Below are 115,343 nucleotides of genomic sequence, written 5' to 3'. Positions count from 1 at the left end.
GCCGGAGCCTTATTGCGGTCCGGACGCGAAATCGGCAAGGACATTATGGGGACGATGGCGAATGTGCTGCTTTTTGCCTATGTCAGCGGAGCAATTCCGACGCTCGTATTTTATTTGGAGAACGGCTCCGATGTGTTCCATACCTTTTCGATGCAATTATCTTTGGAAATCACCCGGGCCTTGGCGGGCAGTATCGGTATCGTCTTGACAGTGCCATTAGCAATGTTTACAGCTGTCCGTCTGATTCCGAAGAAAGCAGGTGATCGTCCATGAGCGTGCAGTTGGTAATGGCGCTGTTGCTTGTGCTGCTGATGGGGGCGGTGGGCGGCAGACGAGGGATTTCTTCGTTCCTGTCTTTGTTTTTCAATTTTGCGGTCCTCTATGTATTGGTGCTGCTGTTGATCAACGGCTTTCCTGCTCTTTTTGTTACCTTGCTGGCTTGTTCGGTGGTCAGCTACATCAATTTATTTTACATAAACGGCGTGAACATCAAAACTAAGGCGGCTTTTATCGCCACGATTGTCACAACGGTTTTCTTGCTATTGTTGATCGTTTTGGTGCATCGGCTTGCGATGATCCAAGGCTTCGGTTCCGAGGAAGTGGAGGAGTACACCACACTTTCCTTTTTTGTGAATGTGGATTTTGTCCAAATCGGTATTTGCACGATGATAACAGGAACGATATCGGCCATCACGGATACGGCCATCTCCATTTCCTCCTCGTTACATGAAGTTCATCACCGCAATCCGCAGTTGAGCGAAAAGGAATTGTTCCGGTCAGGGATGACGATCGGCAAGGACATCATAGGAACGACGACGAATACGCTGTATTTTTCATTCATCGGCAGTTATCTTGCTCTTTTCCTATGGTTCAGGGATCTGTCCTATTCTTTTGGGGAGGCGTTGAACGCAAAGGTGCTTGTCTCGGAAGTCCTCTCCATGTTCGTCATCGGCATTGGAGTGACCGGAATCATCCCGCTCACCGCCTGGGTCACAGCACGCATGCTAGTGAACAAATCATCGCAGGCTTAAATACGTATTGCCAATCAAAGAAAATACTCTATAATTGTTAGAGTTGAAATCAAAGCGTTACGGATGAGTCAGCTGAAGCAGTTTTGCATCCTGAAAGAGGCGCGTAACGGCACAAGTATACAGATACACCATTCAGATATTGGAGGAAAACAGATGAAAAAAATCGGCTTTGATCCACAGAAATACATTGAAGAACAATCGAAATATATCCTGGAACGGGTCAACAATTACGATAAATTGTATCTTGAGTTCGGAGGCAAACTGATCGGTGACAAACACGCGAAACGCGTATTGCCAGGGTTCGACGAAGATGCCAAAATCAAATTGCTGCAGAAATTGAAGGACCAAGCGGAGATTTTGATTTGTGTGTATGCAGGCGATATCGAACGCAACAAGATTCGCGGCGACTACGGCATAACCTACGACATGGATGTCTTTCGCCTAATCGATGAGCTGAGGGAGTACGGATTGGCCGTCAACAGTGTTGTCATCACGCGCTACAATGGACAGCCGGCCACGAAAGTATTCATCAACAAACTCGAAAAACGCGACATCAAAGTCTATACCCATGGCGCCATCGAAGGCTATCCTTCCAACATCGAAACGATCGTCAGCGAAGAGGGCTTCGGTCAGAACACGTACATTCCGACGACGAAACCGATTGTCGTCGTGACCGCTCCAGGTCCAGGCAGCGGCAAGTTGGCGACCTGCCTGAACCAGCTGTACCACGAGCGTCGTCAAGGGCGCGCGGCCGGTTACTCCAAATTCGAGACTTTCCCGGTATGGAATGTTCCTTTGAAGCACCCGCTGAATATCGCCTATGAAGCAGCAACGGTCGATCTGAAGGACGTCAACATGATGGACAACTATCATTTTGAGACCTACAACGAAGTAGCGGTCAACTACAACCGCGATCTGGAGACTTTCCCGGTCATCAAACGCATCATCGAGCGCATCACCGGCAAGGAATCCGTCTACCAATCACCGACTGACATGGGCGTGAACCGAGTAGGCTTCGGCATCACCGACGATGAAGCAATCCGGGAAGCGTCGAAGCAGGAAATCATCCGCCGTAGCTTCGACACGGAATGCGACTACAAGAAAGGCCTGAGCGATGAAGAAACGCGCAACCATATGCGCCTGATCATGGAAGAGGTCGAATTGAAGCAAGAAGACCGGGCTCCCGTCAAGCCTGCCCGCGAATATGCGAAGCGTTTGATGAAACACGCTGTGGACAACGAAATTCCTGCGGTCATCGCTTTCGAACTGAACGATGGACGGATTATCACTGGCAGAACTTCCGATCTGATGGATGCCTGTTCGTCCGCCATCCTGAATGCGATCAAAGCTTTGGCGAACATTTCCGACGACATCCTGTTGCTGTCCCCGGTCATTCTAGAGCCGATCAAAAAGCTTAAGAGCGAAGGCTTGCATAAACGCATCCCGACCTTGACTGCGAATGAAATACTGATCGCCTTGTCCATTTCAGCGGTCACAAACCCGACCGCCCAGCTGGCCTATGATAAACTTTCCGAGCTGAAGGATGTCCAGGCTCATTCGACTGTCATCCTGAACAAAGATGATGATCAGATTCTTCGGAACCTTGGCCTCGACATCACTTGCGATCCGGTTTACCCGTCGGAAAATCTATATTACGTTTAATAGAGTGTGATGATTCGCGGATAGAAATCCGGATGCTTGCGCTCGAATGTTTACCCTGAGAGATGGATAACTTGATGTTATTCATCTTTTTTTGTGTGTTCGGTGTCGAAAAGATGGATAACTTTTTGGAATCCATCTTTTCAGTATGTGTTCGGTGTCAAAAAGATGGATATCTCTTGATTATCCATCTTTTCTCCGTAAACCAGAGCTTATTGGTCTTCAAAATGGATGCCCCGGGGACCGACCGAGGTGGAGAAGACGACCTGGGTGTAGGTCTTGCCGAATTGCTGCAGTTCCCCGATGAAAGTATCCAATTCATTCGTCGTCGGAAAGGCGACTTTCAGCAGCATCGAGAATTCTCCGGTCACGCAGTTGCATTCCAGCACATTCGGGATGCTGTCCACGAAAGGATAAAAAACCGGCTTTTGCTTAGGATCGACCTCCAGATTGATGAAAGCCTTGATATTATAGCCCAGCGTCTGCAGGTTCACATGTGCGCCATAATCTGTGATAACGCCGTTCCTTTCCAACTGGGCGATCCTTGCTGAAATCGCAGGAGAAGACAAAAAGGTGGCCTCACCGATTTCCTTCAGGGAAGCCCGCGCATTTGTCTGTAAAATGTTCAAAATTTGCTTATCGATTTTATCCATCAGAGGCTCCTTTCCAAGTTCTTGTGTGCTCAGTATTCTTAAGATTCTATATCAGACTTACTAAGGGAAGCAAACGAATGCTGACATGACTTAAGAAAAGAAAGTTACATTGGAAATAGCGTGTGATTCTTCTGCGGAAATATCGAATATGCAGGTTTTGTTCGCAATTTCCTTTGAGCTGTTTCATTCAATTTGCAGGGGTGGTATTGTTTGGACTATGAATTACAGAAAAAATTTCAGGGGGCAAACAGAGATGAACATGAGAATTGAAGCAGACTCGATCGGAACGTTAGCAGTACCCACAGAAGCGTATTATGGTGTGCAATCGTCGCGTGCAAAGGAAAATTTCTCCATCACAGGCACGAAGCTGCATCCAGAATTGATCAGCAATCTGGCGCGAATAAAGAAAGCAGCAGCTGTTGTGAACGCTCAGTCGGGTAACCTGACAGTCGGAAAAAAGGATGCGATTGTCCAAGCCTGCGACGAAATTGTGGCGGGATATTTTCATGAAGCTTTCATCGTGGATGCCATCCAAGGCGGTGCCGGGACTTCGGCCAATATGAACGCCAATGAGGTCATCGCCAATCGCGCCATCGAAATATTGGGCGGGAGAAAGGGCGACTACCGCATCGTTCATCCGAATGACGATGTGAATCTGTGTCAATCCACCAACGATGTCTTCCCGACTGCAGGAAAGATGACCGTCCTGCAACTTCTACCGGAGCTGATTGCCGAACTTGAAAAGCTGGAGAGCGCGTTGGGCGAGAAGGCTAAAGAATTCGCCGGGGTCATCAAAATGGGGCGGACGCAAATGCAGGATGCGGTTCCGACTACGTTGGGGAGAACGTTCCAGGCTTATCAATCCTTCGTCAAAAGGGATATTCGCCACCTCATGAATGCTTCAGAAGAAATGAAGAGCATCAATCTTGGCGGGACCGCAATCGGCAATGCCATCAATGCGACGCCGGAATACGTGGAAAACATAACTGCTCTCGTGAGCGAGGAAGCGGGGATCGCTTTCACGCAGGCGGAGGATCTTTTCGATGCGACCCAGAATGTTGATGGTTTCGTCAGGGTGTCGGCGGCCATCAAGACGGCAGCAGTGAACTTGTCGAAGATGAGCAATGATTTGCGCTTATTGTCGAGCGGCCCCCGAGCGGGAATAGGTGAAATTAACTTGCCTGCCAAGCAAAACGGCTCTTCGATCATGCCGGGGAAAGTGAATCCGGTGATACCCGAAGTCGTTTCGCAAGTAGCTTTCCGCGTGATTGGAAACGATCTGACCATCACTATGGCTGCTGAATCCGGGCAGTTGGAGCTGAATGCCTTCGAGCCGATCATTTTCCATTCGTTGTTTGAATCGATTGATTGCTTGACGCATGCGGTCACTACGCTGACTGTCAACTGCATCCAAGGCATCCAAGCCAATGAGCTGGCCTGCTACAAACAGGTGGAAGAGAGCGCCGGCATTGCGACTGCTCTCTGCCCGGTGATCGGCTACCAAAAAGCCAGCGCAATAGCTAAAGAATCACTGAAGACAGGCAGAACGGTCAGGGAATTGGTGCTTGAAAAAGGACTGTTCTCGGTTGAGGAAGCGGACAGCATCCTTGATCTCAAACGCATGGCCGGCATACCGGCGGAGCTAATCTCGCTGGCAAGCAAGGCTGTATAATTGAATTGAAGGGACCGCCAGAAAGCCTGACAGGTTGATTCAAGGCTTTCTGGCAGTTCCAAATTTGTAATCCTAAAAAAATAGCAGCAGTTTTCGAATCGAGCTTCATCGGCCGAAAGCGGGATTATCTAATCATTTTATAATTGTATTCCCTAACTATTATTGCTAAAATAAGCGAAGCAAAGTCCTTTAAACTAATCCTGAGAGATTAAAAAGGGTAACAAATCGAATATTTGATACCTTAGGTCCTTTTGCGAATATCATAATTCAAGGGCTTTTTTTTGCGCCTATAGGAGGAAATATAGAATGTCTTCAAAGAAAATTATTCAGGTTGACGAAAAGGTACCTGCAAACTTGTTGATTCCACTTAGTTTGCAACATACTTTCGCAATGTTCGGTGCTTCAGTGCTTGTGCCTATCATTTTCGGTATTGATCCGAGCATCGTATTATTGATGAACGGGGTCGCCACGCTATTATTCATTTGGATCACAAAAGGGAAATCGCCGGCCTATCTTGGTTCAAGCTTTGCCTTCATCGGACCGACGAGCATCATCATCGCTAACCAAGGTTTTGAATATGCGCAGGGCGGTTTCGTCGTCTTAGGTATTATTGGCTGTATCATGGCCTTCGTCATCTATCGTGTCGGCACAAAGTGGATCGATGTTGTCCTTCCGCCTGCAGCGATGGGGGCTGTTGTTGCCTTGATCGGTCTGGAGCTGGCTCACCTTACGATTCAAGGAGGATCGATCGGTGCGAACTTGATGACCGACACTGCGACAGCACGGAACTTCGCTGTCTTCTTCATTACTTTGGGCACGGCTGTCCTAGGTTCCGTACTCTTCAAAGGTTTCTTGTCCACTATCCCTATTCTGATCGCCATCGTCGTTGGATACATTTCTGCGATTGCGTTCGGCATGGTCGACTTCACTCCGGTAATGGAAGCATCCTTGTTTACGATGCCCCATTTCCAATTGGCGAAATTTGATATGAATGCTATCTTGACGATGCTTCCGGTTTTGCTTGTGTTGACTTCGGAGCATATTGGACACCAGGTGGTCACTTCCAACGTCATCGGCCGCGATCTGATCAAAGATCCGGGCTTGCACCGTTCGCTGTTTGCTGATTACTTTGCATCTGCTTTATCCGGTTTGATCGGTGGTGTTCCGACAACGACTTATGGTGAAAACATCGGGGTAATGGCCATCACACGTGTCTACAGCGTGCGCGTCATCGCCGGTGCTGCGATTTTCTCCATGGTCATGTCCTTCTTCGGACCATTGGCAGCCCTCATTTCCACAATTCCTGGTGACGTCATCGGTGGCGTTACATTCTTACTTTACGGTATGATCGGAACCAGCGGCTTGCGTTTATTGGTTGAAGAAAAAGTGGACTACAGCAAGTCCAAGAATCTGATCTTGACATCCATCGTTTTCGTGACGGGTTTGAGCGGCCTGAAAGTTCAATTTGCAGGTATCGAATTAAGCGGAATGGTGCTTGCGAGTGTGGTCGGAATCATTTTGAGCTTATCGTTCTACCTTTTTGATAAAGCTGGCTTAATGAACGAATCAGATTGAGGATTTGCTGTCTCCTGAAAGGCAGATGCAAGTAGGCCCTTATCGGATCCAACCTTTCCGAATACATCAGCTTATAAAATTTATGACGGCTCCAACCCGGGATTTCCCGGGCGGGAGCCGTCATTTTCGCTTTTTTGGGCAGCAGTAGTATAATTGAGGCAAATGAGGGGAGTTGGGCACATGTTGACGAAGAGGATGAAGATTTCGATTGTGGCGGGAGCTCTTTTGGGTGTAGTCTGCATCGTGGGTGCCCAGCTGCGGTCCGGATTTGAGAAGGAGGCGCTGTATCTGTTCGCCTTTTGGTATAATCGGCTATTGATGGGTGTCGTTATTGGTTTTGCAAAAGAAACGCAAGAATTGAAACGAGCATTGGGAAGGGGAGCCATCCTGGGATTATTGGTTTCCTTCGCTTTCTATAGTTCAACGGGATTCGAAGATGCCGTGGGTTTTGCGGCAGGCATCGCTTATGGTGTCATCATTGAATATGTAGCCTACAGATTCGCTGATAGGGGCTGATGATTTGAAAGCCAGAATCAAGGAAATTTCGGAAGAATTAAAATTGGTCATCTCAGGAAAGACCTTAGATGCTTTATTGCCCCCCTTGTTATTTGCCGTCGTCAATGGCAAATATCAGTTGACTGTCGCCAGTATCTTGGCGATTGCTTTGGCTTTGCTGTTGGGAATCATCCGGTTGGCACGGAAGCAACCGTTGCGTTATGCCGTGGGTGGTTTGGTTGGGGTTATGTTTGCCTCCGGAATCGCGTATTTCTCGAATAATGCCACCAATTATTATCTCCCTAAAATAGTGAGCAGCGCGTTGCTCGTATTGGCGGCTCTGGTGAGCATCATACTTGGGAAACCAATGGCGGCTTTGACGAGCCATTTGACGCGAGGGTGGGATTTGGCGTGGTACTGGCGCAAGGACGTAAAACCGGCCTATCAGGAAGTGACTGTCATTTGGTTTCTGTTTTTTTTGATGCGCTTGGCTTTGCAGGTCATTCTTTTCAGACGCGGCGATATTGTTGAGTTGGCTTGGACCAATACGCTCTTGGGACTTCCGTTCACGATCGCAGGATTGATCCTCAGCTATCTCTACGGCATTTGGCGTCTCCGCAACCTCAATGGACCAAGCGTGGAGGAACACCGGGAAGGAAAACCGCAACCGTGGGAAGGGCAGACACGTGGGTTTTAATCAGATGGGTTTCGGAAAGAAGGCATTTTGATGAAAAAAGCGGGAACAGTCGCAGTGAAGGGCCGCCATGCCAATCGCATTTCTGGCAAGTACCTGTTTTTGTTGTTGAGTCTGCTGCTCTTTGGTTGTGGAACCGACAATGATGACACTACAAGTGAAACTAATCTGGAAGAGCTGACCAAAATCGAAGTGACCGAATACGAAGGACAAGATTTGTCTTCTTTGACCGATTTTCGGGAAAACTCAATCAAAGGCCCCCAATATATAGACAGTGATACCTACACATTGACGATTGACGGCTTAGTCGAGCAGCCCGTTTCCTTATCCTACGAAGAAGTGCTGGATAATCAGAAGTATTCAAAAGTTGTGACGCTGCATTGCGTGGAAGGATGGAGCGTCGATATCCTTTGGGAGGGGGTTCTGCTTGCGGACCTGTTCGAAGAAGTGGACGTTCAGGAAAACGCCGATACGGTCATTTTTTATTCAGAGGATGGCTACAGCACATCCCTGCCGCTGCGGACGATCATGGATAAGAAACTGATGATCGCCTACAAAATGAATGGGGTTGTCCTGCCACCCGAAAGAGGCTTTCCGTTCCAGCTGGTAGCGGAAGATAAGCTGGGATACAAATGGATCAAATGGATCACCCGCATCGAGCTGTCCGATGACGCGGACTATAAAGGCTATTGGGAACAGCGGGGCTTTGACAATGAGGCGGATGTCAACCCATAAGGAGAGCGGCTGAAGTGAGGGTCAGGCTGTATTTGCAAAGGGTTCTGCTTTCGGTAAAGACAGAATGGCCAGGGCTCTTGTCCGGGTCATTTTTTCGTCAGTAGTCAGTTTTCTCAAAACTATAGGCTGAAGTCTCAGCTTTTGGTATGATGGACTTATCATTTTCAGAAGGTCTGACGGGCCTGCTGGAAAGAGCGCGCAATATATGAAATAGGATAAAAAATTGAGAAAAAATAACAGTAATGATGAGGGAACGTATGATACTTGTAATAGATAATTATGATTCCTTCACCTACAATCTCGTCCAATACCTGAGACAATTGGATGAGAACGTTGTGGTGAAACGGAACGATGAAATAAGAATAGAAGAGATAGCAGCACTGAATCCGCTGATGATCCTGATTTCCCCGGGTCCGAAGACGCCTAATGAAGCGGGCATCAGTCTGGATGTCGTCAAACATTTCGCAGGGACTGTCCCGATTCTGGGCATCTGCTTGGGTCATCAAACGATCGCCGGGCTGTACGGCGCGGCAATCGTGAAGGCGAAAGAGCCTGTTCATGGGAAGGTTCACGCCATCCAGCACACAGGCAAAGGCGTCTTCCAAGGTTTGAAAAGTCCGTTGAATGTCACAAGATACCATTCCTTGATCGTGGAAAAGGGGAGCCTTCCGGATGCATTGGAGGTCACCGCATGGACAGAAGATGGCGAAATCATGGGCTTTCTTCACCGGGAAAACTTGATTGAAGGGGTCCAGTTCCATCCCGAGGCGATCCTGACGGAGCATGGGTTGGATATGTTGCGCAACTTTTTTGAGCGCGCCAAAAAAAAGCGGGAAGGGGCGGTTCTTAATGAAAAAAAGCAAGACTGACATCGTGATCAAGGAAATCGTTACCGGACTTTCGAGCTTCGAGCTATTTTCTCTATTTCGCGACCGCAAGCATTGTTTTTTCCTTGACAGCGGGATGGATCCGGAAAAATTGGGGCGCTATTCTTTCGTCGGATTCGATCCTGAATTGACGTTGACTGCTAAAGCGGGCGTGGATACTTTTGCAGAACTGAGAGCACTGCTGGAAGAATATCAGCTGGACTATGCAGGTGAGCTTCCTTTCATCGGTGGAGCTGTCGGTTACTTCGGTTATGAGCTGCGCCATCAGGTGGAACGGTTGCCTAAAGAAGCGCACGATGATGTCCAGATTCCTGACAGCTTTTTTGGCATTTATGACGGTGCGATTGTGGTGGACCATCTTTTGGGCAAGGTCCATCTTGCTTCGCCGGGTCTTTTTGGCGATCCGGAAAAGTGGGTGGCTGAAGTGGAAAAGGTCATAAGGGCTGAGGAAGGGTTGCAGTTTCCGGTTCAGACATTGGAATTGGCTGGCGCTGCCAGACCGAGACTCACCGCGAACATGACCAAAGCCTACTATTTGGCCGCGATTGCGCGCATCAAGGAGTATATCCGTTCCGGCGACATCTACCAGGTCAACATGACCCAACGCTTCCAATGCCAAACGGAAGCATCTCCTTACGACCTTTACACGCGATTGCGCAACATCAATCCCGCTCCGTTTGCCGCGTACATCGACTTCGGCTTGGGCCAGCTGCTGAGCAGTTCGCCGGAGAGATTCCTGCAAATCCGCAACGGCAAGGTGCAGACAAGGCCGATTAAAGGCACCCGGCCACGGGGCACCACCGAGCGGGAGGATAGCGCGAATCGCCAGGAGCTACTGGAGAGCGAGAAGGACCGGGCCGAATTGCTGATGATCGTCGATCTGATGCGCAATGATTTGGGCCGGGTCTGCAAAACCGGCAGCGTCAAGGTTACGGAAATGTACCATATCGAAGACTACAGCACGGTTTTTCAGCTTGTTTCGACAGTCGAAGGGGAGCTGGAGGAAGGCGTCCATGCGCTCGATTGCATCAAAGCAGCCTTTCCGGGAGGATCGATAACAGGTGCTCCGAAAATCCGGGCGATGGAAATCATCGATGAAATCGAGCCGACCCAACGCAACGTCTATACCGGATCGATCGGCTATGTCGGCTTCAACGGCGATGCCGATCTGAATATCGTCATCCGGACGATCCTGCAGAAAGGCGACACGGCCTATTTTCAGGTGGGCGGCGGAATCGTCTGGGATTCGGATGCGGAAATGGAATACGAGGAGACGCTTGTGAAGGCGAAGGCACTCATCGAGGCGCTGCAAGCGGAATTACCGGAAGGGGAAAACGAATGAAAGTATTTTTGAATACGGCCTATCTTGAAGAAGATGCAGCGCTGATCAGTCCGCTGTCCCCAGGCTTCATGTACGGATACGGGGTTTTTGAGACGATACGCGTTTCAGGTAAACAAGCGCTGTTTCTGGACCAACATTACACACGCATGGTCCGTGCGCTGTCGGTTCTGGGGATGACTTGCCCTTATCAAGAAACCGAGCTCCAGCCGATCATCGAAAAATTACTGGAGCTGAATGGCGTTTCCGAAGGATTCGTTAAGGTTGTCTGCAGCAAACCGACCTCGAAAAAACAATCGCATCAGGAAGCGGATATCCTTATCCAGACAGGAACGAAAACCTATAAAGAAGAATATGCGACAGGCTTGAAAGTGTGCCTGGCCGATGCGAGAAGGAATGAATTCTCCAAAATCGTTACCATCAAAAGCATGAACTACACGGAAAACATCCTGGAAAAAGAAGCGGCCGTTCAGAAAGGTTTTGATGAAGCTCTTTTCTTGAATACCCAAGGACGGGTTGCCGAAGGATGCGTTTCAAATGTTTTTTTGGTGAAGGATGGAATCGTACACACCCCGTCGCTGCACTGCGGCATCCTGGAAGGGACGGCTAGAGCGCGGGTAATCAAGAAGTGCGCTGAATTTCAGATTCCGGTCCAGGAAGGGGTGTACGGCCTGGAGGAGCTTTTGAGTGCGGATGAACTATTCCTCACCAATGCTCTGATGGACATCATGCCGGTGAGCCTTCTGGAGGGCAAGAACTTCGATATCGGCGCCTATCAAGTGGTGCCCCAGCTCCGGGGAAACGGGCGCTAGCCGAAGCACAGCGGTGACTTTCAGTCCGCAACTCCGACGAAGCTGCCGTCACCGGAGCACGCCTGCAAATTGCCGGTTGAACTCCGGCGAAGGCTACGTTCACCGGAGCAAACGATGAACACTAAAACCAACCGGAAAACCCGCAAGAAAGGAAACCCGATTAGATGGAAAAATGCGATCAAATCGAAAGAAGCCTCATCAAAAAATACCGGAAACCCTTATGGCGGCCCTTCATCAAAGCGATCCAGGAATATGACCTGATCCAGAAGGGCGACAAGATAGCCGTTTGCATCTCCGGTGGGAAAGATTCCATGCTGATGGCCAAACTGATGCAGGAGCTGCAACGGCATGGTCCGCTCAGTTTCGAACTTGTTTTTTTGGCGATGAATCCGGGATACAGCGAACAGAACCAGCAACAGATTTTGGATAATGCAGCATTGCTGGGCATCCCGTTGACCGTTTTCGAGTCCTCCATTTTTGATACCGTGGAGAATGTGGAATCGTCCCCTTGTTATCTTTGCGCGCGCATGCGCAGGGGTAGCCTGTACCAAAAAGCCCAAGAGCTCGGTTGTAATAAAATCGCTTTGGGCCATCATTTCGATGACGTCATCGAGACGATCCTGATGAATATGTTCTACGGCGGGACCATCGAGACGATGATGCCGAAACTGCACAGCCGGAACTTCGCAGGGATGGAGCTGATCCGACCGCTTTACCAAGTGAAGGAAGCGGATATCATCGCCTGGAAGGATTACCATCAACTGACCTTTCTCCAGTGCGCCTGCCGTTTCACGGAAATGTACGATAACCAACCGAGCGATCTGGGAGGTTTCAAACGCAAAGAGATGAAGGCGTTGATCGGGCAACTGCGCGAAACGAGTCCGCTTATCGATGCGAATATCTTCCAGAGTGTGCAGAGTGTGAACCTCGAAAAAATCATTTCTAGCCGAGATGGGGATGGAAGGCATCATTTTCTGGAAAAATACGCGGAAGGGGCTGAAAGGCCGCGTCCGGATATGGTAGAATGAGTCGAACCTCCGCAAAATCGGAGAACATTAATAGGGAGTTGAATGAAATGACCTTGTCATTCGAAGAAAAAAAAGCGATATTTGATGATTATAAAGAACTGACTGCTGTTCCGGTCTCGATGAACCGGATCAATTATCATTTCAATGCGAGCGCGGTGGACCACAAAATCGCTGTCCGCTTCCTGCATCCAAACGGCAATGCCTTCATTTATGCAGGCTACCTGCCGAAAGAAGAGACGGATAAAGGCTATATTTCCGTATTGGAAAGCGACGAAGGCACGATCCGTTTCCTGTTGGAAAAGGCGATTTCCTTTCTGAAAAAAACCGAAGACGGCTATGAGGAAGGCTACTCGGAAAAATGGGTGGATCGGTCCGGAGATGTTCTGTTGCTGATCTACGATAATCCGATGTGGTCGGTTGCGTTGAAGAACGGCCAAATGGAAGGAATCTTCAAGACCCGTGATGCGGCTGTCGGTTATCTGAATGATGAAGGTTTTTCGCGAACCAACTGACCGCTAAAAGAATGCGAAAGGAAGGCTGGTATGGGAATCAGACAAATGCTTGCGGACTATTCTCCCTTTAATGAACAGGAAGAAAAGGACCGTGAGCTGATGCTTCGGTATCTGGATCAATTCGATGATTTGTTCAAGCGTGAGAATGAGTTCGCCCACTTCACCGCTTCGAGCTGGGTCGTCAATCGCGACCGTACCAAGGTGCTGATGGTCTACCATAACATCTACCGTTCCTGGTCCTGGATCGGCGGCCACATGGATGGCGAAACCGATTTTCTGGCGACAGCCATCCGGGAAACGAAGGAAGAGACAGGTATCGAGCAGGTAAGACCGGTATCGCAGGAGCTATTTTCGCTCGAAATATTGAGTGTGGACGGGCACGTCAAAAACGGCAAACAGGTAGGGACGCATGTGCATCTGAACCTGACCTACCTGCTGGAAGCGGACGAAACGCAACAGACGAGCGTCAAACCTGACGAAAACAGCGGTGTCGCCTGGATGGGGTTGGAAGAGGCGCTTGCCAAGTGCAGCGAGCCTTACATGAGGATCATTTACGCCAAGCTGAACGATAAATTGAACAGAATACAATAGCCGCTCAGCGCCGATGGTTCTCATTTTCCATCGCCAACGAAAAGTGGCATAATGGCAGTGGAGAGCATCGACTGCGCCGAAGAACGTCTTCGGCGGATCGGTGCAGCCGCTGTTTTTTTGCATTTGAACTGTCGGGGTCGGTAATCATAAGATTAAGGAGGATTTAACTTATGAATAAAATTGTTCCGCATTTTTGGTTTGATACGCAGGCTGTAGAAGCAGCCGAATTCTATACCTCATTGTTCGATAATTCCAAAATCACAAACATCAGCCAAATCCAAAATCCACCACCATACGGAAATGCCGAGATTGTCTCGATGACGTTGGCCGGTCAGGATTTCATGGCGATCTCGGCAGGTCCATATTTTCGCCTCAATCCCTCCATTTCCATCCGAATCGATTGCGTATCAATGAAGGAAATCGATTTCCTTTGGGAAAAACTTTCGGATGGTGGCACGGTGCTCATGCCGTTGGATACTTATCCCTTCAGCAAAAAGTATGGTTGGACGGAAGACCGCTACGGCCTGTCCTGGCAGGTCATGCATGTCGGTGAACGGGAGATAGAGCAGAAATTGACGCCGACACTGATGTTCACCAACAAACAGTGTGGCAAAGCAGAGGAAGCAATCCGTTTCTATGAGGCAGTATTTTCGGATACCGAAATCGACGGAATGGATTACTACGGAGTTGGGGAGGAACCGGATGCGCCCGGGACGGTAAAGTTCGCCTCGTTCAAGCTGGAAGGCCAAACATTCGCAGCCATGGACAGCGCTCAGGCTCATGATTTTGAATTCAATGAAGCCTTCTCTTTCATCGTCAATTGCGAAAATCAGGAAGAAATCGATTACTATTGGGAAGCCCTATCTTATGTCCCGGAAGCGGAAAATTGCGGATGGCTGAAGGATAAATACGGTGTATCTTGGCAGATCGTTCCAACGGACATGAACGAGATGATGCAGACAGCGGATCCTAAAAAAATGGCACGCGTCACAGAGGCAACTCTGAAAATGAAAAAATTAGACCTTGCGGAACTGAGAAGAGTTTACGAAGCCTAGTCACTGTTTTTTTGCATGGTTGCATGAAAGAAGGATGCAGGATGAATAAGAAGGTTTGGTGGAAAGGGTTCTTCTGGAGTATCAACTTGTTATTTTTGGCGATTTTGTTGGGATTTTCAGGTGTTGCTTCGGCCACTACCATGAATGCGGAAAATCTGGATCATTTGGCTGCAGGTGAAACGATTGAAGGACCGGGTTTCTTTGCGGGTAATGTGGTGAAAGTAGATGGAAATGTGGATGGGACGACGTTTGTGTCCGGGCAGGATGTCCGGATCAACGGCAATATCAACGGTGATCTTTTTGTGGCTTCCCAAACGATTACCATCAACGGGACAGTGACCGGCAATATTTATGGAGCTGGGCAAGCACTTACCTTTGATGGGCAGTCGGAAAGCGATGTTTTCTTTGCCGGTCAGAGTATCTCCATCGGACAGGATGCGTCCATTGGCAGGGACTTGTTTGCGGCTGGCGCTACCATCCTGCAGGATGGGATCATCCAACGCAACCTCTTCGGCGGCGGAGCCGAGATTGTCCTGAGCGGGCAGATTGGCGGGGATGTCAATATTCAGACGGACAGTCTGAAACTCCAGGACGGCGCGAACATAGCGGGAGACCTCAACTACAAGGGTGAAAACGAAGCTGACATCGGAACCGGTGCAACGATCGCCGGAGACACGGATTGGGAATTTTACGAAACAATGGATAGGGGAACAACTGCCGTGCGGGAAACGCGTAGGCCGTTCATGAAACTTGTCTGGTTCCTCTGGAGCTTGGCGAGCGCTTTGCTGATTTGGTTCCTTATCCGGATCTGGCGCCCCGCTTTCTGGCAAAACACAGCCCGGCCCTTGGCTGAACAGCCGCTGAAGACGTTGGGAGTCGGTCTGCTGACATTGTTGGTGGTGCCGCCGATGATCATCTTGGCGATGGTCACCGTCATCGGGATTCCGATTGCGGTCATCCTTGGCGCCGTTTATCCGATCGCTTTGTATCTGTCGCGGATCATTGTGGCAGTTTTCATCGGACAGTGGTTGGCGAAACGCTTCAAATGGCCCGAGCTGCATAAAGGCGTCTGGCTGGTATTGTTGGGATTGATCATCCTCGGCGTTTTACGGATGCCGCCTTATATCGGCTTCCTGAGTTCCTTGCTGATCGTGATGGCAGGGTTGGGATCGCTGGTGATGGCCCATCATCGAGCTGCACCTGAAACAGCAAGCGTGCAGACCGAATTGGATCTGTAGCATCAGCAGGACGGAAACTGGAATGGAAATGCGAACGCATCATTTTCTTTTACCAGGAACGCGCTCTATTTGTTATAATGGACCTTGAGGTGAATGCATGAAATTCGTAGTGGCAAGGACATTCAAAAAGAACGGCAGTGCGGCAATCGCAATAGATGCGGTACCATCCATCATGGGCTATTCGGAAGAATTGGAGCAACGTTTCGGCCGGAAAATCGAGGTGCTCCTCCTGAGTGGGGACTCCGCGGAAGCCCTGGAAGAGGCGTGGCCGGAATACGCACCCATCGTGGTGGTTGACAACAAAGAAAGCTTCGAACGCACGATTGAAGAAAAAGTCAGCCGGAAGAAATAACATCGGATCGGCGCGGCAGCATATGGAAATGCTGCCGCGCCGGTCTTTTTTTGTTTTAATTCTCCGTTGAACCTCAGTCTGGTATAATCGATTCAGAAGCAAGAAAGCCAAAACATATGACCGCTTCGGCGGTCAAAGCAGCGAGAGGAGGAGCCTTTTACCGAGCGTATCCGCCATTTAGGGAATCCGGACAGGTAAGGCAAGAAACATGACCTTAAAACAATTAAGATATATGCTGGCAGTCGCCCAATACAAATCGATCAACGAAGCCGCAAAAAAATGCTTCATTTCACAACCGAGTCTATCAAATGCCATCAAGGACCTTGAGGAAGAAATCGGTCTGGACCTGTTCTTTCGGACCGCCAAAGGCATCACGCTGACAGCAGAAGGCAGCGAATTCCTGAAGTATGCCCAACAGGTGATCGAGCAAGCGGAATTGCTGGAACAGCGCTATCTCGACAAGAAACCGGCCAAGCAGTTGTGTTCCATTTCGACCCAACATTACGCGTTCGCCGTCAGCGCGTTCGTCAACATGATCAAAAAGAGCGGAGCGGATGAATACAAGTTCACCCTACGCGAGACGCGCACCCATGAAATCATCGAGGACGTCAAAAGTTTCCAGAGTGAAATCGGCATCCTCTATCTGGATTCTTTCAACCGCAACGCGCTCAAAAAAATCCTGAAGGAGAGCCAATTGGAGTTCCATCCTTTGTTTGAAGCGGAACCGCATATCTTTGTCAGCGTCCGCAATCCGTTGGCGGTCAAAAAAAGCGTTACCTTGGCAGATCTCGAGGATTATCCCTACCTCTCGTTCGAACAGGGAGAGCATAATTCCTTCTATTTTTCGGAAGAGATCCTCAGCACTGTCTTCCATAAAAAAAGCATTCTGGTCAGCGACCGCGCGACTTTGTTCAACTTGGTGATCGGCTTGGACGGCTATACCATCTCCACCGGCGTACTTAGTGAAGAGTTGAACGGAACGGATATCGTTTCCGTACCTTTGGATGTCGAGGATAGGATGGTGATCGGTTGGATCGCCAATAAGAAAGCCGGAATCAGCCGGCAGGCAGCAGCCTATATCAAGGAGCTGAAGGCAGTGATCCGAACCTATGGCAATTAACAGGTTCGGTCTTTTCTTTGTATAGCCTTTTGCTATAACTAAGTATATTTTTTTGGTGTTACTCTATATCTTTATTCCATGGCATACTATTGGAAATAAATGACTTCTTGCGGGTAGTCATAAACTGACATGATCAATTGTACACAAAGTAAGTGCGCTTAACATTTGCCACTTTGAACAAATTGAAGGAGGACATGATTATGAAGATTAGAGATATGATCAGCAAAGGGGAACCAACCGTTTCGTTTGAAATTTTTCCGCCGAAGAGCAGCTATTCCCTCGACACCGTGTTCGATACTTTGCATGACCTGAAGGGCCTGCATCCCGATTTCATTTCCGTGACCTACGGCGCAGGCGGCACCGCCCAAAGCAACACGGTCGAAATCGCATCGCGCATCAAAAAGGATTTCGGCATCGAATCGATCGCCCACTTGACCGGCTGCACCTCCACAAAAGAGGGCATGAAACGGACACTGGCGTCGATCAAGGATAGCGGCATCGAAAACATCCTGGCTTTGCGCGGGGATATCCCGCAGGAAAAGTTGGCGGATAGAAGCTGGAATCCGGAATACCGTTACGCTTCCGAACTCATCGACGACATCAAAGCAGCAGGCGATTTTTCGATTGGAGCGGCCTGCTATCCGGAAGGGCATGTCGATTCCATCAATAAAGTGGATGACCTGAAAAATCTGAAAAAGAAAATGGACCGCGGAGCTGACTTCATGATCACGCAGCTTTTCTACGACAACGATCTTTTCTATCAGTTCAAGGAGAAACTGGACCTCGTCGGCATCGAACAGCCGGTCATCGCGGGGATACTGCCGGTACTGAACATCAAACAAGTGAAACGGATCCAGGAAATCTCCGGATGCAACCTGCCGCCGAAATTCCTGCGGATACTTGATAGATACGCGCACGATCCGGCATCGCTGCAGGAAGCCGGCATCGCTTATGCAGTCGATCAGATCATCGATTTGCTTTCTTCCGGAGTGGATGGCGTCCACATCTACACGATGAACAAGCCTGATGCGACAAGAAGAATCATGGAGAACATCTCCTGTGTCCGCAAGGCGGTCTGCAGAAAAGAGCCGCAAAGATGAAGACGGATCTGAAGCTGGTCGCGAAGTACCTTGGCTTCGGCAACAAACAACCGGACGAACGGACAAGGAACGACATGGAGATCATCGCCACCCAGTTTGAGCAGGCAATCACCGGGAAATGGACTTATGGGCATTATCTTCTGGACCACTCCGTTGAGGGCTTGATTACGCTTGAGGGGACCGCTGTTGTGCTGGAAGGGAAAAGCATCAATCGTACCTTGAAACGCTGCAAGGAGGTCTACATCATGGTCTGCACGTTAGGCGCGCAGGGGGACTTCCTCCTCGAGCGCAACAAGTTGATGTCGCCTACCTTGGGGATGATCGCTGATGCCTGCGCATCCGCATTCGTCGAGACGATCGCGGACCGTTGCCAGCAGGAAATCGAAAGCCAACTGCCAGCGGGAGCCGCACTGACTTTCCGCTATGCGCCCGGATACGGGGACCTTCCGTTGGCCACCAACAAAACGCTGCTCGGGGAATTGCAGTCAGACAAGCGAATCGGGGTCCATCTGACGGATTCGATGCTGATGACGCCAAGAAAATCGATTGTGGCGATCTTGGGCGTTCTGGAGGAAGGCAGCTCCAAAGGGAAGAACCATCGCTGCGGGAACGCCAGCTGCAACGAGTGCGATCTGAACGACAGCTGCACGGCCAGAAGTTAAGCTAGGAGGCAAAGTAATGGATATCAGGAAACAAATTGGGGAAGAATTGCTTCTCTTTGATGGAGCGATGGGCACGATGCTCCAGACATACGGGATGAAAGCCGGCCAAAATCCGGAAGCGTTGAATCTGGAGGATCCCGAGCTGCTCAGCCGGATCCATCGGGAATACGTCGAAGCCGGCGCACAATTCATCACGACAAATACTTTTGGAGCGAATGCCTACAAACTGCAGGAGACCGGCTACTCCGTTACGGAAGTGATCACTGCTGCTGTCGAAATCGCCAAAGCGGCAACGGCAGGGACCGGGGCAAAAGTGGCGCTCGATATCGGACCGGTAGGGAAAATGATGAAACCAATCGGATTGCTTGATTTCGACCAGGCTTACGACTATTTCCGCGAGCAAGTGACGATCGGGGCTGCGGCCGGAGCTGATCTGATCCTCATCGAAACGATGTCGGACTTGGCGGAAATGCGCGCAGCCGTTTTGGCGGCGAAAGAAAACTGCAACCTGCCGATTTTCGCAACGATGACCTTTACGGAGGACGGCAACACCTTGACCGGGACCGAGCCGGAAATCATGGCGCTCTCTTTGGATGCATTGGGTGTGGATGCACTGGGCGTGAACTGTTCATTGGGGCCTAAGGAGCTGATTCCCATCATCAAAAGGATATTGGCATTCACGAATACGCCAGTGATGGTGCAGGCGAATGCCGGCATCCCTGTGACGGAAGCGGGCGTCGCCAAATATAACGTCGTTTCCAAGGCTTACCTTGAGGTCGCGAAAGAATTGGCCGGTTTGGGGGTTTCTGTTATCGGAGGGTGCTGCGGCACGACACCGGAATACATCCGTGATCTGCAGCAGGCCAAGGCGTCTTTTGCGAAAAGGGAAATCAATCAATTGAAACGGTACGTCTGTTCCGCGCAGAAAAAAGTTTGCCTGGATGGCCAAATCACCCTCATCGGGGAGCGGATCAACCCGTCAGGCAACAAGGCTTTGAAGGAACAATTCGTGGCAGGCAATCCATTGGCGGCCATCAAAGTCGCTTTCGAACAGGTCCAAAAAGGTGCGGATGTGTTGGACGTCAACACCTCTTTGCCGATGATCGACGAAACGGACTATATGACAAAAATCATCGATGGCATGAGCGGCCTGGTGGAAGCACCGTTGCAGTTCGATTCGACCAAACCGGAAGTGCTTGAAGCAGCCTTGAGGCGCTATAGCGGCGTTGCGATCGTCAATTCGGTCAACGGGAAAGAATCCTCGATGGCCGAAATCTATCCAATCGTCCAGAAATACGGCGCCTTTGTCGTTGCCTTGTGTCTGGATGAGGCGGGCATTCCGGATGACGCGGCCGGCCGGACAAAGGTCGCCCAAAAGCTGATCGATCGAGCGGGAGAATACGGCATCGGGTCCGAAAGACTGTTGGTGGATTGCCTTGTGCTCACTGCAGCTGCCCAACAGAAAGCGGTAATAGAGACGTTGAAGGCATTGCGTTGGGTCAAGGAAAACACGAAAGCATTGACCACTTTGGGACTGAGCAATGTTTCCTATGGACTTCCTTTCCGAGCCTTGATCAATCGAACCTATTTTGCGATGGCCCTGACTTCGGGGCTGGATACGGTCATCATCAATCCAGGAGCCGACGGAATCGTCGATACGATGCGCGCCTTCAATGTTCTGTCAGGGCAAGACGAAGGTGCCATCGACTATATCGACTACAACAACAAAAAGGCTGTGGTCAAATCCGATGGTCCCAAGCAGGAAAACGTGGTCCGTTCCTACCGGGAAATGCTGTTGGAGGGCGACGAAACAGGGATCATGAAGGCAACAAACGCCTTGCTTAAAGATAATACTCCGTTGGCGGTCGTAGACAATCATATCGTGCCGGCATTGGATGAAGTCGGCAAGCTCTATGAGCAGAAGAACATCTTCCTACCTCAGCTGATCCGCGCCGCCGAAACGGCCGGTAAAGCCTTTGAGACGATCCGAGCAAAACTTGCTGCAGGCAATGAGAAGCTAGAATCGAAGGGGACCATCGTCATGGCCACCGTAAGAGGGGATATCCATGATATCGGAAAAAATCTGGCCAAAGTCCTGCTTGAAAACTATGGCTACGACGTCATCGACCTGGGCAAGGATGTCCCGATCGAGGAGGTTGTGGCAGTTGCCAAGCAACATCAAGTTAAATTGGTCGGACTGTCTGCGCTTATGACAACGACCGTCACGGCGATGGAGGATACGATCACAGCCTTGCGCGAGGCTGGTTTGCCTGTGAAGGTCTTCGTAGGAGGAGCCGTACTGACAGAAAAGTACGCCAAAGCTATAGGCGCGGATTACTACTGCAAAGACGCCCGAGCCGGCGTCACAGTAGCCGAAGAGGTCTTCAGTACAAACTAAAAAATCCCGGAAGAGACTCCATTCAAAATGGATCTCTTCCGGGATTTTTCTTTTAGGCTGGATGTCTCGTTTTATTCATGTCATCCGGTTTTGATCTTAAGATAACGGCGCTGATGAAGAGCGCGACCGAATACAGTGCCAACACGACATAGAGAACGTTGTTGAAGGAACCTGTCTTCGCAATGATGAAGGCACTCAATTGGTTCCCGGAAAGTCCGGCAAAAGCCCAGGCCGATAAAGCCAGTCCGTGGATGGTGCTGATGCTGTTCATCCCGAACCGGTCGGCAAGCAGTGGCGGAAGGCTGGAGAAACCGCCGCCGTAGCCAGCGTTGATGACACAAAGGGTAATGATGACTAAAGGAGCGATTGCGTTGTTGATGCCGTTCGACAAAAGCGTAAGCGCCGTAGCAGCGATCGAAAGACCGAAAATCCAGATATAAATGGTGTTTCTGTCCTTCAACCTGTCTCCGAAGGATGCAAAGCCAAGCCGACCACTTGCGTTGAAGAGTGCCGTCAATGAGCTGATTACTCCGACTGCACCGAAGCCGATGAAGTGCAGCAAATCCTTCTCCTGCGAGATGAGCGCCAAGCCGCAAGTGATGTTGATGAAGAACATCAACCAAATGCCGATGAACGTTTTGTTCTTGAAGATATCAAGGATGTTTTCGCCCTTCTTCATCTTCACGGGTACTTCCACCCAATCGGATGGTTTTTTCAACAGCAGATGGCCCATGAACATCATGATGAAATAGACAACAGCCAGGATATAGAACAGTTTGTAAAGCCGGGTCGGGTCAACGAGCGTACCATCCACATTTGTTGCACCCAAAAGCATCTCGATGATCGGGCTGGCGATGACCTTTGCCAATCCGAATCCGGCCACCGCTATCCCCGTAGCCAGGCCTTTATTGTTTTTGAACCAGAGCATCAGGGTTTTGACCGGCGAGAGATAGCCGATGCCACAACCGATGCCCATCAGGACACCATAAGTCAGAAAGATGCCGATCAGCGATTTTTGCTGGATGAAGAATCCGGTTCCGGCCATCCCGGCTGCAAAGCAAACCGCCGCAATCAGGGAAGATTTGTGGATGTCCTTCTCCACGGCTCTGCCCGCGAAGGCAGCCGACATTCCAAGGAAGAAGATGGCGATGCTGAACGCCCATTCGACCTCGCCTAGCGGCCTGCCGATATATTCGGCGATGCCCCCCTTCAGCAAAGACCAGCAGTAGACTGTCCCGATGCTGCAATGGATCAACAGTGCCGGTACAGCGGCACGCATCCATTTATTTTCGATGTTGTTCATTGTAAAGCCCCCCTTAGGTAATGATAGTATGGATTGCGTGAATATTTAATCAAGCTATCGTCATCTTACCCCCGAATTGCCGTAAATGCAATCGCTTTCCGAAAACGTGGGAGAGGGCAGTTTGTCCAATCCGGACAATGTTTTTCCCTAGGAGGCTGAGCAGACGGAATTTTCTGGATAAATCGAAGATTTGTCGGTAATATGAACTATGGACAGAGAAGGAGGAATCTGAGGATGCAAGTGAAAATTAGGAAAGCTGAGCTGCAGGATTTAGCTGCACTGAAAATAATAGAGGACATTTGTTTCCCGCAAGCCGAGGCGGCGACGCTTGAAGCTCTGAGCGAGCGGTTGCAACTGTTCCCGGAGAGCTTCCTGGTTGCCGAAGTAGAGGGAGAATTGGTGGGATTCGTGAACGGGGCCGTCATCGATGAGCCGATCATCCGCGATGCCCATTACCATGATGCGGCCCTGCATAATCCGGATGGCGCTTATCAAAGCGTATTCGGCTTGGATGTGAACCCAGCCCACAGAAGGCAGGGAATCGCTGGGAAATTGCTGACGGCATTGATCGATGCGGCCAGACAAGCAGGCAGAAAAGGCTTGACGCTTTGCTGCAAAGAGGAAAAGATCCCTTACTACGAGAAAGTCGGATTGGTGAACAGCGGCAGATCGAGTTCCACGCACGGGAACGCCGTTTGGTATGACATGATACTTCATTTTGAAGAAGAAAGGGGAGAAAAGATGGATCCGAAAATCATATTGGCGAGTCAGTCGCCAAGGCGCAGCGAATTGCTGTCCTTGTGCGTAAAGGACTTCGCGGTCCAGGTTGCGGATATCGACGAAAAAGCGATAGAAGCGCGCATCCTGGCCGAAGCAGAACAAGAGATGTTCATTGACACCGCGGCGGAGCTGGTGGAGACATTGGCGCGGGAAAAGGCGGCGGTCATCCACCGCGAGAACAGAGCAGCAATGGTCATCGGTTCTGACACTGTGGTCGTGTTGGACGAAAAGATCCTCGGCAAACCGGTTGATGAAGCCGACGCCTATGCGATGCTTCATGCAATGGCAGGAAAGAGCCATTCGGTTCTGACCGGCGTCAGCATTTTATGGGGCGAAAAGGAAGAGACCTTTGCTTCTGAGACGAAAGTCAGCTTCTTCGATTGGGACAATCGGATGGAGGCGGAAGTGAAGGCATATGTTGCATCGGGCAAGCCGATGGACAAAGCCGGAGCATATGGCATCCAGGAGGAAGCGGCGCTCTGGGTTTCCGGAATCGAAGGCGACTATAACACGATTGTTGGGTTGCCGGTCGCCTTGGTCGATAAAGCGATCCATCGCTTGTTGGCGGAAGCGGAAGCAGAGAAATAGCTTATCGCTCGTTTTCTCCGGCGAGGCACTCGTTGGCCGGGGGAACGCTACAAAATAAGAGCGTGAAATCCGGGGAAAGCCCCATTCACCGGAGCTACAGCGCAAAAAATGAATACCGAAAAAAACCGGCGAAGCCTCACAAAGGCATTCGTCGGTTTTTTAGCATTTATTCATATATTTAGGACTTGGAATCGGAAAGCTCGATATGACGGATTACGCGTGCCGGATTCCCTGCAATCACGACATTGTCCGGGAAGGATTTTGTCACGACGCTGCCCATACCGACGACGACATTGTCCCCCAGAGTGACACCAGGACCGATCACGGAAGAGCCGCCGATCCAGACATTGTTCCCAATCGTGATCGGTTTCCCGTATTCCCAGCCGCTGTTCCGTTCGACCGGCTCAATCGGATGAGTGGCGGTATAGAGGCTGACATTAGGCGCGATCATCACGTTGTCCCCGAATGTGACCGGGCACGTATCGAGTATCGTGCAATTGAAGTTCGCATAGAAATTCTCGCCGACAAAAATATTGAAGCCGTAGTCCAGCGAAAATGTCGGTTCGATATAGATATTTTCCCCGGTTTTTCCGAACCAATTTTTTAACAATTCGCTGCGCTTGTGGGCATCCGTTTCGTTGTTGAATAGGTGCATCTTTTCCCGGGAACTGTGCCGCATGGAGGAAAGTTCCGGATTACTGGAAAAATAGAGTTCGCCGGCGATCATTTTTTCAATTTCTGATTTCATTATATAATCTCCTTACGTATAGGGTAGTAAAATTTTTTGGTTACCTTTACTAATTATATCGAAGCATTTACTAATTTGATATACGAAATGAATCAGGCGCTATTTTATTTTTGCGTTTACAAAATCTTTTGACTGGATTCAATCATATCGAACTTTTCGGAGATCAGTCTTATTTATTTTGGATTGTTAATCAAAAATGCAGTAAGATAAGTGTAAGCGATAACATTTGCGAAACGGATAATTGGAGTTGATGAGATGAAGGAAGCTATGTTGTACGAAAAACTGGGGGACGGCAGAGTCAGGTGCGGCGTCTGCCCGCATCATTGCGTCATCGCGGAAGGCAAGCGAGGCATCTGCGCAGTCAGGGAGAACCGGGAGGGGACTCTGTATGCATTGAATTACGGGAAAGCAATCGCGGTTGCAATCGATCCCATCGAGAAGAAGCCGCTCAATCATTTCCTTCCCGGCACTACAGCCTATTCCTTCGCTACAATCGGCTGTAATCTGCGCTGTCTCTGGTGCCAGAACTGGGCGATTTCGCAGGCCTCCAAACCGGATCGTCCGATTTATGGGGAGGACATCAGCCCGAAAGAACATGTGCGGAGGGCTTTGGCTGCCGGCTGTCCTTCCATCGCCTATACGTACACGGAACCGATCATATTTGTCGAATATGCGCTCGACACGATGAAGTTGGCTCGTGAAGCGGGATTGAAAAATATATGGAAGACGGCCGGATATGCGACGAAGGAAACGCTGGATGCCATCATCCCTTATCTGGACGCCGTCAATGTCGACCTGAAAGGGACCGATGACGAAGTCTACAAGGAACACTGTGGCGGAACTGCGCAGCCGGTCTTGGATACGATCAAACACTTTTATGCAGCAGGTGTGCATCTCGAAATCGCCACTCTCGTCGTCCCTGGGGTGAATGACCGCGTCGATCAACTCGAACGAATGGCGCGTTTCATCGCCGAGGAGGTCGGCAAGGAAGTGCCTTGGCATGTCAACCGCTTTTTCCCTGGTTGGAAAATGATGGATGCGGCCATCACGCCGATGGAGACCTTGGAAACAGCCGCAGCCATCGGGAAAAAATATGGATTGCAGCATGTGCACATCGGCAACGTCTGAAAAGGAGGGATTCGTTATGTTGGTTTTTGGCGTCATCAGTCCGCATCCGCCGCTCATCATTCCGGAAATAGGCGGGAAGGACATTGAAAGGGTGAACCGCACAGTGGCAGCTTTGGAGGCTGCGGCCGAAAGACTTGCTGCAGCAGAACCGGATCGCTTGCTCATCATCTCGCCGCATGAAGGCCATGGCTTTGAAGTGCCGTTGTATTATCTCGGTAAACAGTTGCCTCCTAACTTGGAGATGGAAAAAATCCTGGTGACGGAGCCTTCCTACGGGCACTATTACGAATGGGGAAAACGCTATGGGGAAGCTTGCGACCAGTCGAATCTGTGCACAGCCATCATCGCCTCAGCAGACCTGTCTCATGTGTTGAAACCGGAGGGGCCCTACGGATACCATTCGGCGGGGCCGTTGTTTGATAAATTGGTAATCAAAGCCATCAAGGAAAAGGATGTCGGGCAGCTGTTGCGGTTGGATGCCGGGTTCCTTGAAAGTGCGGCGGAGTGCGGGTTGCGCTCCATCCTGTTCCTGATGGGAGCGTTCGAAGGCAGGGAATACGAAGCGGAAGTACTTTCCTACGAAGGCCCTTTCGGGGTGGGGTACCTTGTGGCAACCTTCATGCCTTCCAAAGCCAAAGAGCAAATCAAGGACGTGTGAAGTTCATAAGGCGAGTTGGGGAAGGTTGCATATATAATATTCTCAATAAGAAGAGGCGATTGCAATGAAAAAAACATTTTTCACCTCGGAATCGGTCATGGAGGGGCATCCGGATAAACTCTGCGATCAGATAGCCGACGGGATTTTGGATGCCATTCTGGAAGATGATCCGTTCGCGCGGGTGGCTTGCGATGCTTCCGCAAGCACCGGTTTGATCACGGTTTTCGGCCAGATCACGACGGTAAGCACGGTGGACATTCCGGCTATTGTCCGGACGATCATCCAGGATGTCGGCTATACAGACAGCGAGTATGGCATCGATGGGAAGGCTTGTTCCGTCCTGATTGGCTTGGACAGGCAATCAGCGGATATCGCTGCAGGGGTCGGCTCCTCATTGGAAAAACGGCTCGGTTCAGACGATGAAGCGGACCAATTGGGCGCCGGCGATCAGGGGCTGATGTTCGGCTATGCCTGCAAGGAAACGCCGGAGTTGATGCCGCTTCCGATAACATTGGCACATAGGTTGGCCGAGAAGGTGGCGGAATTGCGGAAATCAGGAGAGCTGTCTTATTTGAGGCCGGACGGAAAAACGCAGGTTACTGTGGAGTATGCGGGCGACCGTGCCAAACGGGTCGAAGCGGTCGTCATCGCCTGTCAGCATGATGAATCGGTCGATCAGGAACAAATCAGAAAGGATATGCTCGGGAAAGTGATTCCGGCCGTCATCCCGGCGGAGCTGTTGGATGACCAGACGAAATATTTCGTCAATGCGACCGGCCGTTTCGTCATCGGCGGTCCTGCCGGCGATTCAGGATGGACCGGGAAAAAGATCATCGTCGATACTTATGGCGGTTATGCGCGGCATGGCGGCGGCTCCTTTTCCGGCAAAGACCCGACCAAAGTCGACCGCTCCGCTGCCTACGCTGCTCGATATGTAGCGAAGAACGTCGTGGCTGCAGGTTTGGCCGACAGATGTGAGATCCAACTGGCCTATGTCATCGGAGTGGCCAAGCCCGTTTCCGTCCGAGTCGAAACTTTCGGGACGGCCAGCATCGCCGAAGAACAGATCGAAGAACTGATCAAAAAACACTTCGACCTGCGTCCAGCTGCGATCATCCGCGATTTCGACCTGCGGAAGCCGATCTACAGAAAGCTTGCTTGTTATGGTCATTTCGGCAGGCCTGAATTGGACCTTCGCTGGGAGCGGATCGATAAGGCAGCTGTGTTGGCGGAAAAAGCGCTAGTGTTGAAACGAACGCCGAAACATCAGACAGGGGATGGATTTCATGGATAGAAAGCAGGTTCGGCAGGAAAGGAGCAACTTGTTAAGATTGGTTCTTTACCGTCTCATTTCAGGGTTGCTTGTGATCGGAGGCATCCTGTTCGCTTTGGCGGGTACCTTCCGATATTGGCAGGCTTGGCTTTTCCTTGCAGCATTGGCGATTCCGCTGGTCATGACGCTCATCTTTTTGCTGCGGAAGGATCCCGCTTTGCTGGAAAAACGGATGAACCTGAAGGAACCACGCAAAGAGCAACGCAAAATCGTCCAAATTTCAGGGTTGTTCATGCTCTTGGGCTTTTTCCTACCTGGATTGGACTACCGCTACCAGTGGTCCGATGTCCCGATTTGGGTGATTGTTGTCAGCGTCATTGTGTTCGAGTGCTCCTATGCGATGGTGGTCACCGTATTCGCCCAAAATAGCTATGCCTCCCGCGTCGTCGAAATCCAGGAAGGGCAGCAGTTGATCGATACCGGGCTCTATGCGATCATCCGCCACCCGATGTATTCGGCCTCCATCATTCTGTATCTGTCGATTCCGCTGATACTCGGGTCCTACTATGCCGTTATTCCGATGGCATTGAGCTGTCTCGAAATTATCGCGCGGATAAAAGACGAGGAGGAGATGCTGAAGGAAGGGCTGGCGGGCTACACAGCCTATACCCAACGCGTCAAATATCGTTTGTTTCCGTATGTATGGTGATCCGGAGGCAGGGCAGCTTATAGTATTGAAAATAAATAGCCCTCCGGATGATCCACAGCAGCGGAACAACCAGATGGCTATTTTTTTCTTACTTATTCAGGTATTCTGCCAGTCCGGCGTTGCGGAGCTTGCAGGATGGGCACTCGCCGCAACCGCCGGGAACACCCATATAACATGTATGGGTATGTTCCTCGATGTAGGCGAGACAGCCCAGCTGATCCGCCAACTCCCATGTCTGCGCTTTGGTCAGGTACATCAACGGCGTTTCGACGTTGAAATTGTAATCCATGGCCAGGTTCAGGGTCACGTTCATCGATTTGACGAACACGTCCCGGCAATCCGGATAACCACTGAAGTCCGTTTCGCACACGCCCAATATGATGTTGCGGATACCTTTGGACTTGGAAAAGATGCCGGACAATAGCAGGAATAGGGCGTTCCTGCCGTCGACGAAGGTATTCGGATAGTCTTCGGCATCGGCTTCCTTGATTGTCTGCGAATCGTCCATCAATGCGTTTGTCGTGACTTTGCCCATGACGCTTGCGTCCAGAATATGGTGTTCGACCCCAAGATCTTTGGCGATCCATGCCGCCCGTTCCAGTTCGATGTCATGGCGCTGGCCATAGCTGAATGAAAGGGCTATGGTGTTTGCCGCGCCATACTTTTGGATGGCTTGGATCAGGCAAGTCGTGGAATCCTGCCCGCCTGAAAAGATGACCAATGCTTGTTTTTGCGTTGTTCCATTCACATTTTCCATCTAGCGGTTGTCGACTTTCTCAGGATAAAGATCGTGCTGCGCCAATCGCTGCCAAGCCACGTCTGCCCATTTTGTGTCGGGTTTGCCGTAGTTGCAGTAAGGATCGATCGAGATGCCGCCTCTCGGTGTGAATTTGCCCCACACCTCGATGTATTTCGGCGCCATCAATGCAATCAGATCCTTCATGATGATGTTCATGCAATCTTCGTGGAAGTCGCCGTGATTGCGGAAGCTGAAGAGATAGAGCTTCAGCGATTTACTTTCGACCATAATTTCTCCTGGGACGTAGGAAATGTAGATGGTCGCAAAATCGGGCTGTCCCGTCATCGGGCATAAGCTTGTGAATTCAGGGCAGTTAAATTTCACAAAGTAATCATTGTCCGGATGCTTGTTCGGAAAAGTCTCGAGAACTTCCGGATCATAGTCCTGTGGATATTTTGTCTGTTGGTTGCCCAATTGGGTGATGCCATTCAGATCGGCTTCATTTCGGCCTGCTGTCATTGTTTTTCCTCCTTGCGCTCAGGATTTCAGAAGTGCACTTTTATAGAATCGTTTTTCCAGTGCCTGAACCAAAAAGTAGCCGACGAAAGCCGGTATCGATTGGCCGATGCAAAGGCTGACGACAAGCGGTAGGAACGGGATGGCCAACAGTTGCGACAGGTAGATCGGCACAACGATTCCAGGGATGAAGATGATCGGTAGGATCAGACACCACTTTGGCAGGTTGTATTTGCGGACGGCGTAGACGAGCGAAGCCGTAATGATACCTACGAGGGTTCCACCAAGCATGTCGATGATACCCAGTCCGCCGAAGAACAGGTTCGACATAAGATTGGCTAGGCCTGCCGGGATGATCAGGAACGGGTTAAAATAAGCTAGGGCGTAAAGAGTTGTGGCGATGCGGATTTGATATTGTCCAAAAGCGAAAGATTGTGTCAGTGCCATGATGACGATGTACATAGCGATATACATCGCTGAGAAAGTCAATTTTTGTGTTTTTGTGAATGATTTTTGCATCGGTCCACCTCCTAATATTTTTTTCAACGCCTTACAGGAATATGCACAAAAAAACGCATGGATGCCGAGAAGGTTGTCTCTAAGGAGAAAACAAGCCAACTCAAAAAACATTTCTGCGTTTTGATTGCATGATTCTATTACCCTAGTTTTATTTAACGACAGGATGGTTACGAACTGTCCCGAACAGTTTAACAAATATTGGCAGAGTTGCCAAGGGGGGATTCTGGATGGGCTTCACCAGTTTTTGTACCGAAAAGTTTTTTTTAGTATAATGAAAATAGTGAGAGCGCTATCATTTTTGCGAGTGAAGGTCAGCAAGTTCAATCAGTAGGAAGGGTGAATGAAATGGACTACATCAAGAGCCACATCAAGAAAAGTATTTTTATCGAAGCACCGCTGGGAAAAGTATGGCAATATGCCGCCAATGTGGGGAATTGGCAAGACATCCATGAGGGTCTGAAAATCGTCAAGCAGGTCAGCGGGAACGGTGGCCTGTCCAGTGTCTACAAGGCAGAATACGACATGTTCGGGAAAATGGTGCCGGTGAACATCGAAGTGCAGCAGGCGGAACTTTCCCCAGAGGAATTTATCATGCGCGCAGCCATCCGGGTGGACACGGTCGATCCGGCAGAGGATTCTTTCGTGCGGCAAAATTACACGGCCAAAGCGGAGGAAGGCGGAACGACCTTGAATTTGGAAAGCATCCAGAACATCCCTTATATCGATAAGAACAAAACGTTCGACAAGGAAGCTTACCAGGAAAAACGGGATGAGATAGCGCAACAAGCGATCGAGCGGATCAGGCTGTTCTGCGAAGAATGAACGGACGCAAACGATGATGATGGAACTGGAAGCGGAACCCTTTGCGGGATTCATACCCGGTTCCGTTTTTAATTCCGTCCTGGACATTCGTTTTCACAAAAACGCGGATTTATTACGTTTTTCCTGTTATACTGAGACGACAAATCAAAAGTGAAAGTAGGACAAGATGAATTATACAACATTTGAAGACTTCGCAATCAGCGAAGAAATCGTTACGGCACTAAATGCATTGCGTTATTTCAAACCGACGCAAGTACAACAGGAGGTCATTCCGATGACCTTAAAGGGCAAAGATATCATTGTTGAATCGCAGACTGGCAGCGGCAAGACCGTCAGTTTTGGCGTACCGTTGTGCGAAAGCGTAAGCTGGGAAGAAAACCGGCCGCAGGCGCTGATTTTGGTTCCGACAAGGGAGCTGGCTTTGCAGGTGAAAGAGGACATCACCAACATCGGACGGCTGAAGCGGATCAAGGCTACTGCTGTCTTCGGCAAGACTTCCTTCGATACGCAAAAATCGGAATTGAGACAGAAAAGCCATATCGTAGTCGGCACTCCGGGCAGGGTATTGGATCATCTGCAAAAAGGGACAATGAAATTTGACAAGATACGCTACCTGGTCCTTGATGAAGCGGATGAGATGCTGAATATGGGCTTCATTGAGCAAGTGGAAGCCATCATCGATTTCCTTCCGAAACAAAGACAAACACTGCTCTTCTCCGCGACCATGCCGAATGAAGTGGTGCGTTTGGCCAGCTTCTATATGAAGCACGACCGCGTATCGGTGAAAATGGAAAGCGACGAGGCATCCAAGCCGAAGATTCTACAATCCTTCATCCGTGTTCAAGAGTCGGGCAAACCCAAGCAACTATTGGATCTGCTGACCGTTGAGAATCCGGACAGCTGTATCATTTTCTGCAATACGCAGGAAGCCGTAAACGGACTGTACACATTCTTGAGCAAAGCCGGTTTGCCGATCGATAAGATGCACGGCGGGATGGTGCAGGATGACCGCACAGCCGTTATGGAAGATTTCCGCAAAGGCAGGCTGCGTTATTTGGTTGCTACGGATGTGGCTGCGCGCGGCATCGATGTCGATAACGTGACGCATGTCGTCAATTATGATGTCCCCGAGGAGAAAGAGAGCTTCATCCACCGTACCGGCAGGACCGGCCGCGCCGGTAAAACAGGGATAGCCTTGACCTTGGTTACGCCTAATGAGGAAAGAAGCTGGCAGGCAGTGAAAGACTTCGCTCAGCAGGACATCACCGAAATCAATCCGCCGAGCGCCCGCTTCGTGCAGCATCATAAAGCGACTTTCGAAAAGAAACTGCAGGAACGTCCTGTCATCAAACAGGCACGCAACCGGGAATTGAACAAGGACATCACCAAAGTTTATTTCAACGGCGGCAAGAAGAAAAAACTGCGCGCCATCGATTTCGTAGGCACGCTGACCAACCTTCCGGACGTCGATGCGGATGATATCGGCATCATCACGATCCAGGAAAACGTGACCTACATCGAAATCCTGAACGGCAAAGGGCCGCATGTGATTTCCGAAATGCAGAACCGCACTGTCAAAGGCAAAGCGTTAAAAGTGCATAAAGCAAAGAAATAGCTGCAACAAAATTGAACGCTTGAATATGAAACGACCCGCATGTCTCCGTTAAACGAGGAGCTTGTCGGGTCGTTTTGATGCACTCACCTCAAGATTTCGGGTGGCATTCCTACCCGGCAGAGGCTATACTAAGAGTCAGAAAGTGGTGAACCAATTGAAACCAGTCGCAACATATGAAGAAATAGAACAACAACGCGGAGACAAATCGATTTTGTATGTGGATGTCAGGAGTCCTTCCGAATTTGCGAAGTCAACCATACCGGGCGCCGTAAACGTGCCCGTACTGGATGATGAGGATCGGAAAACAGTGGGGACGCTTTACGTTGCCGGCAAGATAGACGATGCTAAAAGCTACGGCATCCAAACCATTTCCCCAAGATTGCCGGAAATGTTCAGCCTCTTTCAGGAATACACGAAGGCCCACGACCAAGTCGTCATCTTCTGCAGCAGGGGAGGATTCCGCAGCAATTCGATTTTTTCCTTGCTAAAATCTTTGGGGATGAATGTCTACCGGATGGAAGGCGGCTACAAAAACTACCGCAGCACGATCAATAGTCTGATCCCAGTATTGTTCGAAAAGGTCCAGTTTGTGACCCTTTTCGGCAATACCGGGACCGGAAAAACAGCCATCCTGGAGGAACTGAAGAAGCGTGGAGCCAATGTGCTTGATCTGGAAGCCTGCGCCAACAACAGAGGGTCCGTCTTCGGAGGCGTCGGCCTTAAGAAGAAACAGCCGCACAACCAAAAAATGTTCGAAAGTTTGTTGGTCGAGAGCGCCGCTGGCTGGAAGGAGCCGCTGATCGTCTTTACCGAAGGCGAAAGCAAGCGGATCGGACAGGCTGTATTGCCGCCTTCCTTGGTGGACGCGATGTATAAAGGCCTTAACCTGAACATCGAAGCCTCGTTGGATTACCGGATCGGACAAATCAAAAAGGATTATCTCCACAGTAATGAAGCGGAGCTGCTTGCAGCGTTGGACCGATTGAAATCCTATTTGAACGAAGCGCGTGTCGAGGGATACAAGGAGCAGGTGCGCCAGCACGCTTTCGATGCGGTCATCGAAGATCTGTTGGTGAAATACTATGATCCCCGCTACAACTTCAACAAGAAGGAATTTGCCGCCACCTTTCGGAACGAAGACGCCGCAGCAACAGCCGAAACCATTCTGGAATGGATGAAGCAGCGTAACGGTTGATCACAGAAAACAAAACAGAGCAGCTGCCCCTGATTGGGGTGGATGCTCTGTTTTATTTTTATTCTTCTTCCGCCAAAATCCGCAGCGCCTTGGCTGCATAGTCGATTTCCTCCATCGTGTTGAAGCTGGAGAAGCTGAAGCGGACCATGCCGGTTTTTTCTGTGCCGAAAGCTTGATGGATGAGCGGTGCGCAATGGGCGCCTGGGCGAACTGCGATTGCGTAATCCATGAAGAGCGCATCGCTGAGATCGCCGGAGGACCAGCCCTCCAGATTCAGCGAAACGACAGGTGCACGCTCGACGTTTTCAGCGAAACTGCCGAAGAGGGTGATTCCCGGGATGTCCTTGATCTGGTCATGGAAGCGGAAAGTCAGTGCCTGCAGTTGCCAGCAGATTGTATCCAGGCCTTTTTGCTGGATGTAATCCAAACCGGCGGAAAGGCCCGCCAAGCCATGGACATTCTGCGTGCCCGGCTCGAACAAGGTCGGCATCTGCACAGGGTAATGCTTGTCGAAAGAATGGAAGCCGCTGCCGCCGGTGAACACCGGCACGAACGCCAATGGCCTGTCGCCGAGGCAGATGCCCCCGGTTCCTTGCGGGCCGTAGAGTCCTTTGTGTCCGGTGAAACAGAGAACGTCGATGTGCTGCTTCACCATATCGATGGCGAGGATGCCTGCACTCTGGGAAGCGTCGACGATGAAAATCAGACCGTGCTCCCGGCAGAAGCTGCCGATCCGCTCCAGATCTAGCGCATTGCCGGTGACATTCGAAGCATGGTTGACCACGACGGCACGGGTATCGGGTCGCAACAGTTGTTCGAAATCGGGATAGCGGAGCGTGCCAAATGTATCGACGCCGACAAAGGACAGGGCAGCGCCCTGTTCCTCCAGTTGGTAAAGCGGACGCAGGACAGCGTTGTGCTCCGTCACAGTGGTGATGATGTGGTCTGCCGGCTTCAGTAAGCCCTTCAGGACCATGTTCAACGAGGCGGTCGCGTTGGCCGTAAAGGCGATGTTTGCCGCATCCGGTACCCCGAATAGGGCGGCCGTTTTTTGGCGCAACGTTTCCGTCAACCGCAATGCGTTCAAGGAAACGGTATGGCTTCCCCGGGCCGGGTTGCCGAGCTGACCATCGGTGATGGCGTGATAGACAGCTTCAGCCACCGCAACCGGCTTCTTCAGCGTAGTTGCGCTGTTGTCGAAATAATAGAGTTCAGTCATGCCAAACCTCCACGGATTTTTTCCGGTTCTCAAAACGGACCTCGTAGCAGCCATCATTGGAAACGGAATGCTCCGACAGCAACAAGCGGACAGCAGTCAGTTCGGCAAGATGCGTCTGCAGCACAAGGCCGCATCCGGCCGAAATCTGTTCCGGCATGGGGATCAACCGGCATTCCCGACCGGCATCCAGGACAACCGCTTCGGCGGCCGCCGCGGCTTGGGACGTCGGAAACGCGACGATGCCGTAATGTTTGCGGTCGATCATGGTGATACGGTCTTGGATGTGCGCAGGATTTCAACGATGCGGTACATGTTCGTGAAAGTGCCCACCGCCAATTTGTCCTTCACGCCGTAGAATTCCCCGCAGATGCCGCAAGTCAGCACATCGACGCCGTCTTCCTCCAGCGCTTTGAGGTCGTCCAAAACGGCCGAGCCTTCCGTCGTCAGCAATGCGCCGGCATTGTAACACAATACTTTGTCGGGCAGGACTTCCTGCTCCGTCAGGGAAAAGAGGAAGCTTTTCATCAGTGTACGGCCCAATTCTTCGCTGCCGTTGCCGATGAAATCGCTGTTCAGTACGACGACATAATTTGTGCTGGATGGCGCGGCTGTGTCGGCGGCTTGATCCGGCAGCGCGGGGTGTTCGGCGACGTGAGTTTCTTTGCCGGCGTTCGGATCCGAAAGCTGCACTTCATAAAGGGAATCGTTGATTTTTTCGATTTGGACGGAAAGCTTCAGCTGCTCCGCCATCTTGGCAAGGTTCTGCGTCGCGATCTCATTGTCCACACTGATGAGAACAGTCTCACCGTTACTTTCCTTCAAAGCCCGTTTGGTCAGAATGACCGGCATCGGACAAGCTTGTCCGACTGCATCTATTTTTTTCATGCTCGTTTCCTCCTGGTTAAATCATATTTTTGTCATTATTTGCTCAATGGACGACAGTGATTTTCTTGGAATCCTTTTCGGTCACTTCGCCGATGATGCCGCAGGGCAGGCCCAATGCTTCGATTTCGGCAAGCAGAGCGGCTGCTTCTTCGACAGGGACACTGACAAGCAGGCCGCCGGATGTCTGCGGATCGAAAAGGATTTCCTCCATCGCATAGTCAGCGATCTGAAAATCCACATCGGCTTCTAAGTGATTCCGGTTGCGTTGTCCACCGGCTGTTATCAGGAATTCCTGGGCTCCTTGATAGGCTCCGCTCAGGCAAGGCACACTGTCGGCGTAGATCGTCGCGGAACAGCGGTCGCTGACCATTTCCGACAGGTGCCCCAACAGGCCGAAGCCGGTGATATCCGTGCAGCTGTGGACGGTATGCTTTTTCAGGACTTCCGCCGCATAACGGTTCAGCGTCGTCATCGAGTCGACCGCCTGATCGAAGGCCTCCTGCGCCATTTCACCGGCGCTATAGGCTGTCGTGATGATGCCTGTCCCCAGTGGCTTCGTCAGCAGCAGGACATCGCCAGGGACGCACGTGTCATTCCGGTAGATCCGATCGGGATGGACTTTTCCCAATACCGAGAGACCATATTTGGGCTGGGGGTCGTGGATCGAATGTCCGCCGACCAGCACGCCTCCTGCCTCCTGGACTTTCTTGAAGCCGCCAGCCAAAATTTTCCCGAGTGTATCGGTGCTTTTTGTTTCGGGCCAGCAGACGATGTTCATGGCGGTCAACACTTCGCCGCCCATCGCAAATACATCGCTCAAGGCGTTGGCTGCGGCGATTTCCCCAAAAAGCGAGGCATCCGCAACCATCGCGGGAAAGAAGTCCAACGTCTGGATCATGGCCGTTTCGGCATCTATGCGGAACACCGCGGCATCATCGGACGAGTCGAAACCGACCAAAAAATTCGGATTCTCCTGTTTCGGAAACTGGCTGAGCAGATCGCCCAGCACGCCGGGACCGATCTTCGCATTGCACCCCCCGCAGATAAATAGTTCATTTGATAATTCCTGTTCCATATTTCTCACTCCTGTAGGTCATGACGTGTTCACCTTACAATTATATACCACACGTCAAAACATAAGGCGGATAATCTGCATATTTTATAAGTGGAGTGTCTGATCGGACAGAACCGCAATATTTTTTGTGCGGGAAAAATAGGCCGCGGATGTGATATGATGAGGAGGTCATTTCTGATGGTTTGCCATTGCTTTCTTGAGTGAAGGCAAGACCGCTCAGAAATATTCGGTTAATGAGAAAAGATAAACAATTAAGGATGGATGCAAGTGGAGGATAAAGAATTACTGTACGCGACGCTAAAAAAATATTTCGGATACGACAGCTTCCGGGAAGGCCAAGAGGAACTGATCACGAACACCCTGCAAGGGAAAGACGTGCTTGGGATCATGCCAACGAGCGGAGGGAAATCGCTCTGCTACCAACTGCCGGCGTTGCTGCTGGACGGCATGACGATCGTCGTATCCCCGCTCGTGTCCTTGATGAAGGATCAGGTAGACAGCCTGCGGGAAATGGGGATTTCTGCGGCATACCTGAACAGCACGCTCTCCAGAGAAGAGTTCCTGCAATTGATGGACGACATGCGCTCCGGTCAGCTAAAACTGCTCTACATCGCGCCGGAACGGATAGACAATGAGTCATTCATGAATGCTTTGCGCTTTGTGAAGGTGCCGTTGCTGGTGGTCGATGAGGCCCACTGTATCTCGCAATGGGGCAGCGATTTCCGTCCTGCCTACCAAGGCGTGGCCCGGCTGTATGATCTGTTCGACAGACGTCCAATGGTTGCCGCCTTCACCGCCACTGCCACCGAACCGGTCCAGGACGATATCCTGGTCCAATTGCGTCTGCAGAATCCGTTCCGCTTGGTGACCGGTTTCGACCGCAGCAATTTGGCCTTCAGCGTGGAAAAGCCTGCCGACAAATTCAAGTTCCTCGTGAAGGACCTCAACCCGAAGGAAGCGAGCATCATCTATTGTTCGACCAGAAAAAATGTGGAATCGGTCCAGAAGAAATTGGAACAAAAAGGCTTTGCCGTGACGCTTTACCATGCCGGGCTGCCGGAACATGAGCGCCAGCGGAACCAGGATGATTTCCTGTTCGACCGCAAACCGATCATGGTCGCAACGAATGCTTTCGGAATGGGGATCGACAAAAGCAATGTGCGGACCGTTTACCACTACAACATGCCCAAAAACATCGAAAGCTATTACCAAGAAGCCGGAAGGGCGGGGCGTGACGGAGAGGAAGCGCGTGTCATCCTGCTGTTTTCGACGCAGGATATCATCATCAATCAGTTGCTGAACAGCAAGACGAATGACAGCGAAGCGACCAACAAATTGAACAAGATGATCAATTATTGTTACACGAACCAATGCCTGCGCCGGTACATTTTGGAATATTTCGGTGAAACGACAGCGGATTTTAATTGCCAACACTGCTCCAATTGTCTGCGCCGCACGGAGCAGATAGACATCACCGAAGAAGCCCAGAAAATCCTGTCCTGCGTCGTGCGGGTGCGCGGACGTTATGGCGTCCAGAAAATCATCGGCATCCTGACTGGGAGCAAACAGAAGGGCATCACCGATTTCGGGCTGGATAAGCTGAAGACATACGGCCTGATGAGCGCCTATAATGATGGGGAAATCCGCGAAATGATCGGGGTATTGATTGCGGATGAATACCTGCAGGTGACGGGCGATCAGTATCCGTTGATCCAAGTCACTCCGAAAGCGCTGGAAATCCTGAAGGAAGGTAAAAAAGTCGGGATGTCCTATGCGGTCGAGACCGGCAAGGGCACCGCCAAACAGAGCGGAGGCGGCTTGTACGATACCGAGCTTTTCGACCGTCTGCGCAGTGTGCGCACAGAAATGGCGAATGAGCAGGGGATCCCGTCCTATATCGTCTTTTCGGACAGCACGCTGCATGAGATGGCCCGCAACTTTCCGACTGATGATGATGCCTTCCTGCGCCTATCCGGGGTCGGCGAATCGAAGTTGGAGCGATATGGCGAAGTATTCATGGGCATCATTTCCGATTATCTGAAGGAATTTCCTGATTCCGAATCGGTTCTGCAGAAAAAAATAGTGGAGCAGAAAGAGCAAGCAGGCAGTCCGGAAACCACGGGCAAACGCCCGAACCCGGCGCAGAAAAATTACGCTGGTACCACCTTTGAGGAAACCTATCGTCTGTATCAAGAAGGCAAGACGGTCGAAGAGATCATCGCCATCCGAGGCCTTGCGCGGATGACAATCGAAAACCATTTCCGGCATTTGGCCGAACTGTCGGCCTACGAAATGCGTTTGACGGATTTCGTCACGGATCAAAAGGCCGAGGCCATCGCCAGGGCGATCGAGGAAGCGGAGGATCAGCACCTGAAACCGCTCAAGGAAAAGCTGGGCGACGACTACAGCTATTTCCAAATCGGGATGGTGCTGGCTTTCCGGAAAAGAGAGCAGTAGCATGCATCAGAAAAAGTTTGGGGCCGCTTTATTTCGAGGCTGCCCCAAACTTTTTGCAGTTATCCGGGAATTCCGTATTCTCGACGGAGGATTGCGTAAAGAAATCGCAATCCGCGCTGCTTGTGTTTTTTTTTACGGGGTATTGTTTGGTATAATGGAGGAAAGAGAGCGGTTACGATTGTACGCTCCATTTCTTGTCGCTTACGGTCCTGCCGGGAGGGATTATTATGAGAAGGAACATTTTGTATATTCTGTTGGGGTTGTTCATTGTTGCCGGATTAGCCCCTGCCCGCATCGCGGCTCCAGCATACTCGTTGGAGAAGGGTTTGGTTGTCCAGCAAAGTTTGCTGGAACTTTACGATCCAGCGTACATAAATATAGATGGAATTCTTGTCGAAACCGGCAAGGATTATGTCGCGCTGCAGACAAGGAGCGTTACTGCCCTTTCGGGGGCGAAGGAAATCCCGCTATCCCCGGCAACGGCCGGCAGCGCGGAATTGACTTATACGACTTTTGTTCAGGACAGCGGTTGGCAGCCCGAAGTCCAGGAAGGCGCAATCAGCGGCGGGGCGGCTTTGCCGCTCGAAGCCATCCAGGTGCGCTTGACCCATTTGGCCGAAGCAGGTAGCGTTTCTTATCGGACCTATCGTCAGGACAGCGGTTGGTCAGGCTATGTCTCCAACGGCGGGACGGCCGGAACGACTGGAACCGGCGAAGCGATCGAAGCGGTGCAATTCAAATTGACGGGTGCTTTAGCCGCCCAATACGATCTTTATTACCGGGTACAAACGAGTCGCTTCGGTTGGCTGGACTGGGCCGGGAACGGCGAGATAGCCGGCACGGACGGTTTCCGCTATCCGATTGAAGGAGTTGAAATCGTTCTGATGAATAAGGAACAGATTTTCTTAGGCAAGCGTGAGCAGAGCTTCATCGAACGCATCGAACCGGTCCTGTCCTACGGTAGCTATCTGACGGATTCGGGCTGGCAGGAGCCGGTCCTCAATCCAGCGCAAAGCGGTTCCCCGGATTCCTCGCAATCATTGGAAGGTTTGCAGGCGAAATTGGACTCCCAACCCTATCCGGGATCGGTCTCCTATCGCGCCGCCACAAGTGAAAACGGTTGGTTTGAATGGACACAAGACGGATTGGAAGCCGGACTGCCCGGAACAGGTCAACGCATCGAGCAGATCGAGATGCAGTTGACGGATGAACTGGCTGCGCATTATGATATCTATTATCAGGTCCATGTACCCGGAGTAGGCTGGTTAGATTGGGCCAAGAATGGCGAAACGGCAGGAACACAAGGATACGACTATGAAGTTAGCGCCGTCCAGATGCAATTGGTCCAAAAAGACGGACAAGCGCCAGGAACAACGGCTGTTGCTTTCATGAAATACGTACCGAAACCGCCGCCCGCTCCGGTTGTCCCGCCTGTCCCAACCTACCCGACAGGACCCGATTGGGCGGTCCAGGATGGCACCTTCCGGACGAATGCCGGCACCAACTATTATGTCGGCTCCAGTTACATCATCATCAGTATCGCCTATCAGCGCGTCTGGGCCTACATCGGCAACCAACAGATCGTCAATGCTCCGGTCATAACCGGACGACCTTCGATGCCGACGCCGAGAGGACTGTTCGCGATCCAACCATACAAGGAATCGCCGAGTGTCTTGGTCGGAGAAGATTACGAGTCACCTGTCCAATATTGGATTCCGTTTTTGGGGAATGCTTACGGCTTGCATGACGCCTCTTGGCAAACCCAAGGATTCGGCGGCGACCTTTATCTTTATTTGGGATCGCACGGCTGCGTCAATACCCCGTACTATGCAGTTCAAACGCTTTACAACACGTATTCTGTCGGTACACCGGTCGTGGTTTATTGACCACCAGACGCGAAAAACCATGAAAAAAATAATGAACAAGCAGGTGAATGTGTGACTAAGAAGAAAATATTAATGATCGGAACGGGCGGTACGATCGCCTCCAAAATAACGCCGAATGGGCTCGATCCCCAACTGACATCCGAAGAGATATTGGCCTTTATTCCCGGCATTTCAGAAATATGCGAAGTCCATACCTTGCAGATCTGCAATATCGACAGCACCAACATCGCGCCTGATATCTGGGTGCTGATGACGGATACCATTCGGGGAAAGTATGAACAATACGACGGGTTTGTCGTCACCCATGGAACCGACACGATGGCTTATACGGCTGCCGCGTTGTCCTATATGATCCAGGATTCCCCTAAACCGATCATCATTACAGGTGCCCAAAAACCAATCAATATGGAAATTACCGATTCGAAGACGAATCTCTTCGACAGTTTCCTGTACGCCTCATCCGATTCCGCCAGCGGTGTCCAGATCGTCTTCAATGGGAAGGTCATCCTCGGAACACGGGCAAGAAAGACGCATTCCAAGAGCTTCCAAGCTTTTTCCAGCATCAATTACCCTTATTTGGCCATTATCCAGGATGGACGTGTGATTTCTTACATCACAAAAGAAAAAGCGCAAGCACCGCATTTCTATGAAAGTCTCGATGCGAAGGTCGCGTTGTTCAAGCTGACGCCGGGAGTGGATTCGGGCATTCTTTCTTACATGCTTGAGCGGAACGATGCAATCATTATCGAAAGCTATGGAGTGGGGGGCATCCCTTCGGCACCGGAGTACGGGTATTTCGAGGTCATCAATCACTGGATCGGCCAAGGGAAGACGGTTGTCATGACGACACAGGTTCCTAATGAAGGCAGCGACATGGAAATCTACAAAGTCGGACACGAACTGAAATCCCGGGTCAATATTTTGGAAGCCTACGACATGATAACGGAAGCGGTCGTTTGCAAACTGATGTGGATTCTGGGCCAGACCCAGGATCCGGCCATGATCAAGGAACTGTTCTACACGACGATCAGCAACGATATCCTGTATTAAAAGAGCGTAAAAGCCATCCTCTGCGAGGGCTTTTACGCTCTTTTCTATTTTTCGGAAGTTTAGTTTTTGTTGGCGGTCTGAACGCAGTTGCCCTGAATAACCTCCCTCCTTAAGCAATCTAAAACCCGTAGCTTCCGGTCGGTGTATCCAGAAAGAGCGGCAAGGCGGGTGGCAGGAAACTGAATAACGCAAAGGCAATCGCGAAAAGAAGCCAGAGCACAGCTACCATTCCAAGCCACAGGCGGCCAGGACCGACAAAGCGATAGGTGCGGGAAGCCAGCAGTTGGCCGCTGATGATACCGATAAAGAATAGCATCCCATCAGTGAAAAGGGATTCGATGTCGAAAGCGCCTTTGAGTGTGTAGAATCCGGTGACGATGAGGAGTGGGCAGAACAGCATGGACACGATCCCCGCCCGCAACCAGCGGGATGGCGAAAGCCGGTGCGTTTTACCGAAAAAGAGGAAAATGAGGAAAAACCACAGGAAGGTGGACCAGTAACTCATTTTCAGGTGTTCCCAGACACTTTCGTTCACGGGAACGAAAGGTGCTGCCCAGCTTGCTTCTCCGAACCATGCGAATGCGAAATGGGAGAGGCCGCCGAACATCAGAATGTAGGGGATGCCTGCAATGAAGGAACGGGTGACGAATGCATCGGATTGGAAAACGCTCTTTTCAGTCATCGCAAGTACCTCTTTCTCTTGGGCAATCGTCACAAATTTGGTGGATGAAGTATCTTTCGTGATCATTTTACCACGCGTCGGCCCTGACTTCATCTAACTCGGCTGCATGCCAAAAACACCCCGCAGAATGGCAGTTCCTGATTGGAGCTTCCATTCTGTGGGGTGTTTCGATTTGATTCTAAAAGATTTATTCGAGCTCGAATGCTCCGGTATAAAGTTGGTAATATTTTCCTTGTTCGCTGATCAATTTCTCATGATCGCCGCGTTCGATGATTTGGCCTTGCTCCATCAGCATGATCACATCCGCATTTTGGATAGTGGACAAGCGATGGGCGATGACGAAAACGGTCCGTCCTTGCATCAACGCATCCATGCCGCGCTGCACGATCGATTCTGTCCGCGTGTCGATGCTGGAAGTTGCTTCATCCAGTATCATGACGGGAGGATCGGCAACAGCCGCACGGGCAATCGAAAGCAATTGCTTCTGGCCTTGGGAAAGGCCTTCGCCGTCTCCGGAAATGACCGTCTGGTAGCCTTGCGGCAGACGGGAGATGAAGTCATCGGCATTCGCCAAACGCGCTGCCGCATAAATTTCTTCATCGGATGCGTGCAGATTGCCGTAACGGATGTTTTCCAGAATCGTTCCGGAAAAGAGGTTCGTGTCCTGCAATACGATACCCAAGGAACGACGCAGGTCATTTTTCTTGATGTCTGTGATGTCGATGCCGTCATAAACGATTTTTCCGTCCTGGATATCATAGAAACGATTGATTAGGTTCGTGATGGTCGTTTTGCCGGCACCCGTCGATCCCACAAAAGCGACTTTCTCGCCGGGATGGGCATAAAGACTGATGTCATGCAGAATCTGCTTATCGGGATTGTAGGAGAAGTCGACGTTAAAGAATCGGACATCACCGGTCAGTTGCGTATAACGGACAGAGCCATCTGCTTGAGGAACTTTCCACGCCCAAAGTCCGGTATGATTTTCGGCTTCCTTCACTTCATCACCGACCATGGTTGTATTCACCAAAGTGACGGTGCCTTCATCCAACTCAGGCTTTTCATCCATCAATTCGAAGATCCGCTCAGCACCCGCTAAAGCCATCACGATCGATGAAACTTGTTGGGAAATCTGGTTGACCGGCATTGTGAAAGAACGGCTTAACTGCAGGAAGGAAGCGATCGCCCCCAAGGTCAGGCCGCCGATGCCTGCGACAGCCATGGCTCCTCCGAACATGGCGATCAAAGCATATTGCAGGAATCCCAGATTCCCCAGGATCGGCATCAGGATATTTGCGTAGATGTTTGCGTTCGTCGCGCTCTCGCGCAACTCGTCGTTGAGTTTGTCGAAACGTTCCTTCGATTCCGTTTCACGTCCGAAAACTTTCACTTCTTTTTGCCCGTGCATCATTTCCTCGATATAACCGTTCACTTTACCGAGCGTCTGCTGCTGCTTGACGAAGTTCACGGAACTCTTACCGCCGATTGTTTTCGTGACGGTGATCGACAAGGCGACCATCAGGGCGACGATGAGCGTCAACGGCAGGCTGACTGCGAGCATCGCGGCAAAGACGCTGACGATCGTGACCAGTGAAGAAAAGGCCATCGGGATACTTTGCGACAGCATTTGGCGCAGAGTATCGATATCATTGGTATAGCGGCTCATGACGTCGCCGTGCGCATGTGTATCGAAATATTTGATCGGCAAGGACTGCATATGCGTGAACAGTTCATCACGGATTTTTTTCTGGATCCCCTGGGAAATGGAAACCATCAGGATGTTGTAGACATAAGTCGCTACGACACCGATCATGTAAATGCCGGCCATCATCGCGATTGCGCGGTACATGCTGGTGAAGACTGGATTGGTTACGCCCAGTAAAGGCGTGATATACTCATCGATCAGCGTCTTCAGGAAAAGTGAGCCTGCGACATTGGCAAGGGCACTGACCAGGATACATATCAATACAAGGCTAAAGGTGAATTTGTGACCTTTGGAGATATAGGACAGGAGGCGTTTTGTCGTTTTGCCGGCATCTTTGGCTCCGCGTCGTTTTGGTTGATTAGGCTTCATAAGCAACTTGGCCCCCTTTCGTTTGTGAATAGTACACTTCTTGATAAATGGTGTTTGTTGCCAGCAATTCATCGTGCGTTCCGATACCATTGATGCTACCGCTCTCCATCACGATGATCTTATCGGCATCCTGCACAGAAGAGACACGTTGGGCGATGATGAATTTGGTGGTGTTCGGGATTTCTTCCTTGAAAGCGGTCCGGATCAAGGAATCCGTCCGCGTATCCACAGCGCTGGTCGAATCATCGAGAATCAGGATCTTCGGTTGTTTGACCAAAGCGCGCGCGATGCAGAGCCGTTGTCTTTGGCCACCGGAAACGTTTGTGCCGCCTTCTTCAATATAAGTGTCGTAGCCATCAGGAAGACGTTGGATGAATTCATCGGCTTGAGCCTGTCGAGCCGCACGCATCAGTTCTTCATCAGTAGCGGCAGGATTGCCCCAACGCAGATTGTCTTTAATCGTTCCCGAGAACAGGATGTTTTTTTGGAGTACCATAGCAACTTCGCCACGCAATGTCTGCATATCATAATCACGCACATCGATACCGCCGACTTTCACCGTACCACCAGTGGCATCATATAGACGCGGAATAAGGTGGACCAAGGATGTTTTGGCACTGCCTGTACCGCCGATGATGCCGACAGTTTCCCCTGATTTAACGAAAAAACTGACATTTTTCAAGGCGAGCTTCTTCGGATCATTGGTGTAACTGAAGTCCACCTGCTCGAAGGAGACAGATCCGTCAGGAATGACTGTGATTGGGTTGCTGTTGTTCTTCAGGTCGCTGTCCTCGCTCAGCACTTCTACAATCCGTTCCGCTGAAGCGCGGGAGATGGTGACCATGACGAATACCATCGAAATCATCATCAGACTCATCAGAATTTGGGAAGCGTATGTGATCAGACTCATCAGTTGACCTGTCGTCATCGAACCGGAGACGATCATGCGTGCACCCAATAGAGACAACGTCAAAATGCTTGCGTACATCGTGAACTGCATCAAAGGGCTGTTGAAGGCCAAGATTTTTTCGGCTTTAGTGAAATCAGTGTAGATTTTTTTGGAGACGGATTTGAATTTCTCGGTTTCGTGCTCTTCACGCACAAAGGACTTTACGACCCGGATGCCATAAAGATTTTCCTGGACGACACGGTTCAGCTTGTCGTAGGTGCGGAACACTTTCTGGAAAATCGGGAAGGCTTGTGACATGATCAGGTATAGACCGAAGCCAAGGAACGGAATTGCTCCAAGGAAGACCATCCCGAGTTCACTGTTGATGCTCAAAGCCATCATCAATGAGAACACGAGCATAAGCGGCGCCCGGACCATGATTCGGATAATCATCTGGTAAGAGTTCTGGACATTCGTGATATCCGTTGTCAGACGGGTGATCAGACTGGATGTTGAAAACTGATCGATATTCGAAAATGAGAAATCCTGGATATTGTAGTACATGTCCTTGCGGATATTTTTGGCGAATCCGGCCGAAGCTTTTGCCGCATGCAAACCGGACAGGACTCCGAAACCTAATGAAAAGAGCGTGGAGACGATTAGAATCAAACCGATTCGGATGATGAAGGGCATATCTCCTTCTCCGATCCCTTTATCGATGATCATAGACATCAGATAGGGGATAAGCACTTCCAAGACGACTTCCAAAGTGACATATATAGGGGCAAGGATCGAATCCTTTTTATACTCGCGTATGCTGCCCATGAGTTTTTTTATCATAGCGTTAATCCTTTCCGTAAATAATGATTGGGTGACTTTTGAAATGGTTGAGGCAATCAGCTTTCTGCATTTTTCGAGATTTTTTCGAGAATGCTCAAAAAAGTGGTGATTTCTTCTTCAGTTAAACCTTTGGACAATTGGCTCTCCACGGTTTCAATGACTTGTTCCGAATTTTGTTTTGCCTGCAAAGCCTTATCCGTCAGTATCATTTTCCGCAGTCTGGCGTCGTAAGGAACGGTTTCCCGCAGCAGCAAGCCATCCCTTTCCATCGTATTCAGGATACCCGTGACGGTCGATTTGCGGATGTCGAACTTCTGCTCGAGATCTTTCTGAAAGACATCCCGCTCTGCGGATTCTTTGGCGATGTAGGAAACGATTGCGAATTGCATGCCGGTCAAGCCATAACCATCATTTTCGGTCAAGTGCCTATTCATGAGGCGCTTTATTTGTTGCCAAAGCGATCTGATCCGGAATCCCAGCAGGTCTGTGTTGCTCATTATTTTTCACCACCCATATAGTTCGTGCCCTAACTATATTATGCCTGTAAAGAGGGATTGTCAATCATCTTGCTTACTTTCGATACATTATTATTTACTAATAATACCGGGTGGGGTATAATGTGTTTTGTCGATAAGAAATTAAAGAAAAAAATATACAGCAACAGGAAGGATAGATAAAGAATGAGCACACAAGTAACAGATACAACATGGCAGAGTGAAATACAGGAAGGTTTGACGTTGATGGATTTTTGGGCGCCTTGGTGCGGACCTTGCCGCATGCTCGGACCCGTTTTGGAAGAAATCGAAGAAGAGATGGACAACAAAGTGAAAATCGTCAAATTGAACATCGATGAGAACCAAGCTACGGCTTCGCAGTTCGGTATCATGAGTATTCCGACAATGGTATTGTTCAAAGACGGACAACCGGTGGAAAAACTTACAGGCTACCATCCGAAAGATGTTTTGGTTGACTACCTGGAAACCAAATTAGCGTAATATAGTATGGAAGAGGGGGCTGTTCCGTTTCGGGGCGGCCCTCGTTGTTTGCCGCCTGACATTCTGTTTGCCGCGATTGTTTGCGGGCTTCCCGCTGTGATATAATGGGCTATCATGATCAGACAAAATAACAAATGATTGCGTAAGGGCACAGAAGGGGCGGAAACAGATGGGTGAAAGTACATTGTATCAGCATCAGACGTTGGGGGATCTGATGGCGGGAGTATTCGATGGAACCCTGACATTTGAAGAACTATTGAAGCATGGGGATATCGGAATCGGGACTTTCCATGATTTTGAAGGGGAACTGATCCTGCTTGACGGCATCGCCTATCAAGCGAAGGCGGACGGCTCGATTTCGAAAGTCGATCCATCCCAAACAACACCGCATGCTGCGGTGACTTTTTTTCAACCAGACCGTGAATACGACATCGACCGGCCGATGACGCTGAGGAAAGTCCGGTCGGATATCGTCAAGCGCGTCCGCAGCCGGAATGTGTTCTCCGTCGTCAAAATAACCGGACATTTCGAATATATGCATACACGGGCGGTGCCGAAGCAGCAAAAACCGTATCCGCGCCTGATCGAAGCGACGCGTGTCCAGCCGGAGTTCGAAGCCTACGATATGCAAGGGACGGCAATCGGCATCTACACGCCGGAATTGTTCGACGGGGTAGCCAAAGGTGGCTTCCATTGCCATTTCATCAGCGACGACCGCAAATTCGGCGGTCATATCCTCGATTACATCGTTGACGAAGCGAAATGCGAAATCCAAACCATTGAAAGCATCACGCAACATTTCGCAGTCCAATCCGATGATTTCATGGACAAAGAAATCGGATACCACAATCTAGCGGAAGAAATGGCCGAAGCAGAAGGCTAAGGAAGAAAAGCAGGCTTGGACCGCTAGACATCATTTTAGATAAATAAAAAGCGTAGGACAGCCCCGGTTTCCAGAGGCTACCCTACGCTTTTAAACTTTGTATTCTATTCAATTATTTCCAGAACAACGCGGCCCAATTGCGCCTCGATTTCTTTAGTGGTTGCGATATCCGGTGAGAAGGCGGTCGCGGTTCCAGCTGCTACGGCTACCCGGAAAGCTTCTAAAGCGTCCCCCGTCCGGATAAAAGTCCCTACAAAACCGGCTACCATGGAATCTCCGGCTCCGACCGGATTGGCGACTTTTCCGGATAATGGCGGTGCATAGATGACTTCATTCGGTGTGAAGAGTAGTGCACCATCGCCGCCAAGGGAAACAATGGCATGCTGGGCGCCCAATTCAACCAACTGCTTGCCGTAAGGGATAACCTCCTGCCAAGTGGTGAAAGTACGGCCGAAAAATTCGCCGACTTCCTTCTGGTTGGGTTTCACGACCAAGGGATGATACTGCAGGCTATTGCGCAATTCATCCTTCGTGATGTCGCAGGCAAAAGGCACGCCCTCCTCGTGGAGCGAACGGATCAGCTGTTCGTAAAAATCCTTCGGCATAGAAGGGAGCTTGCTGCCCGACATCACTACAAAATCCTGCGTTGAGATGTCCTCGAAACCTTTCATGAAACGGGCGACTTCCTCATCGGTTGCGCTGGGACCGTAGTCGCTGATTTCGGTATCTTGGTCCGATTTCAGGACGAGATTAATGCGGGTGCGCTCCTTAATCACGGTGAATTGGTTGAGGATATTCAGCTCCTCCATATAGTCGCGCACAAAGTCACCGGTGAAGCCTCCGCGGAATCCCAGCGCGATCGAAGGGATTCCGAGTGCTTTCAGGACGCGCGAAACCATGATGCCTTTCCCGCCCGGAGTGATCAGTTCATCCTGCATGTGATGGGAATGGCCCAAAGCCAATTGGGGGACAGTGACGATATAATCGATGGTCGGATTCAGTGTGATCGTGTAAATCATGTGGAACTCCTCCTATCTTGGATGGCGCGCGGTTCTTTTTGCTTTCATTCAAAGTATAACCTTGTCGGCAAACAAACTCAAAAAATAGCCTTTTTAAGCTGAAGCCTCAGTAGGATTGGGAAAAGCCACGAGCATAAACGCATGAAAAAGGACGTAATTGTGCTAAAATAAAGGGCATGATGAAAAGGTCCACATTAGATAAATAGAGTATACGAACGGGAAGGAAGAAGCTTCGGATGACAGACGAGAACTTAATTGAAAACATAGACGAGAGGCTGAAAGGGATCGAGAACAACATCAGGAAAAACATGTCCTTGAGCAGCGTTCCGGTCTTGATGGAAGCCATCCGGACGCATCCGGATCATCCGCATGTGAATTACCTGCTGGGGCTCAGCCACTACAAGAACCGCAATCTTGAAAAAGCGATGCTTTATGCCTTGCGGGCAGTAGAATTGGATGGTACTGGCGATGCCTATTTGACGCTGCTGGCGAAGCTGTATGCGGAAGACGGCGACGACAAGGCAGCGGAGAGCTACGCGCAAGCTGCCTTCGCCCGCAACCCCGCTAATTGGGAAGCGGCGCTCGTCCTGGCGAAGATGACATTCGAAAAGAACGACCTGCCCCGGGCGCTGGAACTCGTCGATCAAGTGCTGAAGCACAGTCCGAAATCCTTTGCGGCTTTGCGTTTGAAATCGAAAATCTACCTGCAACAGGAAGAGGAACTGGAAACGATTTTGGCATCCATCGAAGAGTCCGAGAAATACGGTTATGACGATGCCATTGAATACGATCGTGTTTATGCCTACTATATCCATGGCCGTTTCGACGAATGCCGTCGCATCCACAAGGAACTGGAACGGACACGGCCGCTTTCGCACAGCACTGAAAAAGTCGGCAAACTGATTGCGACCATGCAATCGAGCAGGTTGGCAAGACGGGGTCCACAAACGGATTACTTCCATATGGATGCGACCCATTCCAACCGGAAAGTCAAAGTCTCTTTGGAAGAGTCCTTGGCCGAATTGAATGAGCTGATCGGTCTGACGGAAGTGAAGGAGACCATCAACCGGATCGTGAAGCTGGTCGAATACGACAAAAAGCGGGCCTACATGTTGTCAATCGAAAAGAATGAACAGCCTTCCTATCATTTCGCCTTTTCCGGCAATCCGGGCACAGGGAAAACGACAGTCGCCAGGATTTTGGGGGACATCTTTTATTCTTTGGGCATCCTCGAATCTGGTCAGCTAGTGGAAGTGGATCGATCAGATTTGGTCGGTGGCTACGTCGGCCAGACTGCCCAGAAGACCAAGGCCGTTATCGAGTCGGCCATGGGCGGCGTGCTTTTTATCGATGAAGCCTATTCCTTGGCGTCCTCAGACAGCGATTCGCTTGATTACGGATCTGAAGCCATTGATACTTTGATAAAATCAATGGAAGATCATCGCAATGATTTCATCGTGATCCTCGCGGGGTATGACACCGGCATGAAGCAGTTGCTGAAATCGAATCCTGGCCTATCGAGCCGGATTAACATGCAGATCGATTTCGAAGATTTTTCCGATCAGGAACTGTTGGAAATCGCCAAGGCGCAAGCCAAGGATAATCATTATACGTTGACTGAGGAAGCGGAGCAGGCATTCAGGGTCAAAATCAATCAGGAAAAAGTGGTTCCGCTGTTCGCCAATGCCCGGGCCGTCCGAAACATTATGGAAGAAGCGATGCGCGAACGGGCCTTCCGCCTGAGCGAAAAATCCGTGACGAAGGATGATCTGGTCATCCTCGAGCCGCTTGATTTCGGCATTGATCCGAACCAACTGTTCGGGGATAATATTGAAGATTTGATGGCGCAGCTGCGCAACCTGGTCGGGTTGAAGGATGTCAAAAAACAAGTCAGCTCGATCATGAATTACGTACGCGCCGAGAAACGCCGCGAAAAGATGGGACAGCCGATGAACGACTTATCCTTGCACATGGTCTTCACGGGGAACCCCGGCACAGGCAAGACAACCATCGCGCGATTGATCAGCCAAATACTGAAATCCATCGGTGTGCTGAAGCGCGGACACATGATTGAAGTCACAAGGGAAGATCTGGTCGGGCAGTACGTCGGCCAGACCGGACCTAAGACATTAGAGAAAATCAAGGAAGCCTATGGCGGTGTCTTGTTCATCGATGAAGCCTATTCCCTCTATTCCGCCTCCGAAAACGACTTCGGTTATGAAGCCATCAGCACGCTGATCAAGGAGATGGAGGACAACCGCGACAAACTGGTCGTCATCATGGCCGGCTATCCGAGCGAGATGGAACAGATGCTTAGTATGAACTCCGGCATCCGCAGCCGGATTGCCTACACGGTCGATTTCCCGGATTACGACAGCGAAGAACTGACGGAAATCTTCCACATGGCCGCCACCCAGCAAGGTTTTGTGCTGACGGAAGAAGCCCAGGAGAAAGTCAAGAATCGGTTTGTACAGTCCTATACGACGCGCGACAGCCATTTCGGAAATGCCCGCACGGCCAGGAGCCTCTTTGAGAAGGCAAAGCTGCATCAAAGCAACCGCTTGGCCGAAGATGAGGACGCGGATCTGTTCACGATCCTCCCGGAGGATATCGAAGAGAATAGTTAGACAAATAAAAAACTTCTGCATACGGAGTTATTCCGAGGGCAGAAGTTTTTTTGTTTTATTCAGTGTTTCCTGATTTTTCGATCCCGGAAATCCCGAAAGCGCCGGGACCGCCATGGGAAGTGATGACGCCGCCGGTCTGGACCCAAGTGACGTCTTGGAAACCTTTTTCCTTCGCGTAGTTTTCCATTTGGGTCATGATTTTTTCATCCAAGCCGAGTGAGTGGATGAGGTACAGCTTATTGTTGTCGATGGCGTAAGTCTTTAGGTAGTCATCAAAAAAATCGACAACGACGCGGCTCATCTTGCCGCGGTATTTTTTTGTGGAAACTAATTTGCCGTCGATCAATTCAATCGTCGGTTTTATTTTCAGGAGCGATGCCCCCAAATAGGCTGCGTTGGAGACGCGGCCGCCTGCCCGCAGGAATTCGAGACCGGATGGCATGAACGAGAAGTGCGTACGCGGCACTGCTGCTTTGATGGCGGCAACCAGTTTTTCCACTGCGATATCCGGCTCCTGTTCAAGCAAATCAGCGGCATAAAGCACGATCGCGGCCAAGCCGCCAGATACGTTTAGGGCATCGATGAGGTGGATGTTCTCGAAATCTTCCGCCGCCAACACGGCACTCTGGAATGAGGAAGAGGCCTTGGAGGTGTAGCCGATATGCACGATGATGCAGTCGGGGTGCTCAGAGCGGATCTTTTCGAAAAAAGCGGTATATTCATTCGGATTGGTCGCGGTCGTGGAAGGCGTTTTTTTTGTTCGCTCGTAATAATCATACAGATCCGTGACCGGAAAAGATCCATCAAGATGATCGATATCATCCATGATGACGTGCATCGATACAATCTGGATATTGTGTTTCTTTGCCAAATCAGTGGGGATATCCGCGCCGCTTTCAGTCGTAAGGATTACTCTGCTCATACTATTCCTCCGTCTCCAATGGTCAAATATGTTATTGCCAATGGACTTAATTTGTTGGTTCCAATATACCACACTTTTAGTGCCCAACCAAAAAGTGTTATGATTGAATCAGAAACAGGAAGGGAAGAATGAGGCATGGTAAAAAATGGGAAAAACCGGAAATCGGATATCGTTACGATGCTTGCGGTTGCGGGGTATGTGCTGTTCTTGGTGGTTGGCTTTCCTGCGGCTGAGAGAGCAGGCGGCTTTTATCTGGCGCTTATGATTTTGGCTGGAATCGCGGCGTTGTTCGCGATTGTCTACTACCATTCGCGCGTGAATGCATACGTCTGCCCACAGTGCCGGCGCAAATTCAAAATCAAATTCCTGACGGATCTGTTGTCGTTGAACGGAGGCAAGCAAGGCAAACGGTTGACTTGCCCGCACTGCGGATTCAAAGGTTGGATGCAGGAGACCGCTCCTGAGGAGTGATAAAAAAGCGGAAGCGGGGTTCTGCTGGCTGGGAGGGGGGCAAATTGTCGAATACACCTCTAGCATTCGATAATTTCACCTCATGCAGACGCAAAATACGCGAATGTCCTCTCCCATTCGACAATATCGTCCCATACTGCAATAAAATTGTCGAATACATCTCCTGCATTCGACAACTTCGGCTGATCACCCCAATCAAAGGGCGACAACAACACCAATAAAAGCAGAAACGAACCAAAAAACAGGGGTCGTCTCAAAATGAAATGAGATAACCCCTGCTGAAATTTGATTATTTAGCTGTTTTTTCCAGATGCTTGCTGCGCAGTTGGCCGCAGGCGGCGTCAATATCGGTGCCGTGTTCCTTACGGATGACGCAGTTGATGTTGTTCTTTTTGAGGATATCATAGAATGCCAAAATATCCTTTTTGGTGCTGCGTTCGTATTTGATGTGTTCGGCAACAGGATTGTAAGGGATCAGGTTCACGTAGGAAAGGTGACGCTTATCCTTCAACAAGGCGACCAATTCGTGCGCCTGCTCCGGTCTGTCGTTCACGCCTGAGATCATGATGTATTCGAAAGTGATGCGGCGGTTTGTCTTTTCCAGATATTCGTCGATGGCAGCCATGACTTCCTTCAGCGGATGTTTACGGTTGATGCGCATCATGCGGCTACGGATTTCATCGTTCGGCGCATGCAGGGACAAAGCCAAGTTGACTTGCAGTCCGTTTTCCGCGAATTCCCGGATCTTCGGAGCCAATCCGCTGGTGGAAACGGTGATGTGACGCGCACCGATTGCCAACCCTTTAGCATGGTTGACGATGTTCAGGAAGGCGATGACATTGTCGTAGTTGTCGAACGGTTCGCCGATGCCCATCACAACGATGTGGCTGACCCGTTCGCCATTACCTTTTTGATCCAAGTAGTGCTGGATCTGCATGATTTGTGCCACTATTTCGCCGGCAGTCAGATCGCGTTGTTTCCGTTTCAGGCCGCTTGCGCAGAACGTGCAGCCGATATCGCAGCCAACTTGCGTCGTAACGCAGACGGACAGGCCGTAGTCCTGACGCATCAGGACGGTTTCAATCATCAGTTTGTCTTCCAGCTGGAAGAGATATTTAGTTGTGCCGTCCGCTGATTCTTGGACGACCACTTGATTCAGGGGCTGCAGCAAGAAGGTGTCGGAGAGAAGGGCAACCAAATCTTTTGACAAGTTCGTCATTTCCGAAAAGTCCAGGACGCGTTTGATATATAGCCAGTCCCAGATTTGTTGGGCGCGGAATTTTTTTTGGCCTTTTTCCAATAACCAAGCTTCCAGCTGATCCAAAGTCAATCCATAAATAGAAGGTGTATTCATTTTTCTTTCCTTTCTTTACCGTACAAATTTTCAATCCATATCATAACACATTTTTTTCAAAAGGGAATCACTTCCTGAAAAGAAGTGAGAGGGGGCGAAAACGGCAGCAGGCTTGCTCCTCTATAAACCGAAAAAATCCTTCAAGAACACTACGCCGATGCCGAACATAACCAAAGTCGCAATGCCGCCGACCACATTTCCCAAACGGCGATTGGTATGGCTGCCCATCACTTTTTTATTGTTCCCTATGAACAGGATCAGAAGCATCAGGGGCGGTGCCATCAAGCCATTGATGGCCGCGGAATAGTACAAGGCCCTCATCGGATCAATCCCAATAAAATTGATCGTCAGTCCGACAAGCGTGGCGATGGTGATGACGCCGTAGAAACCATGCGCCTCCTTCAGTTTTTTACCCAAACCCGTCTCCCAACCGAAAAATTCAGAAATGGCGTAGGACGAGGAGCCAGCCAAAACAGGCACACCAAGCAGTCCCGTTCCGATGATGCCCAAAGCGAACAACCAATAGGCGAAGTCTCCCACCAATGGACGAAGCGCTTGAGCGGCCTCCGCCGCGGAATTGATGGTGGTGATGCCGCTGAGGTGAAGGGTCCCGGCCGTCGTCAACACAATCATGAAAGCAGTGACGGTCGTAAAGAACATCCCGACAATCGTATCAATCTTCATGTCCTTGATATCCTTGACAAAGATGCGCGGTTTCCCGATGCCAATCCCTTTGATTTTATGCTCGACGATCTCTTTTTCCACTTCTTCATCCGCTTGCCAAAAAAACAGGTAAGGGGAAATCGTCGTCCCTAAAAAGGCCACCACATTGAGCGTGAATTCCCGGGAAGGGTAAAAGGTTGGGATAAGGGTATGCTGAAGGACTGCACCCCAATCCTGGCGGACCGTGAATGCCGTGAAAAAATAAGCGAACAGGGAAAGCGTCAGCAGCATCAGAAATCTCGAATAATGCTTATAGTCCATAAAAATTTCCAGGACCAAGGTCAGGACCGTCATAATTAGGATCCAAAAAATGAACGGCAAACCGAGCACCATCTGAGCTACCGCAGCCATCGCGCCCAGATCGGCACCGATGTTGATTGTATTGGCGATGAACAGAAGGGAGATTGCCGGATAGCTTACCCACTTAGGGTAGGACTGTTTCATAATCCCTGTCAGCCCTTTACCGGACACCATCCCGATCCGTCCGCACATCTCCTGGATGGCAATCGCAAAGATGCACGAAATCGGAGAAAGCCACAACAGATGAAGGCCGAACATGGCTCCGGTCTGCGAGTAGGTGACGATGCCGGATGGATCATCATCGGAGGCTCCGGTGATGACGCCAGGTCCAAATTTTTTGAAGAATTTTTTTGTCTTTTTGAGAATATTGCGCATCTTTCTCACTCCCTTATTGGGTTGTGCATCTGCAATCTGACTTCCTAAAAATAGTTGTGTTGGCCATCATCACTGTCGGTCAGCAGTGGGATAAGGGAGCGCGGGTTTGTCCAGTTATTTTCTCTTCTTTACCTTCATAATACCCACTATCCGGTTGGCTTGCAAGCGCGTGCATCAGCCTGTGATATACTATTGATAGAAACGCAAACAACGAAAAATTCTGACTATTGAGGTGGACTAAGATGGAAGAATCAGCTGTAAAAATTGAAACGATCGATGCATACATCAGCCGCTATGATGAGGATATCCAGGCAATTCTGCAGGAATTACGCTGGCTGATAAAGGAAGAGGCGCCCGATGCAACTGAGAAAATCAGCTATCAGATGCCGACCTTCTACCTGAACGGGAACTTGGTGCATTTTGCTGTGCAGAAAAATCATATCGGTTTCTATCCGGCACCAAGCGGCGTTGCGGCTTTTAAGGAAGAATTGACGGATTACAAGACTTCAAAAGGCGCCATCCAATTTCCGCTGACGAAACCTATCCCATACGAGCTTGTGCGCCGGATTGTCCGCTTCCGGGTCGAAGAAGCGAAGGGGAAAAAGAAACAAAGCAAATAAAGAACGGATGCATTACCAAATTTGAATATGGAAAAAGGAGGGACGTTCATGAATTTGCATGCAGTCTTAACCGAAGTCATCCCGACGCTTGCGAGCCTGATCGAGGGCATCGGCGTCTTGATCATCCTCTATGGATGCATCAAGTCATTGTATCTGTTTTTTAAATACAAGCTGAATCTGAGCAATAATAAACCGAAACTTGAATTGGCCAAAGCGCTGGCGTTCAGTCTGGAATTCAAACTGGCCGCGGAAATACTGAAGACGGTCATCATCCAGACGATAGATGAATTCATCGTGCTCTCGGCCATCGTCATCCTGCGGGTTGTGCTGACGGTAGTTATCCACTGGGAAATCAAGAGCACCAATTCAGAAGAAGGGGACTGATTTTCTCACGCGTCTTCCTTTAGCTTTGAAACGTTCTCTTTCTGCCCTGATTTTGCCATTCTTTCGACATACTTCTTTCCTATACTGAACTTGTAGAAATGAAGATCACGAAGCATACAAAAAAGGAGCGGATCGAGATGAAGAAATGGATGAACGGAATAGTGGGCGGGGCTTTGGCAGTCTTATTGTTCAGCGGCACAGGCGTCATGGCATCCGAGGATGAAGCGTTATATGGCGCAGCAGCTGTCAGCGAAGGCGAAACGTATACAATAGAAGAAATGTTGGTTTACGCCATCCAGGATGAATATATGGCCGAAGCGTCCTATCTCGCGATCATGGATGCATACGGAACGGTCAAACCATTCACGAGTATCGCTAAAGCGGAAGGCACACACATCTCCTTGTTGTTGCCGCTGTTCGAAACTTACGGCTTCGAAGTACCGGAAAATGAAGCGGTGGCCCGTATTGAATTGCCGGCATCCTTAGCGGAAAGCTTTGAAAAAGGCGTGGCAGGCGAAATCGAAAACATCTCTGTTTATGGGCAATTCCTTCAGGCCGAAGATTTGCCGGAAGATGTCAGAAGCGTCTTTGAACGTCTGATTGCCGCATCCGAAAACCATTTGGCAGCCTTTGAACGCGGCGTCGCCGGAAATCCCGACGGAGCCGGAAGAAAAAAATGATGCAAAACCATAAAACAAGCCCCGCGCATAATAAACTCATTGCGCGGGGCTTGTTTTGTATGGGAAAACGCAAAAGGCAGAATACTTCCCAGACAATTTTCCTTTCCGTGTTCATCCGAGCATTGGGAAGCAGAACAATCGGGTGTATAATGGAGATAAGGTTAGAACAAACCAGTTTATGAATGTAAGCGCTGCATTTTATAAGGGAGGGATGATGTAATGGGAATCGAAGGCATCATCTTGGCCGCCGGAAAATCCTCCCGGATGACTGGGAACTCGAAAATGACGTTGGACCTGAACGGCCGGACGGTCATTGAAAGAAGCATCGACAGCCTACGTCCGTTCTGCAAACGCATCGTCGTTGTGACGGGGTTCCATGCCGGAGCTGTGATGGAATCGGTCGGCCACTGCCGGGAAGTCGTCTTCGTTCACAATGCAGACTGCGAAAAAGGCATGTTCTCCTCTTTGAAGGGGGGATTGTGGCATACAGAAGGGGAGCGTGTACTCATCCTACCCGGCGACTGTCCTTTCATCACCCCTGAAGTCTGCGAAAAGTTGTTGGTCAGTAAAGGGGATATCGTCTTGCCTGCCTATCAGGGAAAGCGCGGTCATCCGGTCATGTTGAGCCGCCGTGCAATCGAAGGACTGTTGGCGGATGAATGTTGCCAAAGCCTGCGGGAATACATAAGCGCAAACAAAGCGGAAATCATCGTGGTGGATAATCCGAAGATTCTTTGGGACATCGACACGCCGGAGGATTACGCCAAAGCAGTGGACTATTTTCAAGCGAAAGAATAGAGGTGAAGAGATGGAAAAGATCAGCGGATCCATCAAGCGTTTCGATTTCGATGATAAGGTGGACGGGAAAGCCAAATACTGCGCCGATCTGCATCCGGAGGGCATGCTGTACGCACGGACGTTGCGTTCTGAGGTGCCGCGCGCAAAAATACGCGCAATCCGTTTTCCGGAATTGCCGGAAGGGTACACGATCGTCGACCACCATGACATACCGGGCAAGAATATCGTGCCGATTGTCTATGAGGATCAGCCGTTCCTTGCCATGGATGAAGTCAATTACATTGGCCAACCAATCTTGTTGGTCGTGGGGCCGGACAAGGAAACCATCCTCGATATCATTGGGAAAATAGAAGTGGACTATGAATTGCTGCAGCCGATCCTGTCGATCGAGGCTGGCATCGAACAAACGGATTCTTTTATTTTCGGCGACAAGCCTTATTTTGTCGCTTATGAATACGCAAAAGGCAATCCCGATGCAGCCGCGGCGCGGGCAGTCCGGGTAATCGAGGATGAATTCCACACTGGCTACCAGGAGCATGTCTACCTGGAACCGCAAGCGATGCTAGCAATCTACGACGGTGAGCGCGTCTCTGTTTACGGCTCGATGCAATGTCCGTATTACATCCACAGCGGCCTGAAGCAAGCGCTTGGCTGGGGGGACGAACGCGTGCGAGTCGTTCAGCTGCCAACGGGCGGAGGTTTCGGCGGTAAGGAGGAATATCCTTCGATTCCGGGAGTGCATGCGGCTTTGGCGGCCATCAAGACGGGCAAACCGGTCCAATTGGTGTTTGACAGGCCGGAAGATATCCGTGCCTCGACCAAACGCCATCCCAGCATCATCAAGATCAAGAGCCATCTGGATGAGAATGACCGCATCATTGCTCGGGAAGTCGACGTCAAATTGGATGCCGGGGCCTATGCTGGATTGTCCAGCGTCGTGTTGCAGAGGACGATTTTCTCGGTCTGCGGCGTTTATGATGTCCCGAATCTGAAGGTGACGGGGAAAGCTTATGCGACCAACAACATCGTGACCGGCGCGTTCCGGGGCTTCGGTGGACCTCAGGCATTCTTCGCCATCGAAATGCATATGGCGCATATCGCGGCCGAATTGGGCGTCGAATCGCTGGAATGGCGGAGGAGCTACTTCCTGAAAAAAGGGGATACCTCTTCGACCGGCGGTGTCTTCCATTCCGACATCAAATTGCCTGAAATCGCCGACGCCGTGAAAAGGCTATCCGATTATCAAGCGAAGCATAAAAGTTTCGGCTCCGATAAGAGTAGCTGGAATGGAATCGGCTGCTCTTTCTTCTTCCATGGCTGCGGCTTCACCGGAGCCGGCGAGGCGGAACTGCTGAAATCAAGGGTGAAGCTGAAGAAATATTCAGACGGAACGGTGGGGATTTTTGTATCGAGCACCGAAATCGGCCAAGGGGCTCTGACAACCTTGCGCAAAATCGTCGCCCAAACCTTGGACATCCCGATCGGACAAGTAAAACTGACCTATCCGGATACCGCCGAGTGCCCCGACTCAGGGCCCACTGTGGCATCCCGGACGATCATGATCGTCGGACGGCTGCTGCAGGAATGTTCCGAGGAGGTCAAGACACGGTGGGCTGAGGAAACATTCGAAGTGGTGAAGGATTATGTTTATCCGGAACAGTTGTCCTGGGACAGCGAGAAGTTGGCCGGGAATGCTTATCCGGAATATTCATGGGGAGTCAATGTAGTCGAAGTGGCAGTCGATCCGGTAACGTATGAAGTCGAAACCAAAGGCGTTTGGGCAGTTTACGATATCGGAACGCCGATAGATGAAAAAATCGTGCAGGGGCAGATTGAAGGCGGCATCATGCAGGGATTGGGGTACGCAGCCATGGAAAGGCTCCAGGCTCAGGGAGGAAAACTGCTGCAGGACAGTCTTTCCGAGTATCTGATCCCGGCGGCCGTGGACTTTCCGCGGATCGCGTTTGAATTGATCGAAAACCCTTATGCTGGAGGGCCATTCGGGGCCAAAGGGTTGGGAGAGTTACCGATGATTGGAGCCGCTCCGGCATTCGCGGCCGCTGTGGAACAGGCAATCGGCAAAAAAATCGACCGTATCCCGGTGACCCCGGAATACATAAGGGAGTTGATGACATGATGGAAGTCATTTCTTTCAAACTGAATGGGCAGGAGGTCTTGCTGAAATCGGATCCTTCCAGAAGGCTGCTCGATATCATCAGGGATGATCTGGATTGCAAAGGGGCTAAGGAAGGCTGCGGGGAAGGCGAGTGCGGCGCTTGCGCCGTGCTGTTGGATGGCCGTTTGGTAAATTCCTGCTTGGTCACGGCAGCCATGGTTGCCGGAAAAAACATCTGGACCATCGAAGGCTATCGGGAGACGGAAAGGTTCCAACTGCTGAAAAATAAGTTGGCGGAGTACGGAAGCGTCCAATGCGGTTTCTGCACGCCGGGTATCATCATGGCGGCGGAGGCATTGCTCTCGAAAAATCCCCATCCGACAGAAGCGGAGGTACGGGAAGGCATTTCGGGTAATCTGTGCCGCTGCACGGGTTATACGATGATCGTTGACGCCATTTTGGCCGCATCAAGGGAGGTGGGAGGATTATGGTGAAAGTATTCATTCCGGAAACTCTGGAAGGTGCGCTCAGGATCAGGACTTTGCACGAGACACTCATCATCAACGGCGGAACCGATGTGATGGTGAAATACAGATGCTGGAACGGCATGCCGCCGAATTTTTCGATGGATGTGCTCCACATCGGAAATCTTGCGGAACTTAAGCGTATCGAAATCGTAGAGGGAAAGCTTATGATCGGCGCAGCCGTGACACTTTCCGAACTGCTGGAACATCCTTTGGTGCCGGATTACATCAAATTGCCGATCCGCCAGATGGCTTCCCCCGCCATCCGGAATATGGGGACACTGGCGGGAAACCTCTGCAATGCCTCTTCATCGGGTGATAGCCTGCCCATGCTCTACGCGCTCGAAGCGGAGGCTACCTTGGCGTCCATGCATGGGACACGCAAACTGCCTGTCGCACAATTCATCACCTTTGCCAAACAGACGCTGCTTCAACCCGATGAACTGGTGACGGAAATCATGATACCGCTTTCCGACTTTCCGATAGTTTATTACCGGAAAGTCGGCGGAAGGAAAGTCAACGCCATCTCCAAGGCGAGTTTCTATGCAGTGGCGATCAAGAAAGCCGGCGTAATCGAAGATGTGCGGATCGCATTCGGTTCCGTAGCTCCGACTGCCGTCAGGGATAGGGCCTGCGAAGAGATTTTAATACGGACATCAGAAGCCGAACTGGACGCAAAAATAGAAACGTTGCGCACGCGATATGGGGAGTTGTTTGCACCATTGAACGACACCCGTTCCACGGCAGACTATCGGCGGCGCGTATCCTTGCAGCTGCTGGAGGATTTCATCGGGAGGGGGCTGGCGAAATGAACAAGAAAGCCATTCAGATTGTCTACTGGGGTTCGCTGTGGGGGATAGCCGAGGCGACGCTGGGATATGTGCTGCACATGGCCGCGATCCAACTGCCCGGAGTTCCGGGGTTCGTGATGTTCCCTGTCGCCTTTTATTTCATGAGGAAAAGCTACTTGGCGGCCAGGAAGGCCGATGCGGTCTTTCAGGTGGCACTGGTTGCGGCGTCGATCAAGTGCTGCGATTTCCTGATTCCGGCGAACATCCCGATCAGGATACTCAATCCGGCCCTGTCCATTTTGTTGGAAGGCCTGGCGGTGGCGCTCGTGTTCGCCTATGCTGAAAGAAGGCGTTTTGCTGTCGGCTTTGCGTCGGTTTTTTCGATGGGTTTCCTGTGGCGGGCAGTCTTTCTCGTTTATCTGTTCCTGATTTCGCTCATTAATCTTCCGGCCGCGCTTGTGACGGACGGACTGCAGGTCAGCCTGCGCTTCCTGCTCTTGGAAAGTCTAGTTAATGCCATTTTGATGCTCGCCTATCTTAAAATTGAAAGAACAGAACGCGCTGTTGCGGTGCCACCGTTGGTTGCCTATGCTGCGCTGGCGACGGCCATCATGCTGACACTTGCGTTTTAGGGGGGACGGCATGGGACACGTGAACATCATCACAGGTGAAATGGACACAGGAAAGACACCGGAGCTGATCAGGCTCTACCATGATTTGCCTGTCGGTACGGCCGACGGTTTCGCTAGCATCAAAGCTTTTTCGGAGCAGGGCGCGTTCGCAGGCTATGACTTGAAAAGACTGGTGACCGGAAAAACAGTTCCTTTAATCAGATTGTGCAAGCCTGATGAAGCGCCACCTCAGCAGGACAGCTTCATATTTGACCGTTTCACTTTCCTGCGGGAGCCCTTCGTGGTTGCCGAGCAGGCAATCCAGGATATCCTTTCCGATCCGTTGATCAGAATCGTCCTGCTGGATGAAATCGGTCCAGTTGAACTGCAAGGAAAAGGGTTCTGCAAAGTATTGAAGGATCTGCTGGCGAGCGATAAGGAGCTTTACCTTTGCATCAACCGAAAGAACTTGGATCAGGTGGTGAAAAAATTCGGAATCGGGGCATATCGCCTGATTCAAGTTGAAAATCAAACATTCCTCTCGCATTGATTAAAACGAGGGGGATTTTTTTGTGAACAATTGACGAGGCTTGCGTCTCTTCTCTTTTACGCTTAAAATGGAAAGACTGCAAAATAACGTAACAGAAAGGAAGAGGCTGGATGCGATTGGACAAACTGCTCAGCGAATGCGGCTACGGTTCGCGAGGACAAGTGAAAAAATTGATCAGAAGCAAACAAGTCAGCATCGATGAGGAAATCGTGCTGACGGACAAGCACAATGTCGATCCGCAACTCCAGACGGTCATCGTCTCAGGGGAAACGTTGACGCACCGCACCAATGTCTACTATATGCTGCACAAACCGGCCGGCGTCGTGACTGCGGTATCCGATGAGGGCAACCGCACCGTCATCGATCTGATTGACCCATCCGACCGCAGACCGGGCCTCTATCCTGTGGGGCGGCTGGACAAGGATACGGAAGGGCTGCTGCTGATCACGGACAACGGGCAGCTGGGCTATCAGCTATTGCTACCGCACAAAAAAGTGACGAAGCGCTATGAAGTCGTCGTGAACGAGCGCGTGACCGCCGCCGATCAGGAAGCCTTCGCAGAAGGGATCGTCTTCCACGGAGGGACGACCTGTAAGCCGGCCTGTTTGACCATCCTCAGCCAAGGTGACGAGGAAAGCCGCGTGCTGCTGGACATCAGCGAGGGGAAATTCCACCAAGTGAAGAAGATGTTCCTCTCGGTCGGCAAGAAAGTCATCTATCTGAAACGCCTGACGATGGGACCGATTGAATTGGATGAGTCGATTCCTCCGGGGAGCTATCGGCCGCTCAACGATAAGGAATTGGAACAACTGAAGCCATATTTCCGCTAAGAAGATAGTAAATTAACCAAAAAGAGGAGGAGCTGATTACAGCTCTTCCTCTTTTTGGCGTACCCTTGCTTTTTTCCTGGGTTTGGTCTGTGTCAACCGATAGCTTTCCGTGATGATTCGGTCCGCAATCGGGTAAAGCTCTTCAGAGATGAGCCGCAGGGTGATCCAGTGGGTCTTATTCATATGATAGGCGGGCATGATTTCCGGAATCGTCTCGCGCAGATAGTCGTTCCGCTCGGGGGTGTTCTTCACGTTCAGCCAAGTTTCGCCGTCCCGTTCATAGATGTAGGCGAAGGTTTTGCGGTTTCCTTCGTGGCGCATGACGGTCCAATCCGAGTCGCCGAAGGGGTAGTCTTCGATGACGTGCGCGTGCTCTTGGCAAAGGGCTATCAGCCGGCTACGGACAGTGGGTGTGATTTCCATTTACGGACCTTCTTTCCAATTCATTTGATGCTCCCTCCATTATATAAAATTTTTCCGAAATTGGCTTGTATCGTGTCGAATCCATTGACATATGGATGGATAATGCGATAATAGATAGCGTGCTATGTATAACTGTTTGGAAAGGAGGAAACATTTTGATATCACGCGAGATGATGGGAGCTTACATTCCGATGCTCCATAACCAATTCAAGGAGCAAATGAACCGTATGGTGGGTAAAATCGATTTGACCACATCCCAGATCCATGTCCTTTTTTATCTGAAGAGCCATGCCGATGAGGAAGTGATCCAAAAAGATATCGAAGAGAAGTTCAACCTTACCAATCCGACCGTGACTGGAATCATCAAACGGTTGGAAGCAAAGGAATTCGTCACACGCACGGTCAGTTCGAAGGATGCCCGTTCCAAGAGCATCCATTTGACCGAAAAAAGCATCGCCGCCTCGGAGGAGATGAAGCGGGCTTTGCATGAAGCCAACAAAAAAGTTTTTGAAGGCTTCACCGATGAGGAACTGGACGTATTAGAAGACTGCTTCAAAAGGATGCTGCACAACCTGGAAGGCGGCTGCGGCCACCAACACGGACACGGGCTTCTGCATAAAAAAGAAAACAACTAAATCAGGAAAGAAAAGGGATTGCATATGAAAGTAATAATGAAATACTTAAAACCGTTTGCCGGCACAATCCTGGTCAGCCTGCTGATTTTGTTCGGTCAGGCAATCGGGGAATTGAGCCTGCCGAATCTGATGAGTGACATCGTCAATACCGGTATCCAAAATGGGGGTGTCGAACAGGAAGCGCCTGAAGCTCTGCCGGCGGATGGCTTCGCGCTCATGACGCTGTTCATGAATGAAGCAGACAAGGAAACGTTCCAGAATAGCTATCAGCTGATTGCGGGCGGATCGGCAGAAGCCGAGGCCTACAGCGCAGAATTTCCGGAAAGCCAAGAAGCGGACTTCTACGTGCTGGATGAAACCGATGAGGAACAATTGTCTTTGTTGGAGAGCATCTTCGGAAAGGCAAGCTACAGCTTCGTAACGTTCATGAAAGAAATGTCTGCTCAGCAAGGCAATGCTTCGGCAGTCGATGCCGAGAGCGGCTTCGAGGACGTCGATATGAACCAACTGTACGCGCTGTTGCCGCAACTGCAGCAGATGCCGCAGGAAGCTTTCGTGGCGTCCATGGACGTTGCGGATGCTGCCGAACCGATGCTCTACAGCCAAATCGGGATCCTGTTTACGAAACTCTTCTATGAAGACCTAGGAGCGGATATGGATGCGCTCCAGAACCAATACATTATGACGAAGGGCGCACAGATGCTCGCCATCGCAGTCGCTGTCTCCGTTGCATCCGTAGCGGTCGCGTATTTCTCTTCCCGGATCGCCGCGAAAGTGTCCGGCCGGATGAGAAGGGATGTCTTCGCCAAAGTCGAAAGTTTTTCCAACACTGAGTTCGATAACTTTTCGACCGCATCCCTGATCACCCGCACGACCAATGACGTGCAGCAGATCCAGCAACTGATCACAATCGGTATCCGCATGCTGTGCTATGCACCGATTTTGGCTACGGGTGGTCTTATCATGGCGATCGACAAGAGTGTCTCACTGGCATGGACGATCGCCGTTGCGGTTATCGCCCTTGTCGGTATCATGATGTCGATCCTCTCGATTGCGATGCCGAAGTTCAAAGTACTGCAAAGCTTGACGGATAGATTGAATCTGGTCAGCCGTGAGAACCTTTCCGGCATGATGGTTATCCGCTCTTTCGGGAATGAACCGTTTGAAGAAAACCGCTTCAATGACGCCAATGAAGACTATACCTATACAAACCGCTTTGTTCAGCGCTTGATGTCCCTCTTAATGCCGGCGATGATGCTAGTAATGAATGGCGTTTCGCTGATGATCATCTGGTTCGGTAGCCAGCAAGTCGCTGATTCTGCACTGCAGATCGGTGATATGATGGCCTATATCCAATATGTGATGCAGATCATCATGGCATTCTTGATGATTTCGATGATGTTCATCTTCCTGCCGCGTGCTTCCGTTTCGGCAACACGGATCGGGGAAGTGTTGGATACGGATCTGAGCATCATGGACCCAATCGATGCGCAACCGAGCCTAAAGAACGAAGGCCTCATCACCTTCAATAATGTCTCTTATCATTATCCGAAGGCAAGCGAGAATGTGTTGAACAATATTTCCTTTACGGCTAGACCAGGCGAAACGACGGCAATCATCGGTTCGACCGGTTCAGGTAAATCGACGTTGATCAATCTGATTCCACGTTTTTATGATGTGACGGACGGCGCCATCGAAATCGACGGCATCGATATCCGGAAAATGACCCAAGCCGATCTGCGCCGCAACATCGGCTACGTTCCGCAAAAGGGAATGCTCTTCTCCGGGGATATCGCCTCAAACGTTCTGTACGGAAAAGACGACGCTTCTATGGAAGACATCATGAAAGCCATTGAAGTCGCTCAAGCGAAAAACTTCGTATCGGAGATGGAAGACGGAATCGAAACCGCCATCGCACAAGGTGGCGGAAACGTCAGCGGAGGCCAGAAACAACGATTGGCCATTGCCCGTGCATTGGTGAAAAAAGCACCGATTTATATTTTTGACGACAGCTTTTCTGCTTTGGACTTCAAAACGGATGCGGCGTTGCGTTCTGCATTGCATGCCTATACAAACAATGCAACTGTTTTGATTGTGGCGCAACGGATCAGCACCATCATGGATGCGGAACAGATTATCGTCCTTGATAAAGGCAGGATCGTCGGGATAGGGACTCACGATACGTTGATGAAAAACTGTGGGACTTACCAAGAAATTGCTAAATCTCAGCTTTCAGAGGAGGAATTAGCATGAGCGAAATGAAACAAAGAAAACCGCAAGGCGGCCCTGGCGGAGGTCACGGTCCGATGGCCGGAATGAGCGCGCCGGTCGTAAAAGCGAAGGACTTCAAAGGCGGATTCAAAAAATTGGCTGCGTACCTATCGCCGTTCAAATGGTTGATGGCAGTCGTCTTCCTATTGGCGATCGCATCCTCCCTTTTTGGAATCGTAGGACCAAAAATCATGGCTTTGGCCATCGACAAATTGGTAGCCGGAATCATGCTGAAATTCACAGGCGGATCCGGCGAAATCGATTTCGATTATATCGGAACAGTCCTGTTGGGGCTCTTGGGCTTGTACGTGCTGAGTGCCGCTTTCTCTTATCTGCAAGGATTTCTGATGTCGGGTGTTTCCGCAAAAGTATCCTATAAACTGCGTAAAGACATCATGGAGAAAATCAACAAATTGCCGCTGGCCTATTTCCACAAGAACAGCCAAGGGGATGTGCTTTCCAGAATCACGAATGACGTGGATACCCTGAATACCAGCCTGAACCAGAGCCTCACCCAGATTATCACGTCGATCACGACTTTGGTGGGTGTCTTCATCATGATGCTGACGATCAGTTGGCCGCTGACGCTCGTCATTCTTGTGGTTCTGGTCGTTTCTATGATGCTCCTGATGCTGATCATGTCGAAGTCGCAGAAGCACTTCGCCAACCAGCAGAACTACTTGGGTGCGGTCAATGGCCATGTCGAAGAGATGTACGGCGGACATGTGGTCATGAAAGCCTTCAACGGGGAAGAAAAATCCGTTGCCGCTTTCGACAAAGAAAACAATCAGTTGATCGAGGCCGGGTTCAAGGCTGAATTCCTTTCCGGTTTGATGATGCCCTTGTTGAGCCTAATCGGAAATCTTGGTTATGTCGTGGTCTGCATCATGGGTGGCGCGATGGCTGCTGCCGGAAACATGACAATCGGGGATATCCAAGCCTTCCTGCAATACGTGCGCAACTTCACGCAACCTTTGACGCAAGTCGCTCAAGTGGGGAGTCAATTGCAACGGATGGTGGCTGCCTCTGAACGTATTTTCGAATTCCTGGAAGAGGAAGAAGAGACCGTGACCGAAGCGAAAATCGAAATGGCGACTGCTGATGTCAAAGGGAATGTCCGCTTCGAGCACGTCAAGTTCGGTTATGAACCGGATCATCTGGTCATCAAGGACTTCTCCGCGGATATCAAAGAAGGACAAAAAGTCGCGCTCGTCGGTCCTACCGGCGCCGGCAAGACGACGATGGTGAAATTATTGATGCGTTTCTACGATTTGACGGGTGGAGCCATCTACATCGACAACCACAACCTTACCGATTTCACGCGCAGCGATCTGCGGACGGAATTCGGGATGGTGCTGCAGGATACGTGGCTGTACAACGGAACCATCATGGAGAACATCCGCTACGGTAAACTGGATGCGACGGATGAAGAAGTCATCGCCGCCGCAAAAGCTGCGCAGGTGGATCACTTTGTCAGGACGTTGCCGGATGGCTACGATATGGTCCTGAACGAGGAAGCCAACAACGTTTCTCAGGGAGAGAAACAACTGCTGACGATCGCACGTGCCATTTTAGCCGATCCGCAAATCATGATCCTGGATGAAGCGACAAGCTCGGTCGATACGCGGACGGAAGTGCTGATCCAGAAAGCAATGGATACGCTGATGCAAGGCAGAACCAGCTTCATCATCGCGCATCGCCTGTCGACCATCAAAAATGCGGACCTGATCCTCTGCATGAACAACGGCGACATCGTCGAACAAGGCACCCACGAAGAATTGCTGGCGAAAGGCGGCTTCTACGCCGACCTCTACAACAGCCAATTCGACGAGGGCGAATAATAAAAAGAAAAGCGGAACGGGTTCGCTCAGCCCTGAAAGAAATTTAGGAAATCGTGCCATGCAACGTTCCCTACGGTCACCTTGTACTGGGACTCTAAGGGATGAATCCCTAAAAGTCCCATGCAACTGAGCATCGTAGAGCGCAATATGCTGAGAGACTTCCTGCGTCAGCAGGTTAGTCGAACAGTATCCTTGGCTCGAAGAGACAAGGGGTTCCTTCATAAATAATTTCCGAAGGGCTTACCCGTGAAGCTAGCCATCATTATTGGATGCATGGAACATTTTGCAACTCTATGGAACACCTATGGTGATGCACTTTTTATTCTAGAAAGTTCTCGATTATGACAAGAAAACTGCATCACGCAGCCCATAGAAGATGATCCCGATACGCAGTCGGGATCATCTTCTTTATTTTTTTTGGCCATTTCACCAAAAATAGTCGTGAAAGCGGATTTGTCAATACCGAATATAAAAAAACCTCATCGAAGAGTTCCCGATTGGAAATCAGATCCTCCCCAAGAAGGACCTAACCCTTTAGCGGATGCCATCGCAGCACACTTATCCAAGTGAGGATGATGGCGTTCACAAATTATTAACAATAAAAAAGTTGTAACCGGTTACCGCGGATGGTATTATTTCCTTAGTTATTACAACTCAGTTTTATCAATCGCATTTCGAATACTTTTAAACGCAACGTAGTTTCATAATGTGATAATGTTTATTGAATTGTAAGCGCTAAATTTCATGAGTATGGAGGGGATTTTTATGTCAAAAAATGATTCAATGGTTCAAGGGGAAACGAAATTAAACCGCGCCAAACTATGGCAGATCGTGTTATTCACTTTGAATAACTCATCAACAAATATTTACATGTTTGCTTTTGGTTTTGTCACCTATTATTCGACGGGTCTTGTTGGTTTAGCCGCACTATTCGTAAGCCAAATTATGGGGTACATCCGTATCTTTGATGGGGTCATTGACCCGGCTATCGGCGTTTTGATCGATAAGACAGACACTAAATTCGGCAAGTATCGTCCCATCATGGTTCTAGGTAACATTATTACTGTTATTTCATTCTTGATATTATTTAATATTCATAGCCTGGGCGGTGGAATGAAAATTCCGATTTTCCTACTTTCGTTAGTCGTGCATAAAATCGGTTATTCCTTGCAAGCGACGGTTACTAAAGCCGGTCAAGCAGCATTGACAAGCGATCCAAAACAACGTCCCATTTTCAATATCGTTGATGGTTGGGTAACGACTTTATTGTTTACTGGTGGTCAAATTGTTGTCGCAAACTTCTTAGTGCCAAAATATGGCGGTTTTACTCCGGAATTCTTCAAAGTGTTTATCCCAGGAGTTATGGTCATCTCAGCTATCCTCGGCATTTTGGCAGTTATCGGTATTGCGGAAAAAGACAACAAACAATACTTTGGTATTGGTGAAAAAACGACTAAAACATCATTTAAAGATTACTGGGAAATTATCAAAGGCAACAAACCTTTGCAAATGTTAACAATGGCAGCAGCTTTTGTGAAGTTTAATTCAGCAATGTTCGGTGACCAAATTGTGTTGATGATCCTATTCGGTATCATCTTTGGTAACTTCGGTCTATCAGGAACAATCTCGTTAGTGCTGATTTTGCCTAACCTTTTGTTCACTACTTTTGCAGCAACCATTGCTCAAAAAAGAGGGTTACGTTACTCCTATGTTCGTTACTTGCAAGGTGGCGTTATTTCATTAATCCTATTAGGCGGCTTGCTTTTCTTTGCAAACCCAGGGGATTTGAGCTTCTCTAACCCATCCTTATGGACAGTTGCCTTCGTAATCATTTTTGCTTGTGCGAAAGGATTTACATCCACACCAACAGGCTTAGCCTTGACGATGGCAGCGGATGTCTCCGACTACGAAACAAGTATTTCCGGACGTTATGTTTCCGGTATGTTGAGCACCATGTTCTCCTTGACCGACTCAGTCGCATCATCGTTCGCACCAATGTCGATTGGTTGGGTCTTAGCCGCTGTAGGTTTTGCAAAAGTATTTCCAACGGCTGACACGCCACTTTCGCCACAAGTGCGCATGGCTGTTATTGTATTGCTTGCAGCTTTGCCTTTAGTCGGTACACTGATTGCTCTAGCATTTATGAAATTCTACCCATTGAATAAAGAAACAATGGAAGGCATTCAAATAAAAATTGCAGAAATGAAACAAGGTGATCCAAGTGATGGTGATGCAGAAATGCCTCAAGCAATCCCTAATACAATCCCTGCAATGAATGACTAAAGATACGAGCTTTTCATTTTTGATCAAGAGGAAAAATAATAATGTCAGCGATTGTGTGGATAGTTAGCTTAAACTAGACACCAAAAATAACTCTATCATGCAGCCCGAGAAGATGATGATGATAAACTATCGGGGTCATCTTCTCTTATTTAATAATATGATCCTTAGTAGGATAATTAGCTGATTTGAAAAATACAAATTCAACTTATATAGAATAGTTCACCAATTAGTATAGAGAAAAGAGGAAAATCTTATGGCAGAAGAAAAAGTTGTCAAACAGCAAAATTCAGCAAACGAAATGAAAAGCAGTCTAACCCTGAAGCACAGATTAGCGTATGGTGCCGGAGATGCCGGTGGGGTTGCTACCCTTGTCTTGATCATGACATTTATGAACCGATATCTTACAAACGTATTAGGCATACCATTTGCAACGCTATCTATACTGTTGCTCGTTTGGAATATTTGGGATATGGTCAATGACCCGATGATGGGTACTATCATGGATAAGTCCTTCTCTAAGGCACATGGCCAAAAAGATAAGTTCCGTCCTTGGATGTTGCGCTCTATTCCTTTGATTGTTATCGGTCTTATTGCATTCTTCTCTGTACCTTCAATGTTTGATGGGATGATGCGTTTAGTAGCTATTTTTCTATTAAAAGTTATTTATGAATTAGGATATACTATGATGAATATTGCCATGGGATCAGTTCTTGGGGTAATGGCCTTAAACGATAGAGAAAGAACTACTTTATCTTCGGCTCGTGGCATGGGATCAACAGTCGGTGGTTTACTCAGTTCTATGGCTGTACCGATGATTCTTTCGCGTTTAGGTGAAAACACAACAGGTTATATGGTTTCAGGTATCTTCGCAGCTATCTTAGGTGGTGCACTGATCTTCTTCCACTATTGGGGAACTGAAGAACGGAATGTTGCAGCGAAACTTGCCGCAGAAGAACAAACAGAACCGACAAAAGTCACAGATATTTTTGTTACATTAGCTAAAAACAAAGCGTTCTTGTCACTTTGTTTACACTCGATTGTAATCGTTTTCGGTTCAACCTTATTCAATACAACGCTTCCTTATATTTATGGCGATGTATTTGGTGATATTGGTTTAATGGGAACTGCTGCTTTAATCGGTCAAGGGTTACCAGTAGTGCTGTTACTTATCGCTCCATACTTGGTAAAATTCATTGGATCTACAGTTAAAGTAATCCGTACTTATTTACTATTGAGTGCCGCTATCTTTATTGGCTTGTACGTCTGGAAATTAGTGGGTGACTTGCCACCATTCTTATACATGGTTTCTGCCAGCGTCGGTATTGCTTTCATGCTGATGTCCGTTCAACTTCAATGGGGTCTTGTTTCAGAATCCATTGACTACAACGAATACATCACTGGCAAACGTTCCGAAGGTTCCATCTACGGTAACTTCTCACTGACAAGACGTCTTGGCCAAATGTTGGCGCAATCCCTTGTTGTCTTGATGATTGGTTGGATTGGTTACAGCCAACAGGCCGCTCAAGCTGGTCAAGCGCAATCAGCTCAAGCTGTTGAAGGATTAGTTCTAATGAACCTTGTTGGTCCAGCCGTTTGTGCTTTATTATCATGGGTTTCATTCAAATTCATTTGGAACATTACTGATGAAACACGTGAGGCGATGACTTCAGCTCGTCTGGCAAGACTTGAGGAATTTGATAAGAAAAATGATGAACCACAAGTTTAAAAGCGAGGCACATTATGAAATTAAGAAGTCATTTATTAAATGTTTTAATTAATGATGAGGTGGAGGCTTACTTAAAGGAGAACGATGTCATCATCGTTCCTTTTGGCCCAACCGAGCTCCATGGTGGACTACCCTTAGATTGCGAAACAATTTTGGCTGAGGGGATTGCCTTATTTATGGCAGAAAGAACAAACTCACTTGTCCTTCCGCATGTGCCTTATATTTATTCAGGTGCAACCGCCTCAGGTAAGGGAACCATCCAATTAACCGTTAGGGAAAGTGCCGATATGCTGCAAGGTCTGGCACATTCCTTGTTGCGATCAGGCTTTAAAAAGCAAATCTATATTAGTCTACACGGCCCAGCCCATATCTCAATTAATCCGGTTGTTCGTGATTTCTTTGATGAAACAGGGGTAGCTATTCTCTATATTGACGGCATGATAACAGTCCAGAAATCCGGTGTCTTTTCAAATCCGAAAGAGATGATGCTGAATTTAGATAAGATGATTCTTGGGGCTTATAAGTTACGTAATCGTTTGGATGATATATTGCTGACCTCTGATTATGCAGAACCAGTTACCCAGACACCATCGGTTTTTGGTAACCTAAGTGCCCAAGCCTTCCAATCTGGAGCAACAGGTTATTATTTCAAGGAACATTCAGACCATATGGCAACCTCTGCCATACCTGATATTGAAACGCGAGACCGCATGGCAGAAGAGGGACTAGTACTTCTTAATAAGATGGTGGATGCAATTGATTTTCCAACTTTACTGAAGGAAATGGCGATTCAAGAAGATTATCTTGAAGAGGTTTACAAACGTTACCCACACGTGCCAGCAGCCTACAATCGACACAAAAACATTTAAACAGTTTTACAGACTGCTCCCCGTAATCTGGGGGCAGTTTTTTGTCTATCCATTATCAAATGCGGGTGTAGATCACTTTTCCAAGAAAAAAATAGCGTTCACAAAGTGTTAATAATAAAGAAGTTGTAACCGCTTACTTTCGGTGGTATCATTTCCTTAGATCTTATAACTCAGTTTTATTCAGATTGTTGTGATTATTTTTTAGGTAATCGAGTTTCATAATTTGATAATCAAACTCGATGAAAAAAAATTTGAATTCCATAATATGGAGGGAATTTTTATGTCAAAAAATACTTCAACGCTTCAAGAAGAAACGAAATACAATCGCGCCAAACTTTGGCAGATTGTGTTATTCACTTTGAATAACTCATCAACAAATATTTATTTGTTCGCTTTTGGTTTTGTAGTCTATTATTCCACAGGTCTTGTAGGGTTAACCGCGCTGTTCGTAAGCCAAATTATGGGGTATATCCGTATCTTTGATGGGGTTATTGACCCGGCTATCGGAGTTTTGATAGATAAAACGGATACTAAATTCGGTAAGTATCGTCCCATTATGGTTTTAGGTAACATTATTACTGTTATTTCATTCTTGATCTTATTCAATATTCATGGGCTGGGTGAGGGAATGAAAATTCCGATTTTCTTACTTGCGTTAGTCGTGCATAAAATCGGTTACTCCTTGCAAGCGACGGTTACAAAAGCCGGTCAAGCAGCTTTGACAAATGATCCAAAACAACGTCCCATCTTCAATATCGTTGACGGTTGGGTTACGACTTTATTGTTCACGGGTGGTCAAATTGTTGTCGCAAACTTCTTAGCGCCAAAATACGGTGGGTTTACACTGGAATTCTTCAAAGTATTTATCCCAGGTGTTATGGTCATCTCAGCTGTCCTAGGCATTTTGGCAGTTATTGGTATTGCGGAAAAAGACAACAAACAATACTTTGGTATTGGTGAAAAAACGACTAAAACATCGTTTAAAGATTACTGGGCAATCGTCAAAGGCAACAGACCTTTGCAAATGTTGACCATGGCAGCAGCTTTTGTGAAGTTCAATGCACAAATGTTCGGAGACCAAGTTGTATTGATGATCCTGTTCGGTATTATCTTCGGTAACTTTGGTTTATCAGGTACAATCTCGTTGGTGCTGATTTTGCCTAACCTTTTGTTCACAACCTTTGCGGCGACCATTGCGCAAAAAAGAGGATTGCGTTACTCCTATGTTCGTTACTTGCAGGGTGCGGTTGTTTCATTGGCCCTATTAGGCGGCTTGCTTTTCTTCGCGAATCCAGGGGACTTGAGTTTCTCTAACATAACGTTATGGACAGTTGCCTTCACAGTCGTTTTTGCTTGTGCGAAAGGATTCACATCCACTCCATCAGGCTTGGCCTTGACAATGGCAGCGGATGTCTCCGACTATGAAACAAGTGTTTCCGGGCGTTATGTTTCCGGAATGTTGAGCACCATGTTCTCCTTGACCGACTCAGTCGCATCATCGTTCGCGCCAATGTCGATTGGTTGGATCTTAGCCGCTGTAGGATTTGCGCAAGCCTATCCAACGGCTGACACGCCACTTTCGCCACAATTGCGCATGGCTGGTATTGTATTGATTTCAGTATTGCCTTTAGTCGGTACACTGATAGCTTTAACGTTCATGAAATTCTACCCATTGGATAAGGAAACAATGGAAAGTGTTCAAATAAAAATTGCAACAATGAAACAAGATGATTAAAGCGATGATGAAGAAATCCCTCCGACAATCCCTACATTGAATGACTAAGCCAACGAATTTTTCATTTCAGAGCAGGCGGAATAGTGAAATTTTGACGGTCAATTAAATAAATAGGACTCTAAATGTACTAAAATCAGTAGCGCTGACCATACACTTGGTTTGTACTACTGATTTTAGTATTTTTTTGTTTTTAGAAGGAAAATAAAATTTCCCGGCGAAATCATGCTTCGCCGGGAAATGCTGTCAGAAGGAATGGACACTTAGTCTATTACCGCTTTTCTCAATCTTTCAACTTCATATTTTCGTAGTTCATGTTCGGGTTCAGCAGGCCGCGATTGCTTTTCAGGACGAAAGAAAAGCTGTTGTCGTTGAAGTCGATGATGTTGTCTTCATCCAGTTGCTGCAGGCTGTCCCTGGTGACTCTGACCACACCGAAGTTGGTGTCCAAAACGGTGTCGTAGTATGGATTTTTAGTATCGTAGGCTCGAATCGTGAACATACTGCTGTCCGGTCCGCCGCAGCCGTAAATGGTACTCATGTACAAAGAGAGTTCCTCGGTCATCCCCAACTTTTCCAGTCGGTGCATGGCATTTTCTGTGAATGTCAATTTCATTTTCTCTCACCTCTTGTCTTTAATTATAGAGCATGCTGCCGCAAAACAAATCGAATATGCTCAAGCCGATAAAAATGTTTGACAAGGTTAGAAACAGATGTTATATTTAATTAAATTTTAATAGAAGAGCGATGAAGAGAAGAGTACCTTTCGATCGTCATTCCAGAGAGCCCCGGTAGGTGAAAAGGGGTATGATGAAAAAAAGCGAAGATGGTCTCGGAGCAAAGCAATGCGGATAGTGTTGCTTCGATTTGTGCACGATAGCGCACAAGAGTATAACAAGCGGAAGCTTGCGTACTTTCTAAGGTATGGATCGCGAGGTCCCTACGAACATGGGTGGTAACACGAAGAGCTTTCGTCCCTGTATTTCAATCAGTTGGAATATAGGGACGAGGGCTTTTTTGCTTTTTGCAAAATCAGAGGAATGAAAAGAAGCAACCTCGGCTAATCGGAAATGACCCAGAAGAGCAACTGCCATGCAAGAATAGATCGAAAACCAGAAGGGAAAGATGACAAATGACAGAGAAAAATTACAGTTTTGAAACGTTGCAAGTACATGCAGGCCAAGTGCCGGACCCCGTTACCGGAGCCCGTGCGGTGCCGATCTACCAGACCACGGCCTTCGTGTTCGACAGCGCGGAACAGGCTGCCGGCCGCTTCGCTTTGACGGATGCCGGAAATGTCTACACCCGTTTGACGAACCCAACAACCGCAGTCGTGGATGCGCGGGTTGCGGCGCTTGAGGGTGGCACCTCCGCAGTTACAGTCGCTTCAGGCTCGGCTGCGATCACGTACGCTATACTGAACGTGGCGAATGCGGGCGATGAAATCGTCGCTGCCAGCACGCTTTATGGCGGAACCTACAATCTTTTCAGCGCGACCTTGCCTAATTTGGGCATCAAAACAACTTTCGTGGATCCTGAAGATACGACTAACTTCGAAGCTGCCATCACGGAAAAGACGAAAGCCATCTTCATCGAATCGATCGGAAACCCGAGCACCAACCTGATTGATATCGAAAAAGTCGCTGAAATCGCGCATAATCACGGAATCATCTTGATCGTGGACAACACGTTCGGTACGCCTTACCTGATTCGTCCGTTCGAATTCGGTGCCGATGTTGTGGTCCATTCCGCCACTAAATTCCTGGGTGGACACGGCACAACAATGGGCGGAGTCGTCGTCGAATCCGGTAAATTTGATTTCGCCGCCAGCGGAAGGTATCCTGGCTTCACGACGCCGGATACGCATTACAACGGATTGGTCTATACGGATCTGGGACCGGGCGCATTCACGACCAAAATCCGCGTGCAACTGCTGCGTGACACGGGAGCCTGCATCGGACCAATCGATTCCTTCCTGTTGCTGCAGGGGATCGAAACTTTGTCATTGCGCGTTGAACGCCATGTCGAAAATACCCGCAAGGTCGTCGCCTATCTGGCGAACCATCCGAAAGTTTCTTGGGTGAACTATCCGGAACTGCCTGATAGCAAATACAAGGCGCTTGCCGATAAATACTTCCCTAAAGGCGTCGGTTCAATCTTCACTTTCGGCATCGAGGGCGGCAAACAAGCCGGTATCGAGTGGATTGACAAGTTAGAGTTGTTCTCGTTGCTTGCGAACGTTGCCGATGCGAAATCCTTGGTCATCCATCCGGCCAGCACGACCCACGCGCAATTGAGTGACGAAGACCTTATTGCTGCCGGCGTTTCCGGGGACATGGTCCGTCTGTCCATCGGGATCGAAAATGCCGATGACATCATCGCCGACTTGGATCAAGCTTTCGGAAAAATCTAACAAAATGGAGGTGCAGCCTTGAAAAATTAGGCTGCACCTTTTTTGTGGTTTTATTATCTGGTCTAGTGTGCTTGGTGACGTTTTTCCCCGCCAAAGTGGTTTTGACGGGTTATTCCTGAGCATAAATTCAATTCCCATATAGAATCAAAGATACTGCTCCAACACCGACCAAACATCCAGTTTTTCAGGCAGCGTTTTGACATGCTTTCCGCGCATGGGGCTAGTCGAAGGGAGCGGGAGGTAAACAAGGCCGGATTCCTCATCCAGACCGAAGTGTTTTTTGTAGCTGCGGTAAGCTTTTCCGCCGTTGAAAGCAATTGCCTTGATCTGGGGATGTTCGCGCAGAAGAGTCTTCAAGTCATTCGGCTGCTCCTCTTTGATTGCTGAATCGAGGCTGCCTTCGCGGTAACAGGAGTGGATGACATCCCAGAGGGCGACGTGATGCTTTTTCAGCAGTGATAGGCGGTCTGAATAGGTCACCGGATCCTCCTCACCGAGTATGGAAAAAATGATTTCCCAGAAATGGTTCCTCGGATTCCCGTAGTAGTGATGTGCTTCCAGCGACTTCGCGCCGGGCATCGATCCCAGAATGAGGACATGGGCTTGGGAATCGATGACAGGTGCCATCGAGTAAAGCTTGTCGGATTGTTTCAGTCGGAACGCATCCTTTCAAAGTTGATTTGTTTCCATTCTACCAAAACCGCGCCGGAGCAGGAAACATTCGAGCTTACCAAATTTTTTAAATAAAATAGTTGACGGAAGGATAGCGATGCGTTAAAATAATCCCAACATTAAGAAATCGTTAGAAAAATCATTTCCATCTAATAAAACCGATAATCAAGAGAAGTACGCATCATACCTTGTTTCCAGAGAGTCGCCGCCAGTGAGAGTGCGATAGCGAAGGGGATGCCGAATGGACTTGAGAGGGTTGCCTTGAAAAAAGTAGGGGCAAACGGGGAACCTGGTCCGTTAACAGACAGGCACATATGTTGGTATGTGAACGAGTGGGCGATTCATTTCGTCAATTTGGGTGGTATCGCAGGAGAATGCAAGCTCTTGTCCCTTTAAAGGGGGGACAAGGGCTTTTTTTGTACACAAAAAATGATGAGGTGAATGAAATGCTAGAGATAAAAGATACGAAACAGACCGAAGAAATTCTGCCGCAAGACAGCATGAAAGCCGCTATCGATAAACTAGTGAAAAAAGAAGAACTTTCTCCGCAATTGACGAAGACTATCATGCACCAAATCATGAGTGGTCAAGCCAGTCCGGTCCAAATCGCATCTTACCTGACTGCTATGCGTATGAAAGGCGAGACGGCCGGAGAAATCAGTGCTTCCGCTGAAGTGATGCGGGATTTTTCCAATAAAGTACAGACTAAGAAGAATGCATTGGACATCGTCGGAACCGGCGGCGATCAAGCCTTCACCTTCAATATCTCAACCGTCTCTTCCTTTGTCATCGCAGCCGCAGGGATACCGGTGGCAAAACACGGCAACCGCAGCTCCTCAAGCAAATGCGGCAGCGCGGATGTGCTTGAAGAATTAGGTGTGAACATCGAAGCCAGCGCGCAACACAGCGAAGCGATGCTGGAAGAAATCGGGATGTGCTTCATGTACGCCCAAAAATACCATCCATCGATGAAGCATGCAGCACCCGTCAGGAAAGAAATGGGCGTCCGGACGATCTTCAACGTCCTGGGGCCATTGGCAAATCCGGCCAATGCGAATATGCAATTGCTCGGCGTGTATGATATTGCACTGGTGGACACGATGGCTGAAGTGCTGAACCAATTGCATATGGAACGAGCATTGGTATTCGGCGGAAATGACGGTCTGGATGAAATCACTTTGACCACAACATCAGAAGTCGCGGAGCTCCGCGACGGCAAGGTCACCCACTTCACGTTCGATCCGAAAGACTATGGTTTCGAGTACTGCACGAGCGAAGATTTGGTGGGCGGAGAACCAGCTGAGAATGCCGCAATTGCCTTGGCTATCCTAAGTGGCGAAAAAGGACCGAAGCGCGACACGGTGCTGTTGAATGCCGGCATGGCTATTTATCTGGCCAATGACGATTATACGATCGCTGACGGCATCAAGCGCGCTGCCGAATTGATTGATAGCGGAGCGGCACTGGGGAAATTAAAGCAATTCATCACTGCATCACAGGAGGCGACAAAATGATATTGGACGACATCATAGCAGCGACAAAAATACGCGTGGAAAAAGCCAAACAGGCCATCCCGTTGGAAGAAATGAAACAAGCCGCCTTGGCGATGCCGATCAATCAGGACTTTCCCTTCGAAAAGGCGCTGACCGGTGAAGGGATCCGCTTCATCTGCGAATGCAAAAAGGCATCCCCTTCGAAAGGCGTGATCGTGGAGGATTTCCCTTACCTCGAAATCGCCAAGGCCTACGAAGAAGCAGGCGCATCCGCAATCTCGGTATTGACGGAGCCCGATTTTTTTCAAGGCGAAAATCGCTTCCTGACAGAAATAAAACAGGCAGTATCGCTTCCGGTTATACGGAAAGATTTCATCATCGACGCCTACCAAATCTATGAGGCGAAAGTCATCGGAGCGGATGCCGTGCTGTTGATAGCAACCATCCTGACAGAAGAAGAGTTGGATGCTTTCCAACGCCAGGCTCGCGAACTGGGGCTTTCGGCCTTGGTGGAGGCTCACACCGAAGAAGAACTGCTGAAAGCTCTGCGGACCAACCCGAAACTGATTGGTGTCAACAACAGGGACTTGAAAACCTTTAAGGTGGACATCCAGCAGTCCATCAGGCTGCGCACGCTGGTTCCTGATGACATCCTTTTCGTGGCCGAAAGCGGCATTTCGGAAAGACAGCAAGTCATCGAATTGGAACAGGGCAAAGTCGATGCCATCCTGATTGGCGAAACGATGATGGTCTCTCCGGATAAAAAAGGCATGCTGGACCGTTTACGGGGGATTGGCTGATGGTCAAGGTGAAAATCTGCGGCTTGAAACGAGTCGAGGATGCTGAAATGCTGAATGAGCTGCGCCCGGATTTTGCAGGCTTCATATTCGCTCCCAGTAAGCGCCAGATTTCGTTGGAGCAGGCGCTGAAAATCAGGGCAGTCTTGAGTGATGCCATTCCGGCGGTCGGAGTCTTCGTCAACGAACCGATTGAAAACATCGTTGCCATCGTGGAAAGCCGGGCGATTCAGATTGTGCAGCTCCACGGCGATGAGGATAACGCTTATATAGAAGAGTTGGGCAAGCGGATCACACTTCCGATCATCAAAGCGGTCGCGGTCAAGGACGCCGTTGATGTCAAGAAGGAATACGCTGCCGATATCCTCCTCTATGACACATACCAAAGCGGCGTGGCAGGCGGGACCGGAAAGACATTCAACTGGGATTTGCTGAAGGAAGCAATGCACCCATTCTTTCTGGCGGGAGGCCTGCATGCAGGCAATCTCGAAGCGGCCATCCGACAGGTACAGCCATATGCAGTGGACATCTCGAGCGGCGTCGAAACGGACGGCGTGAAGGATTTTGAAAAAATCAGAGCAGTAATGAAAATCATTGGGAGGTCAAAAAAATGACAAGTTATTTCGGAGCACACGGGGGACAGTTCATTCCCGAAACCTTGATGAACGCTTGCTTGGAACTGTCGGAAGCTTTTTTCCGACTCAAAGAGGATCCGGACTTCAAAAAAGAATTGAACGATTTGTTGGACAACTACGCAGGCCGACCATCCCGCCTCTATTTCGCGGAAAAGATGACCAAGAACCTCGGCGGGGCGAAAGTCTACCTGAAACGCGAAGACTTGAACCACACGGGCTCGCATAAGATCAACAATGCGCTCGGTCAGGTATTGTTGGCCAAGAAGATGGGCAAGAAACGTATCATCGCGGAGACCGGCGCCGGCCAGCACGGCGTGGCAACCGCAACGGCAGCTGCGCTTTTGGATATGGAGTGCGTCGTCTACATGGGCGAAGAGGATACCCAACGTCAAGCTTTGAACGTGTTTCGGATGGAATTGTTGGGCACAAAAGTGATCCCCGTGACAAGCGGCACCGCCACCCTCAAGGACGCGGTCAACGAAGCGATGAAGGATTGGGCTTCCACGTTTGAAGAGTCGCATTACTGCATCGGCTCGGTCATGGGTCCGCATCCATTCCCGACCATGGTCCGCGATTTCCAGAAGATCATCGGGGAAGAGACCAAAGCCCAGTTGGCCCAGGCGGAAGGCAAGTTGCCGGATGTCGTGATGGCTTGCGTCGGCGGCGGTTCGAATGCGATTGGGACTTTTTATGACTTTATCGGCGACGAAAGCGTAAGGCTGATCGGTTGCGAAGCTGCCGGCAGAGGCATCCACACGCAGGATACAGCTGCGACGATTGCGACCGGTACGCCGGGCATTTTCCATGGTATGAAATCCTATTTCTGCCAGGATGAATACGGCCAAATCGCTCCTGTTTATTCGATATCGGCAGGTTTGGACTACCCGGGCATCGGGCCTGAACATGCGGATCTCTATGACCGCGGACGCGCCGAGTACGTTTCGGTGACGGATGACGAGGCTGTCGCAGCCTTTGAATATCTGGCGCGGATGGAAGGAATCATACCGGCAATCGAAAGTTCGCATGCAATCGCGCATGCCATGGTTTTGGCGCCGACGTTGGATCCGGAAAAGATCATCGTCATCTGCCTGTCGGGCCGTGGGGACAAGGACGTTGCCGCAATCGCAAGATACAAGGGAGTGGACATTCATGAATAAAATCACAGCTGCCTTTAAGCATAAGGCATTCATCCCTTTCGTGACGGCGGGGGATCCAGACCTGGAAACCACGAAGGAACTGATCAGGGAAATCGTTGCGAACGGAGCGGACATCGTCGAAATCGGCATCCCGTTCTCCGATCCGGTTGCGGAAGGTCCTGCAATCCAAAAAGCGGATGAGCGGGCTTTGGCGAACGGCATTAATACGGACGATATTTTCCGGATGGTCGCTGAGTTGCGCACCGAAATTGATACGCCTTTCGTCTTCATGACCTACATCAACCCTGTTTTCGTCTACGGCATCGATAAATTCATGGCGCGCTGTAAAGAGACAGGCGTCGATGGCATCATCATCCCGGACGTTCCGTTCGAGGAGAAGGGCTTTATCCAGAAAGCCTGCCGGGAACATGGCATCACTTACATTTCTATGGTAGCACCTTCCTCTGCTGAACGGATTGCCATGATCGCTAAAGAAGCGGAGGGTTTCCTGTATGTCGTTTCTTCCTTAGGCGTCACAGGCGTCCGCAGTGATATCACAACTGATATCGGCAGCATCCTGGACGAAATTCGCAAAATCAGCGACATCCCTTGCGCCATCGGCTTCGGTATTTCCAACGCCCAGCAAGCAAAAGCGATGAGTGAAATCGGGGACGGCGTTATCATCGGTTCTGCAATCATCAATATCATGGAAAAATACGGGAAAGATTCGCCCAAACCGGTCGGAGCCTTCGTCGCAGAGATTGTGGGAGCCATACGCAGCGGGAGCTAAAGTCTTTACACGTGAATCGGACTGCCTGTAGCAGTATAATGAAAGAAAATAACAGGCGGAAAGTGGTGACGATGATGCGGAGAATTATTCTTGTGCGTCACGGTGTGAGCGAGTGGAATTTATTGAACCTGTTTACGGGCTGGACAGATGTAGACTTGAGTGAACAGGGTGTCACGGAAGCGAGAGAAGCTGGCCGGAAACTCAAGGAAGCCGGGATTGAATTTGATATGGCGTTCACGTCGGTTTTGAAACGGGCGATCAAGACTTGCCATATTGTTCTCGATGAAATGGATCAATTATGGATACCGGAAGTGAAAAGCTGGCGCCTCAATGAACGCCATTATGGTGATCTGCAAGGCCTGAATAAACAGCAGACAGCCGAAAAATATGGGGAAGAACAGGTCCTTAAATGGCGTCGGTCCTATAATACATTGCCGCCATTAATGGATCCGAATAACCCCTTGTCGCCAGCAAATGACCGTCGTTATGCCAATCTCCAGAAACGTGTCATTCCGATGGGAGAGAACCTCGAGACAACCTTGGAACGTGTCATCCCATTCTGGGAAGATCAGATCGCACCGGCAATATTGGATCGAAAAACGGTATTGGTTGCAGCCCATGGGAATTCCTTGCGGGCGCTGATCAAGTACCTCGAAGAAATACCTGATGATGAAATCATGCAACTGGAAATCCCTACCGGACAACCATTGGTCTATGAGTTGAATGATGACCTGACGATAATCAGAAAATACTATCTATAACAATAAAGATGCGGCCGGGAATCGGAATCCCGGCCGCATCTTTTATTGCGTTATTTTTCTTCAGTCATCAATTGAAAGTTGAAACGGACGTTACTGCTGGTTCCGTCCGGCAGGTAGGATCTTTCCACAAAAGTCACCTGGTCGGAATGGTCGATGAGGATCAAGGTGGTGGAGCGGGTGCCGTATCTTTCCGTCTGGATGAAATTAGCGGACACAGCACGCAAAATCGGTAAATCCAACGGCAGATCAGGCAGCTGGTCATCCGGCGGGGGCGTCCGATCCGCCATGATGCGGAAGATAGCCTCTTCATCAAAAGTTGAACTAGCCAGCGCTGCCATTGCCGCTTTTGTGTGGGTGACTTTCGGCCAAGGCGTATCGAGCGTGGCATTGCTGACGGAGTGGTTACCTGTTTGAAGGACGCTGATTTCATCCAAAATGTTGTTGTAATGATGGAGACTGTCGCGCGAGCCGACGATAAGATTGAAGCCGTTGTAGGCGGTCCGTTGTTGCCTGACCTTATTCAGATAATCGTCGGGTCCAGTACTGCCGGTCAAATAATCTATCACGAGGTTGCCGCGGGACAGTTTTTGGTCGGACTCCTGAGCGGTCGCCAAATAACTGTTGGTCACAGCGGCGATCTTGCCTTGTTTGGTGATCCCCAGCCACGTGCCGTGAGCGCTCAAGTCTTTTCCGGCCAACAGATCGGGATGCTCCGGCCAGAAGTGTGCAGCCAAGGATGGCCGGTCATATTGCTCATCCCGATTGGCCACGAGAATCAATTTGTACGATGCGTGTTGACTGAGTTGCAACGAAATCAAACACATAGCTATTCCCCCAGTAAGATGATCTTATTTTTATCAGTATAACACGCACCTGCCATGCGGCTGAAATGAAGAACCCCCGACAGAGGCAGGCCCTACTGAATGCAGCTCCACTGTTTATCCAAATTTTAAAACACGTCGGATATGAGCTATAATAAGGTTAACAGTAATACCATCACGCCAATTGGAATTGCAGCGACAGGATCAACACTACTCGAAGGGGTTGTTAAGGATGCTAAAAGATAGAAAAAAATATTGGACAGTACTGCTGGTCAGTCTTTTTCTGGCAAGTTGCAGCCAACCGCAAGAAACATCTGAAGAAGAAAGTTCCTCTCAAGCGACGGCGCAAAGCAGTTCGGCAGCCGGTACAGCGAGCAGCGAAACGGCAGCAACGTCGGCAGAATCCACGGAAGTCGGTGATCGGCTCGGAAAACTATCGAAAAGCTACATCGATATCATGGAAAGCGGCAATTACTATATGGCTTTCCGCTCCACTACGACATTTGAAGGCGAAATGATGGAATCCGAGACGATGATGACCGTTTCGGGTGACAGGACGGCGATGCATTCTAAGTCCGCAGATACCGACACGGTAATGGTGATGATGGATGGAAAAACCTATTTGATCGACCATGTCAACAAAACGGTAATGGCTATGCCTGAAACAATGATGGAAGGGGAAGAAACCCTACCGGAAATCCCGGAATCAAGCGAACCGGTCGAAGTGGATGACATCGAATACATCGGCAGCGGCAAGGAAGACGGCTTGGTGTACGAGGAATATCGCACAGAGAGCGGTACGCAGATCTTCTACTATTTTGATGGCTCCGACTTGAAAAAAATCAAGACGATCGATGAAGAATTTGAATCGGTCATGGAAATCCTGGAATTGTCCGATAACGTATCGGAGGATGCTTTTGAAATACCAGCAGACTATCAACAAGTGACCTATTGAATGAATTGATGGGAAATTGTTTTTATAGTTGAATGACTCTTTAGGGAAAAAAGGTTCGTGATCCCCGCAAGGGTCACGAACCTTTTTAGTACTATTTTTCAGGCTGGTTATCATGTTCCGGAACATCCCGGGCCACATCCACAGTCGCGAAATCCTTAACGGGTGTGGAGCCATTAAGCGGTTCAGGCTCATCCTCCGACAATTCAAATGTACCGGCTACGTCCCCGAAGTAACGATTATAGCGCAATTTGAATTTCTCGAGGATATGCTCGAAGAGAATCTTCAGCATCGCGAATAGCGGCACGCCTAAAATCATGCCGATAAAGCCAAGCAGATTGCCCATGATCAGCAAAACGATGATGATCATCAACGGATGCATCTTCAAGTTCCGACCCATGATGCTCGGTTCGATGATGTTGCCTTGAATGAGCTGCGCCAATGCCCAGACAACAACCATTTTCAGGAGCATGGCCGGAGAGGTGAAGGCCGCGACGAACAAAGCAGGGATAACCCCAATGGTGGCTCCGATGAAAGGAATGACAGCCGTCAAGGTAGCGATCAGGGCAAGGACGAAGGCGTAATCCAGGCCGATGATCAAATAACCGACTATCAGCAAGGCACCCAGACTCAAGGCTACGAGCAGCTGGCCTTGAACATAGGAACCGACCTGAATTGACATCTGTCTGGATATCTTTTCTATATCCTTGCGGAAAACAGGCGGGATATTCTTCATGACGAAAGGTTGGAACTTTCCTTGATCCTTCAGCATGAAGAAAAGGATGACCGGGAAAGTTACTGTCACGACCACTAAGCTGGAAATGGTGGAAAAAATGTTCATGATTTTTTCGCTCGAGTTGCCGACCCAGGCCAGAATCATGTCAGGGATACTGCCCACTGTGCTGTCCAGCCAACTTTGCGCTTGTTCATAATAATCCTTGAAGGTAGTGTTCGCGAGCAGTCTGTCGAAATAGGCGTTCATTTGTTCAATATAGGTAGGAAATTCATTGACCAAATTGGTTAGTTGGCTGGACAAAATCGGAACCAACAGGCCAACCCCATAGACCAACATCAAAATGAAGAGGACAAAGACGAGTGATGTCGCCATTCCTCGATTGATCCTCGATCTTTCGAGAAAGGTCACTATCGGATTGAAGAGATAATAGAAGACAATTGCTAAAATCACAGGTGCCACGATGGTCGAAAACATGACCTGCAGCGGTTTGAAAATGAAGGAGATGGTATCCATCGTGAAGACGAGCACGCCGATCAGGATAAGGATGGACAGGATAAAGATGATTGTTTTGCCGCCCAAAAAGGAGATGAGGCGGGTATCTTCAGTTATTATTTTTTTCGTTTCTTTTTTTTGCATAAGCTGTCCTTTCTGTTGCCGCCATCGGAGCGGATCCGTACTTTGGCATAATGGTTTTCTGATTTAAGTTTACCAGAGTTACGCTTGAAAGCCATACTGCAAAGGTCCTATTTCCAGATAATCCTGTCGTTCGGTTGAGGGTGTTTGAATGAAATGTGTTAAAATGACAGAACAAGAACTAGCGTTAGAGGAGGCAACGTATGAAATACAGCATCTATACACGCACCGGCGACAAAGGCAACACACGCATCGGAGGCGGAAAAGCTCTTCCAAAAAATGCCGAAAGAATCGAAGCTTTCGGCGTGCTGGATGGGCTGAATTCATGGTTCGGGCTGGTCTGCACGAAGAATGATTGTGGCGAGGATATCCAGGAGGATATGGCACTCATCCAACAGTTCCTGTTCGATTGCTCCTCCGATCTGTCTATACCCAAAGGGCACCGGGAGTATAAACTCGTACAGGATCACACCGACTGGTTGGAGAAGAAAATCGATATCTACAGCGAGGAGCCGGAAGAGATCCAGTATTTCATAATACCGGGCGGAACGGAACTGGCAAGCTGGTTCCACATTTTGCGGACGACGACCCGTGACGCGGAACGTCGAATCGTCTCCTTCATGGAGGCGGAGCCGGAAGAAGTGAATCCGTTCGTCCTGAAGTTCATCAATCGGCTTTCTGACTATCTGTTTGTCGTGGCCCGTGTCGTCAATGCCCGCAAAGGCGTTCCCGACGTCCCGTACGAGCGCAGCGAAAAAGTATTTCGCATTTCAAAAGAGCAAGACAGTTCCAAAGGGAAACCGAAATAAAGTAGGAGGCCAGGAATCGGTTTTTCCTCCGGCCAACAGTTCGCCCGCCGGAGGAAAACGGTCCTGCAGGGACCTCTTCTCAGGCGGACGCACCCCTAAACTCATTCACGCATTCATCCAATTAATAACGCACAAGGATCCCGGCAACAGACTGCCGGGATCCTTGTGCGTTTCGCTTATTTCACATTGAAAAATCAGCGCAATACCGCTGGCAAAGCTTCGATGAGATCCGAAGCCATCAAGCTGTATTCGGATTTTTCCTGGGCTGCGATATCCCCTGCCAAACCGTGGATGTAGACACCCAATTTGGCCGCCTCGGATGGGGCCAAACCTTGAGCCAACAAGCCGGCGATGATGCCGGTCAGGGCATCGCCCGAACCGCCTGTCGCCATGCCGTTGTTGCCGGTCGCGTTGATGTAATGCTCATCCTGATGGGCCACCACAGTCCGGGCGTCCTTCATGACAAAAGTTAGATCCGATTCAGCTGTGCAAAACTCCGCAGTCCCCAGGAGGTCCGCTTTTATTTCCGCCAAGTCCTTATCCAAAAGCCGCGCCAGTTCCTTCAAATGAGGGGTAAGGATGCTCCCCTTAGGAACGGTCTGCGCCACTGCGCTGATGCGGGAACGGGAATCGTTCCCCGGCAAAGCCGCGTCGTTGAAACGATCGGAAAGGATATTCAAGGCATCCGCATCGATAATCAAAGGGATCTGACTATTTTTGAGAACCAGATCGACTATCGTGCGGGCCACTTCGGACTTCCCGATTCCGGGTCCGACGACAATCGCATCGGCGCAGGAAATCGCGGCGATGATATTCAGGCGTTCGCTCTCCTTATCCAATCCGTCCGGTTGGTAGGTCGTCAGGATGGCTTCAGGCAGCTGCATTTGTAGGATGGCGCGGTTCTCATCCGGTGTGATTATCTGTACCAGACCTGCGCCGGTACGGTAGGCGGCTTTTGCCGAAAGGAAGGCAGCGCCGCTCATGTTTGCGGATCCGGCGATGATCACGACCCGGCCATAAGTGCCTTTGTTCGAATAGGCCGCGCGTCTCGGTAGCGAAAAAAGATCGCTCTCGTCATAGAACAGCACATTCGAAGAAATGACGTCCATGGCGCTCGGCGGGAAACCGATGTCGCTGACGATCAGTTTGCCGGTGTGCAAAGAACCGGGGTATAGCAGCTGGCCGATTTTTTCGATCCCGAAAGTGATGGTCACATCCGCACGGACAGCGGTCCCCAGCACTTGGCCATTGTCGGCGGAGATGCCGGATGGGATGTCGACAGCAAAGACATATCCTTGGAACGCGTTCATGAGTTGGATCGTCTCCGCGTATTTCCCTTCTGCAGGTCTGTCCAAGCCGATGCCGAAAATCGCATCGACCAAGACGGTGTAGCCTTTGAAATTGATTTCGCTGACGTCATCCCAGATGACCATATCCAAGTTTTCGATGATGTCGAGTTGTTTTTTGGACTCAGCGGATAATTTGTCGTGTTCGCCGATCAAGAATACATCCACCTGGAAGCCGTGGTTCAATAAAATGCGGGCTACTGCCATTCCGTCCCCACCGTTGTTGCCTGAACCGCAGACCACGAGGATGATGTCCTCTCTTGAAATGCGTTCTTCCATGGCTGAGACGACCTGATTCGCCGCATTTTCCATCAGCACCAAGGCTGGGATGCCGATTTCATTGATTGTAAAGGCGTCGATTTTTTTCATCTGTTGGCTGTTGACAAGTTTTTTCATTGAATATTCCTCCTGATGGTTGGTGGATGTCATTCCATTTTCACATTTGCTATTATACCATTCTTGATGCGCGAAAGAATACGGGGAGCCTGATATAGCTCTATGCTAGGCGGAAACCAAATGATTGCTTTAACAAGCATTGACTATTCTGCGCAACAATTTTCTGAAAACTTAGGGAAAACAGTCATTCACTTTTTATAAGTAATGTGATAATCTTATCAAGGAACTTGAATAAGGGAGGAATGTATGATGATCGAGCTGATTGCAACAGCCGAGTCAGTAGCGCAAGCCAAGGAATTGGTGGATTGCGGTGTAGATATACTATATATAGGAGAGGATGAGTACGGCCTTCGTTTGCCGTATTCCTTCACCAGAGAGGAACAACGTGAGGTCATTGCCTATGCGCACGAGAAAGGCGCGCAAGTCAGTGCAGCTGTGAATGCGATCTTCCATAACGATCGGATCAATCAAGTTAGCGAATATCTGGCTTTCCTGCGTGAAGCAGAAGTCGACAGCATCACGTTGGGCGACCCTGGCGTAGTGCAAGTCATGCGGGAACAGGATTTGTTCATCCCTTACCGTTATGATGCGCAAGTCATGGTGACTTCCAGCGGACAGATCAATTTCTGGGCGAAAAGGGGCGCGGTCGGTTCCGTTCTGGCCCGCGAAGTGCCTTTCGAGGAAATGAAAAAATTAATCCCGGGTGCGTTGGTGCCGGTTGAAGTATTGGTGTACGGTGCCACTTGCATCCACCAATCGAAACGCAATTTGCTTGAAAATTACTTCAATTTCATCGAGAAAGAGGAAATGGTGAATAAAGAACGCGGATTGTTCATTTCCGAGCCGAAAAAAGTGGATTCCCATTATTCCATCTATCAGGACCGCAACGGGACGCACATCTTCGCCAACAATGACCTTGATCTGATGCCTCATCTGGGCGACCTTACGGCTATCGGCGTCTCACAATGGATGCTGGACGGATTGTTCACCCCTGGAGGAAATTTTGTCGCGATCGCGAAACTGTTCGTGGAAGCGCGTGAATCCTTAACGGAAGGAATCTGGACGGAAGAATTGGCGGAACGCTTGGATGCCGAACTGCATGCTTTGCACCCCGCTAACCGTGAGCTGGATTCCGGGTTCTATTCCAAGGATCCGAACGAAGTTGTCTGATACTTTGATACTGAAAGAAAGAGAGTGTATATACATGCGAACAATAACAAAGAAGCCCGAGGTCTTGGCCCCGGGCGGAACATTGGAAAAATTGAAGACAGCCATCCATTACGGAGCTGATGCCGTCTATATCGGTGGAGAAGCGTACGGTTTGCGCAGCCGCGCAGGCAATTTCGACTATGAGGAAATGGCGGAAGCAGTCGCTTTTGCGCATAGCCATGGTTCGAAGATTTATGTCGCCGCAAATATGGTCACCCATGAAGGCAACGAGGAAGGCGCAGGCGAATTCTTCCGTACGATCCGCGATATCGGCATCGACGCGGTCCTGATTTCAGATCCGGCGCTGATGGAAATCGCCGTGACCGACGCACCCGGCTTGCCGATCCATTTGTCGACACAGGCTTCCGCGACCAACTATCAAACGCTCAATTTTTGGGCGAGCGAAGGCTTGGAGCGCGTCGTGTTGGCCCGTGAAGTATCGATGGCAGAAATTCAGGAAATGAACGAGAAGACCGATGTCGAAATCGAAGCCTTCGTCCATGGGGCGATGTGCATCTCCTACTCGGGCCGTTGTGTCCTGTCCAACCACATGTCGAACCGTGATGCCAACCGCGGAGGCTGCGCGCAGTCTTGCCGTTGGAAATATGGCTTGTTCGATATGCCGTTGTTGGGACAGCAGAACCCTGTAGGTGCCGGCGAAGAAGGCATCGAAGAAAAATTCTCCATGAGTGCCGTCGATCTGTCGATGCTGGAGCACCTGCCCGATTTGATCGAGAGCGGCGTCGACAGCCTGAAAATCGAAGGTCGCATGAAATCGATCCATTACGTTTCGACGGTAGTTAATGTTTATCGTAAAGCCGTGGATGCTTACTGCGCCGATCCGGACCATTACGAACTGAAGCAGGAATGGGTGGATGAATTGTGGAAAGTTGCGCAGCGCGAATTGGCGACCGGTTTCTTCTATAAAGATCCGACCGAGGATGAACAACTCTTCGGCCAGCGCCGCAAAATTCCGCGCTACGGTTTCATCGGCCAAGTGATGGCATACGATCCGGAAACGCAGATGGCTACGATCCAGCAGCGGAACAATTTCGGTGTCGGCGACGAAATCGAATTCTACGGACCGGGATTGCGCCACAACGTACTGACTGTGGAAGCCATCTGGAACGAACACGATGAAGCGATCGACCGTGCGCCTAACGCCATGATGATCGTTAAGATGAAGGTTCCTTTCGTGGTTGAACGCTTTGATATGATTCGCAAAAAGAAATAGACAATCGAAGACTTCAGATTTGCTTTTTTCAGGCTTGCCGTTTATAGTGATTAAGAACTGAATAGAAGTTTTTCCGTAAGGGAGTAACTAGCAGCCATGCTGCGGCAATGCCAACAATAAGTAGATCCGAGAGGGTCTTCTGGTGTTGCCTTAAATAGTGAGACTTACGCCTACCGTTTCTTGAGAGAGACGGTAGCGCGTAAGTCTCTTTTTTGTTTCTCAATTGCGGAGGAAAGTGGGTGAAAGCGGCAGAGACGTGGTACAACGATGGGGATAATTGATGCAACGGTGAACGATAAAAATAGATGACCCAACAGGAGGCTTACGAATGGAAAACGAAAGAATAAGCACAAAAACAATAGAAGTAAAACAAAATGCGGGCCATCCGCATAAGAACAAGCCGGGGGGAACTTCCTTGGCGGCATACCAGAAAAGCATGGAGACGATTTTTGCGGAAACTGGCAGCACTAGGGAAGGACTCAATGAGCAGGTCGTCGAAACTCGACAGGCAGAACGTGGATTCAACGAACTGGCGACGAAGGAACGGGATTCGGTTCTGAAGTTGTTTGTTGAGACGTTCAAGGATGCGATGGTCATCGTATTGCTGGCGGTCGCCACGATTCAGATGGTCATGGGACATGCGGCGGAATCCTTGATTATTTTTGCTGTGCTGATGATCAATGCAGTCGTCAGCGTCATCCAGACCCGCAAAGCGGAAGGTTCGCTGGATGCCTTGAAGAGCCTGTCCGCTCCGATGGCTAAGGTGAGAAGGGCTGGCGCAAGGCTGACCATTCCGGCAAGGGAATTGGTTGTCGGCGACATCGTCAGCCTCGACGCCGGCGATTATGTCCCTGCAGACGGCCGGCTGTTTGAAGCCAGTTCGCTCAAGGTGGATGAAGGGATGCTGACAGGGGAGTCCCTCCCTGCGGACAAGGAAGTGAAGGATATCAACGGCGCCGTGCCTATAGGGGATCGCTTCAATATGGTGTACAGTGGGACGCTGACGGTATACGGCCGGGGCGAGTTCGTGGTTACGGGCATCGCCAACGACACCGAAATCGGCAAAGTGGCGAACCTATTGGAAAATGCGCTGTCCAAGCAAACACCGCTCCAAAAGAATCTGGAGCATTTCAGCAAAAGGTTGGGCGTGGGAATCCTCGTGCTTTCCGGCATCATTTTCGGTATTCAGTTCATCCGCATGATGGGAGAAGGCACAACGGATATGGACGCAGGCATTTTGAGCGCCTTCATGTTCGCTGTAGCCGTTGCTGTTGCTGCCATTCCGGAAGCACTGCAGTCGATCGTGACGATCGTCCTTTCGATAGGTACGAAAAAGATGGCCAAGCAACATGCAATCATCCGCAAGTTGTCTGCAGTAGAAACATTGGGGTCGACCAGCATCATCGCCACCGACAAAACCGGAACCTTGACGCAGAACAAGATGACAATCGTCGATCACTATTTGGCGAATGGCCAATCCGGTGCTTTCAATGGTCATCCGCCAACGTGGTCATTCGATGAGCAACGACTGATGCAGATTGCTGTCTTGGCCAATGATGCCAGCATCAACACGGAAGGGCAGGAATTGGGGGATCCCACGGAAGTTGCCATGGTCGCCTTCAGCAACAAAGTAAACCAGCCCTTTGACGAGTTGCGGACAGCCTATCCCCGCGAAGCTGAACTGCCATTCGATTCAGAACGGAAGCTTATGTCAACGGTTCATACGATCGACGGCGAACGTTTGCTCCTGACTAAGGGCGGACCTGATGTCGTGTTTGGGCGCAGCACCCATGTATTGATGAACGGTGACGTGTTGCCTTTGACGAAGGAACTATTGGAAAAAATCAAAGAACAGAATGAACAGTTCTCGCATCGCGCCCTTCGTGTATTGGCTTTCGCTTACAGGCCGTTGGATGAAAAAGAGGCACTTGATTTTAATGTGGAGCACGATCTGATCCTAGTAGGTCTCATGGCGATGATTGATCCGCCCCGCGAAGCGGTATACGCCGCGGTTGAGGAATCGAAGAAGGCCGGCATCAAGACTGTGATGATCACCGGCGATCACAAAACGACGGCGCGCGCAATCGCCCGCGACATCGGCATTGCGGACGAGGAGGACCTCGCTTTGACTGGACAAGAGCTGGACAACCTCAGCGATCGGGAATTGGATGGCATCTTGGAGCGGGTATCCGTCTATGCCCGGGTATCCCCCGAAAACAAAATCCGGATTGTCCGCGCTTGGCAGAACAAAGGTCATGTCACCGCAATGACGGGTGATGGGGTGAATGATGCGCCGGCTTTGAAGCAGGCTGACATCGGCATCGCCATGGGTAGCGGAACGGATGTAGCGAAAGAGGCGGCAGCGATGGTGCTGACCGACGACAATTTTGTTTCCATCGTCAGCGCGGTCGGAGTCGGCCGGAACGTCTACGACAACATCAAGAAAGCCATCGCCTATCTCTTCTCTGGAAATCTGGGGGCGATCATCGCCATTATCGCGGCTCTCCTGATGGATTGGGTGAATCCGTTCACTGCCTTGCAGCTGCTGTTCATCAACTTGGTCAATGATTCCATTCCCGCGATTGCTTTGGGGATGGAAAAGGGTGAGCCTGACGTGATGTCCCGCAAACCAAGGAATCCGAACGAGGGAATCTTCTCCGGCGATACGCTCGTTTCGGTCATCTACCGGGGGGTGCTGATCGGCGCAGCCGTCATCCTTTCGCAATTCATCGGGCGCGGCTACTCGGCTGAGATGAGTGTAGCCATGGCGTTCTCTACATTGATCATCGCCCGAACACTGCAGACATTCCCGGCCCGTTCGAATTCCCAGACGGCCATCGGCGCAGGCTTCTTTGCCAACAAATATGTCCTTTATGCGGTAGCTTTCTGCAGCACCCTGTACGCAGTGACGTTGCTTCCGGCGGTGCGCGGCATCTTCTCGATACCGGCCGACTTCAGTTTGGTACAGTTTGGTATAGCAGCAGGCTTGGCCTTGGCGGCTGTCGTATTGATGGAAGCGACGAAGCTGATCATCAACCGAGTCAGAAACTGATAAATTCTCAAACAGAAAAGCAAAAAAACGGCCCGGGAAATTTGATTCCCGGGCCGTTTTTGCGATTAAGATATCATCAAGAAAAAAGTCGTTCTTTCGGCTGAGCCGGTACTTTGAACAGCAAGGCAATCACTGCAGCTATGACCGTGAAGACGAAAAGGAGCAGATAAAGATAATTCAGCCCGATTTGATCGATGATGGGGCCGGCCATCAATTGGAAGAAGATGGTGCCGATGTTCCTGGAGAACATCGCGACAACGGCCGTTCCCGTAGCAATCAGTTTCCGGTTCAACAAGGTGGAGACCATCTTGAGGTTCAGCATGATGAAGGTCCCGGAAGCGAAAAATTTGGTCAAGACGGTCGCTATGGAAAGTACCAAAAAGTCGCTCGACAGGAAATTGATCAGATACTCTGTCCCCGACAGGAACAAAATGGCCAGAAGGAGCTGTTTGTTCGTGAAATGGTCCATGAAACGATGCGAAAAAGCCATCGCGATGACTTCCGCAAACAGGGCAACTGTCAGGGTTGTGCTGACAAGTGCGACCGGAGCGCCCGTATCGGTCAATAGCAACGGCAGATAACTGGTGTTGACCGTGTTCGTGCCGAAAATGATGAACGCCAAAAGCAGATAAGTGATGAATAGTTTGTTCTGGAAGATGTTCTTGAGTGTATTGCCTCCGGAAGTATCCTCCTGCTTCTCGGATGAATGTACGGGAGAGGAAGCTACTTGATCCGGTTTAGGCAATAGATAAAGGAACACAATGCTTGCAAAATAACAGGCGAGATAGAGCACAAAAATCGATTTCGGGGATACAAAATCGTAGATGATCCCAGAAATCTGTTGTCCGGCCGCATAGCCGATTGTTCCCCAGAGGCGAATCTGGCCGAATCTGTAAGGGCTATTGGCCGCAAGCACATCGAACAGCGGTGCAAGCCCCAAGGTGATGGCGTTCGCCAAACCATACACGAGCCCGAAGAGCCAGTTACCTGTGAAGAAAAAGAGTCCACAGCTGATTAAAGCTGAAATCAACACATAGATGGTGACCGTTTTACGGGTTCCCCATTTTTCATTTGAATACCCGATAAGTCCTTGGATGATAAGTGCGATTATGTTTGAAAGGATAAGGATGAATGAAATTTCCGACCCGCTTTTTCCCATGTCGCGCATGTAGACGGTGATCAATGATGATAAAGCCGCCATGGACATAAAGTAGAAGATGAATAATATCACGTATTGCTGATACAGACGCTCCTTAAAATACCCCATCGAATTACATTCCCCCAATAAGTTCACTAGTATACAATATTCTAACACATGATCCGCTGATAAAGCTGTTTCTTTCTTAAATTGAAAAGTGCTTCGCAAATCTCGCGCCATTCTTCCCCGAAATTGTAAAAAGCGTTCGAAAGGTACCGCGCATCAGGCTTCGGATGCGTTATAATGATAGGTAACTATAGTAGTGGAAAGGAGGCGCTTGCTGATGTATCCAGAAACCCAAAAGAAAATCGCCGAGATGCTGGAAGGAAATGTTTTCCCAGGGGCGACCTACACCTTCATCGATAAGGACGAAACGGAAACCCAGCTGATTGGGTCAGCGGCGATCCTGCCCGAGCGGGAAGCCTTGCGGGAGGGCATGCTCTATGATGTGGCTTCTTTGACGAAGGTGATCGTCACGACGACGCTGCTGCTCCAGCTCCATGAGGAGGGGGAAATCAGCTTCGAGGATCCGGTACAGGCTTATCTGCCAGCATTCCCTTCCGCTGCGGTAACGATCCGTCATTTGCTGACGCACACGTCAGATTTGAAAGGCTACATCAAAAATCGCGATGCGCTGTCGGCCGAGGAACTCGCCACCGCCTTGATCGCCCTTGAGCCTGGAGAGCACCTAGGCAAAAAAGTGTTCTATACCGACACCGGTTTGATCCTAGCAGGCTTTATCATCGAGAAGCTGACCGGGAAATCGGTGGCGGACAATTTTGAGCAACGCATCAAGCGTCCGCTTGCCATGACGGCGAGCAGCTACCGACCAACCGATCCGATGAGCTGCGTTCCGACACAAAACCATCCGAACAGAGGGATGATCCGCGGTATGGTACACGACCCCAAAGCAGTGATCCTGGGCGGACACTGCGGGAGCGCCGGTCTGTTTGCGACGATGCAGGATCTGATCCGATTCAGTCAGATGCTGCTGCATTTTGGGGAGTGGGAAGTCCAGCGAATCTTGCGGAAAGAGACTGTCCAAGCCTTGCTGCAGGATTGGGGAAATGTCCAAGGCCAGCCGCGCTCCTTGGGATGGAACCTGTTTCAGGATGGGGAAGACTTTGTGTTGTGGCATACCGGCTACACCGGTACCTTCATGATACTGGATCCCAACCGGCAAAAAGCATTCCTGCTGCTTTCGAACCGGGTCCACCTCGAAGACCGCAGACCGGAATGGATAGCGGTCCGCGATGAGCTGATTGCAATTTATCTGAAGGAAGCCAATGAGGGGAAAATGAAATAACAAAAAAACGCCACTTTTTGGGTGGCATTTTTTTGCTGTCCTTGGATGGACGAATTTCTTCAGAAAGTGGACGGCGAAGTTGCAGCTTCACCGATCCGGTTCGGAGGTCTAAAGAAAAAGAGTAAATTCTCTCAGTAACTTCAGAGTATACAGTGATACTCTGAATATAGTATGACAGCTCATTAACATTTTGAATAGTAGCAAATGAGAATATTCACATGAAATCTAACGACCGGACTCTTGGGTACAGCCAACACCTGCACGATGCCATGCAAAAAAACGCATCACCACTCAGAAATTGAGTGGTGATGCGTTTTTTTGTTGTAGGGATTGTTAGGTGCTCCGACCCAACAATTCAACTAAGTGTCAGTCGCCCCAGACTTCGTCAGCGATTTGTTTGACCAATGCCAATTTCGCCCATTGTTGTTCTTCCGTCAGATTGTTTCCTTCTTCGGTTGAAGCGAAGCCGCATTGCGGGCTCAGGCATAATTGTTCCAAAGGCACGAATTTAGCAGCTTCAGCGATACGCGCTTTGACTTCGTCGCTATCTTCCAATTCCGGTGTCTTTGAAGTTACAAGACCTAGGATGATTTGGCCGTCGCCTTTGTAGTAGCGCAATGGTTCGAATCCGCCGGCGCGGTCGGTGTCGTATTCCAGGAAGAAGCCGTCATAGCCGGTTTCGCCGAACAGCTCTTTCGCAACAGGCTCATAAGCGCCTTCCTGCGAATAGGATGAGCGGAAGTTACCGCGGCAAATATGCGTCGTGACGACTAGATCTTCAGGCAAACCGATCTGGATGTTTTTGACGTTTTCAGTAGCGACGCGTTTCAATTCATCGTAAGTTTCCTGAGAGCCGAAAATTTCCAGCGCTTTGTCCGAACAAAGGTCGCCCCAGAAAGTGTCATCAATCTGGATGTAACGGTTACCCAGCGAATAGAAGTGCAGGATCGTGTCGCGGTATGCCTGCTGCAGGTCGGCAGCGTACTCTTCCAAAGTAGGATAGATTTCTTCGTTGCGGAAACCGAGGCGGATCAATTGGTTCGGGCTCGGGATCGATACTTTCGCAACGGCTCTGTCGCCGACTGCTTCAGCCAAGAAAGCATAGTCCGCAAAGAAGGGGTGTTCCGGATTAAAGGCGATCTTGCCGATATTGCGCACGCTGTGGGCGCTGGTCACAACGTTGTGGAATTGTTTTCCTTGCGCCGCAAGATAACCTTCAAAGCCCAAGAGATTCTCAAGAAAATCAAAATGCCAATAAGAGCGTCTGAACTCGCCGTCCGTGATGCCTGTGTAGCCAAGCTCAATCTGTTTGTCGACGATGCGCGTGATCTCAATATTTTCGATTTCGCGCAAGGCTTCCTTCGTGATTGAGCCTTCAGCCAGCTCTTTGCGGGCTTTTTTGATGCTTTCGGGACGCAGGAAGCTTCCTACGTGGTCTGCGCGGAATGGCGCTTTCGTTCTGCTTAAAGTTGTCTGTGTTGTCATGATATTTTCCTGCTTTCTTTTTTGTATTTTTTTGCAAAAAAATACGTCCTTGCGCATTGTGCTGCGCAAGGACGTATGAAAGATTCATCGTGTTACCACCTTGTTTCAGAAAAACCTCTCGATTTTTCCCTTAACCAGTACGCCGCAGCAAATCGCTGTTCCGGGATACTGTGATGCTGTAACGGGCATTCCCGTGGAGGGCTAAGGTTCTAAAAGAGCGTTCGCCGTCCACTCACTCGAAGACCATTTTCCGGATAGCATCCCTGTCCTCTTCTCAACTGCCGAGGTTCTCTGTGCATTTCGTCCATCCGTACTTATCTTTTCAATGTGAATTTATTTTGAAATTTAAATACATAATAACAAGCGGATAAGAATCAGTCAAACCTTTTTTCATCAATTTTTCATCTTGAGTCATTTTAACATGCTTTTTTTCTGTCCAAGAAGGGAATTGCAATTCATGTTGTGAGGGTATATACTGCACATAGATAGATGTCTATGTGCAGGCCGCCAAGATCGACGGAGCGAGCTGAAGTGCCTTAAATGACAGCAGGAAAAGAGGAAATAAATATGGCAATCGAATACAAAACATATGCGAAATATCTGAAAGTATTATCGGACGAAACCAGATTGGAAATCATGGATTTATTGTCGGAAGGCGAAATGTGCGCCTGTGCGTTATTGGATCAATTTTCAATCACACAACCAACCTTGTCTTATCACATGAAGATGATGAAAGATTGCGGCCTTGTGGACAGCAGAAAAGATGGTATTTGGGTCAAATATTCCGTGAATCATGAAAAGTTGGATGAACTGAAGGACTTTTTTCAGACAATGGCCAAGCAAAACACAACTGTATAGCACGAGAGAGCAGGGGATGGAAATGGAAATCAAAATACTGGGACCAGGATGCCGCAACTGCGAGAAACTACAGGCAAATGCAACCGAGGCACTGAAGACAATTGGCATGGAAGCCACCATCACCAAAGTGGAAGACCCGAAAGAAATCGCAAAATACGGCATCATGCAGACACCGGGGCTGGTCATCAATGAAAAGGTCGTCTCCTATGGGCGGATCTTGACGCCCAAGCACATTGCAGAACTGCTGCAAAAGTGACGAACAGAGAAATACACCTATCTTTGGATGGAAAAGCTGCGAAAATCGGGGTTTGGCTCCGGCATGATCGCAGCTTTTTTGAAGCCATCAACTACCCGAAAATAACACATTGACATTTATCTATGTGCCGGCGTATACTATTACATAGATAAACATCTATGTGATAGGTGGAAAAATATAAATTAGAAGGTGCAGTTCATCATGGGAATTTTTCAATGGTTAAATGATCAGTTATTAAAAATGCAGTGGCTCAGCGATTTGGTCGGTGTGCTTGTCCGGGATGTCTTCGGATTGGACCTCGCCAGTAGGGTAGGCGCCAGTATCCATTTCTTCATCTACGACGTCATCAAAATTTTCATTCTGTTGTCGGTGCTGATTTTTTCCATTTCATACGTGCAAAGCTTCTTTCCACCTGAGCGGACGAAGAAAATATTGGGACGCTTTGATGGAATCACCGCCAATATTCTGGCGGCATTATTGGGGACGATTACACCGTTCTGTTCCTGTTCTTCAATTCCGCTTTTCATCGGGTTCACCGGATCAGGCTTGCCGTTGGGTGTGACGTTTTCGTTCCTGATCTCTTCACCGCTTGTCGATTTGGCATCGATCATCCTCTTGGCCAGCATCTTCAACTGGAAGATTGCCATTGCCTATGTCGTTGTGGGATTGATCCTTGCGGTTGTCGGCGGAACCTTCATCGGGAAAGCGCACCTGGAGGACCAGGTCGAATCCTTTGTGTTCGGCAGCCCGACAATTGAACTGGAGGAAGCCGAGTTGACAAGGAAAGACCGTGTCGATTATGCGGTCGATCAGGTGAAGGAAGTCGTCCAGAAAGTATGGATTTACGTGCTTCTTGGGGTCGGCATCGGGGCTGCCATCCACAACTGGATTCCGGAATCTGTCATCACAGCTCTATTGGGCCAGGATAAATGGTATTCGGTATTGGTGGCAACATTCGTCGGCATTCCGATGTACGCGGATATTTTCGGGACGCTGCCCATCTCCGAAGCGCTTGTCGCAAAAGGTGTCGGATTGGGAACCGTATTGTCCTTCATGATGGGCGTGACGGCGTTGTCCTTGCCGTCGATGGTCATGCTGAAGCAGGTCGTCAAACCGAAATTGTTGGGGCTTTTCTTTGGGATTGTGGCAGTCGGCATTGTCATCATCGGCTATGTGTTCAATTTCTTGGGACCTATTTTTATGTAATCAAATCAAAAATAATAAGCTGGAGGAATCATCATGGAAATCAAAATTTTGGGTATAGGCTGCAAAAATTGCGTGAATCTGGCCAAAAATACGGAAGAGGCATTGAAGGAATTGGGGATGGAAGCGACCATCACAAAAGTGACCGACATGAAGGACATCGCCAAATATGGCATCATGCGTACACCGGGATTGGTCATCGACGAGAAAGTCGTATCCTACGGTAAAGTCGCCAGTACGGAAGAAATCGCAGAAATGTTGAAAAAATAAGCAAGTTATCAAAAGTGTGGGGAAGTGAAACATTTATCCCCGCACTTTTTTTGTTTCTTGTTGAATTCAGCATTGACTATAGATAGAAGAAAATCTATATTATAAGAGTACCAATATTTAATTGAAATCAATACAAGCTTCACCTTTAAATAGAAAGAGAATAAGGAGACACGAAAAATGACAAACATCACTATTTTTGAACCGGAAACAAGCAGCAGCTTGTTCAGCAGCCAGGATGCCCTGCGCATTGCAGCAGTAATCGAGGCCTTGGCGGATTTGGAGAACTACGAGGCATTGCTTTTTAATTTGACCGATGACGCGGATCAGTTCGCGCTCAACAAGGTTGTTAACGAAAAAATCGAGGCAGAAGGCAATAGCGTGTTGCCGATCACAGTCGTGGACGGAGAAATCGTCAAAAGCGGAGGCTATCCGACCAACGATGAAATCACAAGCTACATCGGCGTCCGCTTTATTGAAGAATCGGAAGGCTCTTGTGGTTGCGGAGGCTGTGGTTGTGGCGGTTCTGAGGAATTTGCCGAAACAGAAAAATTAGAAAAAGAAGAGTCAGGTTGCGGTTGCGGCCGCAGCGAAAAAGGTGGCTGCGGCTGTGGTGGCCATGGCCATCACCATAACCACAAGCATGAGGAAGCTGCAACAGCAAGCAAGGGCTCTTGCGCTTGCGGTAATGGTGGTTGCTGTTAGAACGATACAGAATACGCGTGATTCGGGGATATCCCCGGCTCGCGTTTCTTTTTCCAGCATAGATAGAAAAACGTCTATATAAAAAGGAGTATCAGCAACAATGGATTATGAAAATTATGCAAAAATCGCAAAGGCTTTGGCCGACCCGAAGCGCGTCAAAATTGTCGATATGCTTTCCTGCGGGGCCATGTGTGCCTGCGACATACTGGAACATTTCGATTTTACCCAGCCTACTTTGTCCCATCACATCAATCTGTTGGTGAAGGCGGGACTGGTGACGACGGAAAAATCCGGCACGTGGCATTATTACGACCTGAATAAAGGCGCCTTCGAAAAATTCAAGACGGATACAGCAGAACTGATGGCCAATACACCGGCATGCATCTGTGAACCTGTACGGGCAAAAGCTGTGTGCAGAACGGAAGAAAAAGAACTGATCAAGTGACGATAAAATGGTGCTGAAAAGAGCGAAAAAAAATAAATGGGGGTATAATAATATGAGTGGCAAAGAGCAAACAAGCATTTCATTCTTCAATAAATATCTGAGTGTCTGGGTAGCAATCTGTATGGTGGTGGGGGTTCTGGTCGGTAAATATCTGCCGGCCATACCTGAATTCTTCGGGAAATTTGAATATGCGAACGTCTCGATCCCGACAGCCGTGTTGATCTGGGTCATGATCTATCCGATGATGATGAAAGTGGACTTCCAAAGCGTCCGGGATGTCGGAAAGAATCCGAAAGGGTTGTATGTCACTTGGGTAGTGAACTGGCTGATCAAGCCTTTTACCATGTACGCCATATCCGCGTTTTTCTTCTTTGTCGTCTTCAAAAATTTCATTACGCCCGAGTTGGCGACGGAATATTTGGCCGGTGCGATCCTCTTGGGAGCCGCCCCGTGTACCGCGATGGTCTTTGTCTGGAGCCAATTGACAAAAGGCAATCCGGCGTACACAGTCGTCCAAGTAGCGACCAATGATCTGATCATCCTGGTTGTATTTATCCCAATCGTCAAATTTTTATTGGGCGTCAGCAATGTTACAGTTCCTTGGGATACCTTGATCCTGTCCGTCGTGTTGTTCGTTGTGATTCCGTTGGTCGGTGGCGTTTTGACGCGGATCTTCGTCACAAAGAAAAAAGGCGTCGCTTATTTCGAAAAAGATTTTCTTTCGAAATTTGATGGTGCAACTACTGCAGGGCTTTTGTTGATGCTGGTCTTGCTGTTCTCTTTCCAAGGAGAGGTTATTCTGGAGAACCCGTTGCACATTTTGATGATCGCAGTGCCTTTGATCCTGCAGACATTCCTGATTTTCTTTATCGCCTATTTTGCAAGCAAGGCCTTGAAGCTTCCATATGCAATCGCCGCACCAGCCGGAATGATCGGCGCATCGAACTTTTTTGAATTATCGGTCGCGGTTGCCATCGCGTTGTTCGGCATGGATTCTCCGGCAGCATTGGCGACGGTTGTGGGCGTCTTGACGGAAGTGCCGGTGATGCTGATTTTGGTGAAAATCGCCAATTCGACAAGACACTGGTTTCCCGGAGAAGAAAATAGTGTAGTGAATCCTATAAAGACGGTAAAATAAACCACCTTAACTGAAAAGGAGAAATTATTATGAAAATCATCGTAATCGGTTCAGTAGCAGCGGGCACTTCCGTTGCAGCCAAAGCACGCAGAAATACAGAGGAGGCAGAAATAGTCGTCTATGACCAAGGAAAGGACATCTCCTATTCAGTCTGCGGTATCCCCTACAAAATCGGTGGGGAAGTCGATTCAGTGGATCGCCTGACGCCGCGTGATGCGAAATGGTTCAAAAAGAGATATGATGTTTCCATCTTTACGGAACATAAAGTGATGAAAGTGGATCATGAAGCCAAAAAGATTCAAGTTAAAGATCTGAAGACCGGCGAAATCAAAGAGGACGCTTATGATGTGTTGGTTTTTGCGACAGGTGCGGCGCCGCTTACGCCTCCCCCGTTCGATCAGGGTGCCTACGACAATGTCTTTCATGTCCGTAACATCCAGGACCTTCGCGATATTGAAAGTTATTCGGAAGCGAAACAACCGAAAAAAGCACTGATAATCGGTGCTGGTTTCATCGGTCTGGAAATGGCCGAACAACTTGTGTATAAAGGTTGGGACGTCACCATTGTTCAGTTGGAAAATCAAGTGATGCCGCCGATGGATGCGGATATGGCTTTCCGGGTTGAAGAAGTGCTGATGGCCAATGGGGTGCATTTGCACCTCGGGGATACGGTCAAGACCATCGAGGGTAAGGGGACCGTCAAAAAAGTGGTGACGACAAAAGGCGCCACAATCGAAACGGATATTGTCATTTTGGCTGCCGGCGTGCGTCCGAATATCCAACTGCCGAAGGAAATCGGCGTCACAATCGGAGCGACGGGTGCAGTTGCCGTCAACAGCAAAATGCAGACGAATATCCCGGATGTTTATGCGGTCGGAGACGTTGCTGAAAGTTTCTCGGTTATCACAGGCAAACCGATTTACCGTCCATTGGGCTCTACGGCCAACAAGATGGGACGGATCGCCGGTGATGTGATTACAGGTGGTAATTTGGAACACCGCGGGGTGCTGGGTACCGGCATCTTCCGGGTATTCAATCTGCATGTCGGCCAGACAGGCATGACCGAAAGAGAAGCGAAGGCAGCCGGTTATTCCGTGGAAGTCCTTTACAACATCAAACCGGACCACGCTGAATACCTTGGCGGCAAGGAACTGATCATCAAGGCCTTGGCGGATAAAGCTTCCGGACGCGTTTTGGGTGCTCAAATTGTAGGAACTCAAGGTGTGGACAAACGGATCGATGTCCTTGCCACGGCCATCACCTTCAAGGCGAAAGCGGAAGATCTGTTCCATTTGGACCTGGCTTATGCCCCGCCGTTCGCAACGACAAAAGATTCTATCCATTATACAGGCATGGCGTTGGATAACGCCTTGCACAGAAATCCTTTGATGACGCCTGCCCAATTGGTCGAAACGCAACATAAAGGCGAAACCATCCAAGTGGTCGACACGCGTTCCGCCAAGGACTTCGAGAAGGGGCACGTCCAAGATGCAATCCACATCCCATTAGGGGAACTGCGTGCACGCGCCGGTGAGCTTTCCAAAGAGATTCCGACAGTTACCTACTGCAATAAGGGAGTAACCGGAAATGCCGCTCAGAATGTCCTGATCAATTTAGGCTTCCAGGAAGTCTACAACCTTTCCGGCGGCAATAAAAATTATCAAAGTTACCTCAAAATGCTGAAAAGAAAAAGCTGATAGGTGAGGCGCTGAATGTATGGGAGAAATGGAGTATCCAAAATGGATTCTCCATTTTCTTTGCATTAAAATCTGATTAGGGGTAGCAATTGTCAAAACGAATGTTAGAATGAAAAGTAAGTCAAATGTTGGGAGGATGCATTCATGAATTATGATTTTGAAACGCCCGTCAACCGGAGCAACACCGGTTCCGAAAAATGGGCAGCCATGTACAGAAGCAATCCGAATGTGGGAAAGGATGTTTTTCCTTTTTCCGTAGCGGATTTGGACATAAAGACAGCGCCGCAGATCGTCAAAGGGCTGCAGGAATATATCGAAACAGCCGTGATGGGCTACGATTTGCCGACCGAAGACTATTACCGTGCAATCATCAACTGGATGGGCAACCGCCATTCTTGGGAAATCAAGAAGGAATGGATCATCTGCACACCGGGCATCATCGCGGCGTTCTATTCCGCTATCCGGGCATACACCGAACCGGGTGACGGCGTCCTTTACATGGGACCGGTCTATTACCCGTTCATGAAGTCAATCAAAAACACGAAACGGACGTTGATCAACAATTCGTTGGTCCGCAACGGAGATCGTTACGAAATCGATTTTGAAGGCTTGGCCGAGAAAGCCAAAGATCCGAACACGAAGCTGATGCTGTTCAGCAACCCGCATAATCCGGTCGGCCGCGTCTGGACCAAAGCGGAACTGGCGCAAGTGGTCGAGATCTGCGCCGCCAATGATGTCGTGATTTTGGCGGATGAAATCCACCACGATCTGATCATGCCCGGGCATATCTTTACGCCGATGGCAGCCATATCGGAAGCAGCAGCGGACATCTGCATCACGGCAACCGCCGCCAGCAAGTCCTTCAATATCGCGGGCCTGCGCAATTCCAATGTCATCATTTCGAATCCGGAGCTCCACACGGCATTCAAGATGGATATGGAAATGACCGGCATCGGCGGGGGAACCAATGTCATCGGTTTGAAAGCGACAGAAATTGCCTATACGGCAGCCGAGGACTGGTTGGAAGAATTCAAAGCTTTGATTTGGCACAACCACGAGACGTTAAAGGATTTCTTGGCGAAGGAACTGCCTGAAGTGACCGTCTTCGATCTGGAAGGAACCTATCTGCAATGGATGGACTTCAGTGCCTTCGGTTTGTCGCACAAGCAATTGGAAACCATCACAGAGCAGGAAGCGCAAGTGTTCCTGGATGAAGGCTACATATTCGGGGACGAGGGTCGCGGATATGAGAGAATCAGCCTAGGTGCTCCAACGAAAACGCTGATGGAAGCGATGGAACGCCTAGTCACAGTCATGCAAAAATACCGGAAATAAAATCAATAGAAAAACTGTGGGCTGTCTCGTTGCGAGGCAGCCTTTGATTTGCGGGGAACCCACGAGCAGCGCGCTGCTCCGGTGAACGGAGGCTTGGCCGGAGTTCAGCCGCGTCCTCCGGCGGGCGGATTCCTTACCGGAGTAGAGGATCGCTCCAGACAACCTCCTCCGACCAACCGGGATCTGGTTTTGCCAACAACAATATCTAAAGAATTTGATAAAATTACACCAACGTAAGCATCCTTCATCCTTTCTTCACAATCGGATGCTATACTGTAGAGTAAATAAAAGAAAGGTTGATGAGACATGTTGTATCCATTCTTCGATAGCACCTATATATTGATCATCCTAGGTATCGTGGTTTCCATGATTGCTTCGGGATTCGTCAAACGTACTTTCAATACCTATAACCAAGTGAAAAGCCAAAACGGTTACACCGCTACGGATGCAGCACGCTTCATCCTTGAGCAATCGGGCATCCATGATGTGCAGATCGAACGCGTCCGCGGGGATTTGACGGACCACTATGACTCGCGCGCCAAAGTGTTGCGTCTTTCAGACACGACAGCCAACTCGACTTCGGTTGCGGCTATCGGCGTCGCTGCCCATGAAGTCGGTCACGCAATCCAGGACCAAAAAAATTACATTCCGTTGCGCTTGCGTGCCGGGTTGTTCCCAGCCGCCAATTTTGGTCAGATGGTATCCATGCCGATGATCATGATCGGCGTATTTGCGGGCATGAACCAGACGTTCCTCAATTTGGGGATCCTCTTCTTCTCGTTCAGCTTTTTGTTCCAAGTGGTCACATTGCCTGTCGAATTCAATGCATCCGGACGCGCGCTGAAGATTCTGTCGAACGGTGGCATCCTGAATGCGCAAGAAGTGCCGAAAGCCCGCAAAGTTCTTGTCGCAGCAGCCATGACGTATGTCGCGGCGGCCTTCATGAGCTTCCTGCAACTGCTCCGTCTGCTGTTGCTTTTCGGCGGCGGAAGCAACGACGATTAATTGACGGCAATAGTGTAAGCCTGCCTTCTATCGGAAAAAAACTGCTTCGGTCCATTCGATGGGCTGGAGCAGTTTTTTTGCCGTGGAGGATTCCCGGAAGGGCGGCCGTTAAACTTGTTATCTCGGGGTGGCTATACTATAATCACATTAGCATTTTGGAAGTCTATATCAGAAAAGAATTCCGAATCAGACTCTGGAAGCAGGAGCTAACAATGAATCCTAATAAACAATCGCAGGACAAGCGCGTCATAGCAACAAAGAAAAACCTTTTGCATGCGTTGATAACTCTGTTGGAAGAAAAATCCATCGAAGAAGTGACGGTGAGGGAACTTACCGGACGGGCAAAAGTGAATCGGGGAACTTTTTACCTGCATTATGTCGATAAACATGATTTGTTGGAAAAGAATATCGATGCGCTGATTCTGGAACTTCAGGACAGAGGGAAAGCCATCACGAAAACAGCTTTATCCGGGGCAACGGAAACGGAATTCAGGCAAAAGACGGTCGAGGCGTTCACGGATATCTTCAGTTACATCAAAGAAAACGAGCGCTTCTTCAGTGTTCTTTTCAACGGGCGAAGCAGCTACTCTTTTCCGCTCAAATTCAACACTTATCTGAGGGGACGTTTGGAAGATCAGCTCCGGTCGAAAAAGACTGTTATACCTTATGAACACTGGATCACCGCCGTTTCCTTCGCCTACCAAGGGATGATCTACTCCTGGGTGACGAACGGCATGAAAGACTCGCCGGAACGGATGGGAGAGTACGGGTATTATTTCATTTCCCAAAGCGTGGTGGAAATAACCAGAGGAACGTGATCGTACCATAAATTAGCATGTTTGTGTTTGAGCGACAGGAGGAAGCGTCATGGGAAGAGGAAACCTTGATTTGAATGTGGTCCAGGAGATACTGAACAAGACAAAAGAAGAAGTGGAAAACATGCATCCCGTCAATATCCTGCTGGCGGGGAAGACGGGTGTCGGGAAAAGTACGCTGATCAACAATGTCTTCCGGGAACGGATGGCTGAGACCGGAATCGGAAAACCTGTCACGAAACACTTGCGGCGGATCGCAAAGGAAGGCATGCCGATTGTGCTGTATGATACGCGCGGGTTGGAATTGGGCCATCCGATTCAAACCGAGGTAAAACGGGAAATCATCGATGCCATCAAGAAGAGCCAAAAGGAAGGGGCCGATAAGGCGATCCATTTGGTCTATTATTGCATCAATGCGCATTCCTCCCGCATCGAGGAATCCGAGATCGCCTTTATGGAAGAACTTTCCGGATTATTGCCGGTGTTGGTCGTCCTGACGCAATCGATCGGTCAGCCTGCGAACGAGCTGAAGCAATACATTGAAAATCTGAACTTGCCGATTGCCGGGGTGCTGAACGTGATGGCGGAACCTTACGCCATCACGGATGAACTGGTGCTTCCGCAGAGCGGATTGAAGGAATTGATCGAGCGGACGTTTGCGTTGCTGCCGGAGGAGACGAAAGAGGCTTTTAACAACGCCCAACAGGTGGACATCGCGCGTAAAGCGAAAGCATCCCGAAGTTGGGCGACAAAATACATTGTGACCACATTCGGTGTTGGGTTCACGCCGATCCCTTTTTCAGATGCGACTGTCCTTGTGCCGATGCAGATCGGCATGCTGGCCCACATTACTGCCATTTTCGGTATTTCGATGGATAAAGCCACCATCACCAGCGTGATAGGCGCTGTCGGCGGAACAGGGGGAGCCACTTATTTAGGTCGGTACATCGTGTCCAACCTGCTGAAGCTGATTCCCGGTGCGGGGACGATCGTCGGAGGGGTCATCAGCGGCGCCACGGCTGCCGTGTTGACGACCGCGCTGGCGATGAGCTACATCGAGGTGCTGACCGTTGTGGCAAAAGGTGAAAAGGACGGCAAGTATCCGGACCTCAGCAACATCGAGACGCTGATGCGCGAAAAAATGCAAGAGCGCCTGAAAATGGGAACCAAGGATCAGGACGTCAAAGAGGTCTTGGCTAACCTGAAGAAGAAAAATCCATTGAAAAAATGGCTGAAAAAATAGAAAAAACAAAAACGCACAGTCAGCCGACTGTGCGTTTTTTCAACATACCTGATTTTAGATGCTGGTTACGTTAAGCGGCTGTTTTAACGGGCCATTTTTCAATGCAAAAAGGTAACAGATGCCGTAGATGATGGCCAAGCCCATCATCGCATACATGCCGATTGCATATGAGCCAGTTACGTCATAAACAGCTCCCCAAAGCGGGCCGGAGATGGACATCCCGATGGAAGGCGCCATACCAAGGATGGACCAGATACGCGGGTAATCCCCGATACCGAAGACTTCGCTCACGACCAATGGTGTCAACACCGCTGGTCCACCGAGTCCGAACGCGAGGATGAACATGACGATCGACAAGGCCAGGAAAGAGCGGGTGGTCGCAAGGAAGAACAAGGCAATCACCATGCAGACAACAACAACTGTAAGCGTGATGGTCGAATCGATTTTATCATTGAGGGCTCCCACCGAAATGTTGGCGATGATCATGCCAGCCATGACGAGCGAGAACAACGAGCCGACCTGTCCGGATGTGAACTCCAGGCCACTAAAGTGCGCCGGCAGATGTTGCATCATTCCGCCTCCGAAAGCGGAAAGGAAAATGCCTATGAATAGGATGTAAAACGATTTCATCTTTTTGGCTTCTTCATAAGGGATGGACAGAGCATGTATAGGTTCATTGTTTTGGGTTTGAGCGGACAGTTCATCCCCATAAGCGTTCAGGCCGATACTACCTGGATTTTCCACCAACAAAAAGAGGGCGTTCGGGACAGTTAAGAGCGCGAAAAGTCCTGCAATCAAAAAATAACCCATGCGCCAACCGAAATTATCCAGAAATGTCGGCATGATCATCGAAACGATGGCTCCTGCAAGTCCTCCGGAGGCATTCAATAAGCCCATCATCAATCCTTTTTTGGCGGTGAACCAATTATTAATCAACAAAATCGCCAGAAACATGGTGATTGGCATCATGAATAGGCCGAGGAAGATGCCTCCTAGATAAAATTGCCATAAATGGGTGGCAAATGCCAACCAAACAAATCCAAGCGAAACCCAGAGTCCTCCTCCGATCAGTAAGCGCTTTGCGCCAAATTTAGGTAGAAATTGTCCGATCAGGGGAAGCACGAAGACGCCGGTCAAAGTCGACAGGCTGATGTAAAGCGAAAAAGCACTGCGAGTGAAGCCTAATTCCATGGTAATCGGCTCAACGAAGAAACCAATCGCATTTCCGGCAATGTACATGGCCATGATCAAAAAGGCCGCAGATAAAAAAGATAGATAGTGGCGTAAGGTCATATAATAGTTCCTCTCTACATCGTGATAAGTAAAATGTGATTCATGTCAGGTTTTCCATATAACAAAAAGGCATTCCACAATATGGAATGTCATTTCACGAAACCGGATACATGTTTGTTTATATAAAATCTTATATTAATAATCAACAAAAAGCAAGGGAGTGTCAAAAAAAACGTCACACCCGTGAGGATGTGACGACAGAAAGAGGCGGATTTTCGGCTCCATTCATCCGAAAATTCAATCTTCAAAATGCAACTGCAATTGCGGAACCTGGAAGAAATGCTGGAGTGCCAATGCGATACCGCCCAAAAGTGCGCCGTTTTCCCCCAGTGTGGACAAACTCACCGGAACGTTTTGTCCGGACTTCCGGTTCAATTCCGTTTGGATTGCTGTCACACATTCCGGCAATGCACGGAAGAGGTCGCCATTCAGATAGACTTTTTCCGGATCGAACAGACTGATGACATTGCTGATCGCGATGCTCATATGCAGCACGAGATGTTCCACTACATTTTTGGCATCTGCATCGCCTGTTTTATACAAGGTAATCAGATCGCCCAGCTTAAGTGCGGGAGCCTTCTTGAGGTCCCTGATTTCCGCAACCAAAGCACTCGTTGAACAATATTGGTTCAGGCAGCCTTGTTTGCCGCAGTCGCAGTCTTTCCCGAATGGATAGAGGATCGTGTGCCCCAGATTGCCAGCCAAGCTATTTTTGCTGCGGAACAACCGGTTCTGCAGCAAGATGCCGGAACCGATGCCTTCATCCAGATCGATACTGATGATGTTCCCCGGAGAATGGGCGAATACAGCTTCGGCAATCACCGCTAGATTATTCTGGTTCTCCAGGAAAATCGGGCAGTTGATTGCGTCGCTCTCTAGATGTTTGGCGGTCAGATGCTCTAACATTTTGTTAGTTGATGCTACTATCTCATCTTCATGCACAAAGCCGTCGATAGAGACAACAATACCCACGAAGTGAAATGGCGTCTTATTGAGGTTCTTCCTGTGGTAGACGACCACTTCCTCGATGCTGTCGATGATATTGCTGGCCTCCACTTTTCTGACCAAATTATACTGCGCGACGATTCTGCCTTGAAGATTGCAGACGAGAGAAGAAATCTTTGTTTGTGTAATGGTCAAACTCATCGCGTATCCGCCATTCGCATTCACCTTCAACAACACCGGTTTTCTCCCACCAACAACAGAACTTTGACCTGTCCCGAGTTCGACGACAAGTTTTTCCTTAAGCAGTTTTTTGACAATTTCAGATACGGTTGCCTTATTGAGTCCGGAATCATGAGAGATGGCCGCTCTTGAGGTATTGGGATGATTGATGATTGCTGTCAAAACGATGGTTTCGTTCTGTTCCCTGATTGTGTTACGGTTGACGATCATGGTGTGTCACACCCTTTACAGATTTTTTTTGAGTTTTGGGCGCAAGAAAGGTGATGGATCTGAAAAATATACAAGGAAAGGCCATCCTGAAGCAGGGTCGAACACGTTTCAGAAAGTCTATCGGATGTGGGAATATCTTGCATAGTCGTCAGAAGTGTAGCGGTGAATACGGTTACAAAAATGGTTATGAAGCAAGTGGGCTCGTTGAAGAGCGATGGTGGAGGGAACAGTCATTTTGGTCATAAGTCTTTGGTTACATTTTAACACTTTTTGTTGTTGATTGCGAGGTTTGGATGACCGCCAAACCCAATTCACACGTACTTTTTTCTAGTAACCGAGGTGATTAAGCGTTTTCTGGATTGTGGTCTCTGAGTCATTGTCATTTTTGGGGATAATCGGTAAAATGAAAGAATCGTTGGAGGGGGTTTTACAGAATGTTGGGTTTGAACGGGATTGATTGGGTAATGTTGATCATTGCCGCGATCATCATCGGTTTTTCGAAAACAGGCATACAAGGTGCGACAATACCGGCAGTGGCACTCGTTGCGGTTTTGTTCGGAGGTAAGGCGTCAGCCGGCATTATGTTGCCGATGCTGATGCTAGGGGATCTTATCGCCATCTTTCAGTACGGCAAACAAGGTAAATTCAGTGACGTCCTGAAATTGTTGCCCGCAGCCGTAATTGGTATCGCCATAGGAGCCATCACAGGCAATTATCTCGATGACAAGCAGTTTAAAGCTTTATTGGGTATCGTCGTGTTGATTTGCTTGGGGCTGTTGGTCTACAGAGAGGTGACCAAAAGAGTTTTACCGCTTCCGAAAAATCCAATCTTCCACTGGATGGTTGGGGCTGTCAGCGGTTTTTCATCGATGGTCGGGAATGCGGCGGGGCCAATTTTCAACGTCTATCTGCTGTCGCAAGACATCTCCAAGAATAAGATGATCGGAACAACTGCCTGGTTCTTCCTGTTGATGAACATTGTGAAATTGCCTTTCCATATCTTCATGTGGGGCACCGTCACCTGGGGAACGCTCCGGTACATGCTGCTGATGATTCCGTTCATCGCATTCGGCAGTTGGGTGGGAATCACTTTCGTCAGGAAGATAAACGAAGTGTGGTACAAACGCATCATCATGATCATGACCGCGATTGCTGCGATCCGTCTGTTCATCTAAAAAAGAGATGCCTAATGAAGGAAGTAAA

At 49.5% G+C, this 115,343-nt stretch carries 106 protein-coding genes, 1 pseudogene and 1 other annotated feature (1 of these 108 only partly in view); of the genes and pseudogenes, 79 read left to right on the top strand and 28 right to left on the bottom strand.

Annotated elements, in window-relative coordinates; genetic code table 11:
- From WBM30_RS02900 to WBM30_RS02890, 3 genes are all read left to right on the top strand, one after another.
- Positions 1 to 273, top strand: the final stretch of a protein-coding gene (locus WBM30_RS02900) for a YibE/F family protein (protein WP_424899288.1). Its footprint begins 849 nt before the window's first position; only the last 273 of its 1,122 coding nucleotides appear in the window; its start codon lies off the left edge, out of view; its stop codon occupies positions 271 to 273.
- Positions 270 to 1,031, top strand: coding sequence for a YibE/F family protein (locus WBM30_RS02895; RefSeq protein ID WP_424899287.1), 762 nt, complete (start codon positions 270 to 272; stop codon positions 1,029 to 1,031). Before WBM30_RS02900 ends, WBM30_RS02895 begins: the two co-directional genes overlap by 4 nt.
- A gap of 153 nt (positions 1,032 to 1,184) precedes the next feature.
- On the top strand, positions 1,185 to 2,693 hold the full coding sequence (locus WBM30_RS02890; RefSeq protein WP_424899286.1) for a DUF1846 domain-containing protein: 1,509 nt from the start codon (positions 1,185 to 1,187) through the stop codon (positions 2,691 to 2,693).
- A 209-nt stretch (positions 2,694 to 2,902) separates the two neighbouring features.
- On the opposite strand, the gene WBM30_RS02885 is transcribed toward WBM30_RS02890, so the two are convergent.
- The gene (locus WBM30_RS02885; protein ID WP_086626717.1) at positions 2,903 to 3,343 is read right to left on the bottom strand and encodes an Lrp/AsnC family transcriptional regulator; all 441 of its coding nucleotides are present in this window, start codon (positions 3,341 to 3,343) and stop codon (positions 2,903 to 2,905) included.
- A 253-nt stretch (positions 3,344 to 3,596) separates the two neighbouring features.
- Here WBM30_RS02885 and WBM30_RS02880 point away from each other — a divergent pair, with 253 nt between their 5' ends.
- From WBM30_RS02880 to WBM30_RS02795, 18 genes are all read left to right on the top strand, one after another.
- Entirely contained in the window at positions 3,597 to 5,015 is a 1,419-nt protein-coding gene (locus tag WBM30_RS02880) for an aspartate ammonia-lyase (protein ID WP_424899285.1), read from the top strand.
- Between the two features lie 306 nt (positions 5,016 to 5,321).
- The gene (uraA, locus tag WBM30_RS02875) at positions 5,322 to 6,590 is read left to right on the top strand and encodes a uracil permease (RefSeq protein ID WP_424899284.1); all 1,269 of its coding nucleotides are present in this window, start codon (positions 5,322 to 5,324) and stop codon (positions 6,588 to 6,590) included.
- Positions 6,591 to 6,770: 180 nt separating this feature from the next.
- On the top strand, positions 6,771 to 7,106 hold the full coding sequence (locus WBM30_RS02870) for a hypothetical protein (protein ID WP_424899283.1): 336 nt from the start codon (positions 6,771 to 6,773) through the stop codon (positions 7,104 to 7,106).
- Positions 7,107 to 7,110: 4 nt separating this feature from the next.
- Positions 7,111 to 7,782, top strand: coding sequence for a DUF3159 domain-containing protein (locus tag WBM30_RS02865; protein WP_424899282.1), 672 nt, complete (start codon positions 7,111 to 7,113; stop codon positions 7,780 to 7,782).
- Positions 7,783 to 7,812: 30 nt separating this feature from the next.
- Positions 7,813 to 8,514, top strand: a complete 702-nt coding sequence (locus WBM30_RS02860; protein WP_424899281.1) for a molybdopterin-dependent oxidoreductase — start codon at positions 7,813 to 7,815, stop codon at positions 8,512 to 8,514.
- Positions 8,515 to 8,771: 257 nt separating this feature from the next.
- Positions 8,772 to 9,383: an anthranilate synthase component II gene (locus tag WBM30_RS02855; RefSeq protein ID WP_424899280.1), complete on the top strand. Its 612-nt coding sequence runs from the start codon at positions 8,772 to 8,774 to the stop codon at positions 9,381 to 9,383.
- Positions 9,364 to 10,743, top strand: coding sequence for an aminodeoxychorismate synthase component I (pabB, locus tag WBM30_RS02850; RefSeq protein ID WP_424899279.1), 1,380 nt, complete (start codon positions 9,364 to 9,366; stop codon positions 10,741 to 10,743). The genes WBM30_RS02855 and pabB overlap by 20 nt, the downstream gene beginning before the upstream one ends.
- Complete coding sequence (locus WBM30_RS02845) at positions 10,740 to 11,552, top strand: aminotransferase class IV (protein WP_424899278.1); 813 nt, start codon at positions 10,740 to 10,742, stop codon at positions 11,550 to 11,552. Before pabB ends, WBM30_RS02845 begins: the two co-directional genes overlap by 4 nt.
- Positions 11,553 to 11,716: 164 nt before the next feature.
- On the top strand, positions 11,717 to 12,580 hold the full coding sequence (locus tag WBM30_RS02840; protein WP_424899277.1) for a tRNA 2-thiocytidine biosynthesis TtcA family protein: 864 nt from the start codon (positions 11,717 to 11,719) through the stop codon (positions 12,578 to 12,580).
- Positions 12,581 to 12,627: 47 nt separating this feature from the next.
- Positions 12,628 to 13,092 (top strand): hypothetical protein, encoded by a 465-nt coding sequence (locus tag WBM30_RS02835; RefSeq protein ID WP_086987147.1) that lies wholly within the window; start codon positions 12,628 to 12,630, stop codon positions 13,090 to 13,092.
- A gap of 30 nt (positions 13,093 to 13,122) precedes the next feature.
- A complete protein-coding gene (locus WBM30_RS02830) occupies positions 13,123 to 13,683 on the top strand; it encodes an NUDIX hydrolase (protein ID WP_424899276.1) in 561 nt (186 codons plus the stop codon).
- Between the two features lie 170 nt (positions 13,684 to 13,853).
- The gene (locus WBM30_RS02825; RefSeq protein ID WP_424899275.1) at positions 13,854 to 14,738 is read left to right on the top strand and encodes a VOC family protein; all 885 of its coding nucleotides are present in this window, start codon (positions 13,854 to 13,856) and stop codon (positions 14,736 to 14,738) included.
- Between the two features lie 41 nt (positions 14,739 to 14,779).
- The gene (locus WBM30_RS02820) at positions 14,780 to 15,976 is read left to right on the top strand and encodes a hypothetical protein (RefSeq protein ID WP_424899274.1); all 1,197 of its coding nucleotides are present in this window, start codon (positions 14,780 to 14,782) and stop codon (positions 15,974 to 15,976) included.
- A 97-nt stretch (positions 15,977 to 16,073) separates the two neighbouring features.
- Positions 16,074 to 16,328: a DUF6718 family protein gene (locus WBM30_RS02815; protein ID WP_424899273.1), complete on the top strand. Its 255-nt coding sequence runs from the start codon at positions 16,074 to 16,076 to the stop codon at positions 16,326 to 16,328.
- A 208-nt stretch (positions 16,329 to 16,536) separates the two neighbouring features.
- Positions 16,537 to 17,448, top strand: coding sequence for a LysR family transcriptional regulator (locus WBM30_RS02810; protein WP_424899272.1), 912 nt, complete (start codon positions 16,537 to 16,539; stop codon positions 17,446 to 17,448).
- A 200-nt stretch (positions 17,449 to 17,648) separates the two neighbouring features.
- Positions 17,649 to 18,548, top strand: a complete 900-nt coding sequence (gene metF / locus WBM30_RS02805; RefSeq protein ID WP_424899271.1) for a methylenetetrahydrofolate reductase [NAD(P)H] — start codon at positions 17,649 to 17,651, stop codon at positions 18,546 to 18,548.
- Positions 18,545 to 19,210 carry a vitamin B12 dependent-methionine synthase activation domain-containing protein gene (locus WBM30_RS02800; protein ID WP_424899270.1) on the top strand — a complete coding sequence of 222 codons (666 nt, stop codon included), beginning with the start codon at positions 18,545 to 18,547 and terminating at the stop codon, positions 19,208 to 19,210. The genes metF and WBM30_RS02800 overlap by 4 nt, the downstream gene beginning before the upstream one ends.
- A gap of 16 nt (positions 19,211 to 19,226) precedes the next feature.
- Positions 19,227 to 21,608, top strand: coding sequence for a homocysteine S-methyltransferase family protein (locus WBM30_RS02795; RefSeq protein WP_424899269.1), 2,382 nt, complete (start codon positions 19,227 to 19,229; stop codon positions 21,606 to 21,608).
- A gap of 52 nt (positions 21,609 to 21,660) precedes the next feature.
- On the opposite strand, the gene WBM30_RS02790 is transcribed toward WBM30_RS02795, so the two are convergent.
- Positions 21,661 to 22,902 (bottom strand): OFA family MFS transporter, encoded by a 1,242-nt coding sequence (locus WBM30_RS02790; protein WP_424899418.1) that lies wholly within the window; start codon positions 22,900 to 22,902, stop codon positions 21,661 to 21,663.
- 243 nt (positions 22,903 to 23,145) lie between these two features.
- Between WBM30_RS02790 and WBM30_RS02785 the strand changes: the two genes are divergently transcribed.
- Complete coding sequence (locus WBM30_RS02785; RefSeq protein ID WP_424899268.1) at positions 23,146 to 24,279, top strand: Maf family nucleotide pyrophosphatase; 1,134 nt, start codon at positions 23,146 to 23,148, stop codon at positions 24,277 to 24,279.
- A 199-nt stretch (positions 24,280 to 24,478) separates the two neighbouring features.
- Here the strand turns inward: WBM30_RS02785 and WBM30_RS02780 are convergent.
- A pseudogene (locus WBM30_RS02780) lies at positions 24,479 to 25,027 on the bottom strand (sugar O-acetyltransferase); the annotation flags it as partial.
- A 255-nt stretch (positions 25,028 to 25,282) separates the two neighbouring features.
- On the opposite strand from WBM30_RS02780, the gene amrS reads away from it, so the two are divergent.
- From amrS to WBM30_RS02760, 4 genes are all read left to right on the top strand, one after another.
- Positions 25,283 to 26,155 (top strand): AmmeMemoRadiSam system radical SAM enzyme, encoded by an 873-nt coding sequence (gene amrS / locus WBM30_RS02775; protein ID WP_424899267.1) that lies wholly within the window; start codon positions 25,283 to 25,285, stop codon positions 26,153 to 26,155.
- 16 nt (positions 26,156 to 26,171) lie between these two features.
- Complete coding sequence (amrB, locus tag WBM30_RS02770; protein WP_424899266.1) at positions 26,172 to 26,813, top strand: AmmeMemoRadiSam system protein B; 642 nt, start codon at positions 26,172 to 26,174, stop codon at positions 26,811 to 26,813.
- A gap of 64 nt (positions 26,814 to 26,877) precedes the next feature.
- Positions 26,878 to 28,107 (top strand): methionine adenosyltransferase, encoded by a 1,230-nt coding sequence (gene metK, locus WBM30_RS02765; protein ID WP_424899265.1) that lies wholly within the window; start codon positions 26,878 to 26,880, stop codon positions 28,105 to 28,107.
- A complete protein-coding gene (locus WBM30_RS02760) occupies positions 28,100 to 28,795 on the top strand; it encodes a methyltransferase family protein (protein ID WP_424899264.1) in 696 nt (231 codons plus the stop codon). Before metK ends, WBM30_RS02760 begins: the two co-directional genes overlap by 8 nt.
- Before the next feature lie 88 nt (positions 28,796 to 28,883).
- Here WBM30_RS02760 and queC read toward each other — a convergent pair whose 3' ends face one another.
- From queC to WBM30_RS02745, 3 genes are read right to left on the bottom strand one after another with little or no spacing between them, the layout of a single operon-like run.
- Positions 28,884 to 29,552 carry a 7-cyano-7-deazaguanine synthase QueC gene (gene queC / locus WBM30_RS02755; RefSeq protein ID WP_424899263.1) on the bottom strand — a complete coding sequence of 223 codons (669 nt, stop codon included), beginning with the start codon at positions 29,550 to 29,552 and terminating at the stop codon, positions 28,884 to 28,886.
- Positions 29,553 to 30,053: a preQ(1) synthase gene (gene queF / locus WBM30_RS02750; protein ID WP_424899262.1), complete on the bottom strand. Its 501-nt coding sequence runs from the start codon at positions 30,051 to 30,053 to the stop codon at positions 29,553 to 29,555.
- Positions 30,054 to 30,071: 18 nt separating this feature from the next.
- On the bottom strand, positions 30,072 to 30,569 hold the full coding sequence (locus tag WBM30_RS02745; protein WP_424899261.1) for a QueT transporter family protein: 498 nt from the start codon (positions 30,567 to 30,569) through the stop codon (positions 30,072 to 30,074).
- Positions 30,570 to 30,914: 345 nt separating this feature from the next.
- Between WBM30_RS02745 and WBM30_RS02740 the strand changes: the two genes are divergently transcribed.
- The 3 genes from WBM30_RS02740 to mnmH all read left to right on the top strand — a co-directional run bounded on the left by WBM30_RS02740 (position 30,915) and on the right by mnmH (position 34,201).
- Positions 30,915 to 31,391, top strand: coding sequence for an SRPBCC family protein (locus tag WBM30_RS02740; RefSeq protein ID WP_424899260.1), 477 nt, complete (start codon positions 30,915 to 30,917; stop codon positions 31,389 to 31,391).
- Positions 31,392 to 31,557: 166 nt separating this feature from the next.
- Positions 31,558 to 33,006, top strand: a complete 1,449-nt coding sequence (locus WBM30_RS02735; protein WP_424899259.1) for a DEAD/DEAH box helicase — start codon at positions 31,558 to 31,560, stop codon at positions 33,004 to 33,006.
- Positions 33,007 to 33,151: 145 nt separating this feature from the next.
- Positions 33,152 to 34,201: a tRNA 2-selenouridine(34) synthase MnmH gene (mnmH, locus tag WBM30_RS02730; RefSeq protein ID WP_424899258.1), complete on the top strand. Its 1,050-nt coding sequence runs from the start codon at positions 33,152 to 33,154 to the stop codon at positions 34,199 to 34,201.
- A 58-nt stretch (positions 34,202 to 34,259) separates the two neighbouring features.
- Here mnmH and WBM30_RS02725 read toward each other — a convergent pair whose 3' ends face one another.
- From WBM30_RS02725 to selD, 4 genes are read right to left on the bottom strand one after another with little or no spacing between them, the layout of a single operon-like run.
- On the bottom strand, positions 34,260 to 35,420 hold the full coding sequence (locus tag WBM30_RS02725) for an aminotransferase class V-fold PLP-dependent enzyme (protein WP_424899256.1): 1,161 nt from the start codon (positions 35,418 to 35,420) through the stop codon (positions 34,260 to 34,262).
- Positions 35,413 to 35,685, bottom strand: a complete 273-nt coding sequence (locus tag WBM30_RS02720) for a DUF3343 domain-containing protein (RefSeq protein ID WP_424899255.1) — start codon at positions 35,683 to 35,685, stop codon at positions 35,413 to 35,415. The genes WBM30_RS02725 and WBM30_RS02720 overlap by 8 nt, the downstream gene beginning before the upstream one ends.
- A complete protein-coding gene (gene yedF, locus WBM30_RS02715; RefSeq protein ID WP_424899254.1) occupies positions 35,682 to 36,305 on the bottom strand; it encodes a sulfurtransferase-like selenium metabolism protein YedF in 624 nt (207 codons plus the stop codon). Before yedF ends, WBM30_RS02720 begins: the two co-directional genes overlap by 4 nt.
- A gap of 43 nt (positions 36,306 to 36,348) precedes the next feature.
- On the bottom strand, positions 36,349 to 37,380 hold the full coding sequence (gene selD / locus WBM30_RS02710; protein WP_424899253.1) for a selenide, water dikinase SelD: 1,032 nt from the start codon (positions 37,378 to 37,380) through the stop codon (positions 36,349 to 36,351).
- 267 nt (positions 37,381 to 37,647) lie between these two features.
- On the opposite strand from selD, the gene recQ reads away from it, so the two are divergent.
- The 3 genes from recQ (at position 37,648) to WBM30_RS02695 (ending at position 42,773) form a co-directional block, all read left to right on the top strand.
- Positions 37,648 to 39,837: a DNA helicase RecQ gene (gene recQ, locus WBM30_RS02705; protein ID WP_424899252.1), complete on the top strand. Its 2,190-nt coding sequence runs from the start codon at positions 37,648 to 37,650 to the stop codon at positions 39,835 to 39,837.
- A gap of 227 nt (positions 39,838 to 40,064) precedes the next feature.
- Entirely contained in the window at positions 40,065 to 41,723 is a 1,659-nt protein-coding gene (locus tag WBM30_RS02700; RefSeq protein ID WP_424899251.1) for a L,D-transpeptidase family protein, read from the top strand.
- Between the two features lie 51 nt (positions 41,724 to 41,774).
- A complete protein-coding gene (locus WBM30_RS02695) occupies positions 41,775 to 42,773 on the top strand; it encodes an asparaginase (RefSeq protein WP_424899250.1) in 999 nt (332 codons plus the stop codon).
- A 118-nt stretch (positions 42,774 to 42,891) separates the two neighbouring features.
- On the opposite strand, the gene WBM30_RS02690 is transcribed toward WBM30_RS02695, so the two are convergent.
- The 4 genes from WBM30_RS02690 to WBM30_RS02675 form a co-directional block, all read right to left on the bottom strand.
- A complete protein-coding gene (locus WBM30_RS02690; RefSeq protein WP_424899249.1) occupies positions 42,892 to 43,548 on the bottom strand; it encodes a DUF6512 family protein in 657 nt (218 codons plus the stop codon).
- 94 nt (positions 43,549 to 43,642) lie between these two features.
- Positions 43,643 to 45,529 (bottom strand): ABC transporter ATP-binding protein, encoded by a 1,887-nt coding sequence (locus tag WBM30_RS02685; protein ID WP_424899248.1) that lies wholly within the window; start codon positions 45,527 to 45,529, stop codon positions 43,643 to 43,645.
- On the bottom strand, positions 45,519 to 47,258 hold the full coding sequence (locus tag WBM30_RS02680; RefSeq protein ID WP_424899247.1) for an ABC transporter ATP-binding protein: 1,740 nt from the start codon (positions 47,256 to 47,258) through the stop codon (positions 45,519 to 45,521). The genes WBM30_RS02685 and WBM30_RS02680 overlap by 11 nt, the downstream gene beginning before the upstream one ends.
- Positions 47,259 to 47,314: 56 nt before the next feature.
- On the bottom strand, positions 47,315 to 47,755 hold the full coding sequence (locus tag WBM30_RS02675; protein ID WP_424899246.1) for a MarR family winged helix-turn-helix transcriptional regulator: 441 nt from the start codon (positions 47,753 to 47,755) through the stop codon (positions 47,315 to 47,317).
- A gap of 183 nt (positions 47,756 to 47,938) precedes the next feature.
- Between WBM30_RS02675 and trxA the strand changes: the two genes are divergently transcribed.
- Both trxA and budA read left to right on the top strand, forming a co-directional pair.
- On the top strand, positions 47,939 to 48,253 hold the full coding sequence (gene trxA / locus WBM30_RS02670; RefSeq protein ID WP_424899245.1) for a thioredoxin: 315 nt from the start codon (positions 47,939 to 47,941) through the stop codon (positions 48,251 to 48,253).
- Positions 48,254 to 48,422: 169 nt separating this feature from the next.
- Entirely contained in the window at positions 48,423 to 49,136 is a 714-nt protein-coding gene (gene budA / locus WBM30_RS02665; protein ID WP_424899244.1) for an acetolactate decarboxylase, read from the top strand.
- A 104-nt stretch (positions 49,137 to 49,240) separates the two neighbouring features.
- Here the strand turns inward: budA and pfkB are convergent, their stop codons facing one another.
- The gene (gene pfkB / locus WBM30_RS02660) at positions 49,241 to 50,155 is read right to left on the bottom strand and encodes a 1-phosphofructokinase (protein ID WP_424899243.1); all 915 of its coding nucleotides are present in this window, start codon (positions 50,153 to 50,155) and stop codon (positions 49,241 to 49,243) included.
- Positions 50,156 to 50,391: 236 nt separating this feature from the next.
- Here pfkB and WBM30_RS02655 point away from each other — a divergent pair, with 236 nt between their 5' ends.
- Positions 50,392 to 52,782 carry an AAA family ATPase gene (locus WBM30_RS02655; RefSeq protein WP_424899242.1) on the top strand — a complete coding sequence of 797 codons (2,391 nt, stop codon included), beginning with the start codon at positions 50,392 to 50,394 and terminating at the stop codon, positions 52,780 to 52,782.
- Positions 52,783 to 52,837: 55 nt separating this feature from the next.
- Here the strand turns inward: WBM30_RS02655 and WBM30_RS02650 are convergent, their stop codons facing one another.
- Positions 52,838 to 53,704 (bottom strand): DegV family protein, encoded by an 867-nt coding sequence (locus tag WBM30_RS02650; RefSeq protein WP_424899241.1) that lies wholly within the window; start codon positions 53,702 to 53,704, stop codon positions 52,838 to 52,840.
- Positions 53,705 to 53,839: 135 nt separating this feature from the next.
- On the opposite strand from WBM30_RS02650, the gene WBM30_RS02645 reads away from it, so the two are divergent.
- Entirely contained in the window at positions 53,840 to 54,175 is a 336-nt protein-coding gene (locus WBM30_RS02645; protein ID WP_321379521.1) for a hypothetical protein, read from the top strand.
- A 289-nt stretch (positions 54,176 to 54,464) separates the two neighbouring features.
- On the opposite strand, the gene rlmN is transcribed toward WBM30_RS02645, so the two are convergent.
- Together rlmN and WBM30_RS02635 are read right to left on the bottom strand one after the other, a co-directional pair.
- Entirely contained in the window at positions 54,465 to 55,529 is a 1,065-nt protein-coding gene (gene rlmN / locus WBM30_RS02640; RefSeq protein ID WP_321379524.1) for a 23S rRNA (adenine(2503)-C(2))-methyltransferase RlmN, read from the bottom strand.
- A gap of 120 nt (positions 55,530 to 55,649) precedes the next feature.
- On the bottom strand, positions 55,650 to 56,927 hold the full coding sequence (locus WBM30_RS02635; RefSeq protein ID WP_424899240.1) for an NRAMP family divalent metal transporter: 1,278 nt from the start codon (positions 56,925 to 56,927) through the stop codon (positions 55,650 to 55,652).
- Positions 56,928 to 57,169: 242 nt separating this feature from the next.
- Here WBM30_RS02635 and WBM30_RS02630 point away from each other — a divergent pair, with 242 nt between their 5' ends.
- The 10 genes from WBM30_RS02630 (at position 57,170) to WBM30_RS02585 (ending at position 64,831) form a co-directional block, all read left to right on the top strand.
- Complete coding sequence (locus WBM30_RS02630) at positions 57,170 to 57,547, top strand: iron chaperone (RefSeq protein WP_424899239.1); 378 nt, start codon at positions 57,170 to 57,172, stop codon at positions 57,545 to 57,547.
- A 48-nt stretch (positions 57,548 to 57,595) separates the two neighbouring features.
- Complete coding sequence (locus WBM30_RS02625) at positions 57,596 to 57,931, top strand: DUF1622 domain-containing protein (RefSeq protein ID WP_424899238.1); 336 nt, start codon at positions 57,596 to 57,598, stop codon at positions 57,929 to 57,931.
- Between the two features lie 137 nt (positions 57,932 to 58,068).
- Positions 58,069 to 58,611, top strand: coding sequence for a DUF2202 domain-containing protein (locus WBM30_RS02620; RefSeq protein WP_424899237.1), 543 nt, complete (start codon positions 58,069 to 58,071; stop codon positions 58,609 to 58,611).
- Positions 58,612 to 58,830: 219 nt separating this feature from the next.
- Complete coding sequence (locus tag WBM30_RS02615) at positions 58,831 to 59,409, top strand: nucleotidyltransferase family protein (RefSeq protein WP_424899236.1); 579 nt, start codon at positions 58,831 to 58,833, stop codon at positions 59,407 to 59,409.
- A 10-nt stretch (positions 59,410 to 59,419) separates the two neighbouring features.
- On the top strand, positions 59,420 to 61,546 hold the full coding sequence (locus tag WBM30_RS02610) for a xanthine dehydrogenase family protein molybdopterin-binding subunit (RefSeq protein ID WP_424899235.1): 2,127 nt from the start codon (positions 59,420 to 59,422) through the stop codon (positions 61,544 to 61,546).
- Positions 61,543 to 62,019 carry a (2Fe-2S)-binding protein gene (locus tag WBM30_RS02605; RefSeq protein WP_424899234.1) on the top strand — a complete coding sequence of 159 codons (477 nt, stop codon included), beginning with the start codon at positions 61,543 to 61,545 and terminating at the stop codon, positions 62,017 to 62,019. Before WBM30_RS02610 ends, WBM30_RS02605 begins: the two co-directional genes overlap by 4 nt.
- Positions 62,013 to 62,861 carry an FAD binding domain-containing protein gene (locus tag WBM30_RS02600; protein WP_424899233.1) on the top strand — a complete coding sequence of 283 codons (849 nt, stop codon included), beginning with the start codon at positions 62,013 to 62,015 and terminating at the stop codon, positions 62,859 to 62,861. The genes WBM30_RS02605 and WBM30_RS02600 overlap by 7 nt, the downstream gene beginning before the upstream one ends.
- Positions 62,858 to 63,472 carry a hypothetical protein gene (locus tag WBM30_RS02595; RefSeq protein WP_424899232.1) on the top strand — a complete coding sequence of 205 codons (615 nt, stop codon included), beginning with the start codon at positions 62,858 to 62,860 and terminating at the stop codon, positions 63,470 to 63,472. The genes WBM30_RS02600 and WBM30_RS02595 overlap by 4 nt, the downstream gene beginning before the upstream one ends.
- A gap of 10 nt (positions 63,473 to 63,482) precedes the next feature.
- On the top strand, positions 63,483 to 64,001 hold the full coding sequence (locus tag WBM30_RS02590; protein WP_424899231.1) for a nucleoside-triphosphatase: 519 nt from the start codon (positions 63,483 to 63,485) through the stop codon (positions 63,999 to 64,001).
- A 110-nt stretch (positions 64,002 to 64,111) separates the two neighbouring features.
- Positions 64,112 to 64,831: a 16S rRNA pseudouridine(516) synthase gene (locus WBM30_RS02585; RefSeq protein WP_424899230.1), complete on the top strand. Its 720-nt coding sequence runs from the start codon at positions 64,112 to 64,114 to the stop codon at positions 64,829 to 64,831.
- 36 nt (positions 64,832 to 64,867) lie between these two features.
- Here the strand turns inward: WBM30_RS02585 and WBM30_RS02580 are convergent, their stop codons facing one another.
- Positions 64,868 to 65,254 carry an MmcQ/YjbR family DNA-binding protein gene (locus tag WBM30_RS02580; protein ID WP_424899229.1) on the bottom strand — a complete coding sequence of 129 codons (387 nt, stop codon included), beginning with the start codon at positions 65,252 to 65,254 and terminating at the stop codon, positions 64,868 to 64,870.
- Positions 65,255 to 65,409: 155 nt separating this feature from the next.
- On the opposite strand from WBM30_RS02580, the gene WBM30_RS02575 reads away from it, so the two are divergent.
- From WBM30_RS02575 to WBM30_RS02545, 7 genes are all read left to right on the top strand, one after another.
- Positions 65,410 to 65,889, top strand: coding sequence for a MarR family winged helix-turn-helix transcriptional regulator (locus WBM30_RS02575; protein WP_424899228.1), 480 nt, complete (start codon positions 65,410 to 65,412; stop codon positions 65,887 to 65,889).
- 24 nt (positions 65,890 to 65,913) lie between these two features.
- Positions 65,914 to 68,142 (top strand): ABC transporter ATP-binding protein, encoded by a 2,229-nt coding sequence (locus WBM30_RS02570; protein WP_424899227.1) that lies wholly within the window; start codon positions 65,914 to 65,916, stop codon positions 68,140 to 68,142.
- Positions 68,139 to 70,001, top strand: a complete 1,863-nt coding sequence (locus tag WBM30_RS02565; protein WP_424899226.1) for an ABC transporter ATP-binding protein — start codon at positions 68,139 to 68,141, stop codon at positions 69,999 to 70,001. Before WBM30_RS02570 ends, WBM30_RS02565 begins: the two co-directional genes overlap by 4 nt.
- 765 nt (positions 70,002 to 70,766) lie before the next feature.
- Complete coding sequence (locus WBM30_RS02560; protein WP_424899225.1) at positions 70,767 to 72,284, top strand: MFS transporter; 1,518 nt, start codon at positions 70,767 to 70,769, stop codon at positions 72,282 to 72,284.
- 253 nt (positions 72,285 to 72,537) lie between these two features.
- Positions 72,538 to 74,010, top strand: a complete 1,473-nt coding sequence (locus WBM30_RS02555) for an MFS transporter (protein ID WP_424899224.1) — start codon at positions 72,538 to 72,540, stop codon at positions 74,008 to 74,010.
- 14 nt (positions 74,011 to 74,024) lie between these two features.
- The gene (locus WBM30_RS02550) at positions 74,025 to 74,879 is read left to right on the top strand and encodes a creatininase family protein (RefSeq protein ID WP_424899223.1); all 855 of its coding nucleotides are present in this window, start codon (positions 74,025 to 74,027) and stop codon (positions 74,877 to 74,879) included.
- Between the two features lie 280 nt (positions 74,880 to 75,159).
- Positions 75,160 to 76,614, top strand: coding sequence for an MFS transporter (locus tag WBM30_RS02545; RefSeq protein WP_424899222.1), 1,455 nt, complete (start codon positions 75,160 to 75,162; stop codon positions 76,612 to 76,614).
- A 280-nt stretch (positions 76,615 to 76,894) separates the two neighbouring features.
- On the opposite strand, the gene WBM30_RS02540 is transcribed toward WBM30_RS02545, so the two are convergent.
- Positions 76,895 to 77,227, bottom strand: a complete 333-nt coding sequence (locus tag WBM30_RS02540) for an iron-sulfur cluster biosynthesis family protein (RefSeq protein WP_424899221.1) — start codon at positions 77,225 to 77,227, stop codon at positions 76,895 to 76,897.
- Between the two features lie 516 nt (positions 77,228 to 77,743).
- Here WBM30_RS02540 and WBM30_RS02535 point away from each other — a divergent pair.
- Positions 77,744 to 79,024 (top strand): O-acetylhomoserine aminocarboxypropyltransferase/cysteine synthase family protein, encoded by a 1,281-nt coding sequence (locus WBM30_RS02535; RefSeq protein WP_424899220.1) that lies wholly within the window; start codon positions 77,744 to 77,746, stop codon positions 79,022 to 79,024.
- Between the two features lie 144 nt (positions 79,025 to 79,168).
- Here the strand turns inward: WBM30_RS02535 and WBM30_RS02530 are convergent, their stop codons facing one another.
- Positions 79,169 to 79,651: a DNA-deoxyinosine glycosylase gene (locus tag WBM30_RS02530; protein WP_424899219.1), complete on the bottom strand. Its 483-nt coding sequence runs from the start codon at positions 79,649 to 79,651 to the stop codon at positions 79,169 to 79,171.
- A 197-nt stretch (positions 79,652 to 79,848) separates the two neighbouring features.
- Positions 79,849 to 80,091 (top strand) — a binding site (T-box leader).
- Between the two features lie 51 nt (positions 80,092 to 80,142).
- Between WBM30_RS02530 and trpD the strand changes: the two genes are divergently transcribed.
- The 6 genes from trpD (at position 80,143) to gpmA (ending at position 85,308) form a co-directional block, all read left to right on the top strand.
- Positions 80,143 to 81,210, top strand: a complete 1,068-nt coding sequence (trpD, locus tag WBM30_RS02525; protein ID WP_424899218.1) for an anthranilate phosphoribosyltransferase — start codon at positions 80,143 to 80,145, stop codon at positions 81,208 to 81,210.
- Positions 81,207 to 81,989 (top strand): indole-3-glycerol phosphate synthase TrpC, encoded by a 783-nt coding sequence (gene trpC / locus WBM30_RS02520; protein ID WP_424899217.1) that lies wholly within the window; start codon positions 81,207 to 81,209, stop codon positions 81,987 to 81,989. The genes trpD and trpC overlap by 4 nt, the downstream gene beginning before the upstream one ends.
- Complete coding sequence (locus tag WBM30_RS02515) at positions 81,989 to 82,600, top strand: phosphoribosylanthranilate isomerase (protein WP_424899216.1); 612 nt, start codon at positions 81,989 to 81,991, stop codon at positions 82,598 to 82,600. Before trpC ends, WBM30_RS02515 begins: the two co-directional genes overlap by 1 nt.
- Positions 82,597 to 83,778, top strand: coding sequence for a tryptophan synthase subunit beta (gene trpB / locus WBM30_RS02510; RefSeq protein WP_424899215.1), 1,182 nt, complete (start codon positions 82,597 to 82,599; stop codon positions 83,776 to 83,778). The genes WBM30_RS02515 and trpB overlap by 4 nt, the downstream gene beginning before the upstream one ends.
- Positions 83,771 to 84,547, top strand: a complete 777-nt coding sequence (gene trpA / locus WBM30_RS02505) for a tryptophan synthase subunit alpha (RefSeq protein WP_424899214.1) — start codon at positions 83,771 to 83,773, stop codon at positions 84,545 to 84,547. The genes trpB and trpA overlap by 8 nt, the downstream gene beginning before the upstream one ends.
- 74 nt (positions 84,548 to 84,621) lie before the next feature.
- A complete protein-coding gene (gpmA, locus tag WBM30_RS02500) occupies positions 84,622 to 85,308 on the top strand; it encodes a 2,3-diphosphoglycerate-dependent phosphoglycerate mutase (RefSeq protein ID WP_424899213.1) in 687 nt (228 codons plus the stop codon).
- Positions 85,309 to 85,358: 50 nt separating this feature from the next.
- On the opposite strand, the gene WBM30_RS02495 is transcribed toward gpmA, so the two are convergent.
- The gene (locus WBM30_RS02495) at positions 85,359 to 86,132 is read right to left on the bottom strand and encodes an NRDE family protein (RefSeq protein WP_424899212.1); all 774 of its coding nucleotides are present in this window, start codon (positions 86,130 to 86,132) and stop codon (positions 85,359 to 85,361) included.
- Between the two features lie 229 nt (positions 86,133 to 86,361).
- Here WBM30_RS02495 and WBM30_RS02490 point away from each other — a divergent pair, with 229 nt between their 5' ends.
- Positions 86,362 to 87,084 (top strand): hypothetical protein, encoded by a 723-nt coding sequence (locus WBM30_RS02490; protein ID WP_424899211.1) that lies wholly within the window; start codon positions 86,362 to 86,364, stop codon positions 87,082 to 87,084.
- A 91-nt stretch (positions 87,085 to 87,175) separates the two neighbouring features.
- On the opposite strand, the gene WBM30_RS02485 is transcribed toward WBM30_RS02490, so the two are convergent.
- Positions 87,176 to 88,453, bottom strand: coding sequence for an AI-2E family transporter (locus tag WBM30_RS02485; RefSeq protein ID WP_424899209.1), 1,278 nt, complete (start codon positions 88,451 to 88,453; stop codon positions 87,176 to 87,178).
- A 200-nt stretch (positions 88,454 to 88,653) separates the two neighbouring features.
- On the opposite strand from WBM30_RS02485, the gene WBM30_RS02480 reads away from it, so the two are divergent.
- Positions 88,654 to 89,259 carry a cob(I)yrinic acid a,c-diamide adenosyltransferase gene (locus WBM30_RS02480; RefSeq protein ID WP_424899208.1) on the top strand — a complete coding sequence of 202 codons (606 nt, stop codon included), beginning with the start codon at positions 88,654 to 88,656 and terminating at the stop codon, positions 89,257 to 89,259.
- Positions 89,260 to 89,453: 194 nt separating this feature from the next.
- Here WBM30_RS02480 and WBM30_RS02475 read toward each other — a convergent pair whose 3' ends face one another.
- Positions 89,454 to 91,001, bottom strand: coding sequence for an NAD(P)H-hydrate dehydratase (locus tag WBM30_RS02475; RefSeq protein WP_424899207.1), 1,548 nt, complete (start codon positions 90,999 to 91,001; stop codon positions 89,454 to 89,456).
- A 249-nt stretch (positions 91,002 to 91,250) separates the two neighbouring features.
- Between WBM30_RS02475 and WBM30_RS02470 the strand changes: the two genes are divergently transcribed.
- The 3 genes from WBM30_RS02470 to WBM30_RS02460 all read left to right on the top strand — a co-directional run bounded on the left by WBM30_RS02470 (position 91,251) and on the right by WBM30_RS02460 (position 96,496).
- Positions 91,251 to 92,171, top strand: coding sequence for a peptidase U32 family protein (locus WBM30_RS02470; RefSeq protein WP_424899206.1), 921 nt, complete (start codon positions 91,251 to 91,253; stop codon positions 92,169 to 92,171).
- Between the two features lie 34 nt (positions 92,172 to 92,205).
- On the top strand, positions 92,206 to 93,444 hold the full coding sequence (locus WBM30_RS02465) for a peptidase U32 family protein (protein WP_424899205.1): 1,239 nt from the start codon (positions 92,206 to 92,208) through the stop codon (positions 93,442 to 93,444).
- 436 nt (positions 93,445 to 93,880) lie between these two features.
- Positions 93,881 to 96,496 carry a cation-translocating P-type ATPase gene (locus tag WBM30_RS02460; RefSeq protein WP_424899417.1) on the top strand — a complete coding sequence of 872 codons (2,616 nt, stop codon included), beginning with the start codon at positions 93,881 to 93,883 and terminating at the stop codon, positions 96,494 to 96,496.
- Between the two features lie 76 nt (positions 96,497 to 96,572).
- Here the strand turns inward: WBM30_RS02460 and WBM30_RS02455 are convergent, their stop codons facing one another.
- Positions 96,573 to 97,763, bottom strand: a complete 1,191-nt coding sequence (locus tag WBM30_RS02455; RefSeq protein ID WP_424899204.1) for an MFS transporter — start codon at positions 97,761 to 97,763, stop codon at positions 96,573 to 96,575.
- Positions 97,764 to 97,977: 214 nt separating this feature from the next.
- Here WBM30_RS02455 and WBM30_RS02450 point away from each other — a divergent pair, with 214 nt between their 5' ends.
- Positions 97,978 to 99,000, top strand: a complete 1,023-nt coding sequence (locus WBM30_RS02450; protein ID WP_424899203.1) for a serine hydrolase domain-containing protein — start codon at positions 97,978 to 97,980, stop codon at positions 98,998 to 99,000.
- 366 nt (positions 99,001 to 99,366) lie between these two features.
- Here WBM30_RS02450 and WBM30_RS02445 read toward each other — a convergent pair whose 3' ends face one another.
- A complete protein-coding gene (locus WBM30_RS02445; RefSeq protein WP_424899202.1) occupies positions 99,367 to 100,485 on the bottom strand; it encodes a 5-methyltetrahydropteroyltriglutamate--homocysteine S-methyltransferase in 1,119 nt (372 codons plus the stop codon).
- A gap of 567 nt (positions 100,486 to 101,052) precedes the next feature.
- Here WBM30_RS02445 and WBM30_RS02440 point away from each other — a divergent pair.
- From WBM30_RS02440 to WBM30_RS02385, 12 genes are all read left to right on the top strand, one after another.
- Positions 101,053 to 101,343 carry an ArsR/SmtB family transcription factor gene (locus WBM30_RS02440; RefSeq protein WP_424899201.1) on the top strand — a complete coding sequence of 97 codons (291 nt, stop codon included), beginning with the start codon at positions 101,053 to 101,055 and terminating at the stop codon, positions 101,341 to 101,343.
- A gap of 22 nt (positions 101,344 to 101,365) precedes the next feature.
- Entirely contained in the window at positions 101,366 to 101,599 is a 234-nt protein-coding gene (locus tag WBM30_RS02435) for a thioredoxin family protein (RefSeq protein WP_424899200.1), read from the top strand.
- 201 nt (positions 101,600 to 101,800) lie between these two features.
- Positions 101,801 to 102,805, top strand: coding sequence for a permease (locus WBM30_RS02430; RefSeq protein WP_086987220.1), 1,005 nt, complete (start codon positions 101,801 to 101,803; stop codon positions 102,803 to 102,805).
- Between the two features lie 33 nt (positions 102,806 to 102,838).
- The gene (locus tag WBM30_RS02425) at positions 102,839 to 103,072 is read left to right on the top strand and encodes a thioredoxin family protein (RefSeq protein WP_086987221.1); all 234 of its coding nucleotides are present in this window, start codon (positions 102,839 to 102,841) and stop codon (positions 103,070 to 103,072) included.
- A gap of 177 nt (positions 103,073 to 103,249) precedes the next feature.
- Positions 103,250 to 103,774, top strand: coding sequence for an arsenic metallochaperone ArsD family protein (locus WBM30_RS02420; RefSeq protein WP_424899199.1), 525 nt, complete (start codon positions 103,250 to 103,252; stop codon positions 103,772 to 103,774).
- A gap of 100 nt (positions 103,775 to 103,874) precedes the next feature.
- Positions 103,875 to 104,219 (top strand): ArsR/SmtB family transcription factor, encoded by a 345-nt coding sequence (locus WBM30_RS02415; RefSeq protein ID WP_424899198.1) that lies wholly within the window; start codon positions 103,875 to 103,877, stop codon positions 104,217 to 104,219.
- Between the two features lie 52 nt (positions 104,220 to 104,271).
- A complete protein-coding gene (gene arsB, locus WBM30_RS02410) occupies positions 104,272 to 105,357 on the top strand; it encodes an ACR3 family arsenite efflux transporter (RefSeq protein ID WP_424899197.1) in 1,086 nt (361 codons plus the stop codon).
- A gap of 29 nt (positions 105,358 to 105,386) precedes the next feature.
- On the top strand, positions 105,387 to 107,054 hold the full coding sequence (locus tag WBM30_RS02405) for an FAD-dependent oxidoreductase (protein WP_424899196.1): 1,668 nt from the start codon (positions 105,387 to 105,389) through the stop codon (positions 107,052 to 107,054).
- 144 nt (positions 107,055 to 107,198) lie between these two features.
- Positions 107,199 to 108,389, top strand: a complete 1,191-nt coding sequence (locus WBM30_RS02400) for a MalY/PatB family protein (RefSeq protein ID WP_424899195.1) — start codon at positions 107,199 to 107,201, stop codon at positions 108,387 to 108,389.
- 306 nt (positions 108,390 to 108,695) lie between these two features.
- Positions 108,696 to 109,394 carry a zinc metallopeptidase gene (locus WBM30_RS02395; protein ID WP_119092328.1) on the top strand — a complete coding sequence of 233 codons (699 nt, stop codon included), beginning with the start codon at positions 108,696 to 108,698 and terminating at the stop codon, positions 109,392 to 109,394.
- Positions 109,395 to 109,606: 212 nt separating this feature from the next.
- The gene (locus WBM30_RS02390) at positions 109,607 to 110,212 is read left to right on the top strand and encodes a TetR/AcrR family transcriptional regulator (protein WP_140185402.1); all 606 of its coding nucleotides are present in this window, start codon (positions 109,607 to 109,609) and stop codon (positions 110,210 to 110,212) included.
- 49 nt (positions 110,213 to 110,261) lie between these two features.
- A complete protein-coding gene (locus WBM30_RS02385; protein WP_424899194.1) occupies positions 110,262 to 111,452 on the top strand; it encodes a YcjF family protein in 1,191 nt (396 codons plus the stop codon).
- 54 nt (positions 111,453 to 111,506) lie between these two features.
- Here WBM30_RS02385 and WBM30_RS02380 read toward each other — a convergent pair whose 3' ends face one another.
- Both WBM30_RS02380 and WBM30_RS02375 read right to left on the bottom strand, forming a co-directional pair.
- Positions 111,507 to 112,745 (bottom strand): MFS transporter, encoded by a 1,239-nt coding sequence (locus tag WBM30_RS02380; RefSeq protein WP_424899193.1) that lies wholly within the window; start codon positions 112,743 to 112,745, stop codon positions 111,507 to 111,509.
- Between the two features lie 237 nt (positions 112,746 to 112,982).
- A complete protein-coding gene (locus WBM30_RS02375; protein ID WP_424899192.1) occupies positions 112,983 to 114,140 on the bottom strand; it encodes an ROK family transcriptional regulator in 1,158 nt (385 codons plus the stop codon).
- A gap of 434 nt (positions 114,141 to 114,574) precedes the next feature.
- On the opposite strand from WBM30_RS02375, the gene WBM30_RS02370 reads away from it, so the two are divergent.
- Positions 114,575 to 115,315, top strand: coding sequence for a sulfite exporter TauE/SafE family protein (locus WBM30_RS02370; RefSeq protein ID WP_424899191.1), 741 nt, complete (start codon positions 114,575 to 114,577; stop codon positions 115,313 to 115,315).
- Positions 115,316 to 115,343: the final 28 nt, after the last annotated feature.

It is taken from the genome of Trichococcus sp., from assembly GCF_049684335.1.
Lineage (GTDB): Bacteria > Bacillota > Bacilli > Lactobacillales > Aerococcaceae > Trichococcus.
Note: the sequence above shows the minus strand (reverse complement) of the source record. Positions and strands in the feature narration are given on the sequence as shown.

Excerpts from the sequence above, each read along its gene's own strand:
- WBM30_RS02740 (WP_424899260.1), top strand. The coding sequence starts at position 30,915 with ATGGACTACATCAAGAGCCACATCAAGAAAAGTATTTTTATCGAAGCA.
- WBM30_RS02565 (WP_424899226.1), top strand. The coding sequence starts at position 68,139 with ATGAGCGAAATGAAACAAAGAAAACCGCAAGGCGGCCCTGGCGGAGGT.
- WBM30_RS02415 (WP_424899198.1), top strand. The coding sequence starts at position 103,875 with ATGGATTATGAAAATTATGCAAAAATCGCAAAGGCTTTGGCCGACCCG.
- WBM30_RS02795 (WP_424899269.1), top strand. The coding sequence starts at position 19,227 with ATGGATATCAGGAAACAAATTGGGGAAGAATTGCTTCTCTTTGATGGA.
- WBM30_RS02890 (WP_424899286.1), top strand. The coding sequence starts at position 1,185 with ATGAAAAAAATCGGCTTTGATCCACAGAAATACATTGAAGAACAATCG.
- WBM30_RS02465 (WP_424899205.1), top strand. The coding sequence starts at position 92,206 with ATGCGAACAATAACAAAGAAGCCCGAGGTCTTGGCCCCGGGCGGAACA.
- arsB (WP_424899197.1), top strand. The coding sequence starts at position 104,272 with ATGAGTGGCAAAGAGCAAACAAGCATTTCATTCTTCAATAAATATCTG.
- WBM30_RS02650 (WP_424899241.1), bottom strand. The coding sequence starts at position 53,704 with ATGAGCAGAGTAATCCTTACGACTGAAAGCGGCGCGGATATCCCCACT.
- queC (WP_424899263.1), bottom strand. The coding sequence starts at position 29,552 with ATGGAAAATGTGAATGGAACAACGCAAAAACAAGCATTGGTCATCTTT.
- WBM30_RS02625 (WP_424899238.1), top strand. The coding sequence starts at position 57,596 with ATGAATTTGCATGCAGTCTTAACCGAAGTCATCCCGACGCTTGCGAGC.
- WBM30_RS02840 (WP_424899277.1), top strand. The coding sequence starts at position 11,717 with ATGGAAAAATGCGATCAAATCGAAAGAAGCCTCATCAAAAAATACCGG.
- WBM30_RS02645 (WP_321379521.1), top strand. The coding sequence starts at position 53,840 with ATGGTAAAAAATGGGAAAAACCGGAAATCGGATATCGTTACGATGCTT.
- gpmA (WP_424899213.1), top strand. The coding sequence starts at position 84,622 with ATGCGGAGAATTATTCTTGTGCGTCACGGTGTGAGCGAGTGGAATTTA.
- pfkB (WP_424899243.1), bottom strand. The coding sequence starts at position 50,155 with ATGATTTACACGATCACACTGAATCCGACCATCGATTATATCGTCACT.
- WBM30_RS02835 (WP_086987147.1), top strand. The coding sequence starts at position 12,628 with ATGACCTTGTCATTCGAAGAAAAAAAAGCGATATTTGATGATTATAAA.
- WBM30_RS02605 (WP_424899234.1), top strand. The coding sequence starts at position 61,543 with ATGATGGAAGTCATTTCTTTCAAACTGAATGGGCAGGAGGTCTTGCTG.
- WBM30_RS02455 (WP_424899204.1), bottom strand. The coding sequence starts at position 97,763 with ATGGGGTATTTTAAGGAGCGTCTGTATCAGCAATACGTGATATTATTC.
- WBM30_RS02490 (WP_424899211.1), top strand. The coding sequence starts at position 86,362 with ATGCTAAAAGATAGAAAAAAATATTGGACAGTACTGCTGGTCAGTCTT.
- WBM30_RS02870 (WP_424899283.1), top strand. The coding sequence starts at position 6,771 with ATGTTGACGAAGAGGATGAAGATTTCGATTGTGGCGGGAGCTCTTTTG.
- WBM30_RS02600 (WP_424899233.1), top strand. The coding sequence starts at position 62,013 with ATGGTGAAAGTATTCATTCCGGAAACTCTGGAAGGTGCGCTCAGGATC.
- WBM30_RS02390 (WP_140185402.1), top strand. The coding sequence starts at position 109,607 with ATGAATCCTAATAAACAATCGCAGGACAAGCGCGTCATAGCAACAAAG.
- WBM30_RS02425 (WP_086987221.1), top strand. The coding sequence starts at position 102,839 with ATGGAAATCAAAATTTTGGGTATAGGCTGCAAAAATTGCGTGAATCTG.
- WBM30_RS02445 (WP_424899202.1), bottom strand. The coding sequence starts at position 100,485 with ATGACAACACAGACAACTTTAAGCAGAACGAAAGCGCCATTCCGCGCA.
- selD (WP_424899253.1), bottom strand. The coding sequence starts at position 37,380 with ATGGAACAGGAATTATCAAATGAACTATTTATCTGCGGGGGGTGCAAT.
- WBM30_RS02370 (WP_424899191.1), top strand. The coding sequence starts at position 114,575 with ATGTTGGGTTTGAACGGGATTGATTGGGTAATGTTGATCATTGCCGCG.
- WBM30_RS02885 (WP_086626717.1), bottom strand. The coding sequence starts at position 3,343 with ATGGATAAAATCGATAAGCAAATTTTGAACATTTTACAGACAAATGCG.
- WBM30_RS02610 (WP_424899235.1), top strand. The coding sequence starts at position 59,420 with ATGGAAAAGATCAGCGGATCCATCAAGCGTTTCGATTTCGATGATAAG.
- WBM30_RS02495 (WP_424899212.1), bottom strand. The coding sequence starts at position 86,132 with ATGTGTTTGATTTCGTTGCAACTCAGTCAACACGCATCGTACAAATTG.
- WBM30_RS02800 (WP_424899270.1), top strand. The coding sequence starts at position 18,545 with ATGAAGACGGATCTGAAGCTGGTCGCGAAGTACCTTGGCTTCGGCAAC.
- WBM30_RS02440 (WP_424899201.1), top strand. The coding sequence starts at position 101,053 with ATGGCAATCGAATACAAAACATATGCGAAATATCTGAAAGTATTATCG.
- WBM30_RS02405 (WP_424899196.1), top strand. The coding sequence starts at position 105,387 with ATGAAAATCATCGTAATCGGTTCAGTAGCAGCGGGCACTTCCGTTGCA.
- WBM30_RS02570 (WP_424899227.1), top strand. The coding sequence starts at position 65,914 with ATGAAAGTAATAATGAAATACTTAAAACCGTTTGCCGGCACAATCCTG.
- WBM30_RS02630 (WP_424899239.1), top strand. The coding sequence starts at position 57,170 with ATGGAAGAATCAGCTGTAAAAATTGAAACGATCGATGCATACATCAGC.
- WBM30_RS02880 (WP_424899285.1), top strand. The coding sequence starts at position 3,597 with ATGAACATGAGAATTGAAGCAGACTCGATCGGAACGTTAGCAGTACCC.
- WBM30_RS02580 (WP_424899229.1), bottom strand. The coding sequence starts at position 65,254 with ATGGAAATCACACCCACTGTCCGTAGCCGGCTGATAGCCCTTTGCCAA.
- WBM30_RS02450 (WP_424899203.1), top strand. The coding sequence starts at position 97,978 with ATGTATCCAGAAACCCAAAAGAAAATCGCCGAGATGCTGGAAGGAAAT.
- metK (WP_424899265.1), top strand. The coding sequence starts at position 26,878 with ATGAAAAAAACATTTTTCACCTCGGAATCGGTCATGGAGGGGCATCCG.
- pabB (WP_424899279.1), top strand. The coding sequence starts at position 9,364 with ATGAAAAAAAGCAAGACTGACATCGTGATCAAGGAAATCGTTACCGGA.
- WBM30_RS02735 (WP_424899259.1), top strand. The coding sequence starts at position 31,558 with ATGAATTATACAACATTTGAAGACTTCGCAATCAGCGAAGAAATCGTT.
- WBM30_RS02655 (WP_424899242.1), top strand. The coding sequence starts at position 50,392 with ATGACAGACGAGAACTTAATTGAAAACATAGACGAGAGGCTGAAAGGG.
- WBM30_RS02535 (WP_424899220.1), top strand. The coding sequence starts at position 77,744 with ATGACAGAGAAAAATTACAGTTTTGAAACGTTGCAAGTACATGCAGGC.
- WBM30_RS02635 (WP_424899240.1), bottom strand. The coding sequence starts at position 56,927 with ATGCGCAATATTCTCAAAAAGACAAAAAAATTCTTCAAAAAATTTGGA.
- WBM30_RS02375 (WP_424899192.1), bottom strand. The coding sequence starts at position 114,140 with ATGATCGTCAACCGTAACACAATCAGGGAACAGAACGAAACCATCGTT.
- queF (WP_424899262.1), bottom strand. The coding sequence starts at position 30,053 with ATGACAGCAGGCCGAAATGAAGCCGATCTGAATGGCATCACCCAATTG.
- WBM30_RS02395 (WP_119092328.1), top strand. The coding sequence starts at position 108,696 with ATGTTGTATCCATTCTTCGATAGCACCTATATATTGATCATCCTAGGT.
- budA (WP_424899244.1), top strand. The coding sequence starts at position 48,423 with ATGGGTGAAAGTACATTGTATCAGCATCAGACGTTGGGGGATCTGATG.
- WBM30_RS02380 (WP_424899193.1), bottom strand. The coding sequence starts at position 112,745 with ATGACCTTACGCCACTATCTATCTTTTTTATCTGCGGCCTTTTTGATC.
- WBM30_RS02830 (WP_424899276.1), top strand. The coding sequence starts at position 13,123 with ATGGGAATCAGACAAATGCTTGCGGACTATTCTCCCTTTAATGAACAG.
- WBM30_RS02620 (WP_424899237.1), top strand. The coding sequence starts at position 58,069 with ATGAAGAAATGGATGAACGGAATAGTGGGCGGGGCTTTGGCAGTCTTA.
- trpA (WP_424899214.1), top strand. The coding sequence starts at position 83,771 with ATGAATAAAATCACAGCTGCCTTTAAGCATAAGGCATTCATCCCTTTC.
- WBM30_RS02435 (WP_424899200.1), top strand. The coding sequence starts at position 101,366 with ATGGAAATCAAAATACTGGGACCAGGATGCCGCAACTGCGAGAAACTA.
- WBM30_RS02785 (WP_424899268.1), top strand. The coding sequence starts at position 23,146 with ATGCAAGTGAAAATTAGGAAAGCTGAGCTGCAGGATTTAGCTGCACTG.
- WBM30_RS02590 (WP_424899231.1), top strand. The coding sequence starts at position 63,483 with ATGGGACACGTGAACATCATCACAGGTGAAATGGACACAGGAAAGACA.
- WBM30_RS02400 (WP_424899195.1), top strand. The coding sequence starts at position 107,199 with ATGAATTATGATTTTGAAACGCCCGTCAACCGGAGCAACACCGGTTCC.
- WBM30_RS02530 (WP_424899219.1), bottom strand. The coding sequence starts at position 79,651 with ATGGCACCTGTCATCGATTCCCAAGCCCATGTCCTCATTCTGGGATCG.
- WBM30_RS02515 (WP_424899216.1), top strand. The coding sequence starts at position 81,989 with ATGGTCAAGGTGAAAATCTGCGGCTTGAAACGAGTCGAGGATGCTGAA.
- WBM30_RS02550 (WP_424899223.1), top strand. The coding sequence starts at position 74,025 with ATGAAATTAAGAAGTCATTTATTAAATGTTTTAATTAATGATGAGGTG.
- WBM30_RS02555 (WP_424899224.1), top strand. The coding sequence starts at position 72,538 with ATGGCAGAAGAAAAAGTTGTCAAACAGCAAAATTCAGCAAACGAAATG.
- WBM30_RS02485 (WP_424899209.1), bottom strand. The coding sequence starts at position 88,453 with ATGCAAAAAAAAGAAACGAAAAAAATAATAACTGAAGATACCCGCCTC.
- WBM30_RS02585 (WP_424899230.1), top strand. The coding sequence starts at position 64,112 with ATGCGATTGGACAAACTGCTCAGCGAATGCGGCTACGGTTCGCGAGGA.
- trxA (WP_424899245.1), top strand. The coding sequence starts at position 47,939 with ATGAGCACACAAGTAACAGATACAACATGGCAGAGTGAAATACAGGAA.
- WBM30_RS02460 (WP_424899417.1), top strand. The coding sequence starts at position 93,881 with ATGGAGACGATTTTTGCGGAAACTGGCAGCACTAGGGAAGGACTCAAT.
- WBM30_RS02690 (WP_424899249.1), bottom strand. The coding sequence starts at position 43,548 with ATGAAGTCAGGGCCGACGCGTGGTAAAATGATCACGAAAGATACTTCA.
- WBM30_RS02815 (WP_424899273.1), top strand. The coding sequence starts at position 16,074 with ATGAAATTCGTAGTGGCAAGGACATTCAAAAAGAACGGCAGTGCGGCA.
- WBM30_RS02480 (WP_424899208.1), top strand. The coding sequence starts at position 88,654 with ATGAAATACAGCATCTATACACGCACCGGCGACAAAGGCAACACACGC.
- amrB (WP_424899266.1), top strand. The coding sequence starts at position 26,172 with ATGTTGGTTTTTGGCGTCATCAGTCCGCATCCGCCGCTCATCATTCCG.
- trpC (WP_424899217.1), top strand. The coding sequence starts at position 81,207 with ATGATATTGGACGACATCATAGCAGCGACAAAAATACGCGTGGAAAAA.
- WBM30_RS02595 (WP_424899232.1), top strand. The coding sequence starts at position 62,858 with ATGAACAAGAAAGCCATTCAGATTGTCTACTGGGGTTCGCTGTGGGGG.
- WBM30_RS02540 (WP_424899221.1), bottom strand. The coding sequence starts at position 77,227 with ATGAAATTGACATTCACAGAAAATGCCATGCACCGACTGGAAAAGTTG.
- amrS (WP_424899267.1), top strand. The coding sequence starts at position 25,283 with ATGAAGGAAGCTATGTTGTACGAAAAACTGGGGGACGGCAGAGTCAGG.
- yedF (WP_424899254.1), bottom strand. The coding sequence starts at position 36,305 with ATGAAAAAAATAGATGCAGTCGGACAAGCTTGTCCGATGCCGGTCATT.
- WBM30_RS02680 (WP_424899247.1), bottom strand. The coding sequence starts at position 47,258 with ATGATAAAAAAACTCATGGGCAGCATACGCGAGTATAAAAAGGATTCG.
- WBM30_RS02855 (WP_424899280.1), top strand. The coding sequence starts at position 8,772 with ATGATACTTGTAATAGATAATTATGATTCCTTCACCTACAATCTCGTC.
- WBM30_RS02545 (WP_424899222.1), top strand. The coding sequence starts at position 75,160 with ATGTCAAAAAATACTTCAACGCTTCAAGAAGAAACGAAATACAATCGC.
- trpB (WP_424899215.1), top strand. The coding sequence starts at position 82,597 with ATGACAAGTTATTTCGGAGCACACGGGGGACAGTTCATTCCCGAAACC.
- WBM30_RS02385 (WP_424899194.1), top strand. The coding sequence starts at position 110,262 with ATGGGAAGAGGAAACCTTGATTTGAATGTGGTCCAGGAGATACTGAAC.
- WBM30_RS02820 (WP_424899274.1), top strand. The coding sequence starts at position 14,780 with ATGAATAAGAAGGTTTGGTGGAAAGGGTTCTTCTGGAGTATCAACTTG.
- trpD (WP_424899218.1), top strand. The coding sequence starts at position 80,143 with ATGCTAGAGATAAAAGATACGAAACAGACCGAAGAAATTCTGCCGCAA.
- WBM30_RS02430 (WP_086987220.1), top strand. The coding sequence starts at position 101,801 with ATGGGAATTTTTCAATGGTTAAATGATCAGTTATTAAAAATGCAGTGG.
- WBM30_RS02470 (WP_424899206.1), top strand. The coding sequence starts at position 91,251 with ATGATCGAGCTGATTGCAACAGCCGAGTCAGTAGCGCAAGCCAAGGAA.
- WBM30_RS02475 (WP_424899207.1), bottom strand. The coding sequence starts at position 91,001 with ATGAAAAAACTTGTCAACAGCCAACAGATGAAAAAAATCGACGCCTTT.
- WBM30_RS02825 (WP_424899275.1), top strand. The coding sequence starts at position 13,854 with ATGAATAAAATTGTTCCGCATTTTTGGTTTGATACGCAGGCTGTAGAA.
- WBM30_RS02760 (WP_424899264.1), top strand. The coding sequence starts at position 28,100 with ATGGATAGAAAGCAGGTTCGGCAGGAAAGGAGCAACTTGTTAAGATTG.
- WBM30_RS02745 (WP_424899261.1), bottom strand. The coding sequence starts at position 30,569 with ATGCAAAAATCATTCACAAAAACACAAAAATTGACTTTCTCAGCGATG.
- WBM30_RS02560 (WP_424899225.1), top strand. The coding sequence starts at position 70,767 with ATGTCAAAAAATGATTCAATGGTTCAAGGGGAAACGAAATTAAACCGC.
- metF (WP_424899271.1), top strand. The coding sequence starts at position 17,649 with ATGAAGATTAGAGATATGATCAGCAAAGGGGAACCAACCGTTTCGTTT.
- WBM30_RS02675 (WP_424899246.1), bottom strand. The coding sequence starts at position 47,755 with ATGAGCAACACAGACCTGCTGGGATTCCGGATCAGATCGCTTTGGCAA.
- WBM30_RS02845 (WP_424899278.1), top strand. The coding sequence starts at position 10,740 with ATGAAAGTATTTTTGAATACGGCCTATCTTGAAGAAGATGCAGCGCTG.
- WBM30_RS02700 (WP_424899251.1), top strand. The coding sequence starts at position 40,065 with ATGAGAAGGAACATTTTGTATATTCTGTTGGGGTTGTTCATTGTTGCC.
- WBM30_RS02420 (WP_424899199.1), top strand. The coding sequence starts at position 103,250 with ATGACAAACATCACTATTTTTGAACCGGAAACAAGCAGCAGCTTGTTC.
- WBM30_RS02895 (WP_424899287.1), top strand. The coding sequence starts at position 270 with ATGAGCGTGCAGTTGGTAATGGCGCTGTTGCTTGTGCTGCTGATGGGG.
- WBM30_RS02860 (WP_424899281.1), top strand. The coding sequence starts at position 7,813 with ATGAAAAAAGCGGGAACAGTCGCAGTGAAGGGCCGCCATGCCAATCGC.
- WBM30_RS02685 (WP_424899248.1), bottom strand. The coding sequence starts at position 45,529 with ATGAAGCCTAATCAACCAAAACGACGCGGAGCCAAAGATGCCGGCAAA.
- WBM30_RS02720 (WP_424899255.1), bottom strand. The coding sequence starts at position 35,685 with ATGATCGACCGCAAACATTACGGCATCGTCGCGTTTCCGACGTCCCAA.
- uraA (WP_424899284.1), top strand. The coding sequence starts at position 5,322 with ATGTCTTCAAAGAAAATTATTCAGGTTGACGAAAAGGTACCTGCAAAC.
- rlmN (WP_321379524.1), bottom strand. The coding sequence starts at position 55,529 with ATGAATACACCTTCTATTTATGGATTGACTTTGGATCAGCTGGAAGCT.
- WBM30_RS02725 (WP_424899256.1), bottom strand. The coding sequence starts at position 35,420 with ATGACTGAACTCTATTATTTCGACAACAGCGCAACTACGCTGAAGAAG.
- WBM30_RS02810 (WP_424899272.1), top strand. The coding sequence starts at position 16,537 with ATGACCTTAAAACAATTAAGATATATGCTGGCAGTCGCCCAATACAAA.
- WBM30_RS02615 (WP_424899236.1), top strand. The coding sequence starts at position 58,831 with ATGGGAATCGAAGGCATCATCTTGGCCGCCGGAAAATCCTCCCGGATG.